The sequence below is a fragment of the Neoalteromonas arenosi genome (assembly GCF_030362855.1).
Taxonomy (GTDB): domain Bacteria; phylum Pseudomonadota; class Gammaproteobacteria; order Enterobacterales; family Alteromonadaceae; genus Alteromonas_E; species Alteromonas_E arenosi.
The window spans coordinates 230,151-345,493 of sequence record NZ_JAUCBP010000002.1; the positions used below are offsets into that span (position 1 = coordinate 230,151).

Consider the following 115,343-nt stretch of genomic DNA (forward strand, 5'->3'; position numbering starts at 1 on the left):
CCCAGAATTATTTGACCGCAACATCCAGACGCCAACTCTGATCAAGCGCTTGTCCTTTGAGTTTGCGGCATTGGATTACCTCACACCTCAGCAAGTGTTTTATCGGTACCGATTGCTCGGATTGGATGACACTTGGACCGAGACTGATGCTGGCCACCGCGTTGCAACCTTTACGCAACCTCAACCAGGTAGCTACGTGTTTCAAGTTGAATACTCGTTAGACGGCCAACAATGGTTTGATAATAGCATTGAACGGCAGATAATTATTCCCGCGGCGTGGTATCAAACCGGTATCGCACGGTTTTTATTTGGGTTGCTCGTATGTGTGCTGGTGTTCATGTTACATAGATTACGCGTGCAAAAACTCAACCGTCGCCAATTGGTGCTGGAGCAGCGGGTGGCTGAGCGCACGGCTGAGTTGCTCGAGGCTAATAAAACGCTGAATAAACAAGCGCAAGCATTGCGTGAAGCCAGTATGACCGACGCGCTAACGGGCTTGCATAACAGGCGGTTTCTGACCCAGAACATTGAGCGGGATGTGACGAAGTTACAACGCTACTACGCTGATTGTGCCAAGAGTGCGTTGACGGCTGATGAGAACACAGACGTACTGTTTTTTCTCATAGATATTGATCACTTTAAATCAATCAATGATACCTACGGACATCATATGGGGGATTTGGTGCTCATCGAGACGAGCCTGCGTTTAAAACAAGTCTTCCGCGAAATCGATTATTTGATCCGTTGGGGGGGGGAAGAATTTCTAGTGGTAGTGCATGATACACCGCGGAAAGACGCTACGGAGCTAGCCGAACGGGTGATTAATGTCATCGGTAGCAAGCCCTTTAAGCTCAAAAACAACCTCGAAGTTAATATTACCTGTTCCATTGGCTATGCTGCTTATCCACTAGCAAGTAAACACTTCGCCGCGTTAAGTTGGGAGGCTACCATTGGGATTGCCGATGCAGGCCTTTACGCCGCGAAAAATAATAATCGCAACACCTGGTTTGGATTTACCTCTGTGCGGCCGGAAACCAACGAACAGGACATGGCCAAAGTTCAACAGGATCCAGCATTTGTGTTTGAATACGGAGTGCTCGAACGGCGCGCAACGACGAAGTCCAATACGCCTTAATTAAAGCTCCCAACGCTGCATAATCGCGCTGTAAGTGCCATTATCTTTAAGTTGTTGCAGAGCCGTTCTGATCTGCATCACTGTTGCTTGTGACGTTGCGTTACCTGTAGCCATTTCGAGATTAATGGTCAATTCATCGATGTGCAGTATCGGTTTAATTGCGCTGGGGTCGAGGTTTGCCTGTGCAATTTCAAAGGGGCTGGTTACCATGTTCATCAGAACTGCATCTATGCGTTGGCGATAGAGCATTGACCATAACTGGTCGATGCGCACAAAAAGATCGAGATTTTCACCTTCCACAAAGCCCTTATCGAGTAAGTATGCGGCAGCGCCGTAGCCGCGGATAGTGGCTACTTTTAGCGATTTAGCCTGTTCGATATGGTTTAACTCAGGTAATTGGCTGGAATTAAGTCCTATTAGGTACGCCTTAGTTTGACCTACTTTGCCCAACCACTGTAACTTGTCTTCCCGACTCGTCGTGCGCAAGGCTGTTAACAACACGATATTCGGTCGCTTTTGTGTTTCTATTATAGCTCTTGCCCAGGGCAGATGGGCGATAGATGCCTCTCGGTCGATGATGTCGATAATCGCCATCGCCAAATCGACCATGGCACCTTGCGCCTGTTTGCTATCGTCGAGCCAGTAATAAGGAGCCACAATTTCTGAATAAAATCGGATAGGCGGTTCGTTGCTCTCTGCAAACGCTTGATTGACGGCAGCAACGAGCAATGTGAGTGCGATCAAACACTGATAAATTTTCTTACGCACCATTACCTCAAGGCAAAACTTTCTACTACATGAAGCGCCATAATCTGCTTGATTCAAGCAAATTGCAATCATCAAGAGTCGTAACAGGTTTATCAATTGATACTTTATGCCGCTAATTGCGTAGTGGTTGTTAAATAGTGTTATTTCGGAGCCCGTGTGAAAAACTTTATTCTTCTTTTGTCACTGTTTATTAGTGGCTGTTCAGTATTTGGCGATAATGGCGTTGATTCAGCGCCGTATACACTGATCGCCTCCGATCAAGAATCTAACATAGAAATCCGCAATTACGAGTCGATGATCTTGGTGTCAGCGAGTATGGGAGAGGGCGGAGAGAACAGCGCTTTTCGCAAACTATTTAAATACATCAGCGGTGATAATCAAGGGTCGAGAGAGATAGCTATGACAGCCCCAGTGTTTATGGATGAAGAGCAAGCTGACGGTACTGAAATAGCTATGACGGCACCCGTATTTATGACTGAAAATAGTACTGAGCCATCGATGTCATTTGTGATGCCCGCTGATTTTACGCTAGCGACCACTCCCATTCCCAACGATCCTGATGTCGTGGTTAGCGAAGTCACTGATTATAAAGTCGCGGCAATCAAATTTAGTGGCACTCTGAGCGACGGCAATGTCAGCGAACACACCGCAATATTGCGAAAGTGGCTGCAAGCGAATAATTATCAAGCCGTCGGTGAGCCGATTAAAGCTGGTTACAATGGGCCACTGACCATACCTTTCTTACGTCACAACGAAGTCTTGATCCCCATTCAATAATCTCAAAAAGCCCGCGCGGGATTCTTCGCGTGGGCTCATTCCATTTACTGTTGTATTGAATCGCTTTGCGTTTGACATAATTCAATAGGTAACCTATAAGTTACCTATTGAATTTGGAGAGCATATGAACCCCGAGTCTATGGATGCCGTGTTTCATGCACTGGCCAATGATAAACGCAGAAAGCTACTTGATTACGTGCGTGCGAATCCCGGCTGTCTAGTCAAAGATGTGTGTAAGAACTTTGATGTCACCCGAGTCGCTATCATGAAACACTTAACCGTACTTGAAAAAGCAGACTTGCTGATGAGTGATAAGCAGGGCCGCGATCGTCATTTGTATATCAACACCGTACCTATTCAATTAATTCATGCCCGGTGGACCAGTGAATACAGCGCCATGTGGGCTGGGAAAATGCTCGATATCAAATTTGCCGCAGAGCAAAAACAACAAGTACAAGAACGCAACAAGAGGCAACAAAATGACAACCAATGAAATGCGAAAATCTATTTATAAAGTCTTTATCAATGCTTCGATTGACAAAGTTTGGTCAGAAATTGTCAACACCGACAGCCCCAGACAATTTTTCTTTAACGGTCAGTGCGACACGCCAGGTCTAGCAGTGGGCGCGCCGATGGCTATGCGTACGCCAGACGGAAAATATACCAGTGTGGTTGGCGAAGTTACTGAATTTGACCCTCCCAATCGTTATGCACATACCTTTAAATTTACGCATTTGGAAGATGCATTAGGCAAAGTGACCTACAATTTAGAGGCTAAGCATGGCGGGACTGAATTTACCTTGATTTCAGAAAATCCAGCCACGGCAGAGGTTTCCAAAACCGAGAAATCCATGCAAAGCGGTAGTAAATTTATATGTGAAAACCTTAAGGCTCTGGTTGAAACAGGTAAACCAACCTTTAGCGGGCGGTTGATTTTGGGCATCATTAAATTAACTCAAGGGCTTTCACCTAAGTCAGCAGCCAGTGAAAACTGGACTTTTCAGCGTATCACAGAACTACACCGGAAGGAGGCATAAGTATGGCTAGCCCAGAACAACAGCTACAAACGATGTTGAAAAATCTGCCCGAGAAAACCGGCAAAACACTGGCCCAGTGGTTGACGTTACTGGCTGACTCAGGGCTTGATAAGCACGGTAAAGTAGTTAGCTTACTCAAACAGCAACATCAAGTAAGCCACGGGTTTGCCAATTTAATTGCGCACCAGTTTCTGAATCGAGAAGAAACTGACAAACCAGATCTGGTCAGTGCACAATATGCCAATGGCAAGGAAGCATTGAAGCCAATTTATACCGCACTGACAAAGCTGCTTACGACCCTAGGTGATGACGTAGAATTCGCGCCTAAAAAAGCCTACGTGAGCGTACGACGGAAAAAACAGTTTGCCATCATTCAGGCATCGACCAAAACTCGCGTGGATCTCGGCCTAAACCTTAAAGACCTGACTACAGTTACGCAAACTGACAGGCTTGAGCTGTCAGGCAGCTTTAATACGATGGTCAGTCACCGCGTGCGTCTGAGTTCACCAGAACAGGTTGATGATGAAGTTGTTGGCTGGTTAAAACATGCCTATCAACAGGCGGGTTAAAATCGCTCCATCTCTGTTCTGCTAGGTTTTGGGGGGCTGTCGCAGAATAATGGTAAGCATGGTTTAAATGGGCTAAAGTTTGTACAACTGTTAAAGGGATCAGCGGTCTATTTGGTAGCGCTAAACAATAATCTACGCCAATGAAATCAGTCATCGAAGTAAAAAACCCGAGTCGATCTATGACAATGAACTATATGGTGTCACTGTCGGTAATTGCACTGCTGTCGATTGCAGTGCACGCCATGTTGGACAATGTAATTGCCCACCAAACCGACTCTGGCCAATATATTAATGTCAGTGGCCAACAGCGTATGCTATCGCAGCGCGCGAGTCTGTTTACACTTGAATATCTATACACGGGCAATGCTAACGCCAAAGCAACCGCAGAGCGTGCATTGCAGAAAATGCAAATGAACCATCATTGGTTACTTGCCGAGCATCGAGCCAGCGCAATTACCGGCGAAGAATCACCGTTAAGTAATGAAATACAAGCGCTGTATTTTTCTCCACCGCACTTTGTCGATAATCAGATCCAAGTTTTTTCTTCGTCGATTGAACAGGCGATTAGTCAAAATAGCGTGTTTGCACCTGAGCAAATTTATGAGCGCTCGAGAGGGTTCATGCAGCTAGCGCGCGAGCCGCTGCTCGAATCTTTTGACACAGTGGTACAGCAGTATGAACTTGAAGCACGACAGGAAATCGCTGGCATTCGTCAGATCCAGAACATTGTCTTAGGTATCATTATTCTGACTATTTTGATTGAAGCACTGTTTATTTTTAGGCCTATAGTTAGCAAAGTGGGAGAATACGCTAAGCGTCTACAGAATGAAGCCTTTCACGATGAATTGAGTGGTTTACTTAACCGTCGAGCCTACAACGCGCTCTCTGAGCAATATTTTGCCAACCATCAGCGTTATCAAACCCCCCTTTCTGTTTTGATCATTGATATCGACAATACGCGCTTAGTCAATGATAAGTTTGGTTACGGCGGAGGTGACGCCGCGTTCAACCTAGTTGCCCAAGAAGCCCAAAAGTGCTCTCGAGCCAGTGATTTTGTAGCCCGTATCGGTGGCGATGAATTGGCCATATTACTGCCGAATACTGATCTTGGGGGCGCTTCGCAATTAGCCGAAAAAATCAGACAACGGGTAGAGAGCAGTGTTTTTCATATTGCAGATACTACCGACAGCGTGACTGTGAGTATTGGGATCAGTGCCGGCACTCGACTCGATGCGAGTTTTAAACAACTGTTTAGGCGCACAGAGCAAGCGCTTCAAGATGCGAAGGCTTCAGGTGGCAATACCATTAGAGTATTAGAGCAAAAATTTGTCTCTAGTGAGCAACACCACGTTCATGAACAGTTGTAAGCGTAACCTAAGCGGTTTATCAAAATGAGCAATCAGTTTCCGGGCTACTCTGATAAAGACGGTGGCTTTACCTTTGAGCCTTGTGGTTTAGTGGCGGTAGTCCGATTACGAGGTGCTTGTGGGGCCAATGCATGTAAAGCATTAAGGCAACACTTAATTGACTTTGCTGCTCTATGTAAACCCAAGCTATGGGGATATCTCAGCATCTCTCCCAATGCACAAGCAACCACGCTAGAGGCTGAGGATATACTGGTCGACGTGGGGCGTTTGGCAGTTGAGTTGGGTTGTTGCGTAGATGCGCACTGTCTCAACCATCCTTTAATTCTAGAACAAACTCGCCGAGTGCGGAAAAATGCTGACTTTCGCGCAGATATGCGTGATTCGTTGTTTTCTTCAGAACAACAAGCGCTAGAGTATATCCACAAGGTACTAGCTAAAAAAAATCGCAATCGTTGAGCTTCATGTGTGTCTGTTTGATAGGGTATCGCTGATTTCAAGTCCATATCTTTTATGGTAGCGTAACCGAAGTGCTTACCCGAATATAAACCAACCATGACTAGCACACTTGCACAATCGTTGCCCTTGCCGTGTGGAGCGGTATTACACAACCGCCTAGGTAAGAGTGCGATGACCGAAGGTTTAGCCGATCCTCAAGACCGACCTACCAAACAGCATGAGCAGCTCTATCGCACGTGGTCACGCGGGGGAACAGGATTACACATCACTGGTAATGTGATGATTGACCGACGTTACCTCGAGCGTGCCGGAAATGTGGTGCTAGAAGATGAACGCGATTTGGCGACCTTTACCTCATGGGCTGAGGCTGGAATGGTAGGTGGCAATCATTTGTGGGTACAGTTAAACCATCCCGGTCGACAATGCCCACGTATGGTTAATACAAAGCCGCTTGCCCCCTCTGATATACAGCTTAGTATGCTTGGTAACTTTGGAAAACCTAGACCGATGACCAAGGATGATATCCACGAGGTTGTCACGCGTTTTGCCCGCTCCGCTGGGCTTGTTAAGCAAGCCGGCTTCAGTGGCGTACAAATACATTGTGCGCATGGTTATTTACTCAGTCAGTTTTTATCACCCAAAATCAATCAACGCAATGACGAGTACGGCGGTAGTTTAGCGAATAGAGCACGTATTATTCGCGAGATAATCGCTGCCGTGCGCAAGGCCGTCGGCAATGATTTCCCGATTGCTGTAAAGCTCAATTCTTCTGATTTTCAAAAAGGTGGCTTTAGTCTTGAAGACTGTGAGCAGGTGGCTCGGTGGTTGGCAGAAGATGGCATAGACTTGCTAGAAATATCCGGTGGAACATACGAGCAGCTCAGTCTCATTGGTGTTGAGCCCACGGATGTGCGCGAGAGTACGCGTAAACGCGAGGCCTACTTTATTGAATACGCAGATAGGATTAAAGCTGCCGCTAACGTACCCTTAATGGTTACCGGCGGTTTTCGTAGCCGCGATGTGATGGAGCGCGTGATCAATGAAGGGGAGGTCGACCTTATTGGCTTAGCACGGCCGCTGTGTACGCAACCCGACTGTTCGCAAAAACTCATCGCCGGTGAAATCGAAGCAATAGACGACTATGAGCATAATCTTGTATTGGGAACAGGTTTTTGGGGCAACAATAGTTCACTCAATTTAATCAAGGCAATCAATAGTTTTGGGCAAGTGGGGTTTTATTATTACCAAATGATCCGCTTGGCTGCTGGGCAGCAGCCAGACACTAACCTCGGAGTATTCCGCTCCTTTGTTAAGCATATGCTCAATGACACTCGTTTGAATATCAAACGCAAACGGGCGCGCCAAAGCGCTGCATAAATTGTAACGCGCCACTGCTCAGACGTCTTTATTCATTCACGCCAACAATTGCATAGGGCAAATTCAAGTAGCCACAGGGTTTATGTTCACTGGACCTGAGTGTTGACGTCAGTTCATTGGGCTGCAGCAATACATCATAATTATCAATCCGGAAACGAATAGGCTCGGCGTTTTCACACAAGGCCAACGCCTGTGTGCGCCAAATGCCTTCGCTAGAGTATTGCGTTTTCGTATCGGTAGCCTGCTTAGCGACGTTTGCAGACCATCGATTCTCAGCGAAGTTAAGCGTTCCCCGGGAGTCACTGGGTAAGAAATTCACCAAACCCGCATAGCTTGATTGTCTGCCTGTTGATGAGTGTTCGATAATAAAGCGGCTGAAGTGATTATCTACCGCGAATACGCCCCCAGCACCAACCACATAATAATCCAGTTCGGTAGCATTAAAACGCGTAAATAATGCAGTAGTTTCATCGACACCAAAACCATAGCGTGCGCCAGTTTGAGCGGTTAAAACAATTAACCGAGCTTCGCGATTGCGCTCAGAAAAGTGAGTGTCCAATACACCAATAGGGAAGCTAGCGAGACCGCCAGTGGCCAAATAGGTGAGATCGCTGCCTTCAATGCCTGACGCGCAATTGGCTCCACTGCAGCGTTGTGAAGGTGCACTATAGCTAAAAGCACCACGGGCAATCGCATTGACACTGGTGCCATTGGTAATCATTACAGTGGGTCGACCACGAAAGCTGCCACCCGATTGCACAGCCGTGCCGGCAGTGTCTCTTTGTCAGGCCGCTAATGCGCACTTCAAGCAGACACAGCAGGATGTAAAGGCTCGTTTTGAAAAGGTAGATGCAGCCATTCTTGGCGTGTTTTTGGTCGGTATTCTATGGGTGTTATATGGCGTTGTGGTGCATGCTTATTATATCCCTGAAATTGCCACGCAGTTTTTCGCTATTGGGTTGCTTTGCGGACTATTAGCAAAGCTCAGTGGCCGTCTGACGATTAATGGCATATCGAGTGCTTTTCAACGCGGCGCAGCGGAATTGTTACCAGCGGCATTAATCGTGGGGATGGCCAAAGGGATCATTATTATTCTGGGTGGCGATGCGGTGGATCAGCCATCCCATCTCAACACCCTGTTGTTTTATGCCAGTGGCTTGATCAGCGACACGAGTAATACCCTTAATGCTGTAGTCATGCTTACATTCCAATCGATATTTAATTTCTTTGTAGCCAGTGGTTCAGGGCAAGCTGCGATTACTATGCCATTGATGGCACCGCTTGCTGACCTTATTGGTGTTACTCGACAAACGGCAGTATTGGCTTTTCAGTTAGGCGACGGTTTGTCCAACATCATTATCCCTACCAGTGCGTCCTTAATTGGTTGTTTAGGTGTTGCGCGTATTGACTGGTCTGTATGGTTTAAATTCGCTTGGAAATTCTTCATAGGTCTGTTCTTATTAGCAGCTGCCAGTATGATGGTGGCTGTAAATATCGGATATCAATAACCCATGAGTTTATTCTTAATTAAGGGGGCACAGGTTTATGTTCCCGAATCACTTGGCCGCATGGATGTGTTGGTCGGTGGTGGCAAAGTCCTAGCAATAGATGCGCAACTCGCAGTGGACATGCCCAATCTACACACTATCGACGCTACAGGACAGGTACTAATCCCCGGTTTTGTTGATCCGCTAGCCCACATTAGTGGTGGCGGTGGTGAGGGCGGTTTTACGTCGCGTACTCCAGCACTTAATTTTGATGATGCGGTAAAAGCCGGCGTCACAACCATGGTTGCTGCGCTTGGTACAGATGCAATCACCCGCAGTTTAGAAGATATGCTTGCCACAGCGAAAGCAATTAATGAGTACGGTTTAAACGCTTATATTTATACCGGTAATTATCACCTGCCAGCGGTCACTTTAACCGGTAGTGTTAGTAAAGATATTATGCTGATTAGCGAATGTATTGGTGTGGGGGAAGTGGCGATTAGCGATCACCGCAGTTCGCAACCTACGATGCAGCAATTAGCAGAGCTCGCGGCACAAGCTCGAGTGGGTGGAATGCTGTCGGGGAAAGCCGGCGTAGTGTTTATACATGTAGGTCCAAGCGATACGCACTTATCACTATTGCAGAGTGTAGTTAGTGAAAGTGATATACCGATTGCTCAGTTTCATCCGACGCATATGAATCGAGACCAGGCTTTGCTTGATGCTGGGATCGCATGGACGCAAACGGGTGGATCGATTGATTTTACCGCTAGTACCAATGAGCATTTTATTGCTGAAGGTGAAATACCCGCTGCACAAGCTGTCGCAATTGCACTTGAGCAGGGTGTTGCGGCCGAGCAGATGACAATTAGTACCGATGCTAATGCCAGTTTACCGGTGTTTGACGACAAGGGTGATCTGATTGGTCTTGAGTTAGGTGATATTGCTTCACTGCACGAGGCATTCCAACAGTTGGTGCTAGAGCACAACGTCGACATTAGTCATGCGGTACAAGTCTGTAGTACCAGTGCTGCCAAGATTCTGGGCTTACCGGCCGGTTCGATTACTCTTGGTGACAACGCCGATTTGGTATTACTCGACCAGCGAGATTTGTCAATCACATCGGTATTCGCAAAAGGGCGATGCTTGATGCTTAATCAACAATTACAAGTAAAAGCGCCATTTTAAAAAATATTTTAAATTTTTTTGTATTTAGTATGCGCTTTCTAATTTACATCCGTAACATGCGCCGCATAACAGAGAAACACACTGTTTTTTTAAAACTTACGGAGTAATGAAATGAACAACATCGAAACTTTGAAGCAAACTGCTGCAAACGCTGAAGAAATGGCTCGCAACATCTGGTTAGCAGGTCTTGGTGCATACGGTAAAGGCTACGAAGAAGTTAAAGGTCGTCTTGAGACTTTGTCTGCTGACTCAAACAAATTGTTTGGTGAGTTAGTAGCTAAAGGCGAAAAGATCGAAGCTGAAGGTAAAGCGAAAGTAGCTGAAGTGAAAACTCAAGTTACTGCTAAAGCTGACGTTGAAGCGCGCGTTGAAGCTGTTCGCACTAAACTTGGTTTGAACGCTGACGACACTGACCAGAAAATCGAAGAGCTAAATGCAAAAATCGACGCATTGACTGCTGCTGTTGCTGCATTAGCTGCTAAGCCTGCAACTAAAACTGCAGCGAAAAAAGCATAATTAACTCAGGTTAATTGCATTTACAAAAAAGGGTGCCAATCGGCACCCTTTTTTTGCTGGTATAAGCGCTACTTCTTCTGTTTAAGCCGCGATATTTTTAGGGTCGCCGTCGCAACACTAACTTCGATTAAGAACGTAACCAACCCTCCCGTTAGCAACATTAAACTGAATATAAATGTTCCTAAGATAACGGCATCGAGTTTTACTGACACTAAACCATTAACAACAAGCAGTATAACGGCGATACAGATGGTCACCGCAGCTCCAGTTAGAAAGGTGATTGACCAATTGGCAAAACGCATACGTTTTCGCAGCGATTCGATTTCACGCTCTGCGCGATGGGTTATCCGCTCCGGATTTTGCTCCTCAAGCTCCTCAAACCAGCGCGCGCGATCGATAACTCGCGCTAGTCGACCGGTCATTACATTCAGCATTTGACCAATGCCAACAAGCAAAAATACTGGCGCAAGGGCAAGTTGAATCAGCTCGACGGCGTTACCAGTGAAGTTAATATCCATGATCGAAAAAGTCTGCAGAACAATGTGTTAGCAACATTTTGCCTAATGTCGGCAGTACTGTAAAATCTAGTTGTGATTTCGCTTCAATTGATATTGACGTATAATCACGCATTCGTCAGCGCCTTGTTCAGGTGCGCCTCTCGTCTAGTACACTAAGGTTGTGTTGTTCATGCAACGAATGTCGTTGTCAACAATTGCGCTAATCGCTGTTTGTTGTGGCTATTTAATCGGTCCTATGGGCATGGCTGCGGTGAACGTTGCAATACCTGCACTCGCGGCAGATCTCAATGCCAGCGCTGAAAAAGTCGGCTGGCTACCCACGCTTTATTTGCTCAGTAACGTGGCATTTATGTTGCCTTTTGGAAAATTGGCTGACAATTACGGACGCAAACGCGTTTATGCGTGGGGCATGGGATTGAACGCCTTCGCAGCTTTGATGTGTGGACTCGTTAGCAACATTGACACACTGCTATTTTGGCGCTTTATACAAGGGATGGCGGGCGCAATGATCTTTGGTACAGGCGTCGCTATTATTACGTCTGTTGTTCCGCAGCACAAACGCGGCTCAGCGCTGGGAATTGTTGCCGCGTGCGTATACGTCGGTCTAACTATGGCACCTGCAATAGGCGGGTATTTAACCGAATGGCTCGGTTGGCGTTGGGTGTTTTTCTTTCAGGTGCCGCTGGTCGTGGCCTTGTTGATTTTTATGGCGCTTAAACTTCCGGGCGACTGGATGAATACCGACAAGGAGCGTTTCGACTGGCCAGGAACTGCCATCTTCGTTGCTTTTGCGATTTGTCTTGTTTACGGCTTAAGTCGAATACACGATACAACAGGTATCGGGATTTTTGGTTTAGCAATTGTTGCTCTGATGATATTTGTTCGCCATCAAAGCCGCCGTCAGCATCCTTTGATCCGTGTACAAATGTTTCGTGAGAGTCGAGTGTTTAGCCTGTCGTTGACGACTTCATTTTTTATGTACGGGAGTAATTTTGCCATTGTGTTTCTGATGAGCCTCTACTTGCAATATGTCAAAGGTTTTGGACCTGCTGAAGCCGGTAAGATTTTAATGCTGCAAGCCTTAATGATGGCTTTGGTCGCGCCTATCGCTGGGCGTCTTGCTGACCGTTTTCAAGCTCGTATATTGGCAACTACGGGGTGTGCCATCGTAGCCATTGGCTTTGCTTGTTTGACCCAAATCGACATGCAGACAAGTGCCGGTTACATCAGCCTCGCACTGATACTGGTTGGGTTGGGTTTCGGGCTATTTTCTACGCCGAATAACAATGCCATTATGGGCGCGGTAGACCAGCGTGAAGTCGGTGTTGCATCGGCTTCCATGAATTTATCACGGACTATTGGCAACTTGTTTGGGATGAGTTTGATTAACCTAATGATTCAGTACTATTTAGGCGCAATCGCGCTCTCTGTCGAGCAGTCTGCGGCGATTATGGATACCATATCAGTGGCCCTGATCATGTCGTTGTGTTTTGTATTGCTTGCCTGTATGACCTCTGCCGTTAGGGGGCAGCAGGCATTAGGCGGCAGCGAAAGTCTAAAAACCTAACAATTCACAGTAAAAAAGCACCGATTTGGTGCTTTTCGAACCTTGCTACACTGACGTTAGAAATAACCCTCGCGTTTTTTCTTCTCCATTGAACCGGTTTGGTCCTTGTCCAATAAGCGTCCCTCACGCTCACTGGTTTTACTGCTAATCATCTCGGTCACTATGCCTTCGAGGGTATCCGCCTTACTCAAGACCGCACCTGTTTGCGGGTAACATCCAAGCGTTCTAAAGCGTATCCAGCGCTCTTGTAAACTTTCTTTTTCTTTATCGCTTAAATAGTCCAACATGCGCTCATCATCCAGTGCGAGAATTTGCCCAGACTCATCGTCTATCCAACTCATTCGTGGCTTCGCGAAATACAAGGGGACAATATCAATGCGCTCTTGGAGAATGTATAACCAAATATCCAATTCGGTCCAATTGGACAATGGGAACACTCGGACCGACTCACCTTTGTCAATTTGGGTGTTGTAGATTGACCATAACTCCGGACGTTGTCGTTTTGGGTCCCATTGATGATTGGCTGTTCTGACTGAGAAAACGCGTTCTTTAGCGCGAGACTTTTCTTCGTCGCGACGTGCGCCACCGAGTGCGGCATCAAATTGATGGGTATCCAAAGCCTGTTTAAGGGCTATTGTTTTCATAAAGTCATTATACTTCACCGACCCAGATGCGATCGGGTGGATGCCCATATCCAAGGCTTCTTGATTGATGTGAACAATCAAATCAAAGCCTAGCTTTTCTTGCAACCGATCCCGGAACTCGCCCATTTCATGGAATTCCCATGTAGTGTCGACGTGTAACAGCGTGAAAGGAATTTTACCTGGGTGGAAGGCTTTGCGAGCAAGGTGCAGCATCACTGTTGAGTCCTTGCCAATCGAGTAGAACATGCATGGCTTATCAAAACTCGCTGCAACCTCTCGTAAAATATGTATCGCTTCAGCTTCTAATAGTTGCAAATTATTTAATTCAGGCATGGGCATTGATCACAACGAATACTAGTGGTTGTATAATAACCGCCAGAATCATCAGTCAATAGTCGCTAAATTGGATTCTAATAGCAGGTTTTGCCGAATTGAATGATTGCCTTAGTCAGTTGTATACAACGAGCTTTTATCGCCCAATATACGCACTTCACGCTGAGGGAACGGAATGGTAATACCGTGCTCTCTAAGCGTTTCAAAGATCATTAATAGTAAGTCACCGCCGACGCGATTTTTGCCATCGTCAATTCCATACATCCAAAACTCGACGAACATGTTTACGCCTGAATCACCGAAGCTGTCGATTTCACAATCAGGCCGTTCTTCAAATGGAATGTCTTGACCGCTGATCACTTGATCATGCGAAGCGACGACCTCTTTGACAATTTCTACCATTGCTCGAATATCAGTGTCGTAAGCTACAGAAAAATCAACGCGATAACGCTGTTTCGGATCTTTATGGGTCCAATTGACAAGCAGAGAATTGATGAACTTTTCATTAGGTACCAGAATATCTTTGCCATCGTAGGTTTCAAGCACTGCATAGCGCATCTTAAACTCACGCACAAAACCCTTGCTGCCATCATCAAGCTCAACGAAATCACCAACGGTCAGTGACCGATCGAGTAGTATGATAATGCCTGATATAAAGTTTGACGCGATAGTTTGTAAACCGAGCCCAAGACCAACACCCAATGCGCCACCAAACACTGCAAGGGCAGTCAAATTGATCCCCATGATATTAAGCAGCAGCACGAAGATTACACAGAACATGGCCACTTCAAAAATCTTGGCAAAGACCTCTTTGGTACTCACATCTAAGGACTTATGGTTGCGAATGATGTCTTTACCCACGGCATTTGAAGCGCGCCCTAACCAAAACAGTAGTGAACCGAAAATCAACACGCGAGCAATGCCATAGGCGGATATTTCGACATTGCCTATATTGATAGCAATACCTTCAAGAGCAACGATAATGTCGGGTAAAACACCGATTAAATGTAAGAATAAAATCGGTAGCATAATCCATCGCATAAAGTTGGCGACTACGGCACTGGCGACGAAGGCGCGAACTACCGAGTTAAAGAGCAACAATATGGCGATCACCAATGCGGACTTAAGCATCCACCCAGATAGCTGGTAGGTTTCGCTGAGGATTGTCGATAACTTAAGTAGTAATATTGCGACAAAAGGGAACAGCAGTTCACCCATTTTGTAGGCGATGACTTTAAGCGTATGAGCGCCTTCTGTAGGGGGGAGTTTGAATACTTGAGTTTGTTGCCTGAAGCGTCGGGCGAATATAAACGCCACAGTGTACACGCCAATAATGGCACAAAGTTGAACAATAAATAACGGACTTGTGAGTTCCGATTCGACAATTGCACTGTATTCTGAGAATTTTTCTAAGACGAATTCCATACCGATGCTCTACATGTGATTAGCTTGGCAATCACAAAAATATTTGTCATCTATTATTCGTGTATTAGCAGAGAAAGTACAAGTATTAGTTTGATTAAAGGCGAGGCCAAACCCCGCCTTTGCAAGTTTTGTGGTTTATTTGCGCTACGTCCATAACGTATTAGCGCTGAGCTACCAAGAAAGCGTGAACGTCAGTTGCATTTTTCTCAAGCGAGAACTCAACCAAGTTTTTGCCGTTACAAGTAACACCATTTTCACTCGATACCAAACGAATTACGCCGCGACGGCTACCAGCTACTTCACCAACACTGCGATTAGCAAATTGACGAATGGCGCTCACGTTATTTTCAAGAATCGCTTTACAGTAACCCGCATAACGAACGTCACCAGTGAATTTAACGTTTTCTAGCTGTGCAGTTTCAAGCTCGGCTTGGGCTAGACCTGTTACACCTAAGCCAACTGATAGCGCTGCAACTTTTGCAATAGTTGTTAATGTTTTCATGAGTTTATCCTCAGTAATAATCAGTTTTACTGACAGCCTGATTGCTGCCAGCCATTACTTTATGCCTGAGCTAAAAACACAATGTTGTTGTTTGTTTGTAGAAAGTCAGTAAACCTAGCGTAAATTCATTTGTTATTTTTTGGTTAAAGACTTAACCTGTTGAAAAATATCAATAATATATTTTCTTGTATTTCTTTTGGGAATATAAATATTTTTTTATGACTAAAAGCTACTAAAAAACACTGGTTAAGGAGATAAAAATCAGTTGCTTTTTGTCTTGCTTACAAAAACTAACAAACGACAATAGGATACCTATCCTAATTGGTTGCTTTGATAAAGCGCATATCCTGCCATTCATGGTTCTCAGGAAGCTCAGAACGTAGAGGTAAGATTGTAAACTGTTCAATTTCACCCGTGCTATCCGCGCTAAATTGAATAAATACATCACTTGCCGCGTTTTGATTATCCCAGCGGATCACCCAGCGGTGTTGTTCAAAGGGTTCTAGATAACCTGTTAACATAGGCATTCGCGCAGAAGCGATGCGCAAAAGATTATCTTCCTGAGTAATGGTCATACTACCAAACCATTGGTCAGCATATTCTCCGACATAATCCTCTGTAGGTCTGAGCATCAGGCCATTACCCTGCGGTATGGTTAAATTTGCTAAGTAATCGATGAGCTGTTGTTGTTGATATTCTCGGTAGACGGTTACCCAATCTTGCTGGCTATCGGGCGCAAGTAAATGATGTAGAATGGTATACAGCAGCGATCCACGTACGCCGTAGTTAGAGCCATTATTGAGAATTACAATACCCAAGTCGACGTCGGGCAAGAGCGCCACTTGTGCTTGGTAACCCGATAATGTTCCCGTATGTGAAAGCATTTTGTGCGGGCCAAACTGGCTAACGCGCCACCCCAATGCATAGGACTTTAAGGCTGTCCTGTGCCACTGTTGCTCAAATTCAGACACTGGCATCACTGTTCTTGGGCGCCATAATTCTTCTAATTGCTCAGCGGACAACACAGTGCTCAATGTACCGAGCGAATCTGTACTCAATTCCGGTTGCACATAAATTTGCAGTAGATGCTGCAGCCACTTGACCATACCGTCGCTATTACATACAACGCCACCTGCTGCCACGGAGTGAACCGCTGTTTGCTGTATGGCATTGCGTGGGATCAAGTATATGCCTTGTTCTGCGTTGTGCCCATAGGGTAGAGCCGCTGCTTCAACCGCCGAAGGTGGGATATTGCTGGCGAAACATCGCATCTTCAGCGGTTGAAAAATACGTTTTTCAACAAAATCGGCCCACGACATTTTGCTAACTTCACTAACGACTTCGGCTGCGGCAACATACAGTACATTACTGTAACTAAATTGACTGCGGAAATCGTTTTGTGGCGTGATAAAACGAAGATTGTGCACAATTTCTTCGGGTGTAAAGCTTGCCGGTTCGGGCCACAGCATGCTGTCGCCACCCCCGCTGCGCAAACCACTATTGTGGCTGAGCAGATCAACAACTCGCATTTGTTGAGTAAGCAATTGAGTGGACATTTGAAATTGCGGTAAATACTGGGTCACCTTGTCATCCCAGCTCAACTGCTCGTCCTCGACTAATATGGCAAGTGATGCTGCCGTAATGGCTTTTGTCGTAGACGCTATGCGGAAGTAGGTTTCGGTAGTGACCGGCAATTGCTGTTGCACATCTCGAGTACCGTAGGCTTTGTGAAACAATACGCGCTGGCGGTTAAATACAGCAATAGTAACGCCTGGCGTATTAAATTGCGTTATTACATCCGGTGTAACCCGGTTGAGTAGTTCAGTTAATTCGCCCTCTACTTGTGCGTTACCTTGAGCCACACTAGCCCAAAGTAATAAAGACAAGTACCAACAGCCCCTGATCATTGTGCGGCGGTTATTTGTGCGTATAGCCACGCCCGTGCTTGTTCTTCATTGTCAAAGAACTGATAAGGTAATGTGGTCTCGTCGTAGATTGATGTCCAAAAATGACGGATAGTTTTAACATGGGGCAAATCCTGCAGAACGACACCCGTTGCGACTAAGTTTTGGGTCGATGCGTAACGGATGATCTCGATTAACATACGTTTAGCTTCCGGAGGCAAAAGAGGCTCACCGCGTAATAAAACCAAGCTGGCCCATGGAGCTTCTTTGAGCATATCGCGAAAACGTTGTGCACGTTCTTGGTAAATTTGTACGGCTTCGATATTCGCAGGGCCTGTTCCTTCGATGATCAACGCTGACCCTGACATCGCCATGAATTGGAAAGTTGCGATTATTCATATTCCTTTGAATCCATATGTCTTAATAGTTTTCGTGCCGTGCTGCTGAAATTACCAAACTTTGTATACTGTCTAGACTAGCACTAGGTGTGCTGCTTCTCAATCATGGACAAAACCGATGGCTTTATTACCTTCTGTACTTGTATTTCTTGCCGCTACTGTTATTGCGGTCCCCTTGTTTAAACGTCTAAAACTGGGCGCTATTCTAGGGTACCTGATCGCGGGAATAATTATTGGTCCGAACGTGCTTAATGCAGTAAACGATCCCGAGACTATATTGCATTTCGCTGAAATGGGTGTGGTGTTTTTATTATTTGTTATTGGCCTAGAGTTGGAGCCAAAAACGCTTTGGCGCATGCGCAACCAAATAGTCTTTACCGGCGGTGCTCAGTTGTTTGGAACAGCATTAATTTTAGGCGGTTTTTTGCTGGCACTAGGCTTCAGCGTGATCATTGCCATTGTTATTGGCCTGGCTGTGGCATTGTCGTCTACAGCATTTGCCATTCAGTTGATGACCGAACAGCGCATTTTGCACACACCGCCTGGGCAGCAGGGGTTCAGTATTTTGTTGATGCAAGATGTTGCTGTCATTCCGATTTTATTACTCGTTGCAAGTTTTTCACCCCAAGTAACGGACGCTGAGGTGCCGTGGTGGATGGCTGCTGGCACGATAGTTTTGGTGCTGGTGGCTGGACGTTTTTTGATTAACCCGTTCTTGCGGGTGGTTTCACGTTATGGTTCTACTGAGGTGATGACCGCGGCGGCTCTATTAATCGTATTAATTACCGCATTAGCGATGGAACAGGTGGGAATGTCGATGGGTATGGGGGCATTCATTGCCGGTATTTTACTCGCCGATTCGACATTTAAGCATCAGTTAGAAACCGAAATTGAGCCCTTTAAGGGTCTCCTGCTAGGGTTGTTTTTCATTGCAATCGGGATGAACCTCGACCTACAGTTATTGGTTGATAAACCGGCGCAAGTAGCCATTGCGACTGCTTTGTTAGTTGCGCTTAAGGCCGGCGTCATTTTTGTTCTACTGCGACTGAATAAACAGTCCAATACCGATTCAACACGTGTTGCGTTGATGTTATCGCAAGGTGGTGAGTTTGCCTTTGTTGTGATGACGCTAGCAGTCAGTTCGCAAGTGCTCGCTGCAGATTTGGCAGCAATGGTCAATTTGGTCGTCGGAATTTCAATGGCGCTGACCTCGCCTTTAGTGATTATTTATAGTTTGCTGTACAACAGTAAAAACTGCCCGGCTGTTTATGATACTCAGCGCGAGTCACCAGAGCCGCAGGTGATCATTGCAGGGTTTGGACGTTTTGGTCAAATTACAGCTCGTATTCTCGCTGCCAACGGTATCGCTTTTACCGCCATGGATAAGGACGCAGAACATATAGAGTTTGTGCGAAAATTTGGTAATAAAGTATTTTTTGGCGATGCTACGCGGCTTGATTTACTCCGCACAGCAGGTATCGAACATGCGCGAATATTGTTGATTGCGATTGATGACCCACAGCAAGTGAGCGCGCTCGCAACCATGGTGAAACACGATTTTCCCGATATTCAAGTAATTGCTCGCGCGCGTGACCGGATGCACGCGGCACGGTTGGCGCGGTTGGGCGTTGAGCACATCACGCGTGAAATGTTTAGCGGTGCATTAGATGCATCCAAACAAGTATTGTCGGCCTATGGTTACACACCGGGGCAAGTCGATTACATGACTCAGGTGTTTACTGAGCACGATATCAATATGTTACGTAGAACTATCGAGCAGGACATGTCGTTACCAGATCTCATTGCCAATAGCGAGCAGGGGCGCGAGGAGCTCAAGCAGTTGTTTGATGAGGATAAGCGCGAGATATCGGCAAACACGCCCTAATCTTGGCTTTGTTGCGCACCACTCTTACTCCAGAATACTAAAGCGGTGGCACCAAGGTACATGGTTACGCCATATACGCCACAGGCGATAGAGTAGGTTGGATCAGCTAGGAAGGTGAGGCTAATTATAATTGCCATGGTGGCATTCTGCGTGCCGATTTCAATACCCAGCGTGATGGCATCGCGCTTTGAAAGCATCACTAGCTTGGCAATTGCCACGCCCATTAACGTCGCCAAGACATTTAGAGCAATGGTAAGTATAAATACGTTGGGAAAGCTCTGCGCTAGCATATCGCGCTCTTGCCAGCTTATCCCAGCAATCATCAACAACATAAAGCTCACGGACAACTTGCGGAATAAGTGCTCTTGACGCAAAGCAAACATCGGGGCTTTATGACGTACAAACAAGCCTACCAAAACGGGCACTAGTAACAGTACTATCATTTTTAGTGTCATGTCTAAAACCGAGAAGCTTTGATTCTTAACTTCAAAATAACGCAAGCTGAACTCAACGATAAACGGCGTGGTAAATACACAAATTACCGTTGCAATTGCTGTCAAGGTGATTGATAACGCCAAGTTTGCTCGCGCTACGTGGCTAAATAGATTGGAAGTAGTGCCGCCGGGACACGCTGCCAGTACCATAATGCCAATCGCCAGATAAACGGGTAAGTCGAGCACCAGGACTAAGCCAAACGCAAGTAATGGCAGAAGTATAATTTGACCGACGAGGCCAGCGACTACTGCAAGAGGCATGCGCAACAAACGCGAAAAATCGTCGCGTGTAAGGCTCATACCCATACCAAACATGATAAACGACAATACTAGCGGCAACACCACTTGAGAGAGTACTGAACCCTCCATCGTTAACTCATTTTAGCCAACATTGACAAAGGTGCGATACGCATTAAACGGTATAATATCGACCATGGCCAACTGGGTACGTAGCTGTTGGCGCCCTCTTTCTCAATGGCCTTTACTATAGCTTTACAGCCAGTTTCAGTATCGACCATGAAAGGTGCGGTTTTAACTTTTTCATTAATTTCGCTGCGAATGAAGCCGGGGTGAACGGTGGATACTTTGATGGGCGTTTTCATTAAATCAATGCGAATTCCTTCGGTCATTGATGTTATCGCTGCTTTTGTTGCTGCATATACGGTTAATGCACGGCGGAAACCACGCGCAGCACTGATTGATGAGATAGTTACCAGGTGACCGGCGTTTTGCTCGCGGAAGATACCAACCGCAGCTTCACATTGGGCTAGCGCAGAAACAAAGTTAGTCACAGCGGTTTGTTTATTGGCATAGAAGTAACCGGTCCCAACTGACGCACCTTTACCCATACCCGCATTAACAATAACCCGGTCTAAGCTACCTAATTCTTGGCGAAATTCTTCAAAACACGTAAATACTGCGTCGTGATCATCAACGTCTAAGGACTTGATCACAACGTTAATGTTGGGGTTGATGGAAAGCAGCTCTTGTTTCAGCTCTTCTAAACGTTCAACGCGCCGTGCGCAAAGTCCAAGATTTCGGCCCATTTTGGCAAACTCAATGGCCATGCCTTTGCCCAAACCAGAGCTGGCTCCGGTGATTACAATATTACTTCTCAACATATAGTTTAGCCTGCGGTTTTAATTATTTTTTTACAACGCCTAATGAGGTAGTTCACAAAGAACCAATAGTATTTATAGGCTGGGTTTCGGGTTTGTTTGTGATGATAGCGGTAATAAATTTGCTGCGCGATAGCAGCTAATCGAAATAACCCATAAACCTCATAAAAAGCAAAGTCATTTGCGTCAAGGCCGGTTTTTTCACAGTAGTATTTAACCACCTCGCAGCGCGTCATCATGCCATTCAAATGCGTCGGTTGCTTGCGTGTGCTTTGCATTAATTTGTCATCATCGGCTTGAATCCAGTAAGCGAGTGTATTACCTAAGTCCATCAGAGGATCGCCAATCGTGGCCAGCTCCCAATCGAGTACGCCGATAATATTTGTGGGGTGTTGAACATCTAACACTAAGTTATCAAAGCGAAAATCGTTGTGGGTGATACATAGATTTTCGCTTGCTGGAATACTTGCTTGCAACCATTGGGTGACTTTTTTAGCCCGCGGTACATTCCAAGTTTTCGCGCGCATGTAACGATTTATCCAGCCTTCGATTTGGCGCCCTGTGTAGCCTGCACCTTTACCAATATGCTCAAGCCCTGCACTTTTATAGTCAACCTGATGTAAATCGATCAGAGTGTCGATAGCATTAGTGCACAGTGTGCGTACGTCATCCTGAGCAAGATGTAGCGATTTCGGCAAGTTTTTGCGAGGAATGATGCCTTCGAGTTTTTCCATGACATAAAAATCACTGCCAATCACGGTTTCGTCGGCGCAATAGCCGTATACGTGTGGAACTGCGGCGAAAACCCGTTTTAGATCCCGCTGTAGATCGTGTTCACGCTGCATATCGTGAGCGCCTTTAGCTTTTGTGCCATCGGGCCCACGGCGCAAAATCAGCGAGCGATTGTCGAACGCCAAGCAATAGGTCCAATTGGATACACCACCACTGTACTGCGTGACTTCGGGCGTTCCTTTTAGATCACCAATATACTCGTTCAGCCAAGGCTGTAATTGCTCGATATTTAACTCTTCACCGGGCCTAACTGCTTGTGCTTGGTCGAGAAGCAGCTCAGACATAACGCTTAAGCTCCAGCCGTGTCACCATACCTTTATGCACTTCGTCAGGACCATCGGCTAAACGCAGTGCTCGCGCACCTGCGGCAAACCGAGCCAGCGGAAAGTCATTACACATACCTGCGCCGCCGTGCATTTGCACGGCCATGTCTACGACTTGTTGCAGCATATTCGGCACCACGACTTTGATTGCCGAGATGTCGACCATTGCGTGCTTAACACCTAAATTATCAATCTTCCACGCGGCATTGAGGGTTAATAGACGTGCTTGCTCAATCAACATACGAGCTTCCGCAATACGCTCGCCATTGCCGCCCAACTTTACTAAGGGTTTACCAAAGGCTACACGCGATAAGCCGCGCTTTATTGCTAGTTCCAAGGCTTTCTCCGCCATACCAATAGCGCGCATACAATGGTGGATACGACCAGGACCTAAGCGACCTTGGGCAATAGCGAAGCCTTTGCCCGGACCTACCAATAAATTTTCACGCGGTACACGGACGTTGTCGAATGTCATTTCACCGTGACCATATGGCGCATCAAAATCACCGTATGCGGTAAGCATACGGTTGATCGTAATGCCCGGCGTGTCTAGCGGCACAATCACCATGCTGTGCTGGCTATGTCGGTCATTTTCTGGATTCGATAGCCCCATGAATATTGTTACTCTAGCGTTCGGATGACCAAGACCTGTAGACCACCATTTGCGACCGTTAATGACAATCTCATCATCTTGAATATCGATGTGCGCTTGCATATTGGTGGCGTCTGATGAGGCTACTTCAGGCTCCGTCATACCAAATACTGAGCGGATCTTTCCAGCCAGCAATGGCGTTAACCACTGCGCTTTTTGTGCGTCGGTACCGAAGTGGTAAAGTACTTCCATATTACCGGTATCTGGCGCGTTACAGTTGAAGATCTCAGGCGCGAATAAACACCGTCCCATTTCTTCGGCCAAGGGAGCGTATTCCAAGCAGCTAAGGCCTTTACCTAAGGTGCTATCAGGCAAGAATAAGTTTTCCAGCCCTTGCTCGCGCGCCAACGCTTTGAGTTCTTCTACGCGCGGATGCAACTGCCATTTGCGCCAATCGCCATGATTGTTTTCGGCGTGCATAAACTCATACACTTCTTGCTCAATGGGCTCTACGTGCTGTTGCATAAACTGTTTGATCTTGGCCAAGTAATCTTGGCAACGTTGGCTGTAACTGAAATCCATAGCTATTCTCGGCGATTGGGCAATTCAGTATTAGTCTAATCAATAGTTGTTGGTAGGTTAAATTAACTTTAGTGATAAATGGTTATGTTTTTCGTATAGGGAGACTACACATTGTTAGCGCGAATACCGCCATGTTTTGACTTCCTTCGCCCCAAATAAATGGCGAAATAGGATCTTATAATGTGTAATTATCAAGATTAAGTAATTGAAAAATAGATGTTAATAGAGCGATTTCAGGCGCTAAACCGGTTGTTGATTAGTGTGACAATAGCTAGGATTATTAGAACGAGGAGAAAATGCTGACAATACCCAACTGTCGCAAAAGCGACAGTTGGTGAAGGGGGCTACAACGCGCCGTCTTGATCCCAGATCAACTCTTTAAAGTGCTTGCGGCACATAGACTCGTAGCGGTCATTCCCGCCAATTTGAACCTGTTCGCCGGCCTTAGTCGCTTTGCCATTTTCATCCCAACGCACGACAAAGTTAGCTTTGCGTCCACAGAAACAAACGGTTTTTAATTCAAAGAACTTATCGGCCCAAGCCAATAAATAATGACTACCCTCGAAGGTTTCACCGGTAAAATCTGTACGCAAGCCGTAAGCTAATACTGGAATATCGAGATCGTCGACGACATAGGTTAGTGCTTTAACTTGCTTGCGGGATAAAAATTGCGCTTCATCAATAAAGATGCAGTCGATATCCTGTTTTTGTTGGTGTGCTTTTATCTCGTCATAAAGCGCAGTATCTGGGTTAAACAAATGCGCTTTTGACTCCAAACCGATTCGACTGGTGACTTTACCAACCCCATAGCGGTCATCTAATGCCGCCGTGAATATCAGCGTCTGCATGCCGCGCTCTTCATAGTTGTATGCCGATTGGAGAAGGGAGGTCGATTTACCTGCATTCATCGCAGAGTAATAGAAGTAGAGTTGCGCCATGCTAAATTTTTTATGTTGTTATTGTGAACGGTGATTATACGGAATTTGAGCGAAAAAAAACGGCCCATTTGTGGGCCGTTTCTCAATTCGCTGTATTAAAGCTTATGCAGCTGACGCTGTAGACGTTTCTGACGTTACTGACTCATCAATTAGATTGAGGTCGAAATCAAATTCATCAACGCGAACTGCAAGCTTGCGTTTCGCATCATAGCTTAGCAAGTCTGCGTGCTCAGCCGCAGTAAGCTCGCCTTTTTCAAGTAGCTTGTTACACGCATTTTCGAATGATACGAACGGTACAACAGGCTCTTTACGCAAGGCTTTTTGAACCTTACCAAGTAGTGGCATTACCGCGTGTTTCGCTTTAAACGCCTGCTCGTTGATGTCATTACCATCACCTGGCTCAACAGTAACAAGATGCGTCAATTGATCTTTTATGCTGTTGTCCTGAAGCGCTGCTGTAGCTAACTCACGAACCAAATCATCAGAGATTTGCGAAACTGATGCGGTGTATGTGTTTGTCAATACACGCATTAGGTAACGCGTAGCTGTGTTCGGGAAGTTCGCTATGAAATCTACCAAGGCTTTTTCAGCCTGCTGTAGTGACCATTGAATAGCATACTCGAAGTATGGCTGTGCCAACTTACGGTCAGTTACGCGCTGCTCGTAGAAACGAATAGTCGCCATCGCACCGTATAGGTAACTCATCATGTCACCTAGACGCGCAGACAACAATTCAGCTTTCTTCAAGTCACCGCCTAGTACCAATAGCGATAAATCAGCTAGCGGCGCAAGTTTGGCTGATAATGCATTTAAACGCTTCTCATATGGGCGCACTTCTGGCAATGCTGATTCAGTGCCGCGTAAGAATGGCAAGTAAGCATTAACTTTACTGCGGAATGCATTTTTAACGCTGAACTTAACCGTTTTACCCAACACTTTGTTGAATTCCGCATCCGCAGACTTATCGTCGCTGTGAATAAGGTCAACCATTTCTTTCAAGTATGGGTGACAACGCATTGCACCTTGACCGAAGATCATCAAACTACGAGTAAGAATGTTTGCACCTTCTACGGTGATAGCGATTGGCAACGCAGAGTAACCGTTAGCAAGAGTATTCTGTGGGCCGCGCTGAATCGCTTTACCCGCTTGAACATCCATCGCTGAGTTGAGTACATCACGACCTAGCTCGGTCATGTGGTACTTCGCCATAGCGGTGATTACTGACGGCTTAAGGCCTAGGCCTAGTGCTTCAGTTGTCAAAACACGCATTGCTTCAAGCAAGAATGTTTTACCGGCAATGTCAGCCAACTTGTCTTGAATACCTTCAAAGCGACCGATTGGAACACCAAACTGCTCACGTACAAACGAGTACTCAGCCGTTGATTTAAACGCTGATTGCGCTGAAGCAACGCCCATCGCAGGTAATGAGATACCGCGACCGGCACCTAAGCAGCTGACTAGCATTTGCCAGCCACGACCGATGTTCTTTTGGCCACCAATGATAAAGTCCATTGGGATAAATACGTTGGTACCGCGAGTTGTACCGTTATAGAAACGCACGCCCATAGGGTCGTGGCGATTACCAAGCTCTACACCCGGGTGATCTTTCGGCAACAATGCACAAGTGATACCTAACTCAACTTCACCACCTAACAAACCCTCTGGGTCAAACACTTTAAACGCCAAACCAAGCACGGTAGCGATGGGTGCTAGGGTGATATAACGTTTATCCCAGGTAACAGATAAACCAATAACTTCCTCGCCGTTGTACTCACCTTTAGTCACGATTGCTGCGTCAGGAATTGAACCCGCATCAGAACCTGCTTCAGGACTAGTTAGTGCGAAACAAGGAATATCTTGACCCACAGCTAGACGTGGCAACCAATAGTTTTGCTGCTCTTCTGTACCGTAGTGCATTAATAGCTCACCGGGGCCTAATGAATTAGGTACCATAACGGTTACAGCTACTGCGCCGCTTTTTGCAGCAATAGTGGCAACAATTGTTGAGTTTGCATACGGGCTGAACTCAAGGCCACCAAATTTCTTTGGTATGATCATCGAGAAGAATTTGTTCTCGCCCAAGAAGGTAAGTACTTCCTGTGGGATATGGTTGCCGTTTTGCAACTCAAAATCATCGACCATTTTTAATAGCGTTTTAACCGGGCCGTCAAGGAATGCTTGCTCGTCGGCGCTCAACGCTGCTTTCGGAATATTGCGCAATACCTGCATATCAGGCTTGCCACGATAGATTGACGATTCGATCCATACGTCGCCCGCATCAAGAGCCTCTTGCTCTGTGATTGAAATTGGGGGCAATACTTTTTTCAGACTTGTTCTAATACTCATGATACTCATCCGCTCATCTGACCAGTTGTGAATGTATACTACTCTAAATCACTAGAAGATCAAATTTTGCTAACAAAATGTTCATAGAGTGTTACGTTTTTTTCGGTGAACATTTAACTAACTTGCTGTTTTTATTGAATTCACCGGGTATAAAAAGCTATACGTTTAGATGAAAGTGAATACGTTTGTTTGCACAAAAAAACAGCGGATAACGGGATCTTTAGCGTTTACGTCTTAAGGCCGACACTTCAACGGCGATATATATACCTTAATTTTCGATTATTGCTCAGCAACTGCCGAGTTTAGCCGTTATTATTAAAGACTAACGTTGTTTACTTGATGAACAGAAACAAGGAGCTGATCATGTCAGCGTCAAATCGATTTTACCGCAGCTTACAACACGTCTTGCTGATCGTAGTGTTAGCGATTGGCACCTCTACAGGAGTTATCGCTGATGAGCAACGTGGCTTGGAAATATCCAAACTGCGTAAAGCCGCCGATACAGGCTGGGGTGACACCGAGGCAGAAATGCGAATGATCCTGCGCAATGCGCAAGGGCAGGAGTCTGTGCGAGAAATTCGCGTGCGTTCACTTGAGGTCATCGATGATGGTGATAAGGCCTTAACGATATTTGATCGCCCTCGGGATGTCAGTGGTACAGCATTTTTGAGTTTTTCCAAAGCACTTGAACCTGATCTGCAATGGATATACCTGCCGGCCTTACGTCGCGTGAAACGCATCAATTCGAAGAATAAATCAGGTCCATTTATGGGCAGTGAATTCGCTTTCGAAGATATGACCTCTTTTGAATTGGAAAAGTATAGTTTCAATTATACTGGTGAAGATACGATTGACGGTCGCTCTGCTTTTAAGGTTGAACAAGTTCCTCTAGACAGAAATTCAGGCTACACGCGACAGATCGTGTGGATTGACCAAGAACACTACTACGTACTCAAGATCGAGTTTTACGACCGTAAGAACGCGCTATTGAAGACACTGACGTTGGACGACTACCGACTATATAAAGACAAATTCTGGCGAGCACATGTGTCAGAAATGGTCAATGAACAGACCGGCAAATCTACCGAACTGATTATTGACAAGCTTGAGTTTGATGTGGGCTTAGAAGAGGCGGATTTTGACAGTAATAAGTTGCGGAACGTGCGCTAGATGAAGGCTTTTAGTCTGTACACAACACTTTGCTGGTTACTGACGTTGCCGCTGTCTGTAGTATGTTTTGCCCAAGACTACGAGCTGAGCGGCGAGGCCGGCATTGAGCAGCGTTACTTTTTTGAAGATCCGTTACTGCCCGAACAAGAGCGTGCCCAAGGTTCAGTCTACTTACAACCAGAATTCTTTTTCAATTGGAACGACGGTGATGACCGGTTGGTAATTAAACCCTTCACGCGCTTGGACCAGCACGACAGTGAGCGTAGTCATTTTGATCTGCGCGAATTGCATTGGTTACATCAAGATCGAGATTGGGAGTTTTTGGCGGGCATTAGCAAAGTTTTTTGGGGGCAAACAGAGTCCCTACATCTCGTCGATATCATCAATCAGACTGACTATGTCGAAGCGGTAGATGGTGAAGACAAATTAGGTCAGCCGATGCTGAGTTATTCATATTTCAGTAATTACGGACGCTTATCTGCATTTATTCTGCCCTATTTCCGCGAGCGGACGTTTGCCAGCACAGAAGGGCGAGTAACGCCCCCGTTTAGGATTGATACTGATAACCCCCTGTTTGCGTCGAGTAATGAAGAGACCAACATCGATTATGCATTGCGCTGGCAACACAGCATGGGGAATTGGGATTTAGGATTTTCATACTTTGATGGCACCAATCGCGAGCCTTATTTGGCACAGGGGTTTGACCCGGTAACTAATCGATTGGTGTTGCAGCCCTATTATTCGCAGATCCAGCAAGTCGGTGTCGATGCCTTGGCCGTAGTAGATGCATGGCTTTTCAAATTTGAAGGTATTTATCGCAAAGACGATGAGGAGAACGTACCGGTAACGCTGCAAGATGTGATTGTTGATAACTTCTTTGCTGCGGTGGTCGGTTTGGAATATACCAGTGTCGGCGTATTTGATTCACAATACGATATCGGTTGGTTAGTTGAATATCAGTTTGACGAGCGAGAGCAAACGGCATTCGTGTTCGGGCAGAATGATCTGATGGTTGGCCTGCGCTTTATTGTTAACGATATTGACGGTACTGAAGTATTGGTTGGTGTTGTGCAGGACTTAGATGATTCAGGCAGTTACACAGGCTTTCTCGAGGCGTCTAGTCGTATTACAGACCAGTGGCGGTGGAAACTGGATGGTTATTTTTTTGCCAGTGAACAATTAACCGACCCGCTATACTTCTTGCGACGTGAGGATTTTGTTCAGTTTTCGCTGGAATATTATTTTTAAAGGAGCCCTTATATGTTGAAGGCAAAAATACAATGGTTGGCACTGGGTCTGTTGGTCTGTTGGAGTGTTTCCAATGCGCAGGCGACTGAAAATATGTACGCTGTCATCAGTGCGGGGTATGCGGACTCAGAGTTTGCTCAGTATTCTGGCGGCAGCGTCGCATACAAGCTGGCCATCGGATATGAGATTCATCGACAGTGGTATATTGAGGGCGGATACCAGCGCCTAGCCAGTGACGAAGCCGATGCAGGTGACTTACTCATAGGGCTCGAAGGTGATGCGCTATTTATCTCTGCGTTAGGTAAAGCCAGTGCACGAGAGGGGGAACTGTTTTATCGACTGGGTGCTATGCGCGCTGATCTCAGCGGTTATCGCTTAGAGAGTTCTACCTGTGACAATGCGCCTTGCACGGTTGAGACAGCATACGATGATGGCATATTTGCAGGTGTCATAGGGATCGGCTTTGACTGGTACGTTGGTCTCAATACCATGGTGCGATTTGAAGTTGAGCACATCAGTGGTGAAGACAGCTTCCAATCCAATGCCGCATACCTAGGCTTTCGGTATAACTTCAACTAAAGCGAACGAGGGGCACGCTCTTGATCTTCTCTGTTCTCCACACATATAAGTATTAAGGGTGCAATAATTTTGGCGCGGGAGAACTATGAAGAATGAAGTAGATAGTCACTTTATCCTAAAAGTGTTCGAAAAAATTCGTCAACACGGTGAACAACGCGAAGACGGTTATCATTTGGGTGGGGTCAAGGCCTTCACAGATTTCGATGGTTACACAGTCTACATGGAAGATGCACTGGTAAAACTGCGTTTTGGCTTCCACAACCAATATCATTTTGACTACGAGCAAACCGAACACGCAGAGGCTTTTGAGCGTAAGCTTAAAGCAATTGACGCTGACTACTGATGAGCTAACAGTTATTCAGCCCACTGTGAGAGGGCTTTTTTTAATGTTTCTATCGATACAGGTTTGGCAACGTGATCATTCATTCCTGCTGCGCGACATAGCTCATCGTCGCCGTCTAAAGCATTTGCGGTAACTGCAACTATGGCGATGCTTTTCGCGCGAGGTATAGGCAGAGCACGAATCGCTCGAGTCGCGTCAAAACCATCCATTACAGGCATTTGACAATCCATAAAAATGATATCGATATCGTCATGGTTGAGGCCGAAGATTTCTACCGCTTCGCGACCATTTTCTGCAGTTAACACCTCGCAACCAATGTTTTGCAGCATATCTTGCGCCACTAACTGGTTTATTTGATTATCTTCGACTAACAATACTTTTTTATTTGTTATAGCGTCAGCCGATTCGTTCTCGCTGTTCAGGTTAGTCGATTGGGTTTCAATTATCTGCGGCTCTGCATCGCCTTGGATTACAGCGATGAGGTCTTGTAAACCTGTTGTGTCAGTGTAGATACCTTGAACACCTAATTCAGTAGCGAAGTCACTTGCACTAGTTTGCTGCGCGGAGGTAATTAATAAGACAGGCATGCGCGCTGTAATACCTTTTTGGTGAAGTACTTTACAGAATTCGAAGCCATCCATTCCTGGCAAGTCAGCATACACAATCAAATGGGTGTATTGACTATTAGTATTTTTCAATTGCTGCAGTGCTTGCGGTGCCGAATGAACAACATGACATTCAAAATTGTGCGCGGGTGCGACCTCCTGCCATTGCTCGCTGACCTGCTGATTGTCAACTACCAATAGCACGTTCACGGGATTTTCAATTGACTCCGTTTGATTTTCGGTAGTTTGAATCGGGATGTAAAAACTAAAAGACGAGCCAACACCAGGCTCACTATGCACCTGGATTTCACCGCCTAACAAATGCGTCAACTCACGGCAAATAGATAACCCTAAACCCGTTCCTGCCTTACCACGTGTTGAACTTGAATCGGCTTGGGTAAACTTATCAAACAATGTCTCCACACTTTCATGCGGAATGCCAACCCCGGAATCCGCGACAATAAACTCAAGTTGCTGATGCGCCCCATTGGTCAATTGCTTCACCGTAATCCTAATATGCCCTTGGTCAGTAAACTTAAACGCATTCGACAATAGATTAGCGAGTATTTGGCGCAGCTTATTTGGGTCGGTATAAATATTTGTCGGAATGTGAGCATCCATTTGCAACTCAACTAACACATCCTTTTTCTGCTCTTTTATTTGGGCGTTCACGGTGCCGATCAAATCGTTAATCAACTCAGGTAATGAGAAATAACTCGGTGTTAGCTCAACGTGACCGGCCTCTATTTTCGAGACATCTAAGATATCGTTGATGATCGTCATCAGGTTTTGACTACTCTTATGTATTAAGTCGACGTAGTCTCGTTGCTTATCGTTGAGTTGTGTGCCTTTGAGTAATTCATTTATGCCAATAACACCGTTAAGAGGCGTTCTTATTTCATGACTCATATTAGCCAAAAACTGACTTTTGGCTGCGCTTGCAGCTAATGCGTCTTGTTCAGCTTGCTTCAACTCCGAAATATCCTGAAAGGCACCGCGCAGCTTAACTGGATGTCCATCTCGATACACCGCGTATCCAACAGCTCGAACCCAAATTCTTCGGCCTTTAGCAGTAATAAAGGGCAATTGCTCATCCCACGTGGTGCCATTTTTGATACCTTTTTCTACCGCCGCGGTAATAATTGGCTGTGCTTCTGGGGCATAGAATTCAATCGCTTTTGCAACCTCCACTTTAGAGCCAACGGGTAGTTCGTGGATATGGTACACTTGATCAGACCACCATAATTGGTTGCTTAATAAATCCAGCTCCCAGCCACCTAACTTGGCGATTTCGCCGGTGGATTCAATCAGTGTTAGATGACGCTCGTTTTCGCGCTCTGCTGTACGCTGAGCAGTAATATCTCGCCCCATCCACAACAAGCCGTAATCATTCGTAGAGCGTGTTTGCAGAGCCGTTATGGTTAATTCAACATCGACCGATCGCTCGGCAAAGGTCTGTAAGGTGATTTCCGTTGTAAAAGCACCCGCGAGCAACTGTTTGGCGAGCGCTATTTGAATACGCGACTCGTTGTTGTAATCCGTTACGTCCAGTTGCTGGAGTAATTGAAGTCGCGAATCTCGTTTTAAGAGTTGTAGCGGAGATACCTGGCCGATGACGTCTACCGAACGGCATTGCAACATCTTGGCGGCATAAGTATTTATCGATGTGATGAGTCCTTCGTTGTCCGTTGAGATCAGAAAAAGGGGTGCACTATTGAGTAGGGCAGTTTGAAAGTTGTTACTGTCAATTAACTGTGTTTCAAGTTGCTTTTGTTCCGTGATATCAGTGATCAGTAAGATAAAGCTTTCAATCTCTTTGCCAACACTGAAGGGTTGCATATTAATAGAAGCCCAAAAACTGTTACCGTTTTGGTGGTAGAGTTTAAGTTCACCTTGATAACTCTTGGCGCTTTCGAGTGCGGCTTCTAACTTGCGAAGCTCAAATAAGCTCGTTCCTCCGCCGGCAAAGTCGTGGATGTGTTTGCCTTGTAATTCCCGCTCCGAGTAACCAACCAAGTTTGACATTGCAAGATTTGACCAGGTGATGGCAAACGCGCTATCGGTTATCACTAGGCCGTTGAAGGTTTGCTGGGTAAATCGCAATAATTGCTGGTTGGCCAGAGAAAGCTCTTGCTTTTCCTCATTCAGGCTAACTTCCCGCGATTGATGCCGAGTGGTCTCAGTAACCGTTACTATCATGTGTTCGCCATCACTACAGGGCTCTAGGTTAACAGCGATATAGAATACGTGTTGGTCAGCGTGCAATGCTGGAAAATTATTTCCTTCGCCCATGTTCCGCGGTTGTCTATAGGTAAAAATTCGACTGACATGCGCTGCATGCTTGGTCTTGTATTCCGCAGGGATTAAGCAGCTGATATTTGTATCAATGAGAGAGCCGGCCGGATAACCAAATAATGTGTGCGCTTTATCATTGGCGAAGCTAATGTCGCCACTCTTGTTGACCACGAGGATACCACTGGCAACCTTATTGATCAGTTCTTGTAACAGCGCTGTCTCCATCAAGCGATATCTTCACTAACAGGTAAAACTCTATTTAAGCAGCAAAATTAGCTATTTGCGAGTTTTAAGCAGAGCTTGTCAGCAGTTTGATGGACCGCTTCTCCGTGCTATTCTAGGGCGATATAAAACAACAACTGTAATATTGTGTCAAAAATTCAAGCTCCCGCATTTTCCTGGCGATTTTTCCTACCGCAATTTTGGCCAATTTGGATTGGCATCATTATTTTATACACGCTGAGTTGGTTGCCTTTAGTAGTACTACGCCAATTAGCTAAGGGATTAGCATGGTTGTTGACAAAATTGGCCAAAAAGCGAGTGAGTGTGGCGCGGCAAAACTTGCGTTTAACTTACCCTGATATGTCAGATAAAGATGTAGAACATCTACTGAAACAAAATTTGAATTGTGCGGGAATGGCAATTTTTGAGACGGCTCTGGGCTGGTGGGCACCCGCGTGGCGGATAAAAAAACTCGGCGTCGTTGAAGGATATGAGCATGTCGAAGCAGTCCTTCAGCAGGGCAAAGGCGTGTTTGGATTGGCGCTGCACAATATGAATTTAGAAATTGCCTGTCGGATTATTGGTTATACCCATCCGAGTATTGCTTTCTATCGCAAACACGATAATCCACTGATGGATTATATGCAGTATCGCGGACGCAATCGCTCAAATAAATACATGATCCACAAACGCAACTCAAAAGCGCTTATTCAAGCTTTAGATGAAGGCGAACTATGTTTGTATCTCCCCGACCAAGACTACGGCAGGGCGCAAAGTATATTTGTACCATTTGGCGGGGTTGCAAAAACTGCAACGACGACAGCCACATTGATGTTTGCACGACGCGCAAACTGTGTACCATTATTAATAACATCCCAATACACTAAATCGGGTTATGTGGTAAAAATTTATCCACCAATGCCGGAATTTGCCGATAAAGGGGATGTCGAAGCATTAACGGAGTTGAATCAACACATTCTAGACTTGGTGGCAGAGCAACCTGAAAGCTACTTGTGGATGCATAAACGTTTTAAGTCTAGACCTGATGATTCAGATCCGAGTCTGTACCAATAGTTATTTGAGTGAGTTAGTGGTAACTTACCGCAAGTGTTAACAAAGTCGATTCTTTATGAAAACAAATAATGTGTCCAACACTTTATTTTGGGTAAAACATTTAGGGCTTGCTGTCGCATTGATTGTGATTGCTGTAGTCGTTGTAATGTTGCAAGAAGAAGTTGCCTCGACTCCCAGTCCTGAAGGCGCGCCAGCTAAACGGTCTGTTGCTACTGGCTTGAGCTCTTTTTATGAAGAGTTTCGCTCTAGCTCCAAAGACCCTATCAAAGAAGAGATGGGGGACTTTGTAATGGAATTAGGCGGCGAAGACCGCAGTGTTGACGAGCGTTTGCAAGATATGACCAGCGATGCTCGCCCCGTCAGCGGTCGCTGGGTTGGTGAAAAGCGTTTTCGCGCATTCAAAGCCGGAAGTACGTTGCGCGAAGCTATCTCAAATCACGCCCAACAGGAAGGCATGCAGGTGATTTGGGACCTGGACCAAGATTTTGTGATTAAGCATCAATTCCAATTGGATACGACAATTGCAGCAGCAGTCAAACAAATTGCTAGTGCAGTGGACAGTAATTTTGATGGCGAAGTACGTGGATATGTATGTCCTAAACAGCGCACCTTAGTTGTGACGGCAAACCATACCGAGTATTTAAATACGCACTGTGTAGTTGCTCAATAGGACGTAGATTCTAAAGTTCTAAATGTTGGCTAAACACCTGTTTAACGTACTGGCGCAGTTGGTGTAACTGTTCAGTGTCGGCAACTAACGCAAGGTTTTGTAGATTGCCTTCATGGATTGCTTGGCGCATGCTCAAGTAAGCATTTTGCAGTTTCATCACATCGGTTTCAGTCACTAACGCTGTCGTAGCCAGAGCGTCTAAAATTCTTAAGTTGTCAGGCCATTGCGTCAGGCCAGCATGGGTATTTGCATACCCCAATACCCAATACTGCACCAAAAACTCAATATCGGTAATTCCGCCTTCTGCTTGCTTTAAATCAACGGCATCGGGGGCCTGTTTTAACAAATGTTGGCGCATCTTAACGCGCATGTCGACAACATCTCGGCGTAGCGAAGCCAAGTCGCGTGGAATGGCTAACACTTCATGACGGATACTATTAAAGCGTTTCTGCAACTCCATTTGTCCCCATACAGGACGGGCTCGCACTAAGGCTTGGTGCTCCCATGTCCAGGCATTGTTGGCTTGATAGTCTGCAAAGCTGACTATGTTACTGCACAGCAACCCGGAATTACCGTCGGGTCTCAAGCGCAAATCGATATCATACGCTTTTCCCAGTTGCATTGGTGTCGACAACATATGCATTACGCGTTGTACCACCTTGGCATAAAACTGACTCGCACTGACGGACTTTTCACCGTTTGTCATCGTATTGCGATCGGCGTCGTGTAAAAAGACCAAGTCAAGATCGGAGCCATAGCCAAGCTCAAGACCACCGAATTTGCCATAAGCGACCACCAATAAACCACTGTCGGCAATTGTTTTACCTTGAGGCTCGCCAAAGCGCACACTGATGTCTCGCCATGCCGCACATATAGCACTGTCGAGTATAACTTCCGCAAGAGCCGTAAGATGATCACTGACAAAGTTAGTAGCGAGCGTATCACACAAGTCTGCTGCGCCAATGATCAACTGCTGGCAGAGCTTAAATTGGCGCCATGCATTCATGAGAGCTTCTAAATCGGTTGGTTCTATGCGCAGCAACGATTGTTGCAGCTGACCTTTTAAGTCGACCCGAATCGCCTCAATATCGGTAAGCTGGGTGGTAAGATACACCGGGTCTAACAGTTCATCTAGTAACAGCGGGAAGCGCGCGATTTGTTCTGCTATCCAATCGCTTTTAGCAGTTAATTCCAGCAATTGAGTACGCGCCTGATGGTTTTCAAGCAAAAGGTCCAAGTATGCTGTTCGGCCAGTGATACTAATAAGGGTGGGGGCAATATGTGCTAGGCGTAATTGCGGATTGTTAAAGTTGAGTAAATCAAACAATATCGCAGGAAGCAGGCGGCTAAGTGTTCTATGCCCGCGTTGACCAATAGGCTGTTTGGCAATGCGTTGTTTTAATTGACTTATGTCGATATAAAGCAGGTCAAAGTCTACACAGCTGATGTGGTTTGCGACCATGGATTGCCATTCATCGCTGTCCAACGAGAGCGTCCACATGTCTTCAGCAAGGGTATAGAGCGGATCCGCTTGATCAATCTCCTGTTCCGGGGCAGCAATTAAATCAGCGAAATATGCATGAACGCGTTCTAAGCTACGATGAACGATATCTAAAAGGCTGTTCCAGTCTGGGCAGGCCATTAAGTGACAAAGCCTATCTTGATTAATTGCATCATCGGGCAGTTGCTGAGTTTGCTGGTCATCAATCTGCTGGATACAGTGTTCGACTTTGCGCAATCTGTAGTAGTCACTCATTAAACTGTTGGCTGTTTCAGAGTCTAATAACTCAGTGTTTACAAGCCCATTAAACGCTTGGATTAAAGAGGCCGTTTGCAATAATGGGTGTTTGCCCGCGTGAATAACTTGCATGCTTTGGACAAAAAACTCAACTTCTCGGATGCCCCCAGCACCTAGCTTGATATTGTTCTTTAAGCGTTTACGGCGGACCTCAGTTTCAATGAGCTGTTTCATCGTACGCAGGGATTCAAGTGCCGTGAAATCAACATAGCGACGATAAACGAAAGGCTTGAGCATTTTTTGCAGTTGTTCTGTGTAGGTGCTAGCGGAGTTAAGCACGCGTGCTTTGAGCATTGCGTAACGCTCCCAATCCCGCCCTTGCTCTTGATAGTAATCTTCCAACGCGGAAAAGTTTGCGACCAGAGGACCGCTTTCGCCAAACGGACGTAACCGCATATCTACCCGATACACAAACCCATCAGCAGTTACTGTATCCAGTAGGTGGATCAGTTTTTGGGCCAAGCGTGTGAAAAATTGCTGATTCTCGACTACCTTGCGTCCACCCGATGTTTCTCCCTTTGCTGGATAGGCAAAAATCAAATCGATATCAGACGAAAAGTTAAGCTCGCGACCACCAAGTTTACCCATCGCTAAAATACACATCGGCTGCGGGCCATGAGCACCTTGTGGAGTTCCGTAACGCTCGGTTAGTTGTTGGTATTGCCAGTCGTAAGCTGCAGTTATCAAGCTGTCTGCCAGCTCGGATACTTGTTCTAAAGAATCCTGTATTGGCTGCTTGAGTATAAAGTCGCGATAGATAATTACGGCAGCAAAACTATGTCTGATAATACGTAAATGACGCATGGTCTCAACTTCATTCGTTAGGCCCGCTACACGCGGGGCAATAGTCGTTCGAATGTCGTCCAAGAAACCTTCTGGATTATCATTGCTGGTCATGCTGAGATGGTGCTCTACCAAAAAGTCGAGCACTTCAGCGTATTGCTGGCAAACTCTTCGCGCGTATGGACTAAGTGCAAATAAATCAATGATTGGTGCAAGATCACATTGCGATTTTTCAGAACAAGCGATGGTTTGCACCAACCATTGGCGATCGGCTTCCGATTGAGCGGCTAAATGAGTGTCTTTTATGAAGCTGACTGGCATGATAATTTAAATGCTATGGCGTTGCGCACGTGACGATAAACAAAATCAATGATGAACGATAGCATTTAGCGACTATCAGATGCTAGCTGCCGCAAGGAAAATACATGGAAACACTGGTTAAACTAAATCCTTTACCGCACGACCTTTGGGTCTATTTATCAATTGATATCGCGATTACCCTGCTCCTATTACTGGTCGTACGTTGGGTCTCCGGACGTGTCAGTGATATCAACGTTACCGAAGAGTTAGGTTCGCGTGACAATTTTGCGTTTGGTATTAGTGTTGCAGGTCGCATGTTGTCACTATTAATCGTCCTTGGGGCGGTTGTTGGTCGCCACGCAGGGGAAGGGTATGAGGAAGCCGCACTCGGCATGGTTGTGTTTGGCTTAATTAGCATAGTCTTAGTTAAATTTGGCCGTTTCGCACACGATAAATTGGTGTTACATCGGGTCGACACGGATGCAATGATCCAAGATAAAAATGTCAGTATCGCATTGGTCGATGCCGCTAGCGCCATTGCCAGTGCGATAATTTTACGCAGTATGTTAGTTTGGGTAGAAGGGACTGACCTCAATGCGATAGTTGCTGTCTTTAGTGGTTTCAGCGTGGTTTTGGTGGTTCAACTCATGATTACGCGGTTATACGAAATGCGCTTTGCGAGTGATAACCAGAATGATTCGTTGCAAAAAATTCTTGGCAAAGGCCAGATCGCGCTGGCCATTGAGCATGCCGGCAGTTTATTGGGAACCGCGTTGGTAGTATCCAGTGGTGCCAGTATATTGTCCTATGATCCGCACACTTACGTGAGTAATTTGACGGGCTGGTTGTTTACCAGTTTCTCGCTTGCACTGGGACTTTTTATTACTGTGAATGTCGCCAAGCGCATCGTGTTGGCCGGCATAGATTGGCGGCAGGAAGTCGATCAGCAACACAATATCGGCGTTGCGGCTATTCAGTTTATCCTGAGTGTAGGTGTAGCGTTAATCGTGCTCGGCGTCTTGAGTCACATCTAAGAGAGATCACTAGGAAGTGGAAGTGAACCGTCAATGATTGCTAGCTTAGTGCGGCGACTTTGTTGTTTGACCCAATATTCAAGTGAAGCCGCGGCTGATTTTGATCCTACCGCAAATACAAAACGCAATATCAAGGGACCTTTGCCACGCAATGCTTTAGCACCCTTGGCTGCGCTGTTACTGTGTTCTGCCAAGCGTCGTTCAACATCTGTTGTAATGCCCGTATAAAATTGGCCCAGCCGGTTCTCGATGATGTACAGGTGCCAATGTTTTGGTTGCGTATTGCTAGCTGATTTTTCTTGGTTCACTGGTATACTTGCACCACGCAGTTTTTATGCAAGTAACCTATGAATTTACCCGATTTTAGTCAAGCCCAAATTTTAATCGTCGGCGATCTTATGCTTGATCGCTACTGGAAAGGCTCCACGGCGCGCATCTCACCCGAAGCTCCCGTACCTGTTGTTAAAGTAGGCGGCACAGAGGATCGTCCAGGCGGTGCCGCAAACGTAGCCATCAATGCTGCCACCTTGGGCGCTAAAGTGACCTTAATTGGATTAACAGGCAAAGACGATGCTGCGCAAGCCTTGCAAGATCGTTTAGAGGCAAGTGATGTAGATTGTCAATTTGTCTCTGTAGATGGGTATGACACTATAACTAAGTTGCGGGTTATCAGTCGTAATCAACAGTTATTGCGATTGGATTTCGAACGTGACTTTGGTCCAGTTGACAAAACCGAGTTGCTGCACAGGTATACTGATGCACTTGCACAGGTTGATGTCGTCGTACTCTCAGACTACGCAAAAGGCTGTTTGAGTGACCCACAATTACTTATTCAAGCCGCCAAATCTCAAAACATACCAGTGATTGTTGACCCCAAGGGGACAGAGTTCGATAAGTATGCCGGTGCAACATTAATTACGCCCAATATGGCAGAGTTTGAAGCCGTAGCAGCAGCGTTTAGTACAGAAAATGAGCTCGAACAGAGTGCGGTAGCTTTACGCGACGCCTTGCAATTAGATGCGCTGTTGTTAACGCGTTCAGAGCAGGGGATGTCATTATTTAGTCAGGCTGGCACTCCCACCCATTTACCAGCAAAAGCACGCGAAGTTTATGATGTCACCGGTGCTGGTGATACTGTGGTATCGACTATCGCCAGCTGTCTTGCTGCTGGGGTAGAACTTTCTCAGTCGTGTGTTTTGGCAAATATTGCTGCAAGTATTGTGGTTGGTAAATTAGGTACCTCAACAGTAACAAGCACCGAGTTAGCGCTAGCGTTACGACACGAACACCATCCTGACGGTGGTGTTATGAGTGAAGAGCAGCTGGTACAGATGGTTAAAGAGGCGCAACGTCGCGGTGAGCGGGTGGTGATGACGAATGGTTGTTTTGACATACTGCACGCTGGACATGTGGCTTATTTAGAGCAGGCGGCTCAGCTGGGGGACAGACTCGTCGTCGCGGTGAATACTGATGCCTCTGTGCGCAAGCTAAAAGGCAAAGGTAGGCCGATAAACTCTGTTGAAAGACGCATGGCGGTACTCGCCGGCCTAGCGTCTGTTGATTGGGTCGTGCCCTTTAGCGAGGACACCCCGCAACGCTTGATTAGCGAGGTTTTACCTAACACCTTAGTGAAAGGTGGCGACTACAGCATTGAACAAATTGCTGGCGGTAAAGAAGTCATTGCCAATGGTGGTGACGTGCAAGTATTGGTGTTTAAAGACGGTGTATCGACCACCGCGATAATTAAACAAATTGTCGAGCAGAGTTAGGTCGACATTACCGTGTAACGTTTGCTAATAGTGCGCTAGGCTTGTAAGCTAGCGCTTCATTTTTATTGAATTCTAGCCTGTGGATCGCGATGTACGAATCTCATTACGGATTAACTTCAAAACCTTTTCAGTTAACGCCTGATCCGACGTTTTTCTTCGCCAGTAAGTGGCATAAGCGCGCGATGTCCTACTTGCAGTATGGATTGTCTCAAGCGGAAGGGTTTATTGTTATCACCGGCGGTATTGGAACGGGTAAGACGACCATAGCAAACAGTTTATTGGCTGATATAGAGGATGACATTGTTGCAGCACAAATCGTCACACCTAAGTTAAATCCCGATGAATTAGTAAAAATGGTCGCTTCCAAGTTTGAAATTGATGTTGCGAATAAGACCAAAACAGATTTGTTAGAGGCGTTGGAAGCATACTTATTCGGTTTGAGTAAGCAGGGTAAACGCGCTCTTCTGCTGGTTGATGAAGCGCAAAACCTACCGCTAGAAACCATTGAAGAATTACGCATGTTGTCGAATTTCCAGCAAGACGGCAAACCCTTGTTACAAAGCTTTTTACTCGGGCAGGAGGAGTTACAACCTATACTACGTGCGCCCAATATGGAGCAGTTTCGACAACGTATAGTGGCTTCATGTCACTTAGCTCCGCTTTCTGTAGAAGAAGTACGCGAATATATTGAGTACCGGATGCACAATGCCGGATGGAATGGCTCCTCATTATTTTCCGATGAGGCCTATCAACGCATTCACGAATTTACTACAGGGGTTCCGCGGAAAATAAATACGCTTATGGATCGAGTATTATTATATGGATTCTTGGAAGAGCTTGAACACCTAGATGAAGCAGCAGTTGAAGCTGTAGTTAGCGAAGTCAAAGAAGAAATGTTTACTCCCGAGCCACAGTTACCGAAATCTGTGAAAGAAGAGGTCGCCAGTCATGGTATGACTGATACAGGCACGGAGATACGGGATGTGGAGTACTACAAGACAATGCTCAATGAGCTAGTTGATGCGCTTGACAGTGCAATTAGTCATAAGGTGAAGCTTACCCAATACATCGATAAGCTTCTCAAGAAGAAGTATAAGACTTATATCCGTATGAAGGATGACGACTAGAAGTCGTAGCGCAATGTAAAACTCACACGTCGATCTCTGATAACGCGTCCTGTGATATTTGAATCGCGATCCAATACTCTCAGCTCAAGTTCCGTTGACAGGTCTTGATTGACTCGGTATCGAACCGCTGAGGATACGCGGATAATAGTATCTTCGAAGTCTTGCCTCTCAACTGCACTTTGCTGGTAATTTTCAGAATAGCTCAGTTGAGTTCGCAAGTCAGTGCGCGGCCCCAGATCCCAATTAATGACCCAGTTAGTCAGATAGTTAATTTGTTCGCGCTGACGCGCTAGGTACTCGGGATTGGTATAGCGAAATTCAACCGTGGTTGATAAACGCCCATTTGAATAACCCAATGACGCTGTAGTCGATTTATTTAAGATTGGCTCTTCGGTGATATCAACAACTTGTTCGCTAAACTCGACAAAGGTTTGCCCAGGTTCCAATTGAGGATTTAAGCTACTTGGCTGGAAACACTCACCTATTTCAATATTATCTGAGTCACAAACAAATAAGCCTTGAGATTCAATATCGCTGACCAGCCGGGAAAAGGTAGTCAAACGTTCGCTATATTGCAATCGTGTCCGCAATGACTTGGTATTGTACGAAAACTGCAGATTACCACTTTCACCAAAAAAACGACGGCCATAGTTCGCACTAATTCGAGAGCGAGCTGAAAATGCCCATGCTAAATCGACACCAATAAAGCTTTCACTTTCAGCATCGTCCTCATCCGAAACGTTAGCCGTAATTGAAATAGAGCGGTTTGGCGATAAGAAATATGCAACCCCGAGACCATAGCTATCATAACTAAACGACGAATTAGACCCTGTAATGCCATCGTATTTGTTAGCTTCTAACCGCGCTCTAGCTGACAAACCAAAATCGCCGATAAGTCGATATACGACATTGGCATCAACCGTGCGGGAGTCAAAGTTAGTCGCTCGACCTCGCGTTTGTTGGGTATCTGAAGTGCTATCGGTAGTTTCAAACGACGAATCAACATTGAATACAAAGTTTTTAAAGCCCGAGCCTTGTGATATGCGCGAATTGAAACTAAAAGTTTCGGCGTCTAGGTTGTTCTGAGAAAAATTCTGTTGCTCTGAATCGAGATCTGTAAAACCAACAGAACCGTTAAACTCAACAAAAGGTAGTCGGTTTAATGTCACTGTTGCTCGTATATTGTTATTACGGTTTTTGGAGAGTAAATCAGGGTCGAGGAACCTATCACTAACCAAATAGCTCGAAGGTTCAATATTGCGGTAGTTTAGCGCACCATTAGCATTAATGGTTAATACGTTATCGATGACATCAAGCTCGCCCACGTAGCTGTATTCTGGAAAACTGTCTTCAAATGAATCGCCGTTCCCAGAACGAATTAAGTATTGATTGCGTCCAATCCATTGGGCGTCGAAATGTCTAGAGTTGTAATTAACCACAAGACTTGGGTCGATTGATATTGACTCCAAATTTATTCTATCTGTCGTTTGACTTTTTGCGTTCTGATTAACGTATCCCACTTCTAGTGCGGGTGAAAATGTAAAATCAGCATTCGCAGTATGTGCGAGAACAGACAGTGCAACCAACGTCAGTGCTTGCTTCACAGAATACTTCCTTGCTTAGTCCTTAGATGCGTAATAATAACCGTAGTAACCTGCTTCATCGTCAACTGACAATTGTGCTTTATTGACGATGAAACCAATCGCCATATCCGGATTAAGCTGGCCTACAGCATTGCGAATATCGACCATCTTAGACCGACCTTCTACGGTAACAACGACTGCTTGTCCCGCGAAGTTAGTCAGGATCGCCGTTTCGTTAATACCGATCAACGGTGGCGTGTCGATGATTACTATCCGATCTGGATAGCGGTTTGCAATCTCATCGATAGTATCCTGCATTTTTCCGCTGGCTAATAATTCGGTCGACAAGTGATGGCTCTTTCCAGCCGGTATTATTCTTAGTTTGTCGATATTCGTGTTGTACATCACCTCAGAGATATCTTCTTTTTCATCCAAGAGATACTCCATCAAGCCATCATCAGTCTTGATTTTTAGTGTTTTAGAGACATTCGGGCGCAATACATCAGCGTCGACTAACAACACAGTTTTATCTTTTTCAGCGGCAATACTTAGCGCTAGATTAATCGCGGTGAAGGTTTTACCCTCACCGGGTTTGGCACTACTAACCATTATGATATTAGGGTTAGTGAGGGTTTCGGCCAATGGACCGAATGCATTCTTCAATAGTTTGCGCTTGATCGCTCGATATTCTTCATTAATTCTGCGCCGGCTGGCATCGATTGAAACGAAACCTCGCTCTTCCAAGTCTTCAACGTCAATGTAAAGCTCTTTTTTATGCGAATTATCGCTTTGCTCAACCGCAGGTGTGGATGTCTCTTTTACCACAGGTGCTGAGGTGGTAGCCGTCTCATCGGCCTGCTCTACGCTATCAACTGGCTCAGTTGACGAGGACTCAGGGGCGACTTTTTGGTTTTTCTTTTGCTTACTGAGTGCGCGCTCTATAGTACTCATTAGATGAACCTCCCGAGCAAGTCAATGTCCATGATCTCTGCGGCCATGAGGACACCATAAAAACATAACAGTACACCGGAAGAGCATAAAAACACCAGCAAGCGAACACGCGCCGTGCGTTTTAATGACCTTACATCAATGTGACTCACTGCACCTAAAACAGGGTAACCCGTTTCATTTGCGAGCTGTGTTCCGCGTATAAGTAATGGTGTTAATTGGCTAATAAAGAAGGCAATACCAGCGCCCGCCAGGAAGCCCACTAAAACCACTAAGGTGTAAAATATCAAGCGGTTCGGCCCCGCGGGTTTATTAGGAGCCATCGGTGGTTCGATAATGCGAAACTGAAAGTCTTCACTGGAAACATCTGCGCGCTGTGATAGTTCAGCGGCTTCTTTACGAGATAATAGTTCTAGATATTTTTGTTTTAAAATACCGTAATCACGATTTAAAGCGGTTTGCTCAGCTTCAATTTGCGGCACTAAATCAATCTTAGCTCTAAGCTCTTCTATCTTATCATCGAAATCCTGTTCTCTTACGCGCAAGGACGCAATTTCACCCTCGATTCGGCTGATTTCGCTGCGAATGGTCATGCCTAACTGACTCAGCTCTCCGGTACCAGAGCCAGAGGTTTGCTGTGATGCCAAGTACTGTTGGATTTCCTCTTCCCGCACTTGCAAGAGGTTGTCAAGAATCTTAGTTGTCTCAATCACATCAGGATGTTGATCAGTGAAGCGCAAACGCAAATCGTCTAATTTGGATTCTAGCGCTCTAATGCGATCGTCGTAACGGGTCGTAATCGCAAGATCGCTGCCGCTCTGAACGTCACCATTTTGTGCAGCGGCTTGGCGCGCTTCAAGTTGTTCTAGGAATGTAGCACGCTGCTGCTCTAACTCACGGATTTGCAACTGTGTTTGGTCTTTCTGGTTTCTAAGACCTTGCAAGTTCTGATAAAAGGAGCCTGCGACAGGTAGCAATTCTGCATACTTACGCTGAAAGTCTGCCAGTTGTTGTTCGGCTTGTGTCAGGCGGTTTTCATAATCGACGATCTGTTCATCTAAGAATCGCGTTGCGGTATTAGAGTCGGCACGCGATTCACCTAATGCACCTTCAACAAACAAGTCTAGCGTTTCCTGCACAACTGTTCGTGCAACTACGGCATTTTCATGTGTATAGGAGATGGTGTACAGATTTTCTCGCCCGGTAGAAATCAGTTTGATATTGTTCGTTAGACGGTCAATTAAGGCACTATACTCAGCATCCGTTGTTGCCGTGATATCCAAATCAGCTCCGCGGGCAATTTTCTCAACGTTGTCACGACTGAGCAGGGTTTGCACCATCATTGCAATTTCTTGCTGAGGGTTGGTTTCAAATGCCAAGCCACGCAATACGGGTTGCAATAATGATCGCGTATCGACGAATACTCGTGCTTGTGACTGATATACATCAGGCATCGCAGCCACATAGAGCAAACCAATTGGAATAATCAGCCAACTGGTGATCATTACATAGCGTTTCTTAATCCAAATTCCGCGCACATAATCGAACAATTCGTCGAAAGTGCCTTTTAAATCCTGCATGCTATACCCTAACTACTAGTACCAAGCTTCAGGGATAATCACGATATCGCCTGGTAAAATATCGGTGTTTTTGGAAATATCACCTTTGCGAATTAGGTCATCAATGTCAATTTCGTACACCTCTTGTTGACCATTGACGACTCTGACTAATTTTGCACCATTGCCATCTGCGAACTCGGTTAACCCGCCTACTTGAATCATCAGGTCTAGCAATGTCATGTGTTGGGTGTAGTTTACCGAGCGAGGATTTGTCGCTTCGCCGATGACTCGAACTTGCTCGCTAAAAGGACCCGAGAAATTATTTACACTAACTGTAACTCTTGGCGAGTTGATGTAGGTAGATAGTGCTTCTTCCAACTCTCGCGCTAACATAGTGGGGGTTTTACCGGCTACTACAATATCTTCGACTAATGACGTAGTTACTTTTCCATCGGGTCGAACGATGAAACTGCCGGATATTTCTGGGTTACGCCAAACGAAGATAGTGAGGTTGTCACCGGGACCGATTAGATACTGATAATTGTTCACATCAGTAGTTAGTGAAGCCCTTGGCGTTGCCTGAGGCAGGGTGGAACTACTGCATCCAGCGAACAATAAAACCATGGTGCAAATAATTAAGTATCTAAAATGAGTGATCTTCTTCATAATTTCTTCCAGAAATGTTTATCACATAGCTTAATGAGAGCACGAGTATTAACAACGAAATCTCAATTTTATTTGACTGTTTCGTAGTCTATATCAATTAGTTTGTTTATCATATGGCAATTGTGTTGATTTTTATCTGGAATTTTTAAATGCCGGCACCCAAGAATAGGCAAAATAAACGTTCTAACGCCTTGGTGATCACTGAAGCACTGCTGATCGCGTATACAACGTACATTGCCAGTTTTTTTCTTACTTATTTAGATATCATGGCTGCGCCCAAAGTCGAGACCTTGATCGTCAACGTTATGTTAATAACCGGCAGTGCATTGATATGCTCGCTATCAGTTGGGTTATATGAAGCTAAACTGCGCGAGACATTCCGCGGCATTATTAGGCGTATTTTTGTCAGCTTTGCGTTGACTTATTTTATTGTCGAAGTTACGACCGGGGCGTTCTTTAGTACGTTGAATATGCACCCGTACTACTTGCCCAGTGCTATATCAATTAGCATTGTTACACTTGTCTTCTTCCGTTATTTCACCAATCGCTTGGGCTTATTGGGTCTTGGTCGGACGCGTATCATTGTGCTTGGAGCGGGTGAGCGTGCGTCTATTATTGAAAAGCGCATGCGTCGTGATGTTGATCGCTTAGGATTTGAATTAGTCGGTTTTGTGCCAATTCCTGGTGACAACCGTGAGGCGGGGATTGTCAACGAAAAGATTATTCACGTTAAAGTCGACGAACGCTTTCGTACTTTTATGATTGAAAACGATATTGAAGAGATCGTCATTGCATGTGATCAGCGCCGTGGCACGTTACCTGTTGAGGTTTTATTCGACTGCCGATTACGCGGTATCGAGGTGACGGACCTTCTGGATTTTATGGAGCGTGAGACAGGGCAAATTGTTGTTAATTTGATGTACCCGAGCTGGGTAATCTATTCCAACGGTTTTCATTCGCAAAACTATTTACGCGACGCACTCGATTATTCTCTCAATGCATTGATGGCGTTCTGTGTACTATTTTTCGTCTGGCCATTCATGCTTATCACTGCGTTAATTATCTATTTTGACGATGGTCGTCGCACAGGCACTTCTGTGTTGTATCGGCAAGAGCGGGTTGGTTTAAACGGCAAGTTATTTTCAATAATGAAGTTCCGCAGTATGCGGCCTGATGCCGAGAAAGACGGCGCTAAATGGGCGACCAAAAATGATTCCCGAGTCACTCGAATTGGCGCTTTTATTCGCAAATATCGGATCGATGAATTGCCGCAGCTATTTAATGTCTTTAAAGGCGAGATGTCGTTTATTGGTCCTCGTCCTGAGCGCCCCGAATTTGTTGAGCAGTTAGTCAAAGAAGTGCCCTATTACAATCAGCGTCACAACGTAAAGCCTGGCTTAGCCGGATGGGCGCAGTTGAATTACCCCTATGGAGCGAGTGTTGAGGACTCACTGGAAAAGCTTAAGTTTGATTTGTATTACGTTAAGCATCAAAGTCTTCTACTTGATATGCTCATTCTAGTCCGCACCGTGGAAGTGGTGCTATTTGGTAAAGGGCGCTAACAGCCCTTTATTAATCGATCTTATTTGATGGGCGCAACTTTTCCAGCCATGAAACGTATCGACAAGCATTTTGCATATCAGTCGGAAAACTAAAGCGTGGAATAGTAAACGGATTCTCGTTCAGTGTCTTTACTGTCGTATAACCTGAAATTGCAGTGACACCGCCATGGTAGCCTAAATTCTGCGCAATCGTCTGACAACGCTGGTCAAAGTCTTCCGCCATACCCACCGGATAACAGATTGTTTTTGAGGGGCTCGCAAAATACTTTTCTATCAAGCCCTTTGCGACGGTCATTTCACTTTCTATTTGACTCTCACCCAAGGTGGATAAAGGTTGATGGGAGTGTGTGTGCGAACCAATATTGAGTCCGCTTTTCTCCAATGCTTGTAACGCTTGCCACGAAGTGGGTTTATAGCCTTTATTGACCTGCTCTTGGCAATCTGCATCAGAGCTAAGACGGGTAACACATCGTTGTACGAAGTCTTCGCGCTGTTGTGGCTGAAGCTTCTTAGCGTACTCAGAAATTTGTCTACGAAATAGTCGCTTGTCGGTATACGGCTTTTGATTCCCACCGGGCACACCTAAATCACTCAGTGCAAACGTTTCAAGTGTCGACGCTTTAACTGCCGCGGCAATGCGGGCATCCCAAGGCAAAATACCTGTATCTACTAAGCTGGTAATAATAAATAACGTGGGCTGGACATGGTATTCCAGAAGAATAGGTACAAGCTCTGTGACTTGGTCGGCATAACCGTCATCAATTGTGAAACAGACGAAAACTTGATCTGTAGGTAAGGTAGAGCGTCTTTTGATCAGATCGTCAATGCTGATAAAAGCCACACCCGCTTTTATTAAGCTTTCCAGAAAAGTCCGTAACAAATCCGGGGCAGTGCCTGTCAATCCGTGCTCACCAACAGCTCGGTGTAAAGTGAAAATGGTCACATGCTGCCCCAGCACTTTATTGACCAGTCGATTGAGAAACTGATTGAGCAGTATTGATGAGTACAAACCGCAGTCCTCGACTTTACCTTAAAGCGACGATTTTAACTGATTAATCTGCTCGCGAAGTTCCTCATCAGTGACATTTCCTACACCATTGAGTAGACGCAATGCCTCTTCGTTGTCACCCAACATTCCCAGCGCTTTCGCATAGTGGAAGGTAATTGATGGTGTTGGTGTGAGCAAATAGGCTTCCGCAAATAAATCCGCAGCGGCGCGATAGTCACCAACTGCGAGCTCAATCTGGCCAGCGGTGTCGAGTAGCGACGGAACATCTCTTTTAATCGCTAAAGCGCTTTGCGCGATGTTGCGTGCTTTAGTGAGTTGATTGTCTTCGTATAGCAACCATGCCAAGTTGTTAGCAGCAATAATATTCGTCGGCTGTACGCGCAAAATTACTTCGTATTGCTCGATTGCAAGTTGTGGTTGTGAGAAAAACACCATATTTGCGAGCATGTTTCGGGTGTACACGTCCCGCGGGAATTCACTTACACGGCGCTCCATAAAAGCTTGTAGTTCTTCACTTTTATTTAGCCCTCGCATCGCGAGAATAATCGCCCGTGCATGAAACTGTAACGGAGACTCAGCGTATACCGCTTCGATTTTTGGGAGGCCTTGCTCGAAGTTGCGATTCAGTATGTCGATGTGCCCTTGCATGCCCTGACCAACTAATGATGTTTGAAAGTCCTCTGGCATACGGTTGAGTAATTGTGCGGCGCGTGAAGCGTTCCCAGCACTAATAACTTCACGAATTTGCAATGCGCGCAAATTGATTGAATTAGGTTGTAAAGACAAACCACGCTGGATTGCATCTGCCGCCTCTTCTGAGCGCTCAAAATTCTGTAAGAACGCGATTTGTGTCAACACAGCCGTTTCATTTAACGGTTGTGCAGTGACCCAGTCATTCAGTAACGCTTCTGCGTCTTCGATCTTCCTTTGCTGTAAATAGGTTTCAACGAGTACCAAATACTGCTCATTCGAAATGGGTGTTGGTGCGTTGCGTAAATCAAGTAGTTGAGGAATTTCTTCATACTCTCGGTTGGCAAGCAACGCGCGCGCTAAACTGACTTTTAGCATTGTGTTATCGGGGGCTGATTGCAGCGCGCGACGCAACATAGCGATACCTTGCTCTACTTGGTCATTAGCCGCGTAGATGGAGTACAGTAGTCTCACACCTTGCTGGTATTCAGGTTGAGCTTCGACCAAAGGAGTTAGATAATCAATCGCAGTTTGTGTTTGCTGTTCCGCTAATGCTTGTTTAGCCAAGTAAATACGAGACGCTGGATTCGTTGGTTCAATTTCAAGCGCGGCTAAATAGGCCTGTTTGGCTTGCTCCACATTGTTCTTAAAGCGCTGTGCGAGACCAATAGTGTTATACCCCAGTACAACATCGTTGGGGGACTCGAGCAGTGCTTGGCCTAGTTTAAGCAGCGCATCAAAATCGCCTTGACGTACATATGCGTCAATTAGCCCCAGTTTTGCCCCCTGCAAAGCTGGGTCACTGGCTAACGCAGTTTTTAAATCTTCAATACCCGCCATGTCATCCAGTTGGATTTTCAATAAACCGATACGAGCAACATCAGCGGGATCACTAACGTCGACATTTTTAAGCTCAGTTAGGATTTCATTGGCAGAGTCTTCGTTACCCGCGCGTGCTAGGCTAGTACCTAGCATCGCAGCTACGCTTACATCATCTACATCTAAGGTAGCTTGGTTACCAGTGAAAGTTTCAAGGGCTTCGGAGTCAAACCCCAATCGCAGTTGAGTAAGAATGAGAACGCGATTAGCTGGGTGGCTTGCAGGCAAGCGAGGGGCTACACCTTGCAATGCACGATAAGATTGCTCGTAAAGGCCGAGTTGATAGGCACTTAAACCTTGAATAACAATGGCCGCGTCAGACGCGAAGCCCGATTGAATGGCTTTTTCAACGTACAGCTTAGCCTCTTCGTACTTGCGTTCGTTAAACGCAATCATGCCGCGCAATTGGTTAATATACGGTTGTTTGGGGAACTCTCGCAGCAAACCATTGACCACAGGTTTGGCTGTTGCGAACTCACCATTTTGCACCAACGCACTGGCGTAAAACAGTTTTGCTTCACGCGATTCTGGCTGTAATTCAGTGTAACGTTCCAGGGCAACAATGGCACTTTCAAACTGTTGGGTCCGCAAGCCTAATTGGCCTTTGAGTAGCAGTGCTTCAGTAAAATCAGGCAATTCCGCAATAATATCATCGAGCATAGCGGTGGCTAGCTCAACATCGCCACCCTGACTTGTGAGATAAACATTGGCAAGTCTGCCGTAAGACGTGTCATACACGGCTGAGCGTTCAAAGGTCGTCATTGCAGCTTCATAATCTTCGATACCAGCTTGAGCTATACCGACGTAGGTCAGATAGCGAGAGGCTGTTGGTGCTGCGAGCTCCTGAGTTGCTAAGTCAAGTTCTATAACTTCTTCGAAGTTGCCTAGCCTGATGTTAGCGCGAGCCTCATTTAATAGCATCTCGGGGCTGTTAATGCCCAAACGTCTGGCGCGTTCATACTCTTTTTGTGCTGATGCATAGTTTCCTAGCTGCAACATCACATCACCTAACATTTGACGCATTTCGCTATTATCTGGATAGTCAACGAGCAGGTTTTGTAATTGAATGCGAGCTTGATTGTACTCACCTGCCGTAATATCCGTTCGGACTTGTTGCATTGCTTGGTTGGCGTCGATGGCGGGTTCACACGCTTGTAAAAACGCGACGCTTAAAGAAACAACAATGAAACGCTTGAACATATAACCTTTCCTTTCTTTTGCCATTCACCGTAAAATACGGCAATTAGGTTGGCGGAAGCTTCCCTTAACGACTGTTCTGTTTAAGACAAAATCGTTTATGATGCTATGATAGCTCTCTGGGGGCATTCATACATGTCCGCTACTGTAACCCAAGATGTAACAAAAAAGTAGAATATATGGCAAAACTTAATGCGATGACAGTCGACGTAGAAGAGTACTTTCAAGTCGAAGCGTTTGCGAATGATGTATCAGTGGATTCTTGGGCGACTTATGAGTCGAGGCTTCAGGTCCAAATGGAGTCACTGTTGACAGTATTCGATGAAACAAATGTTAAGGCGACCTTTTTTACACTGGGTTGGATTGCTGAAAAACACCCCGATATCATCGCTAATATCGTCGCTCAAGGACACGAGTTGGCTAGCCATGGTTTTATGCATCAGCATCTTACCAAACAAGACAAAGTAACTTTTGCAGATGATATTCAACGCGCAAAAAAAACGTTGGAGGATATCTCTGGGGTAGCCGTGAAAGGTTACCGCGCGCCATGCTTTTCGATTTCCGCTAACAATGAATGGGCTCACGACGTCATCGCTGAGGCAGGTTATGAATATAGCTCGAGTAGTTATCCTATTAATCACGATTTGTACGGTGTGCCCAATGCGCCGAAATCACCTTATTGGTTGTCGAATGGTTTGCTGGAAATCCCTGTAACTACATGTACTTGGAAAAATAAAGTATTTCCAGCGGGCGGCGGCGGTTATTTCCGACTACTGCCATTTGCCTTGTTCGACTTGCTCTACCGCAACTCCGATCATCAAGCGGTAGCCAATTTTTATACCCACCCATGGGAGTTTGATCCAGAGCAGCCGCGTATTGCAAGTAATCTTAAGTCCAGTTTCCGGCATCATGTCAATCAGTCTACGGCGTTGCAAAAATTGAAAAAGTTATGTGCACGCTACGAGTGGACCACTATGCAACAGGCGTATCTCAGTGATGAACACCCTCGTTATGGTCAATGGTCTAGCGTAGCGAACGGCGACTATTGATTGCGAATTGTATAAATTTGGGCAATCCATTTAACTAGAGAGTGGGTGTTTTGCGGGAGGCAGACAATACCATTGTCAGTCGTGTAAACATTAGCCCAATCTTTTTTGTATTCTTCATCACCGCGCAGAAAGTCAATCTCAGTCACTTGCGGGTGGGCGGTGATGATTTCATGTAACAATACGATGCCCACTGAAAATTCGCGATATTTATCATCGGCAGCGAGTAAGTAATATTGTAGCGTGGAGTCGCACATAAAGCCTAAATGTGCCGCAGCAGGGTGCCCATCGATTAACACTGCAGAGAGGTGTAGCGAAGATTGGTAGTCGAACAGTAACTGTAGTGCCGACTGCCGATGTGCAATATCAGTCAATCGGTTAGATCCAAAGCGCAAAGCATTTTGATCCAATACCCAAGTAACTAAAGATTCGTCGAGAGGAATGTCTAATCGTATCTCAACATCCGCGCTTGCAAATAATTTTTTACGGCGCCTACGAGCTTCTCGAATAACTTTACTTTTTAGATTAGGAAACGACCTCTTGTAGTATGAATGACGCCAATGATTAAAAGGCAACTGTTGTGGAAGAAGGTGCTTTACCAATGAGCACAACTCGCGTAATTGCGCACTGGGGTAGGCGAACAGTAAAGGCATTTTGGCATATTCAGAGTTGACCAAGGCGTTTAGACACATCTCGAACAGCATAGCTGCACTATCGCTACGCTCGACTACAAATTCTTGATAGTCAGTAAATGCACTACACATATGCTTTAGGCATTTAAACGGGAGCTTACGACTGATTCGGTCTTGTACCAAGGGTAATATTGCTACGCAACGTTGGTCGTTATATACACAAATAGCCAAAGGGGTCTGGCCTTTCGCTGAATGCAGTCGGGCTTGATTCATACACCAATGGAAACACCCAAACGGGTGACATTCAGCGCGTTTTTCTAGTTCCAGCCAATCGTCCTGCAGAGTGCCAATTGCGTGCAGTCCAACATGGATTTTGGTCGATAAACCGCCACTCATGGTAATTGTTTAGCGACTAGAGGTCCGATAATGCGCGTTACCCAGACGGGCAGTCGCTGCCAAATTGCAATTGCTAACTTAAACTTGGGATTATCTGGGTTCAGGCCATCATCAACACCAGTATTGTCACGCCCTAAGGTATACCAGTAATGCTGCACAGGTTTAGCGCCCCACTGCTTTTTGAATCGGTAAGTGCCTGCGCCAGATGTCGAGCGACCGAAATCAAACCATCCACAACGCTGTTCAATAGCGAATGCTAAGATTTGGTCGTACATCCACATATTGATATTCATATGGTTAACTTTGCGTAGTGTCGAAGCCCAGGGGATTTCCATCACACCGCTATTTTTAATTAAGAAAGAGGCAGCAACTGGTTTGCCAGTAACGTAGACGACGCATAAATGAGCTCGCTTTGGCAATACATCAATTAATGATTTGAACCAAGCTTTTTCATATAGGGGCGTGCCTAGATCACGCATGTTGGTCGATAATACATGATAGAAATCATTTAAAAGTTCGTCGCCGCCAAATGTGACCGATGGCGAAAATTCGTTGGCTTTGTTTACTTGAGCTCTTACTTTCGCACCAAAGGATTGACGTAGCTCGTCCGTCGAGTTTGCCAAGGGCAAAACCATAGAGACTTTTTTATTGCTGCTCGATCGTTTGTCACTGGGGGTTAACGTGCGGATCTCAACGTAATCGAGGTGCATCTCGAACGCCCATTGCTCGGCAAAGTCAAGTAATTGCTCGAACACATCCACGTAGTCAGTCAGCGGACCACCATAATTGAAAAAAGGTTGAGAAATGGCGAAGTGGCCGAACAAGCGCGTGCGCATAATGGTGATGGGTAAACCGCCAAGAATGTTCTCTTTTTCATCAAGCGCCAGGAGCATGACGCATTGATTGTTCTGGGCACTATCTAACCATTCAAAAATGGCCTGTGTGTGATAAACACTTGACCGCGCTTGAGTCTTTTGCCAAGCCCAAAACGCTTTCACTTGTTCTTGATTAGCTATACACAGAGTGATAGTACCGCCATACGTAGCTGTAGGTTGCGAAAATTGTTCCGCGTGCTGCACTCCTGCTTGAGATTCTAGTGATGGTTTGGTGAATGCCTTTATCTGTTCCTCAGTTGCTTTAATTGAACTGCTCACTGCTCGCATTTGCTCAAGCAGAGCGGTATGCTCGGCACTGCCTTTGGCCACAGATTTGAACTGTTTGGATACAGCTCCTTTTTGCTTCTTTAGCTGTTTTAAATCGCTTTTCAGTTCGTTCAATGTCATAGCGCAACCTTATCTGTTAAGCGCAGTTTGAATTCTTTCACAATATTGTGCATCAGTGCCTTGTGTTTTTCGGTAACTCCTGCGTGTGTCGGAAGCGTTACTAATGTAGCAGCCAAGCGTTGACTTACAGGCGTCGCAGCAGGGAGCTTAACTAGAGTGGCAACACCCGGTACATCGTGTAGTGCCTTCTGGTACATAGCCGTTGCGGAAATCCCTTGCTGGATGCATTTTGTCACTAATTTATTTCGAGTTTTTATATTGTCTACTAACAAGGGTAAGCGTAGCAAGCGACGTGATTGATCTGCCCAGGCACAATCACCAACGTCACTGTAAGTATTGGCAGTTGCCATCGGCATATTTAAATAACGCCTTATCGCGGCGGGTATCAAAGGGCGCTTAAACTTTTCTATTGGCGCTATTTTATCGAGTGCATGATAGTTTGTGCTGCCTAAATCTAGTCCAGGCAAACGGACCAACGCACCATACAACAATGGATTCATTAAAGCATTAAATACCTTGCTCTTAAGGCGATAACTCATGGGGGTTGACACAGGCTCTGCAATTGTTTGTTGCGCTTGGGGTATTCGCGATAACAACATTCCTCCGCCTAACAAATTGACAGGCTTTCCCCGTCCAAAAGAGGTCAATATAAAGTCACTGTCAGTGCAATCGCGCGGCAATTGATAATCGCACAGATTGTCGAGGTTGTGCCGCCGCCCCTCGGTTGTGTCCGCCTCAGGAAACCATTGGGCATCATCTTCAATGATTTTTGTATTGTCCGGCAGCGCATCTTTTATTTGTGCGATTGGCATACAAATACCGAGTAAAGATGGACACACTATCGCGGCTGCGTCACTGGCATACTTTTCTACTTGAGCTAAATCGAACGTGTATTTGTCAGCAGCTATGTCAATGATAACAGGGTTGGCACCTGCGTAGACGCATGCGGCAACAAGATCGGGGCAGCCATAACCAGGGAGTATCACATCTCGTTGGGATGGGGCTGTCTGTGCAGCCAGTGATAACTTGATTGCTTGAGCTAACGCCGCAGTGCCAGACTGATAGTAACCGCAATGGTAACCGGCAACACCAAATTCCGCATGGACTGATTGCTCCCCACCTTTTGCCAACCATACTGGCGTCCCTACAGGGGGTACCTGGCGCCAACTCATCGCGCCGAAGGTTGCCATACAGTCATTCGTTTACCCGACAAGAACTTAATACTAGCATCAAACAGTGCAATATTAACTTGAGTAAAGAAGTAGATGATTTTTACAATCCCGATATTTTGCAGTTTTGGCAGCCAATGGGCTAATAGGGCCAATCCGTAAAACATAACTTGTGCAATAAAGGCTAGCGTATAGATACCATCACCTAATTGCATACAAAACGGCGTGATAATAAAGAGTCCAAGTAATGTCCAAGGTACAGTCCAGCGCAATAATTTATGACTAATGACCTGAAATGCAAACCAACCATGACGGAATGGGTTGAGTACCTCTGGGTGGCGTTCTAAGGCTGTCATCCCCCTTATTACGGTGCGAATTTTACGATTGTATTCTTTGCTAGGGTCGGCCAAGTCTGTGTAGTAGCCGAGCACATCAGGTGCAGTTACCGCTTTAAGGCCTAACGATGCACTATTTAAAGCAGTATTGAAATCGCTAGGAGAGTGAATGTCCCACTTTTCACAGACTTCTCGACGAGCAGCAAAAAAAGAACCGCTAAGACCCACCAATCCAGCCAATTGTGACTCTTGTTTGCGCAGCCACATTTCATACTTAACGTATGCACCTTCACCCGCAACTTTCCCTTCCTTGCTAATAAACCGATCTTCACTGGAAATCGCACCAACGTTTGGATCATCAAAGTACTTTGCAAGCTTAGTTAAACCGTCTGGCTCGATTTTGGTGGCAACATCAGAAAAGACAATTATTCCCTTTTCAACCGTTTTTATTGCTTGCAACTGAGCGTTCTCCTTACCGAGGCGCTCAGTTGCGCGGACAAGGCGAACACCTTTCTGTGCAAAAGATTCGACTATGGCGTCTGTTTCGTCTGTACTGTTGTCAGAGGCTACAACAATGTCCAGTTTATCCTTGGGGTATTCCAGAGTCATGGTGTTGTCGAGTTTTTCACCAATTCTATGCGCTTCATTGTGTGCGGTGATAATCAGCGTTAAAAAAGGTAGCTCACCGCCACTCTGGGACAATTTTTCCTCGGATTGAAGGCGCACAAAGAACTTCAATAGCAGCGGATAGACAAAATAGCTAAACACCGATAGAAATACCAACAGCCAAAATACGAATTCCATGTAATGCAATCACCTTAGTTTTAGTTCTCCGCATGCACTTTACAATAGCATGAATCAGCCATGCAACGAATTATCCTTTAAAGGACGTAGATCGAAAAGACTAAGTTTGTTTTAATGCATTGGTAACTGGAATTTATTCCCAAACGAATGAAAAGGAATACAGATATATGCCCTTAAACCGCTGGGCCTTCGGATTGGTCGTTTTTGTCTGCTTAGGCGCTATCGTGTGGGCCTATCAAGAGACATATCTGTCGTTACATAAAATCTGGACAGAGAACAATCACACTTATTCACACGGGTATGCTTTACTCGCTTTTGTTTGTTATGCGTTATATACCGAACGCAACTGGCTGGTGCACAAACCTGTATTCTATTTATTTCCTTTAGGGATTGCGATCGGTGCCTTGTGGTTGGCGGCGAACGCAGTGCAGGTATTGCTTATTCAGCAGATGCTAGTGCCGTTGATGGTGCTTTTAATCATCACCGCATTTGTTGGCGTACGAGCGTCCTTTCATGCATTATTACCCGTAAGCGCGTTATATTTATCAATACCGGTCGCAGACTTTATTCTGGACCCATTACAAGATCTTACCACTTTTGTCATATCCTTTTTCGTTCGCCTGTCGGGGATCACCGCATTTATCGAGGGATATGATATCCACTTGCCGTATGGGGTTTTGCGCATTGCTGATGGGTGTGCAGGATTAAATTATTTACTTGCCGGTTTGAGTATTGGACTGTTTTATAGCTATCTGAATCTCACGCAAAAAAGGCACATGTTATTCGCCGTAGCGCTTATCGTATTTTTGTCATTGCTGGGTAATTGGATTCGCGTGTACTTGTTAATCATGATTGGTTACTACAGCGAAATGCAGAGTAGCTTAGTACATGAGCACGGTTTCTTTGGTTGGGTAACATTCGCCATCTTTATCGTTGGGTACTTCTTTTACATGGAGTACTTTGTCAAGCGAATTGGTCGCGCGCAGCGCCCGAGCATTGAACCCTTCCGCCCCCAAATCCAAGGTGCTTTGGCCGTTATTCTAGTTACAATAAGTTTGATAGCGGTACCTGGTTATAGCCACTGGAGTGCCGCAGATCGTCAAGGTAACGCGGTGGTCAAGGTACAACTACCAAACCCGTTTAGTGGCTTTCAACGTGTAGATTGGTCTGTGGCGCAACGTCAAGGAGTTCGCTATTCAGGGGCAGATGATCTACAAGCATTCGATTATCGCGATGAAAATAACGTGTATACGTTAGCCGTTTCAACATATATCCATCAAGCACAAGGTAAAGAACTGATTTATTTTGCCAACCGGCCGGGCCGGCAATTGCGAGCATCGACTGAGTTAACATTGCAAGACAGTATCATTAATATTGCTATAAAGCAGGATCAGTCTGGCGCGGTTGTTTGGTTTTATCAAATTGGAGAAAAGCAAGTCACTAGTGGCACACAAGCAAAGTTGGCGCAACTGACGCAGGTGTTTAGTGACCCTCTTGGCGCAAGTGTTGTATTGCATATTGATTGCTTGCGCCGCTGTGATATTCAGCCACAAGATTTATTAAGCTCGTCAATTGTGCAAGGACTCGCAAATGTGGAAGTGACACGTTAGATGCGAATCGTTCACATAGCATCTGGTGACATATGGGCTGGAGCAGAAGTTCAGATTTACACGTTGCTGACTGCGCTTCAGCAGCAAGAACAGCATGAAATTACCGCAATTTTACTCAATGATGGTGAGTTAGCCAAAAACCTACGTGCTAAAGGGATTGTGGTTGAAATTGTCGATGAAACATCGCATGGCTTTTTGGGATTACTCTGGCAAGTTAGACGTTTGCTCAAGTTGCACAAGCCCGAAGTCGTCCATACCCATAGGCAAAAAGAACATATCTTGGGTAGCCTAGCTAATTTGTTGAGCCAGCGCGCTAAGAGTGTTAGGACAGTGCATGGCGCTTTGGAGTTTAAGCGTAACTGGAAGCAAAAAGTTCAATACACGCTCGACGTTTTTTGTGGCCGATACTTGCAAGATGCAGTTATAGCCGTGTCAGATGTATTAGCGGAAAAATTGGCACAAGACTTTAAACCCGCGCATATCCAAATGATAACCAATGGAATATCGCCGACCGAGGTCCTTCAGGATGCTGCCTCGTTTACACCTACTTTAAATAATGACACCAGTAAAAAAATTGCTTTTGTGGGACGCATTGAGCCGGTGAAGCGGCTCGACCTATTTCTAGGGGCTGCTGAACGGTTGCTCGCGCATGGCTCGACTAGTTACCAATTCCATATTTTTGGTGATGGTAGCTTGCGGTCTGCATTTATGGCGCAAATAGCAAAGTCAGAAAATGCTGACAAATTTATTTTTCATGGTCACACAACGCAAATCCGCGCTTGGATAAACGTTATGGATTGTATCGTTATGCCGTCAGATCATGAGGGGTTGCCAATGACGGCACTGGAGTGTCTTGCGTTACAAACTAAAATTGTTGCTCACTCAGTCGGTGGGCTGGTGCCGCTATTGTCTGCCGGTTTCCCAACGGGGTTAAATCAAGATCACTCAGCCATGGGGTATCAATTGGCAGTAGAAAAGGTTTTAAAGGACACCTGTTCAGTCACTTTTCCCGATGAATATCACGCAGCGCGCAATGCCGCAAAAACCCTAGCGCTTTATCAAAACCTTTGACGGTTTTGCGAGCCTTTCAGGCAAGCACTTCTAAAGACGAGGGTAACCTAATCTGTCAAGCATAAAGCCGGCAGTGTCATTGATAGTTTTGATATCTTCGGCACTCAAGCGGTCAATGCTACCTTGATTCATGTCCTTCACACTATCTTTGCGTTCGTGAATTGCAAAGCTTTGGGTACTAAGATCAGGAAACCCTGCTAGGCCGAGAAATGCAGCTATCTTATCGAGTTCGGTTTGCGGATCTGTGGCTAAGTCTTCATAACGGACGAGGTGAAACTTATCCAGCTGCTCAGCATCGTCAAGCATTACTTGATTACTTCGCGCCCATTGCCAAGCTGATTTTCCGATTGGCCAGCCTTCTTTAATCGACTTGGGGTCGCCTTTTCGAGATATACCTTCGGCAACTGCATAACCGTTGCGGACAATGCCAATAAAGTGAGCATTTTCGAAGTGCTTTTGGAACCATCGTGTGCGTGCAGCATTCGGCGGAGACTTTTCTACCAGCACAGGCTTCGATAAGTCCAAACGCATGGCCCACTCTTTTTTGATGCGCTCTACATCGGGGCCAGGATCGTTTTCATTGAGACAGAAGATGTCTTCACGGTCAACCCACATACGAGGGATACCTAAGTCATAGTCCTTTAAGAATTGATCAGTAATAAAATGCCCTTCGGTCGGCAGAGCAGAAATACTTGGGTGCTTCCCCATCAACTCTGAGAGTAATGTCGTACCAGAATTGTAACAGCCGACGATAAACGTCCATTTCTCAGGTTTTGGCATTGGTGTAAGAGCAATTTTTACTTCGCGAAAAATATTACCAAGAGCCTCGCGTGTTACTGATCGAAATCGTGTCCCTGCCATGCCTACCTCAAAATTGAATTTATGTCGTAATCAAATTGTTGAACGATAAACTTTTCTCGTTCAAGGATGATGTTCGCGGTTTCTTCATCATAATAATGGTTTGCACTCTTACGTGATGAAGTATTCGTTTTGTTGCTGCGTGCAGCTCTAATTTCAGATTTCTGCGCATCGCTGAGCTCAATGTTAGCTTGCTCAAGCGCGTTGAGGAAGTCTTCCTCTAGATTTTCTTGGCGGACAAATGCATCTATAAAACCACGTTCCTGCCAAACCTTTACCAAAGAAGACAAGTCAGTCTGCAATGTTGGCTTATAGATCTCTTGGTCAAGCGAGGTAAATAATTTAAAAAAACGATAGCTCAGTAGTCCGGCTTGTTGAGAAAATGAACTAAAACCATAACCCTCACCGATGTCTAGTGCTCGGTCTGGATTAAACATTAACTTGACCCACTTACGAAACCCACTGACGTCGTTAACATCTTGGTAAACTGCTTGCCACTCAGACACCGGCTTGTTGAAATCATGCATGAGTTGGCGTGATGCGCGGCCCAGTGATATTCGGTGGAGGCCCATTTCTCGCGGCAATTGTCGCAATGTGTAACGCCAACTCGTACCTCGAGTACTCTGTAGGTAAACGCTACCGCGGTTGTCGCAGCCGTAGCCCCACAGTGAGACATACCAATCCCAGGGGTTGCGAATTGAACCTAGAACGAAGTTATCGCGCAGTTCGCCGGGGATGCGGTTGTGTTTACCCACCTGCTCACCGCCAACGTATTTTGCCAGCAATTTGCCGATATGGCTGCCAGCCGTTTTATGCAGTTCGGTATAAATTAATGGTTTTGAGACAAACATAAGAATTTATTGCTGTATTTTCTGCATAGCATATACAAAATCTCTGATGTACCATAATCCAAATTTGATTTTTTTATTTACTGACCGTTGTTTAAAGAACTTTACCACCGAATCATTCCGGAAGAATGGCGCTATTGGTTGTACAAGTGGCGTAACCCTGAAGAGATTGCAGATTTGCGCACACGCGTAAACCCGTCGCCGAAAGGCAACTTCGCACTGCGTCCGTTTGACGAAAAACAAGCAATCTTCGTTCATATAACAAAAACTGCTGGGACTTCAGTCGCTCTAGCCTTATTTAACGCGCTACCTTATCATTACCGAGCATGGCAGTATCGAGTAATCTTTGGACGGAAAACGTTCGCACAATATTACAAGTTTGCATTTGTTCGCAATCCATGGGATCGGCTTTATTCTGCCTTTTCATATCTCAAAGGTGGTGGTTGGGACGACAACGATAAAAAATGGGCGGCTGAAAATCTTGCCGATATTAATGACTTTAACGACTTTGTAATGAACTGGCTGACGCCAGAGAGATTACATGCCCATCTGCACTTTTGGCCGCAAAGCGAATTTATTTGCAATGCCAAAGACAAGCCGTTAATTGATTATTTGGCATATTTTGAAACCATCAATGACGACTTTAATCACATTGCCAAGCGGATCAAGACTGACGTGCAGTTAACTCATACCAATGCGTCTAAACGCGCTGGGTATCAGAGTGTATACTCCGACGAGGCGATCGCGAAGGTCGCTGAGTTGTACGCTCGAGATATTCACAATTTTGGATATTCGTTTGATGGCGTTGAACGCAAAAAAGTAGAGCAGGGAGCTTTCGTTCGTGACTCGGGACAGTAACTTACCGGCAATTTTGTGCGTTGCAAATTGGCCTTCCGATGTGGGTTATGCATGGTGGTTAATGGAAAGTTATTGGGCCAAGATTAGTCAGATGTACGCTGGTGAATTTCGGACGATCTTGGCGTTCCCCGAGGTGAATCAGATTCCTGAGGTGATCGAAAACAGCCCAATTGAAGTGACAGAGTATACTTTCGCAGTAAATAATTGGGCAGGTATACGGCGTAATATGCAGTTTATCCGCACTCACAATATTCAGGTTGTGTACTTTTCCGATTATGGTGTCGCAAAATGGGCCTATTTAGCCTACCGTTTAGCCGGTGTAAAAACAATTATAACGCATGATCATACGCCTGGCTTGCGCACTCCTGTCAGCGGCTGGCGTCGATTCCTGAAGTCGATGTTTGTGCGCAATCGATGGACAGGCGTTGATGCGGCTTTTGGAGCAACAGAGTTCGTGACTCGGCGATTAATCGATACCGCTTGCATGAAGCCTAAGGATTGCTACACAGTGCAAAACGGTATTCGGCTAACAACTGAAGCCAATAAAGAAGAGGCTCAAACGTCACATCCGTTGGTGCAGATTTTGCCGAAAAGTCGCACAATAATCGTCACTGCGGCACGGGCAAATCACTATAAAGGTGCCGCATTTGCAATTGATGTTATTGCAGAACTCAAAACGCGCTCGTTGTCACAGCCCTTTGTTTATGTATTTTGCGGTGACGGGCCTGACCTAGATGACTTCCGCCAGCGGGTTGAAGAACGCAAGTTACAAGATGTTTGCTATTTCCCCGGTCGAGTAAACGACATAATGCGGTTCTTTGACTTCTGTGCTATTGGCTTCCAGCCGTCTCAAGGCGAAGTTGGTTATTCCCTGTCAATTATTGAGTATATGGCTGCTGGCCTACCGGTTGTGGTGCCGGATAACCCGTCAGTGTGCGGCGCAACTAAGCACGATGAGGATGGGCGAATTTATACTGCAACTAGCGTCCAGCAAGCCGCTGATGCATTACAATTTTATTTAGAAGCACCTGACAAACGTGAATCACACGGTCGGCAAGCACGTCAAAGAGTACTCAATCAGTTTACCCTCACAGCTACGCATGCTGCGCTCGAAAAAGCTATGCGAGCGGTTGTTAAAACACCTTAGTGGACCATGATATGAATTCACAGTATTTCACTGATTTTCCTGAAAAAAGCGATGTTTCCGCGGTTAATGTTTTAACAATAGCTGCGGCGTTTCCAAGTCTTGTTCAGCCTTGGTTGGTTAATCATTTGGTACAAATTGCCAAGCACGGCGGAGATAACAGGATCATTTCTCGTCGTGAAGAGCATAGCGTGTTCACTGATGCCATTCGCGACAACCATTTATTGGATAAATATTGTTGCTTACCTGATGACAAGGTATCGCTGTTTAAATTTTACGTTCAATCTCACTTCAATAGCGATATACGTCGGGCAACGCAGCATTTGTGGAAGTCGTATAACAGCACTGGAACATCGCTAAAAACGCGAGTATTTGACCGCTTCTCTGCACCGGCTTTTTCGATTAAGCCAGATATCATTCACTCACATAGTGAACTAGTAGGGAGTAAGTTCGTACGCTTAATTCAAGCGACTCGCTTACCCTTTGTGGCTACTTTTCACGGCTTACCCCCCGTAGGCGTGCCGTTAATCAGTGACTCGCAGCGTAAGGCATATGTAAATGCCACCGATGTGATATTCGTAAATACGGAGTTTGCCAAATCGCAATATGAGAGTCTCGGAGCGCCATCAGATAGGTTTGCCATCATTCCTCAAGGGATAGACCTTTCACGTTGGCCATTTATGCCGCGCAGTTTTCCTGAAGATGGCAAGGTACAATTGCTCACCGTCGGACGATTGCATCCGGATAAGGGGCATCGCTATGCATTACGAGCGTTAAAAACCCTGTTGGCACGGGGGACTAACATACACTACACGATAGTTGGTAGTGGACCTGAGCGTGAGAATATTCAACATTTAGCGCAGAGTATGGGGATTGCAAATAACGTAGAAATACATACGGGTATTCCAGATGAGCAATTAGCCCAGATATATGCGCGTTCGCATATCTTTTTGTTACCCAGTTTACGCTCTAAAGATGGTTATCACGAAGAGACGCAAGGCGTTGTTTTGCAAGAAGCACAAGCGACGGGGTTGATTACTGTGGCCACACGCAGCGGTGGTATACCTGAGTGTATAGACGATGGAGTATCAGGTTATCTAGTACCCGATCGCGACAGTGACGCTATTGCAGATATGCTGACGGGCGTAATAGATAATCAAGCCAATTGGCAAACGATACAGCGCAAGGCTCGGCAATGGGTGGAAACTCACTTTAGTGCTGAAATAATTGGCGCCAAAATGAATGCGGTATATCGCGACGTAATTGGCAGAACGTAAATGGCAATAAATTTTAATCGCAATCCAATCTATTGGTTTACTGCGGGCTCTATTATTGGCCAGTTGGTCAGCTTCATCATGCTGCCCATTTATACAAGCTACTTAACACCTGCTGATTACGGCATTCTGACATTGCTGATCGTTGTGATGTCGGTTTATGAGCTTTTCCTCGGTGCGCAATTCGGTCGTTCACTGCCCAAGTTTTATTTTGAACAAGACAGCCAAGATAAAAAGGATGCAGTCGTGTATACCTGTTTAGGTATCACAGTATGCGTAAGCACATTAGGTGCAATTGCCTTCTATCTCAGCGCGCCATTTATCTCAACTCACGCCTTTGAAGATCCCAGTCTAACTGGCATCGTGAGTATTTACGCGTTGATGATGTTAACCACGACAATTGAATCGTATGTCATGGTGTTGTGCCGCTTAAAAGACAATCCGGCGTTTTTCTTTTGCATGTCAGTCGGTAAGTTATTAGTCCAGTTGTCACTGAATATATACACTGTGACGATCTTAGAGATGGGATTGGTAGGCGTGCTATACAGCTCGATCTTGAGTTCAGCTCTTTTTGCTGGAATCTCACTGTTGTACACGGTGCGCTCATGTCGCTTTAATTTCGACTCAGACCTTATTCGGCCGCTCTTTATTTTTACTTGGCCGTTATGGTTGGCGGGAGCCGGCAACATTTACGTGAGTATGGCATCAAACTTTCTCATAAAAGAGTTTGGTGGGTTAGCAGAGGTTGGTTTATTTTTCTTGGCACTGAAATTCGCCATGATAATGAGCCTTATGATTTGGCGTCCATTTAGTCAGTGGTGGCAAACTGAGCGATTTAAAATCATTAATGATAGCGAACAGCATTACAAGTTGCCGTTAATCTTTAGCTTGATCACCTATATCCTGCTAACGTCGGCAGTTGGATTGTCTTTGCTCAGCGGTATCGTTATGAAAGTTATGGTTAATAGCGCGTTTTACGCCAGTTTTCCTCTGGTGTTTCTAGTCGCATTCAGAAACCTGTTCTTTCATCAGTCGCAGATTTTTAATTTACCATTATTGCATGTAGGCAAAACCAAGACCGTCGCTTGGTTGTCATGGGCGAGGGCTTTGCTGATGACGATTTTAATTATTCCGCTGACTTATTTTTTCGGAATGACCGGGGCCGCGTATGCATTTTTAGTAACTGCGTTGGTTATTTTGCTACTGACGGCTAGAATTGCGAAACCTTGTTTTGACATGCAAATTAAATTTACCAAAACGGCAGTTTTGGTCACGGCCAGTTTTATTTATGTTTATTTGGCCCTAAAATTTATCGATATCTCAGATTCTTTAGCACAAGTCAGCATAGCGTGTGGGCTATCTTTGTCATTGTTTCTTGGCGCCATAGGTGTGATATTTTACTTGGATAAACCAACGCGCCAGTTCTTGGTGGAATTAGTGTTTAAGAAAAAGGCAGACGCATGAGTTTGATATCTGTAATTGTGCCGACGCACAATCGACAAGAGTGGTTGGTTGAAGCGCTTCACAGTATTTATAAGCAAACCTATCGCCCTATCGAAGTTATTGTCGTGGACGATGGCTCCGCTGAGGATATCAAGGGACGAGTGATGCGAGAGTTTGGTGACCAAGCGCCAACAGTTTTGCGCAATGATGAACCAACAGGACCGGGAGCCGCGCGAAATCTAGGCGTTGCGAACGCGTCGGGTGAGTACATAGCTTTTCTCGATTCAGATGATATTTGGTATCCACATAAACTTGCAGAGCAATACGCCGTCATCCGGCAAGATCCCGACATAGGTTTTGTCGGTGGTGGTTGTGATTATATGACCGCGCAAGGCGAACCTACTTTAAAGCCGACAATGCCGCCCGCTCAGGCTACCTATGAAGACTTTCTATTTAAGATCAAAATGCCGGGGAGTGGTTCCAATAATTTAATCCGAAAGTCCGCTTTTGATGAAGTGCAAGGCTTCCGCGAAGACTTGATGCGTGCTGAAGACAAACACTTGTGGTTAAAACTGTTGAAACGCTATCGCGTTGGTTATGTTCAGGATGTGCTTGCCACGGTCAGAGTGCATGGCACAGTGCGCATAAACGTCAACGAAGATATCACGCTAGCTAATCGGCTAGCGGTAGACAATGAAATAGAAGACAGTGGATTGCGGCGCAAAGCAAAAGCCTTTACCTATTACGTGGTATTTAGTCGTTTATGGCAGGCCAACAAATGGCAGGCGCTATTAATGCTATTGCGGTCATTTTTCACCTATCCATTTGCAATTGCACCAGACATTAAACGCTTGCGCGGCGCTATTGATAAGTTTCGCGGTTAACTGCCAGTCACCCTATCGAGTAGCTGACGCGCTATCGATTTATTCGATTGTTTTTGTAGCTGCATCATTTGATCCGCAAGGTTGAGCGCAACAGGTAGAAAAGAATCGTCACGAACCATGTATACGTATTGTGCGATTGGTAACATTTGCGCTACTTCCGACGTATTTGGTTGTAATTCTTCCATCAGTTGGCGCATATGAGACAGTGCAGTAAGTTTCTCTTCGCCCGTGAGTTTATTGTTTAAAATGCGAATGAAAATGCTTGCTCGAAATAACAGATAATCGCGCTTAGAGATCAATAGGTTGCGACTTTGAGCAAATGTTTTCATCGAAGCAAAAATATCTGGTAACTGCTTTCTTGAGCTATTGTTCGACGTAATCGACGCTCCGCGTTGACGATAGTAATAAAGTGGCTCGTTTGTAACGGCTGGCACTAAATCGACCGCGGCACAATACTTAAACCAAAAGTCCTCATCTTCGTGATACAGGCCCTCCGCAAAGCGGATATTGTGGTCACTAATATGTTTGGCTAAGAATATCTTGTTCCATGACGTTACGTTGCAATCCCAAAACCAGTTGGGAGAGTCGAGGTTAACGTGAAAGTACGGCGCTGGAGATGTTTGTTTGGTCTCATCATTGAGGTAGACCACTGAGAAAATACCCACATTACACTTATCTGTAGCGCTCATGACCGACAGCGTTTGTCGATAGCAATCGGTATGTAGGTAATCGTCACTGTCAACAAAGGTTATCCATTCTCCGGTCGCGTGTTCGATTCCAGAGTTTCGAGCTGCACTTAGCCCACCATTTTGCGCGCGCTTAACGGCCTTAACGCGTTTGTCTTTTGCCACATAACGCTCAATAATTGCAGCGGAGTTATCAGGCGAACAATCATCAACAACAATAATCTCAAGATTCTTATACGTTTGTGCTAGTAGTGAATCCAAACACTCGACAAGATACTTTTCTACGTTGTAAACCGGAACAATAATGCTAATGAGCGGGTCGTTCGTCGGTGTTTTCTGATCTGCCATGTTATTCCCTAATTAAATCAAGCCGCTTAAGCGCGCTTTAAAGGCTAAAGGTTGAGACGCGATATCGTTGTGTACACCAATGCGGACCAGCTGGTGAACAGGCGTCATTGCATTGTTGTGACCTCGCAGTGTTGTTACCGCATTTTTATAATTCTCTTCGACTAACGCCAAAGCAGCCTCAGAGTAATCGCCATTGGGGAAGCAAAAACTATCAATTTCGATGGCGAATTGCTGCTCTAATTGATGTTTACTATCGATTATTTCTGCATGTAGCCGCTCGGATGGAGTCCCTTCGAGTAACCTGCGGTGAGATTTAGTATGACATCCGATAGTTATATTCATTCGTTGTTGAGCATCTTTGAGTTGCTCAAAGTTCATCATTTCAACGCCAAGTTCGTCACTGGGGGCACTTACTAGCGCATTGAATATAACATCGTCATCAAATTTTTTTAAACGCTGGATAATGGCAGCTGCTTGGTCTTTGCTCAATGGCGTTGCTGGCACAGGACCGGTAAGTTCAATAAGGTTGGCATAAGCTTGCAAGCTAAAGTCTGTTTTGTTGAGTAGCAGCCGCAGTATGCGATTGGGCCAAAATGGCGCAGCTTGACCGATAAAGTCGCTGACCACATACAATGTCGCAGGAAAGTGATACTCAGCCAAAATTGGAAATGCAAACTCGTAGTTGTCGAGCCAACCATCGTCAAAAGTTATTGCGATCGCCGCATCTGGCTTGTCTTTATCAGGTAATCTGGCCCATTTGGAAAGGTCAACGATTGGCAAACCCGACTGATGCAGTTCTTCCATATGCATGCGAAAGCTTTCGGGGGTTACGATCATACCCGGTTCTTCGTAATGATATCGTTCATCTGATTTAGGCAGAATACGGTGATACATCAGAACGATGAGCTTGTGTGGTCCTCGCTGTTTAATTGACCAGCCAACACTCCCATAAATAGAGTACAAGCATTGCTTCACGCACGACTTTAGTAGTTGTTTTAACATCCGAATCAGCCCCCTAAGTAACGCTTGAGCTCAAACCAGAACGGACCCATATCATCGAGGCGATTCACTTCGTGGCGGCGATCACCAAATTTCGGCAGGCAAAACTGGAAGATGTGGCGAACCTTGGCACCGATACTCGTTTTTGAATCCTTGAGTGTAAGATATAAATTATCCAAATCGCCCAATAGCCAGCGCAATTGCACGCCCTCTTTGTACGGAGGTTGTGAATCAGGTATGGGCTCAAATTCGCCCCGGTAAAGTAAACTAGGGAAGTCGACACCGGCATCAATGGCTAGCTGCAAAGAGCCCCACAAACGAGTGTTAATCTCCATCAGATAAGGAGTACCATCTAATCCAACTTTAAACTCAACCATAGCAACGCCGTGCCAATTAGCTGCATCCAATAGGCGTGTTGCGTAGTCTTTGGGTTTAGGGGCCAACGCCGCACTGGCTGACAGTACACTCACGCCACCACTCGGTGGTTTTTCACGTAATCTCTGATGTGCGAAAAAGGCCTTAGCGTGCCCATTCTGATAGTAACAAAATGCACCGGCTCCATAGCCCTCAATATATTGTTGCAACATAAATGGGTGGTCATGCAGGTAGGGTGTATCAGTCAACAACGTCTGCAGCTCATCTCGACTCTGCACAATGTGAACTTGAGTTGTAAACCATTGATTGTCAACATTTACCTTGGATAACGCTGGTTTAATCACGCAGGGGAAAACTACCTGGTCGAGGTTAACCTCACTACTCGCGTTAAAGTACAGCGTTTGCGGCACAGGGACACCTAATGATTCGGCTAATTTGTTCAATTGGCTTTTGTCACTGAGCCTCATCACTTGCTCAAGCGGAGCGAATGGTAGCTTACAATGGGAAAATTGTTGACGATTCTCTAGCAGTGTTCGACTACTGATTTCAGTAACCGGCATTAAAAAAGTGATATGATAACGTTGAATAGCTTCTAACAGCCAAGCGACAAAGGCCTGTGTATCGCTTATTGGATCTGGGTATTGAAGGTATTTTTGGCTGTATTTAGAACAGCCTGCTAGTGCCTTTGGCGTCGAATCTGCAGTATACACAACAGTGTTCGTCTGCCCGCCCAAAGACCGTGTCGTAGCTAGCGCACTCCTTTGGTTGGCATCAAAAACTAAAACAACGTTTTTTTCCATCATAAATTAACAAAGTCTTGTTTGCAGCAAGGGTATTGCTTGTTATCCTTTGACACAAGTTGAAATCACGTTTTTTCGAAGTTTGGGCATTATGCCTCAAAAAGACACTGCACCACAGACTATCTTGCACTTAATCGATACAACCGGCCCAGGTGGTGCTGAAGATGTATTCATTCATCTCGCTACAGAATTGAATAGTACCCCTTGGCGCTCGTTGGCTGTGATTCGCGGTGAAGGGTATGTGGCCGATACCTTGCGTAAAAATGGTATTGAGCCAATTATACTTGACTCCAAAGGAAGCTTTAACGTTAAGTTTATCTGGCAACTACTTAAGCTTATTCGAGTATACAATGTGCAGGTTATCCAGTCTCATCTACTTGGGTCTAATGTCTATGCAGCTATTGTAGGTGTATTAACACGTACACCCGTAGTGGCAACCTATCACGGGATGGTTGATGTCTCACCAAACGAACGCTTTAAACGACTCAAGTTATGGTTTATGCGCAATGGTATATCGAATTTTGTAGCAGTAAGCCGCTCTTTGGCTAACAAAATACAAGAGCATGAATTATTGGTACCTGAGCGCACAACTGTCATTTATAACGGCATTCAAACTGCGCTATATAATGGCGAAAAGCAGACCTTACTGCGTGAAAAGCTTGGTATTGATGAAGACATTGTTTTGTTCGGTACACTGGGTAATATACGTAAATCGAAACGCTATGACCTCTTGCTTGAGGCGATTGATGAATTGGCGGATATCAAGCGTCGATTTCACGTTGTGATAGCCGGTGATCCAAAAGCAAAAATTAAGCAACAACTCGATGCTGTGATCAGAGATAAAAATATCACTAACGTAAGTTTTATTGGGTTTGTTGAAAATACGCCTGAATACTTACAAGGACTCGATGCGTTCTTGTTAACGTCTGATGCGGAGGGGTTTTCGATTAGTACAATTGAAGCGATGGCGTCAGGATTGCCCGTAATTGCAACACGATGTGGCGGGCCTGAAGAGATTATCGAAAATGATAGTCAGGGCCAACTGGTAGCAATTGACCCGAAGGCTATTGGCGCAGCCATGCGTAGCCTAATTGCGGATGCACCAGCTTCGATCCTACGCAATCAAGTGGCGGTTGAGCGAGTGACTAACACGTTTTCCGCAGAAGCGATGGTTGCTGCGTACAATGACTTGTACAAAAAAGCACAATTAAGAGGATTTTAAGTGTCAATTTTTGGTTGGGTTGCAAATGAGTTTGGTTCGAAGCAAGGGTTGTTGCGGCGCGTAAAGTTTGATCTCGCGTACCTGCTAGGAGCCTATCGCAACGCGTCACCAAGTAAGTTAACAGCATTTAATCGCTTAGTGTTCATTTGTAGTGGCAATATTTGTCGTAGTCCTTACGGTGAGGCTATTAGCAGGGCACTTGGCTTCCCGACAGTTTCCTACGGCCTACACTGTCGGGGGGGAGACCCAGCGTTTGCCAAAACACTTGATTTTGCGCAGCGTATGGAGGTAGAGGTTAGCAATCATAGATCACAAAATATTGAGGATTATCGGCCTGAAGGTAAGGATTTACTTGTGGTAATGGAGCCACGCCATTTATCCGAATTAGAGGAAATGTTCCCACAGACGCAAAAGATCCTGATAGGTTTGGTGAGTCCTATGCGCACCGCGTATCTGCATGATCCATACAATACTAACCAGTATTTTTTTGATAAATGTCTCGAGAACATTGCAATTGCCACCCAGCGTTTAATCGAGTCAGACAATGCAACCCGTTAAGCAGCCGGAATCTTTAACTCTGCAAAATTTGTGGTTTTTGCAAATCGGCAATCTTTGGAAGTTTTTCAAAGGTGAAAGTCTCGCATTTAAGAGTATATGCATTTACTTATTCATAGAGTATTTCCGACCCCAATCCATTTTTCCCGTAATTAATTTTTTGCCTTGGGCACAAATATTCTTAACCCTTGCTCTGGTTGCTTTTGTGATGGACAAGAAAGCAAAGCTTACCTTCACAACGTTTCACGTTTTGATATTGTTTTTCGCGATCGCGATACACATGTCATTTTTAGTCGCTTACAACATCAATTGGTCTACCAATAACTATATTTTCTTTATTCAGTGGATCGTTGTGTTCTACCTTGCTACGGGGATTGTAAACACTAAAGAGCGGCTTTATGTATTTTTCCTTGTGATGTTTATGTGTTCTTTGAAGGTAGCATTCGGGACTGCCAGAGTCTGGGCGTTTCGCGGCTTCTCTTTTACCACCTGGGGGTTGATGGGACCACCGGGGTACTTTCAAAACTCAGGTGAACTGGCAATACTGATGCTAATACTTTTCCCCTTAGGATACATGTTGTACCGCGATAATAAGGACAACGTGCGAGTCTGGGAAAAGTACGTTTTAATGGCTGCTTGGGTATGCCCCTTGCTCACTATTCTCGGTTCGAGTAGTCGTGGGGCACAATTAGCCCTAGCGGTACAACTGGTCGTATTATTTTACAAACAAATATTCAAACCTAAAGTGCTCATCGGTGCAACCTTGCTGGTTTCTATCGGCTGGCATGTATTACCTGATGAGCAAAAGGCGCGCTTTACCGATATTGGTGAAGACAAGTCGTCGTTACAGCGAAAATTGTATTGGAAACACGGGTGGAATATTATGAAGGAATACCCTGTGTTAGGGATAGGATACTTCAATTTTATTCCCTACTATCGCGATCACTATCCCCAAGACATGCTGTATGGCAAGGCCGAATTACCGCACAATATATTCTTACAAATTGGCACAGATGCTGGGTTTATTGGGCTATTCTTCTATTTGATTTTAATAATTTTTGCGCTCACCAAACGCTTGCCCAACTTCCCCTTACACCCTGATCCTGGAGATAAGATACTTCTCGCTATGTGGCGGGGGCTAAGGTTGGGTATCATCGGCTTTGTTATGGCTGGACAGTTTGTAACCGTTGGCTACTATCCATTTTTGTGGATATCGTTAGCGTTGCAGGCATCGCTCCTGTTAGTTTATCAGAACAAGCAACAAGGAATCGCACATGGCGAACAACAAGGGCTTCCTGCTCGTAGTTCAGGAAACAGCTGAGCAACCATTATCAATCGATGGCTTTCAACACGTAAAGCAATATGAATCAGCTACATTGTTCGCTGACGACGGCTGTAGAAATACGCTAATTACAACAGATGCAAATGGTATCTCGGTTTATCTTGGTGATCGTCACTTACACGCTGACGAACAGGACCATACGCTTGACCCGCACGAGTGGCAAAGCACTATCCACACAGGTACGCTGGTTAGCTTCGATACTCAGCACAAGCAGCTCAAAATTCAATGTGATTTTATGGGCAGTGAAACGGTTTGGTACGCGCAAAAAGGGCAGCAATTTTGGGTATCTAATCGACTTGAAAACTTTTCTCGTTTCGGCGCTTTTGAGAAAGATTGGGCAGGTGTATACACGTTTCTAGCAAGTGCTATCAGTGTCGCTGAGAGAACACCGCTGTTAGGGGTGCAACAAACCTGCCCATTACAGACAATAGAGTTTCGTAATGGGAAGTTGAATATTACTACGTCATCGGCTTGGCAATCTAATCCTGAGTGTAATGTTAGTTCTGCCTTACACCAAATTGATCAACGTCTACACGATGTTTTAATGCGTTCGCCCAATGCGTTTTTAATGCTGTCAGCCGGCTGGGATTCAAGAGTACTGCTTTCATCAAATCGCGAGCGGATTGTCGGCACCTATACACATGGCGAATTGAAAAGTCGCGAAGTAGAGATAGCCTATAAATTAGGAGCACCCTTGCAGAAAGGGATGACCTTTAATCCCCTTGAAGATACTCACTTCGGCGCAGAAACAGCCTTGCAAATGCTAAGTAGTCTTGGTTTTGCGCTGTTCCCACACTGGTATCATGCAAGTCATTATCTTGCGCAATTCAATGATGCACCTTTAAGTGCCGGACTGTTTGTTGAGCACCTTTCTGGCCATTACGGAATTAATAGTCTTTCCAGTGGAACCAATAAATTAAAGCTCCTGTTTAACTCTATGGTTCGACCGGGTGTATACGATAAAATTTCCAATGAACAAGCGATATCAATGCTCACACCGTTGCTCAGTGATGCGTTTAAAACACATCCGTGGTGTTGGCGCCAAGATGTTGATTACCAGGCCCTGCAAAAGCAGTTTAGTGATGATACTGCTGCATGCTTGAAGGGCTATGTTGATTCGGGGACAAATGGCTTACAAGAGTTAAGTGAACGATTCAAGTTGGCTCATGCTCATCGTCAATTCTTTGTATTACAGACTAAATCTGCAGCGACTACTTTGGGCTATCATCATCCGTATGTGGACTCTGTACTGGCGCAACAAGTTTTGCAGTTAAAGTACCGCCATCGGGTTAATTATAAAGTTAGCCAGTACATCGTTAAGCAACAACACAGCGACCTCTGCTCATTGCCAATGGCCGCTACACTAATCAATGCTGGGCGACCGATCTTAATGCAGGAAGCCAGCCGGCTGGTGCGCATTGCCGGTGAAAAACTTATCAGTAAATTGAAAGGCCAGACTGTCAAAGGGTTAGGTTGGAACAACTTCCAATTTCTGCACCAACAGCAGAGTTTCCATGAATATGTTGACCTGTTGGTGGATGATATGTGGGATAAACCGGCAATGCATAGGTTTATCGAACAGTACGGGCAAGCCAATGGCGATGCTTACTCGATGTTAGATATGCTCACCAAAATGGTTACGCTTGACTTCAAGCTTCACCCCAATGCTTATGAGGCGGCTCGATGATATCTCCATTCGCTAAACTGGTATTTTGGGCAGGGGCGCGCTTGCGTAACCCTTCATTAAAATCTATATATCGAGAGCTCAAGCAACAAGAGAGTTTTACTCGCGCTGAATTAGAAGCGTTGCAGTTGGAAAAGCTGCAGAAACTTTTGAACCTCGCCTATGAACACAGTGCTTATTACCGTCAGGTGTTCGACGATTTAAATTTACACCCTGACGACATCCAATCCATTGCTGACTTGCAGCAATTACCAACGATGTCAAAGCAGACGTTGATTGCTGAAAATAGTCGAATACATACGAGTTTTCCGTTTGCAAAACGCATGTTGGCTGAAACATCCGGTACTAGCGGTGAAGCATTAGAATTTTATCGCAACGAAGAGTGGGATTCGCAAAACCGCGCAAACGTCATGCGCAATTACGATTGGTATGGCGTTAACGTTTGGGATAAAAATGGCTATTTCTGGGGATACAATCTAGACCAAAAGCGCTCATGGAAGATTCGTTTACTTGATTGGTTGCAAAATCGCTCACGTATTTTTCGTTACGATGATGCATCAATCGCCAATTTCGCCAAAAATTTAAGCGGTGCAAAGTACCTATCTGGCTATTCGTCAATGATTTATCAAATCGCCAAAAAAGTGAATCAGTTGGGGATAAAGCTCGATGACATTAAAATGGTCAAGGGTACGTCTGAAATGATTTTAGATGCTTATCAGCCAGAGGTGAAACAAGCCTTTGGCCGCAAAATGATCAGTGAATATGGTGCGGCCGAGTCGGGACTCATTGCTTTTGAGTGTCCGCAAGGCAATATGCACATCAATATGGAAAGTGTCATTGTTGAGACTGACGAAAATAATGAAGTGATCATTACTAACTTAGCGTCCCTGTCGTTCCCAATCATTCGCTATCGCTTAGGTGACTGCGTCACCTTGTCTGAGCAACAATGTGCGTGTGGACGAGCGCACCCAATCATTGCCGATATCATGGGGCGTAAAGGTGCCAGCATTAAAGGCAATGAGCAACAATATCCCGCACTTACTTTTTACTATGTGTTCAAAAATATCGCGATGGAACACGGAGTATTGATCAACTATAAAGCGCGTCAAGAAACGTTAGGGCATGTTGATATTACCCTAGAGGGAAAGCCTAACGAGCAGTGGCAAACACTAATCGCCGCAGAAATGGATAAGTATTTTGGTCAAGACTTAGCGTACAAATTAACTTATACCGAGCGATTTGAAGAGCAAGTTAAAAAACAACAATATTTTGAGAGTACTCTTGGTGACTGAACATTCGGACCTGAAACAACAACATGTGCTATGGCTTAACCATTTTGTGCCATACCCAGCAAAGGGTGGGTTGCTTATCCGTACCCATGGTCTGTTGGAATGTGTGACTAAAGCACATAAAGTCACTTTGGTATGCCTAATTCAACCACGATTGTTAACACCTTATTTTAACTCGGTAGAGCAAGGGCTGGCCGAGGCCAAGACGTTTTATGAAAACCGTGGGGTTGAAGTACACTTTTTTGAAATGCCTGCTGAAAAGAGTACAAAAGCGCGTCTGTGGACCGCATTTTACTCGTTGTTTTCAGCGCGTCCATATTCTGTCAATTGGCTACGAGCTCCAAAGTGTAAGGTGTTTCTCAAGCGCTTGCTGAAAGAAAGGACGTTTGATTTTATTCATGTCGATACTATGGGGCTTATTGACCATTTACCTAGGGAGCAAAGGTTTGAATGTCCAGTTGTGATTAATCATCACAATGCCGAACATGCCATGATGGAGCGCAGAGCCCAAAAAGAGTCGAATATACTCAAGCGTTGGTACTATCAATTGGAGGCGCGCAAGATAGCATGCTTTGACGCAGATAGAATGCAAAAATACCAACGGCATATTGTGTGCTCTGCTCCCGATGGGCAAGCCTTAAAAGCTTTGAATAGCAAAATTGAAACCTCTGTAGTGCCCAATGGAGTGCCCTTTTTACCAGAGGTTAAGCGCACGCCAATCAAAGGTCAGTTACTGTTTATCGGAGGGTTGGATTGGTACCCCAATACAGATGCAATAACGTTTTTACTCCGAGACGTGTGCCCAATGATTATTGACCGAGGATTAGACGTTAAAATCGATATTATTGGTAAGAATCCATCTGAAGAAATTACTGCGCTTGCTCAGCGTTACGACTTTATTGAAATTCATGGCTATGTAGACGATATTTCAATTTTTTATGCGCAGGCCCAAGCCTTTCTTTGCCCATTGCGAGACGGTGGCGGTACAAAGTTGAAAGTCCTCGACGCGATGAATCATGGCCTACCCGTTATCGGCACTGACATCGCTTTTGAAGGTATTGCGATTCAAGACGGTGCGAGCGGATTTAAGGCTGAATCAGCAAATGAAATATGCGACACTATCGAAAAATTATTGAATAGCGCAGCGGAATTAGATCTCGTTGGAGTGCGCGCCCGAAAACTTATTAAAGACGAGTACGACTCTCATGCGATCTCACAGAATTACACGGAATTTATTCAGTCTTCAGCAGCTAAACGTCAATAAATGTAAGCGAAAAGTTTCATACATTGCTCTATGTTGTGCGCTCTCCTCAGTTGCTGCAACGCCATTAAATTGTACATCGACACCACATACTGGCTCAGCTGAAGAGCCCCTCGTGAGTTGGGATTTTAACGCTGGTGAGCACGCGATAGACAATACAGCGATTGTCGATTGGAACGGCCAAAAAGGGGATCTCTCGCCAATTCCAGGCGAAACCTTACAGGGCGTAGAGTTTCGTTTCCGCGGTAAACATCCAAATGGCGATAGCACCAGCGAGTGGCGCTATGTGCTACATCAACCCATGCAAGCTTCATGGGAGTATTTAAAAATCTACCAACCGGTAAATTTTTTTCATCGTGCTATCACTGAAATAGAAGCCGGGGCAGATTTAAGTATCGATCTATGGCAGAAGGGCGACCCGGTAGAAAATGAGCGCGGGATGAGAGCTGAAGTAACCTATGTTGACGGGACTAAGCTGTACATCGACAAATACCCACAACGTTTCGATCGCAACTGGGGCGAAGGCCGAGTGATTACTAATCTTCGCAGTGGCGCAATGTTCAACAGTGTTGAGAGTACCTACTTAGCGAACAACAATAAGTTGTCGACTCAATGGCAAGGCCAATATTCTAATGCTGGTGTGACAGTGGAAACAGAAGCTATTTTACCGGCTAAAGGTGGAGAAAATGGCGTCAGCTATTGTCGGCCTACGATTAATCGATCAAGCTCCCACGGGTCTAGCGGAACGGTAATTAATCGAATAGAAGGAAAGTTAGCCGAGTGTTTTCATCCCCGTGATAATGGCACAGTTGTAGAGTTACTCATTGAGCGTCAACGTTCGAGTTCTTTAACCGCTAAGGACGGCAGTTATCGGATTTGGAAACGCACCGAGAGGACTGACTGGGAGCTCATATTCTCAAATACCAGTGTGAAGATATATCAAGAAGAAAATAATCATTTTGACAATGGTTACGTTTTTGGTTGGGCGAACAGTGGATATAATGAAGACACGTATTTCTATTTGTTAGGCTGGCAATTATGGGACACAAAGCCAGCGTTTTTACCTTAGCCACAAAACCTTCCTTGTTAGCTTGACTCACAGGATACTCCTAGGCTAGAACGGCAATCCTTGCAATAATTTTGCGATATTCATATGGCAAGGCGCCTTCATATAGCCTGAGAATGTAGGTTAGGGCACATGTGCAATTGGCCATTAGCTATTTTATAGATATAAAAAAGCCGCCCAAATGGGCGGCTTTTCAAGGAATTTATCCCTTACGCTTTTTTGCGGCGAGACATACCAGCAAGACCTAACAAACCAAGCGCAAAGATTGCGATTGTTGAAGGCTCTGGAGCATCGATAGCGCGTACTGCAAACTGTGCGTTAAGAACGTTAACACCGTTTTCGCGAGTAGCGAAACCTAGGTTACCGCCGATTACTTCAAGACCACTCAAACGAGTAACCAATTGGTAAGTAGTGTGCCATACGTTAGGATCAACACCACCTACTGTGAAGTTAACTGCGAAGTCAATGAAGTCAGCGCCCGCAGCAATGATATTACCACCTGCAAAACCAGCTACCTCAAAGATGTCCGCACAACCAGCACCGTTAACAGAGCCTGGAGTACCGCTAGGAGGACCGAATGGGCAGTTGCCGTCAGCATCTATACCATTGTTTGGCGTTTCCCAGAAGTCAACTAAGAACTCAAGCTCAGGAGCAAGAACAGTAACACCAGCTGGCGCAACCGCTTGCAGCTGTAAACCATCTACGATTGTAACTTTATCAAGGAAAATACCTGTGATTGGGAAGTTATCGTGACGTAGCGCCGTACCTTGGTTGAAGAACAATGTGTAATCGTCGTCCAAATCAGCAGTAAATGCGTTACCTTGAGCAGCGCCACCGTTGATGTCAACTAATAAACCATCTTCGTCCCAGCTCTGAGTTGTTGCAGCAGAAACCGGAGAGTTAATTTTCAAACAGCTTTGGCCACCAAGAGTTACTGCGTCGCCCCAGCAAAGTGAATCTGGAAGCTCGCCAGTACTCAAAATTGAAGTACCGCCATTTGCGCTTTGACCAGAGAGAGTAGGAACGTTTACCGCACCTGGAGGAGTTGCAGTTTGTTCAAATGACTTGAAACCTGCTTCGTTAATGAATGACCACTCTTGAATGATCATTGGGTCAGCAAAAGACGCTGAGCTTACGCTCAAAGCTGCTGCTGCTGCTAATAATTTAAATTTGTTCATGATAATTCCTTGTTCAAACACGTCAATAATGTACGGTTGCTGTAAATAATGCATGGCCTGTGCCAATTTTGTAAAGTGTTGAAATGGTTAGGTAAAATGAAAATGTTTTTGCGGGCCGAGTGTTTGATGTAAAAATTCCTGACACTCAAAGTGCTAACTTTCTGAAACGACCTTTTTCGCGATTTTGAACATCAGGCGAGGTAACATCCCAGCATTACCAAACGGCCGCCACGTTTTTTTGAGTTTATTGCGGTAGGCATCAAAATGGAGCCCATAGGGCGCAGCGAGCACTTCTCCGCGGCCTAGTAGTATTTTCAATGCATAAGTACCAGCGATACCTGCGCATAAATTGACAGCCATCACAGTCGATGGGCCTTTTTTCTGTCTAAAGCTAACGCGTGTTTGGTCGACCAGGTAGGGGCGCTGTAACATTGCTGGAGAGAGCCCAATCAGGAATTGTATCAGTTGGTCTTCTTCACTTTCTTTGGCATCAAAGCGAAAATAATCCTCGAATGACATTTGTCCAGGGAGAAAGCAAAGTAAGGCTGAGCCCATTCCTAAAGGCGCTGCAGTCACTACAGGGATACCTCGTTCGTAGCATTTTTGAAAAACCAATTTGCGCGCATTTAGGGCAAAAAAATCTAAACTGTCTACATATAGATCAACATTTTTTAGGAATTCGTCGACGTTACTCGCATCAATACCACCGTCAAAAGTTTTTACATCAGCTTCTGGGTTAATATCAATCACCATCTTAGCCATGGTCTCCATCTTGCCTTGACCAACAGTTGAAAGCGTAGCGCCGAATTGACGGTTGAAATTGTGAACCTCATATTCGTCAAAGTCGGAAATATTAAACTGACCAATGCCCAGCCGTGCGAGTGTCAACATGTGTAAGCTGCCCACCCCTCCTGCACCGGCAATTGCAACTCGCTTTCTACGCAATTGCGCTTGTTCGGCTTCTGTAACCCAACCGATATTGCGTGAAAAAGCGTCGTTGTAATTGAACATGTATGAGGTATACCTATTGAGAAAACAGGTGCTTTTGTTCAGCGATGGAGTGTTGGATGTCTTTTAGCATTGTTTTAAATGCTGGTGTGAGATTCTTCATCAACAACGATGGGTTGATGTAATACGGTGCCCGTTGGCCGTGGTACTCAACAGTCGGTCCAAGTTTGTGGAACTTGATCCCGAGAAAGCTCATACTTCGCGCCAATCGTGGCTCCATCATTACGTAAGTATGAGGTATACCTTTAGCAATCACTATCGACGCCGCAGACATATAAAGACCAATCGCAATGAAAGGAAAACAGCGAAGTTCTTCTTCTGAATAAGTCTGGGGGTTAATAACACCGGTTGCAGCACCTTCAAACTGATCAATCTTGCGGCGTCTAAAACGCGCAGGCACTGCTAAACGGGATATTTCACATATTTCGTGCCGAGCAAAATTAGCCGGTGATAATTCTTCATCCGTGATTGAATGTAAGCAATACTTTTCGATGGGCAACTGCTTTGAATCGTCGTCAGGATGCACAATTCTCACTGTTCCCGCGAAGTTGCCGGTTTGCAAATGCTGAATCATTGCATGGATCGAAAAATCATCGAAGTCATCAGACTCTTGCTCATCATCGCGGATTGGCTCAAAGTTTAACTCCTCGCAATAGACTTGGTGGCGAATATTAAATACTTTGGTTTTAGAATCCGGAGAGTCTGCTACCACAGGGCGCAAATAATCGGAAAAGTGTTTAGAGATTTGTTTGGCTTCTTTGAGTTTTGAGTAACCCGTCATGAGCTTTTTAACTCGACCAACTACAGCGTCAATGGGATTAGCCATTGCTACGGGGTAATTGGGGAGAGCTGTTGGATCGACTGGATTCACTATTTAACCTCAAGCTTAAAGCGACAATTCCGTTTGAATAAGTTTAATATAGCACAGTGCTCAACGACCGTTGCAATGAACGTGATGTAATCTGTTAACTGCTGCGCTTACAGAAACTTAACTAGAATTTAAGTCATTCACGTTGCAACTATAGATGAAAAATTCCAAGAGGAAACTGTTTTGTGTAAATTTACGCGCATTTCAAGTTACATATGTGCTTGTGTCTTAACACTATTTATTACTTTTAATTGTTGGGCTAGCGAACTTGTTGATGTTATTGCCAAGGCAAAACCATCGATTGTCGGCGTTGGGGTATATGCACCTTTGGCAACGGTCAGTCATCAGCTTGAAGGTACCGGTTTTGTAGTAGGAGACGGGCATTACGTCGTTACCAATGAGCATGTGATAAATTCTGAATTGGAAGAAGGAATTAAATCGCAACGCGTGATATTTGTACCGAATGGCCGTTTAATGCGCACCATTTCTATTGAAGCAATTTATACCGATGCAGACGCTGATATCGCTATTGTTAAAATTGCCGAACAGTTGCCCGCGTTGACCCTACAAGCAAAAGACAAAATTTCGCCTGATGGCAGTAACATATTGATTACGGGCTTCCCGATAGGTGCAGTTCTCGGCCTGTTTCCTGCCACTCATCAAGGTATCGTTGCTGCGTTAACGCCAAATGTCAGACCGGCACAGCACAGCAGTCAAATTACCCAACAGTATCTGGACCGATTACAACAGCCTATGTTGATTTACCAACTCGACATTACGGCGTATCCGGGGAATAGTGGCAGTCCGGTTTATCTCAGCACAACGGGAGAGGTAATAGCAGTGATCAATAAAGTATTTGTTAAGCAAACGAAGGAATCTGCCATATCTGATCCAAGCGGAATAACCTATGCTATCCCGATTAGTTTTGTCCACGCACTGGCAGAAAAGCACAATATTCAACTTTAACCGTTATTTACCGCAATATTCCCGCTTTTAACCGTTTGTTAATTGGCTAAAGTATGCCAACATAACGCCCAGGTAAATTAAGTGGTGAAGGTATTACGCGTAGTTTATGAACAATAATAAGATAGGAATTATTGGCCTTGGTTATGTGGGGTTGCCGTTAGCGGTTTCGTTTGGGCGACACTTCGATACCATTGGTCTTGATATTAATCAGCATCGCGTAGCCCAATTGCGCGAGGGTCACGACAGCACATTAGAAGTTGATTCAGACGAACTAAAAGCGTCAAGTCATTTGACCTTTACCAGTTCTGCCGAAGATTTAAAGACCTGTAATTACATCATTGTGACTGTGCCAACACCGATTGATCAGAACAAACAGCCAGACATGACGCCACTGCGCAAAGCCAGTGAAATGATTGGTAAGGTCATCCAAGCCGGTACTACTGTCATTTATGAGTCGACAGTGTATCCGGGGGCCACCGAAGAAGTGTGTATCCCGATAATCGAAGCTGAATCAGGTTTGGTATTCAATCGGGATTTTTACGCCGGGTATAGCCCGGAGCGCATCAATCCAGGTGATAAAAAGCATCGTTTAGAAACGATTGTAAAAGTGACTTCGGGTAGCACGCCAGATGTTGCCGAGCAAGTTGACGCGTTATATCGCGCTATCATTACCGCGGGTACGCACAAAGCGTCCTCAATCAAAGTCGCTGAAGCCGCAAAGGTTATCGAAAACACGCAACGCGATTTGAATATTGCCTTGATCAATGAGTTGGCAATGATTTTCGATCGCGTGGGCATCGATACTGAAGAAGTGTTAGAGGCCGCCGGTAGCAAGTGGAACTTTTTGCCATTTCGCCCAGGCTTAGTGGGCGGTCACTGTATTGGTGTTGACCCCTATTATTTAACCCATAAAGCCGAAGAGTTGGGGCATCATCCCGATGTGATTCTTGCGGGGCGTAGGATCAATGACCGTATGGGCGAATATGTCGTATCGCGTTTGGTCAAGACCATGTTGAATAAGCAAATAATGGTAAACGGGGCGAATATTTTATTGTTGGGGATTACCTTTAAAGAAAATTGTCCGGATATTCGCAACACCAAAGTCGTTGATATAGCGCACGAGTTAGAAAGTTATCACGTAAACCTCGATATTTATGACCCATGGGCTGAATCTTCAGAGGTAGAAGAAGAGTACGGTTTACGCTTGGTCGATAAGCCCCAAGCTGGTAAGTATGACGCGATTATCGCAGCTGTGGCGCACAATGAATTTAAACAATGGACGAAAGAAGAGTTGCGTGGTCTGGGTAAGGCGCAAGCAGTCATCTTTGATTTAAAATATATGTTTGATAAACAAGCGGTCGATATTCGCTTGTAGAGGTTTGATATGAAAGTTTTAGTAACCGGGGCAGCTGGTTTTATTGGTTCGCATGTTTCACTGTACTTACTGGAGCGTGGTGACGAGGTCGTTGGGCTAGATAATATTAATGACTATTATGATGTGTCATTGAAAGAAGCGCGTTTAGAACGGATTAAGGCGCACCCCAATAGTGACAAATTCACCTTTGTTAAAATGGCTGTAGAAGATCGTGACAACATGCCTGCGCTATTTGCCGAGCAAAAATTCGATAAGGTCGTGCATTTAGCCGCACAAGCTGGCGTTCGCTACTCATTGGAAAATCCACATGCGTACATCGATGCCAACATTGTTGGCTTCATGAATATTCTAGAAGGGTGTCGACATAATCAGATTCAACATTTGGTATACGCATCATCGAGTTCGGTGTACGGTGCCAATGAAAGTATGCCGTTTTCAGTGCACGACAATGTTGACCACCCAGTGTCTTTGTACGCTGCGAGTAAGAAAGCGAATGAATTAATGGCGCATACTTACAGTCACTTGTATGGTTTGCCTACAACCGGACTGCGCTTCTTTACGGTTTATGGCCCATGGGGACGTCCGGATATGGCGCTTTTCTTATTTACTAAGGCCATTCTAGAAGGCAAGCCTATTGATGTGTTTAATTATGGTAACCACCGCCGTGACTTTACCTATATTGACGATATTGTTGAAGGCATCATCCGTACCCTCGATCACAACGCTCCGGCCAATGAAAGCTGGGATGGTAAGCAACCCGATCCGGGTACCAGTAAAGCACCGTGGCGCGTATATAACATTGGTGCGCAGACGCCAGTGCATTTGATGGAGTATATCGAAACCCTTGAATCCGCATTGGGCAAAAAGGCAGAGAAAAACTTGTTACCGCTGCAATTAGGCGATGTACCTGATACATACGCTGATGTTGAAGCATTGGTAAGCGATGTTGATTATCGACCAAAGACCACTATCAAAGAAGGGATCGGTAACTTCGTTGCGTGGTATCGTGAGTTCTATAACGTCTAAATTGCGTATCCTAGTTACGGGCGGAGCTGGCTTCATTGGCTCGGCTCTGATCCGTAACCTCGTCCAGAATCCAGAATATCATATACTTAACATAGACAACCTAACTTACGCTGCAAACCCTGAGGCATTAGCGGCTGTAAGACACTCTGATAATTACCAGTTTCGACAGCTCGACATTTGTCACAAATCAGCCCTCAAGCTTGTGATTAATGAATATAATCCCGATGTAGTATTTCATTTAGCCGCTGAATCTCATGTAGATAACAGTATCGCTGACGCGGATATTTTTGTGCAGTCAAATATTGTGGGCACCGCGGCTTTGTTAGATGTATGCCGTCAAACATGGCGGGACAGAAAGCATTCAGGTACCTTTATTTTTGTAGGAACTGACGAGGTTTATGGGGCAAATACGGGAGATTCCCCATACAATGAGACCCAAGCGCTAGCACCAAGCTCGCCTTATTCTGCGTCTAAAGCAGCGGCGACATTGCTAGTGCAGAGTTGGCAAAAAACTTATCATTTTCCCGCCATTATTAGTCATTGCACAAACAATTACGGTCCGTATCAACATCCCGAGAAGCTATTGCCAAAGGCATTGTATATGGCTTCTAGGGGCCAGAGCGTTCCGCTGTATGGCGAGGGTGATCAGCAGCGCGATTGGCTATATGTCGATGACCATGTTGAGGCACTAATTCTGCTAATGCAGAAAGGGGTAATTGGTGAAACTTATCATATCGGTACGGAGGTGTTGACTACCAACTCTGCATTACTCCGGACACTCGATAAGGTGTTACGGCGAGACACTTCTGACCGACAAAGAATAGAAGTCCAACATGTCCAAGATCGTCCTGGCCATGATCAATGTTATTGGATAAACACCGATAAAATAAGGCAATTAGGCTGGTGCCCCAAAATAAACTTAGAAGAGGGTTTAGAGCGACTCGTTAAGCATTACATCACGGTATAAATTATTGTTGTTGGCTAACTTTACCTAGCTTCATTGGTAGGAAGTCTTTTACTGTTCGATATCCTGCTTCGTATAACTGCTGCTTTTTGTCGACAGATATGTCGAAGTCTACCGCTGATGCGTCGCCGGTATTAATGACCAAAGTATTCTGCCAATAATTGGCATGTACATACTCGCGCGACAGCGCCGTCATAAAGGTCTTTATCAGCAGGCTCACGTATTGGGGTAAATATAACGTGCGCTTCTCATCGAGGGGCTTTTCGCGCAGCTCACTTTTTAAGCGGAAGCAGACACTTGGCGTACCATCACCACGCCAGTCCTCAAACAGCGCATCCTCAGAAAGAATGGCTCCATCAACCATTACGTGCTGCTTGTATATCTGAAAACTAAATATCAACGGGATCGACATTGAATAGCGAATAGCTTTGGAGACTTTAAAATCAGGTGTGTGTTTGCGGTTAAAAACGACCGGCCCGCCGCCATTAATGTCAGTAGCTAGTATACTTAAATCGAGTGGCATATCTTTAAAGCAACGACCGTCTAATTGCTCGTCCATCCACCGTTCAAATCGCTCTCCTGAGGCCAGCCCACCTTTGCAAAATAAACGGATTAGACTGAATTCCCTGAACTGTTTGAAATTGGTATTAAGCGCCAGCGAAAATATGTCATCTAATGATCGTTGCGCCGCATACAGAGCCGCCACAATTGAGCCGCCAGAGACACCCACAATGGTATCGAACTGAATATTCAGATCTTGCAGCGCCCTGAGTATACCTATATGGGCAGGCAGTCGCGTTCCACCGCCAGAGAAAATGGGGACTATTTGCTCTTTTGCCATTGCTTACTCTACTGATTGCAATAAGCAAAGCGTAGTTTGCATCCACGTATTACGCCAGCCATGACTAGCGTAATGCGCGGTAAAAGCACTAGTTGCGCAATTGCGCCTTCATCTCAATGCGCTTAGCGTGCAACAGAGGCTCGGTGTAGCCGTTAGGTTGTTCACAGCCAGCAAATATCAGCTCGCTTGCAGCTTGGAATCCAATTGCATCTTCAGGGTTTGGAGTCATAGGGATGTAGTCAGGATCATTGGCATTTTGCTCATCTACCAAAACGGCCATTTTTAGTAATGAAGCCTGAACTTGGTCTTTAGTGATAACGCCGTGTAGTAACCAGTTAGCCAAATGCTGACTTGAGATACGCAGCGTTGCGCGGTCTTCCATTAAGCCAACGTTATTGATATCTGGAACTTTAGAGCAACCGATCCCTTGATGCACCCAGCGCACTACATAGCCTAAGATACCTTGGACATTATTGTCGATTTCGCGTTCGATATCGTCAGCTGATAAAGCATTGTTATCGTCTGCCAAAGGTATGGTCAGAATATCATCCAGACCATCGAACTGCTCGCCGCTAAACTGCTGCTGGACGGCAAAAACATCGACCATGTGATAGTGCAAAGCGTGTAGAGTCGCAGCGGTAGGTGAGGGCACCCACGCAGTATTTGCTCCCGCTTTAGGGTGGCCAATCTTAGCGGACATCATATTCGCCATTTCATCTGGGATAGGCCACATACCTTTACCAATTTGTGCTTTACCACTTAAACCGCAGTCAAGACCAGCCATAACGTTGGCATGTTCGTATGCTTTAATCCAAGGCAAGTTTTTAAGCTCTGCTTTGGCCGCGAAAGCGCCAGCGTGCATTGACGTGTGGATTTCGTCGCCAGTACGGTCAAGAAAGCCGGTATTGATGAAAACTACACGTTCGTGTGCAGCTTTGATACAAGCTTTAAGGTTAACTGAGGTACGGCGCTCTTCATCCATTATGCCCATTTTAAGGGTGTTCGGCGCTAAGCCAAGAATACCCTCTACGGCTGCAAATAGGTCGTTGGTGAAGCTGACCTCTTCAGGGCCATGCATCTTCGGTTTAACTATATAGATATTGCCTTGTTGCGAATTTTTTAACGTGTTGTTACCCAGCACATCGTGTTTTCCGATAAGGCTAGTGATCACACCATCCATGATCCCTTCAAAAACGGGCTCATTGCGAAACAGGATGGCATCGTTTTGCATTAAATGCCCTACGTTGCGCACGAACATCAAACTGCGTCCTGAGAGCGTGCAATCGCTACCATCAATACCAGTATAATTGCGATCTTGTGCCATGGTTCGCGTAAATGTTTTGTCGCCTTTAGCCACAGCAACACTTAAATTACCTTGCATTAGACCTAACCAATTAGCGTAAACGAGCGTTTTGTCTTCGGCATCGACAGCGGCAACAGAATCTTCACAATCCATGATCGTGGTTAATGCCGACTCTAACAGAATGTCTTTAAGGTTAGCGGGATCATCAGCGGCGACAGGGTGTGATGCATCAATTTGAATTTCTGCATGCAACCCATTGTGGCGCAGTAGTATTTCGTTCGGCTCATTAGGTGCGCCATTAAAGGCGACTAATTGTGCTGGATCAGCTAATGCCACTGCAGAACCTTCACCTAACTCAACAGCAAGCTGGCTGTTGATTATTGAATATCGCGTAGCATCCACATGAGAGCCTGATGTTAGCGGTGCAATAGTATCCAACCACAAGCGCGCCTGACGAATTACTTCTTGGCCACGTGCGCGATTATAACCGCCAGTTTTTTCCCGTCCGTCGGTTTCGGAGATGATATCTGTGCCGTAGAGCGCGTCATAAAAACTGCCCCACCGTGCGTTTACAGCGTTTAGTGCGTAACGTGCGTTGTTGATTGGTACTACGAGTTGCGGCCCAGCGACTTGGGCAATTTCGGCATCTACATTGGTTGTGTTAATAGTGAAATCATTAGGCTGTTCAACTAAATATCCAATATCCTGTAAAAATGCCTTATAGGACGTAGCATCAAGGTCAGGATTTTCTTTATGGAAGTTATCGAGCTTTACTTGGAGCTTGTCTCGATGAGCCAATAACGCGTGGTTGCGCGGCGTAAACTCGGCCAGTATTTGCTCAAAGCCTTGCCAAAAATCATCACTTGTAACACCTGAGTTCGGCAGTGCTTGTTGTTCGATAAACTCATAGAGGCAAGTGGCAATCTGCAAGTCGCCGCGTGCGATACGATTGGAATTTGTAGTAGACATATATACGCCTCAATAAAAGCATAATTTATTTAGTCGTAGTAAACCATGCCTTGCGACTAAAGTTTAATTTATGCTTTCCATTGTAGTTATAACTACTGTGAATGTTTGTGACTACTGTGCGATTTCGGCGCCAACATCGGCAATGAGTCGACGTAGCCAAATATGACCTGCGTCGTGATGCAACAAAGCACTCCAAGCCATTTTTAACGCGATGGGGGGAATGTCAAACGGCGGCTCGACAATGGTAATGGCGGGGTCGTCAGCAAAAATTTTCGCAGCCCGGCTCGGTAGCGTTGCAATTAGGTTTTGCGTTTTGGCCATTTGCAGGGCGGCGTGATAATGCCGCGTGAAAACTCTTATGTCTCGCTGTTTACCCAGTTTTGTGAGCTCTGCATCAACCCAGCCGAGTTTCTGTACCTCATTGGGATCGATACCAACCCCCACACCAAAACCGGTTTTACTTACCCAAATATGTTGACCACTCAAGTAAGCGTTTAAGTCGAATTGATTTTTTTGTGGGTTTTTACTGCTAATCACGCACGCGAATGAGTCATACCAAATAACCTTTTGATGGAATGACAGAGGTAGTTCCTCGAATCGATTGATTGCCATATCGACTTTGCCTTGTTCAACGTCATAAAAGGTGACGTCACTGGGCGTAATCAAATCTAGCGTGATATTTGGAGCTAGTTCTGATAAGCGCCCAACCAATTCGAGTAGCAGTGTCGATTCTGCATAATCAGATGTCATGATGCGAAAGGTGCGATCACTGGTAAGTGGGTCGAACTCGGTCTCGGGTTGAATGGATGTTTCCAAGCGCGTTAGTACGTCGCGAATAATTGGCTGTAACTCGGTTGCTCGTTGAGTTGGTGTCATGCCATCGCTGGTGCGCACCAGTAGTGGATCTTTGAATAAATCTCTTAATCTCTTGAGACCATTGCTCATAGCTGGCTGAGTTATACTTAATTGGTTTGCCGCCTTAGTAACGCTCCCTTCACGCAGTAACACGTCGAGATAGACCAATAAATTCAAGTCAACTTTAGCAATATTCATTTTCTTAATAACACTGTTTATTTGTATTCGTGGGATCAATTATATCCAGAAATCAATTGAATGATAGATAGGCGTTTAGTCGTAACCCAAAAAAGCTCATGATCTAAATCAATTCAGACTTAACTTGCGCAAACTCTCTGTCGGAATTAACATTATTTTCACAATTAGAGGTTAATTATGGAAGCATTAAGCGGTCTCGATGCAACATTTCTGTATCTTGAGTCAGATACGGTACCTATGCATATTGGTGGTGTTGCAATCTTATCGGGGACTTTGAGTTTCGAAGACTTTAAACAGTTTTTGCTTGAGCGCGTGCACACTGTACCCCGATTACGGCAAAAATTAGTCAGCGTGATTGAAAATGTCGATCGACCTTATTGGGTAGATGATCCTGATTTTGATATCAACAATCATATAAGCACTCAACATTTGCCCTCACCTGGCGGCTGGGCAGAACTCCGTCTGTTGGCGGGTGACGTTTTTTCCGGCCAAATAGAGCGCTCTAAACCTCTGTGGGAGTTTGTGTTTGTTTCAGGGGTGGACAATATTGCTCAGGTACCAAAGGGGTCTGTAGCACTTATTTCCAAAATCCACCACGCAGGGTTTGATGGCAAGTCAGGGGCCGACTTAATGAGTATGTTGTTTGACCTCTCTCCAAAACCAAGTCCCGTTCCCGCGGCATCAGATACTGGACGGTATGATGTGCCAGGGGCTTTGGGATTAATTGGTCGCTCGGCAGTAGAATTGGTGAAACGGCCGGCTAAATTACCGGGGCTGATTTGGGATGCTGGTAAAGCGGCGCTAAAAGCGAGCTATTTGACGCGGATTGAAGGTTTACGTGCGCCTACGCTGCCTTTTAGCGCACCCAAATCTATACTCAATCAACCTGTCGACCGTCAGCGGCAGTGGGATTCTGCGGTGCTTGAGCTGCACCGGGTTAAAGCGTTACGCAAAGGTGTCAAAGGATCGTCGTTAAATGACGCCGTATTGGCAATTTGTGCAGGGGCACTGCGTCGTTATTTGCAAGAAAAAGGTGAGTTGCCTGATGAGCCTCTGGTGGCGATGGTGCCAGTTAGTACTCGCACGGATGATGAAAAAAATGCAATGGGTAATCAGGTGTCTGCGATGTACGTACAACTGGCGACAGACATCGATGATCCAATCGCTAGGTTTAAGCAGATTGTCGCTAACACGCAAGCGGAGAAGCAGTACCAAAATGCCTTGGACGCGCGCAGTTTGATGGGGTTTGCTGAACTCATACCGTTTGGATTAGCTGGCGTTGCATCGCGTTTTTACGCTAAATATGCATTGGCGAAACGGCATAAACCATTTTTTAACCTGGTGATCACTAATGTGCCAGGTCCTCCGGTGCCCGTATACTTATCCGGTCATCAGTTGTTGGTCAATATGGGCACTGCTCCCGTGTACGACGGTATGGGTCTGATAGTGCCAGTATTTAGCTATGCCAATACTATTTCAATCAGCCCAACCAGTACCGCGAACATCATGCCGGACATCAACCTGTTTGCACGTTATCTGCGTGAATCGGCGCTGGAGTTAGAGCAAGCGGTTGAACAAAAAGTCAGTGCCTATGCAGCACTCAATGCCCTAATCAGTGACAAGGAGCAGCATTTTGAGTAAAGCGTTAGACGTGAATCGCCCATCGCGACTGAATATGTTGCGTGAGGGGCGAGCCCTGATGGAATTCGGCGCTGCTGGGTTGATGATGCCACTTTTAATGCGGGCACCAAAAGGCGATGGTCATCCTGTCATGGTATTACCAGGTTTTCTTGCCAGTGATCGCAGTACCGGTTTACTGCGAACGTTTCTCAAAATGAAGGGGTATCAAGCCGTTGGTTGGGGACTTGGGCGCAATATGGGGACGCATATCGTCGGTGGGAAAAACTTACTCAGCGATCAGCTGCTCAATCAAGTCATCGAACTGCATGTTCGTCACGATTGCAAAGTGAGTTTAGTGGGCTGGAGTTTAGGCGGAATCTTGGCTCGCGAAATTGCACGCGTCATTCCCGACTGCGTGCGTCAAGTGGTTTCGTTGGGTAGTCCATTTAATGGACCGAAAGGTGCCGCTCCCGTCGCGGCACGTATTTTTCAGCTCATTAATGGCGATATGACTGAGCGCGAAGCCGGAGCTATGGAACGAATGCTGAAACCGCCGCCAGTGCCAAGCTCGGCGATTTATTCACGAACTGATGGTATTGCGCACTGGCAAGCGTGTCGGGACGACTGGGTGCACGAGTCAGCATTTGCTGAAAATATAGAGGTAAGAGGCAGTCATATGGGCCTTGGACACAACCCTCAAGTGATGTGGATTATAGCTAATCGCTTGGCCCAGCCAGCTAACCAATGGCAACCCTTTCGGCAGAAGTTGCTGCATAAAATGCTCTATCCGAACCCTGAGCGCGCATAAAAAAGCCCGCATAAAGCGGGCTTGGAAATGTGTCGAACTAACGGTTTAAGCGAGTCGACATCGAAGAGGACTAGACATCGAATTGGTTCATGGTGTTGTCTTCACCAGCCGCTTTAAGGGCTTGGTCACCAGAGAAGTACTCTTTGTGCGTATCACCTAGGTCTGAACCCGCCATTGCTTGGTGTTTAACACACGCTAAACCTTGACGCAGCTCTTGACGCTGAACACCTTTCACGTAGGCCAACATACCTTGCTCACCGAAGTAACCTTTGGCTAAGTTATCTGTTGACAACGCTGCAGTGTGATAAGTTGGAAGCGTTATTAAGTGATGGAAAATACCCGCTTCACGTGCAGCATCTGCTTGGAACGACTGGATGCGAGCATCAGCTTCTGCGGCTAGTTCAGAATCATCGTACTCGACGCTCATCAATGCTGCACGGTCGTAACCGGAAACATCTTTACCTGCCTCAGACCAAGCATCAAAGACTTGTTGACGGAAGTTTAGCGTCCAGTTAAATGATGGTGAGTTGTTGTAGACCAGCTTGGCATTTGGCACAACTTCGCGGATAGCATTAACCATCTCGGCAATCTGACCAACGTGTGGCTTTTCTGTTTCAATCCACAATAAATCAGCACCGTGTTGTAGCGAGGTTACGCAGTCAAGCACTACGCGGTCAAAACCGGTGTTGTCTTTAAATTTAAACAAACCATTGGGTAGACGAGTTGGCTTAACTAGCTCACCGTTTTGCTTAATGACTAATTCGCCATCGTTGAGGTCAGCAACGCTGTTAACTGGCGTAGTATCTAAAAACGCATTGTACTGCGCAGCAAGATCATCAGGGCTGTTAGATACAGGGATTTTTTGAGTTAGACCGGCACCTAAGCTATCTGTACGTGCGACTATAACGCCGTCATCTACACCCAGCTCTAAGAATGCGTAACGCACTGCATTGATTTTCGCAAGGAAGTCTTCATGTGGAACCGTCACTTTACCGTCTTGGTGACCACATTGCTTCGCATCAGATACTTGGTTTTCGATTTGGATACAGCAAGCACCTGCTTCAATCATTTTCTTAGCAAGTAAGTAAGTAGCTTCTTCGTTACCAAATCCTGCATCGATATCAGCAACAATTGGCACAACGTGAGTTTCGTAGTTATCGATTTGTGCTTGAATAGCTGCAGTATCCTCGCCTTTAGCTTTAGCTGCATCCAATTGTTTGAACAAGTCACCCAACTCACGTGCGTCAGCTTGGCGAAGGAAAGTATAAAGCTCTTCAATCAACGCCGGAACACTGGTCTTTTCGTGCATAGATTGGTCAGGTAGTGGACCGAATTCAGAACGCAATGCCGCAACCATCCAACCAGAAAGGTATAAATAGCGTTTATTAGTTGTGCCTTGGTGCTTTTTAATCGCCAGCATTTTTTGCTGCCCGATAAAGCCGTGCCAGCAACCCAATGATTGGGTGTATTGGCTGCTATCAGCATCGTAATCAGCCATGTCTTTGCGCATGATTGCAGCAGTGTACTTGGCGATATCTAGACCTGTTTTAAAACGGTTTTGCAGCTTCATACGTGCTGCATATTCTGGATTTATGCCATTCCAAGTGCCTTTTTGAGCATTTTTCAACTCGGCGATTGAATCTAGGTCTTGTTGATACTGAGACATAATAATTCCTCTTAAAAAATATATAGGGAAGTTGTGAGGTGTGATGACATCCTAAAGCGAAACTCATAATAACTGAATAATATATTTTTCATATTCGCTATAATTATGGTGAATGTTGATTTTGCTCGCGTGTTGAATTGTCAGATGCAAATAGTCGGTCTATGCTTTTAGAGCTTGTGCTGAATTAGAGGGATCAATGTCTGGAATTCTGGCCTCAGTTGACCAACGTACTCAGTTAGTTGGTGAAAATCGTCTTGAACTATTGATGTTCAAGCTAGGGACTCGGCACGTGTTCGCGATCAATGTCTTCAAAGTCAAAGAGGTGATTACAGTACCCAAGCTCAATCAAATGCCCGGCTCACATCAGCACTTAAAAGGTGTGACTAATTATCGGGGAGCGTCAATTCCCATTATTGATTTGCGTCAGTCAATAAAAATGCCCGCGCTACACGGTGACGCGCAAACAAAACAATATCTCAATGTAATTATCACAGAATACAATCGCAGTGTTCAGGGCTTTTTGATTGGCGAAGTTCTTAATATTGTTAATACCTCTTGGAGTGATATCCAACCACCGCCGAATACTATTGGAAAAGCAAATTACTTAACGGCTATTACTCAAATTGATATTGATGGTAAGCGTGAGTTAGTTGAAATCATCGATGTAGAGAAGGTACTCGCAGAAATTATTGAATACGACATTCAAATTACCGAAGAAATTCTCGACCACGATGTAATTAATCATTTGCAAGGGCAAAAAGTGCTTATTGTTGACGACTCCGGTACCGCACGTAAGCAAATCCGCGACACCCTAGAGCAACTGGGCATTGAAATCATTGAAGCGAATGATGGCTTGAAGGCATTGCGATTACTCCAAAGTTGGGCGGACGAGGGCAAACGGGTCACTGACGAAATCTTAATGATGTTTACGGATGCCGAAATGCCTGAAATGGACGGCTATCGATTAACTGCTGAAGTTAGAGCCGACCAGCGTATGAGTGATTTATTTATTGCTTTAAACACTTCATTGAGTGGCAGTTTTAATGAAGCCATGGTCGAGAAAGTCGGCTGTAACCGGTTTATCTCAAAGTTTCAACCGGATTTATTAGTAGACGTAGTACAACAGCGCATGCGCGAAGTTCTCGACATTTAACACTTCACTTACTCGACGGCTGCATTACAATAGTCCTGTTAAGTATATATGGACCTTTTAATGCGTATTTTTAAAGCTGTCGCCGTCGTAGGAATTACTGCAACTTTATTCGCCTGTCAGGCAACCCAGTCGCAACAGAATATATCAAATCAGCAAACGGATAAGCCCAAGAATGTCATTATGGTAGTCGCGGATGGCATGGGGCCAGCGTATATCACAGCGTATCGAAATTATCGCGACAATCCCAATACTGAAACGGTCGAGCCCGTTGTATTTGATGACATTTTAGTTGGAACGGCGACTACCTATCCAGCCAGTGTATCGGGCTATGTTACTGATTCGGCCGCTAGCGCAACTGCATTAGCGGCGGGTATTAAGACTTATAATGGTGCCATTGGTGTTGATGTAAACAAGCAGCCGGTAAGAACAGTATTGCATCAAGCACGGCTGAATGGCATGAAAACGGGGATTGCAGTTACTTCACAAATCGTCCATGCAACCCCAGCTGCCTATGTTGCGGCCAATGAAAGCCGTGAAAATTATAATCAACTCGCCGACAGCTATTATGATGACCGAATAAACGAAGACTTTATTTTGGACGTAATGCTAGGTGGTGGACAGCGCTTTTTTGAACGCAGCGATCGCAATATCACAGGTGAGTTTATCGATGCGGGTTATCAATATGTCGACACCTATAACCAATTAGCTACGCTTACTGAGCCAACTCGAGTATTGGGCTTGTTTGCGCCAGTAGCGGTGCCTTGGGCATTAGATGATAGTCGAGCAAATCGTCTTGAGTACATGACTCGGCATGCGATAAAACACTTGGAAAACGCCAACGGATTCTTCTTACTGGTTGAAGCGAGCTTGGTCGATTGGGCTGGGCATGCAAACGACATTTCTTCTGCGATGGCAGAAATGCATGATCTTGCCCTGACAATTCAGTTGTTGCGAGACTATGTGCGCGATAATCCAGACACCTTGGTCGTGTTGACGGCCGACCACAGTACCGGCGGATTGTCTATTGCGGCCGATGGAGAATACCGTTGGAGCCCAGAGTTTTTGCACTCGATGCAACTTTCTGTACCAACGATGGTTGAAGCGCTCCCGGCGACCGATGACTGGGTGGGGTTGGTAGAACAAGGATTTGGTTTTAAATTATCCGAAGCAGAGCAAGATTTAGTACTTAGCATTGACACTTCGTCGTCCAGCTGGGAACAACAAGGCATTCTCAACGATATTATTGATGCGCGCACCAATACCGGATGGACTACGTCTGGTCATACGGGTGAAGATGTGGGCGTATTTTCATTTGGGCAAGGTGCAGAGCGCTTCAGCGGTGCCCAGGACAATACCGCAATCGCCACAAAGTTATTTGACCTATTAGGCACGCAAGTGCGCGGTGAGCAAAACCAAAAACACGGGGCTTCTTCCGTGAAGCAAGAAGAAGTATCGGATGAAGGCGCCAATACTTGTTCATTTAAAGACAGCTGGCGCTGCTAGTAACCAGTAAGCTCCATAAACCCAACGCCGCTGTGGCTGCCTGTGATGGTCACAGCGCCCTCGTAGTAGGGGAAGCGCCCTTGATTCCACTGGTCAGGTTTGCGTGGCGTTAACTCAATGTCTACGCCGTGATGAGGTATCCTTAGGCGCCAACGTGATGGATACTTGCGCTGCTCCATTCTGGCGTATTCTTGTGGCGTAAGGTTTAGCGCAGTAGGCGGCAAAGTGCGCGCCGTACCATCAGGGCTAATGAGGGTTCCGGTAATATGATCGGCTTGATCATTTAAACGCATCCGAAAGGCCATCAGTTTTTCACCGTTATCCAAGTGCAGTGAAAACCAATCCCAGCCTTGGGTTTGCTCATTGAGCACTTGAGAGGTCCACTCATGGTCAAACCAACCCTGTCCAACTAATACCTCATTGCCTTGAGTAGTCTGTAACTCACCAGCAACATGAATAAATGGTTGGCTGTAGTACATTGATGCGTGGCTACCATTGGCTGATTTACGGCTATACCCCTGTTCGCCGTGCAAAACTATCGGGCCTGTAGCAGTCAATTCCAGCGTCAATTCAATATCATCAAGGGGAATATTCAGACGCGCGGGTAATAACTCTGCAGTAGTTGAGCGCCAGCTCCAATTATCCAGCTGAATGACAAGTGGCTCACTTAAAACACCCGCATGCCTATTGCCACCAGTCGCAAACCGCTCATCAAAGTAATGGGTTTGTGGTGTGTGAATTGACGCGTGTGCCATAAATAACTGACCATCTGACCACGCACTTTGGGTTAGTCCGCCGCGGTTAAATCGGAAAAGAGTAAATTGCACTGAGTAATGCTGTTCTGGATTGCTTTGTGACTTGAGGTTACTGGTGAAATACCACCATTCGACAGCAAAATCAGGGTGGGGTTGGTGGTCGCGGGGAAAACCAATGGCGTATTCAGGTGATACCTGCGCAAGCGAATTTGACGATTGCACTAAGCCACCGTAGAGTACAGAGGGAGCTTTATTTTGTGGTTGAGAAAAGTATTGTCCACCGAGGACTATCGCAAATAGTCCTATAGTTATGATGACGAACCCGGTTACTCGCGGCATTGGATTTGCTCCTTCAACGAACCGGATTGGCTCAGCAAAATCGACGCACTGGTGAATAAGCTTATGATCACAAGGCTAGTCACCATGGCAAAAAGGATAGCTAGCCAGTCAACTGTCAATGGAAACATCCACTGGAACGCGACTACGTTGACTTTTTTTACCAGCACGTAAGCGAGCGCAAGTCCAAATGGCAACGCACACAACGCGGTTATTAACGCGATTATCAAATATTGTCCGATTAAACTGGCAATAAGTTGCATGCGAGTCACGCCAATACTGCGCAAAACGCCACTGATGTTTTGCGTCTGGTTTGTGATCAATAAAATTGACGTGATCAGAGAGAATACCGCTACCAGCAAGGTTACTAGGTTCAATGCATCTGTGATCACAAACGTTTGATCAAATGCAGCAAGGCTGACTTCTAATAGCCTCGCTCGCGAGTAAAGGCGCTCATGGGATAATCCCAACTCATCCAAATACTGTTTAAGCGCGATATTATCTTGTGTATGAATCGCCATCACTCTTACCGCCTGTGACATTGCTTGCTCATATGTCCAAGTGGTTTGTAGCAGTAAATTGAGCGGTAACAATACTTGGGTATCTGGATTGCCGAAATCATAGTGAATACCCACTACCGTCAAATCCATCGTCTTGTCTGCAACAGCAATAGATAAAGTGTCGCCTACATCAAGTCCGTGGCGATAGGCCAATTGTTGATTGATAAATAGGCCTCGATGGGCGCGAAACTGATTTAAGCCATCGGGCAGAAGCTTCTCAACTTTAAGCCCGTTTAAGTATTCGGTAGTCGCCGGATAACTGTAGGTTTGTGCGGCAAAACCTCCATTCTCATGCTGCCAATACAGATTCATTTGATAGCGCTCTTGAGTTCTGATCCCCTCATTGTCGAGTCGCTCCTTTACCGTTAGGAGGGCACCAGTATCACCGTAGTAATAGTGTTCGGCGATCAATCGATGTTGAAGCCAGTCCTCAGTTGCGCTGCGAAAACTGTCGACCATTGTTGTCATGCCGATATGGGTGGCCAATGCAATAAAAAACGCAGCGCAAGCCAGCCTACTATGGACTGCAATGACATTGGCATGGGAAAAGGTCCAATGGATCAACGGACCAGTGCGGTGACTTACATTCACCAATAGACGAATAATGGTGGGGTACAGCCAATATAGACAGGCTACACCGCTTAATAACAACATGGCTACAGTGGCAAATACCATGCTAAGTTGCCCAGCGAATAAAATACCAATGAGTGCTATGCCCGCTAGTAACAGGCTAAAAAATAGCGCTTTGGAAACAGCAAGGCTTGATTCCGTTGAAGGGGTAATATGGCTCAATTGACTCGCTAGACGCTTGATAGGCACCGACGCGCTGATGAGCGTGGCAAGTATGCATATCGCAATGATGGGAACATAAATAGGAAAGTGGAGCAGTTCACCTAATGATACCGGAACACCAAATAAGTTGTTTAACGTAGTGGCAATGGATGGGGCTAGAAGGAACGCCGTGAGTTGACCGAGAAAAATTCCAATCACGGCCCCAATCAATGCATATAACGCTAGTTCAACTTGTAACAAACGGACGATAACCGTCCGCGGAATACCCATCTGTCGAAATATTTTTAGCATGCGTGATCTACCCGCCATAAATAAGTTGAGCGCGTTTATCACAATAAAAAAGCAAACTAAAAACATCACCAAAGACATTGCTAATAGGCTCATATGAAAACTGCGGGTAATGGCGATAGGGCTATCCTCTGCAGTATATGGCGTATATTGAAGTTGTCGGTCAGCCAGAAAAGCTACGATGTCTCGCTTGTATTCGGTTGCAAAAACGACATAGTTGGGTTGCAGCGCAATGTTCAATTGTGCGAACGCGTGCAAATCTAACAGTACTGTTGCATGTGAGTCTTGTGTTGAAGCCAATGAAACCCAAGGCAAACTGACAGTCTGATCATTGATTGTAAGCGCTATCGCAGTATCAGCAGAAAGACGCGCCGCAATATCTTGGGAAACGGCGATGACACTGACTAGGCCTAACGGGTCAGGCACCGCATCGCTAACGAGTGACGCTAGCGCTGCAGCATCAACCGCATAAACGGTGACTTCAAGTGCGTCACCGTTGACAGTGAGTTGCGTATTTTCACGTTGAAACGCTACGACTTCGCGAAAGCCTGCAGCTCTAATTTGGCTATAAAAGGCACGATGTTGCGCAACAGTCATCGGTTCAACGCTATTAATCGTACCTGCGACTTTAAGGTCTGCGTGCAGGGGGATTAAAGATGATTGCCGCTGGTAATCTTGAAGTGCAGCATTATTGAGAATCAAAACTGCTGATAAGCCGGCTGCCGCTGCCGTTACCGCTAAAATTAGCCATAACACTGGCCATGGATGTTGTTTTGCGTGCCCAGCGCTGGCTTTCAGAATGACGCTGTACATTTCAGCTCTTCTGTAATGATGGCGTGATCTTTGTCAGCTGCCCTGATGTCATGTGGTAGGCGTCATCGGCTAAGGCCGCAACGTCATTACTGTGAGTGACAAGCAAAAGAGTGGTATTAAGAGCGCGGCAAGTAGAAAATAATAGCTCACTGACTGCACTGCTGGTATGTTCATCCAGGTTACCTGTGGGTTCATCAGCAAATACAACACGGGGTTTGTGCGCCAGCGCTCGAGCGATAGCTACGCGCTGCTGCTCGCCGCCGGATAACTTTGTAACGCGTTGGTTGCGCATATCTGCAATGCCTAATTGTTGCATTAGGTTGTTGATATGATGCGGGTCTAAATTACCCGCTAAACGTGCTGTAAAAGCAATATTGTCTTCTACATTAAGGCTTTCAAGTAAGTGAAACTGTTGAAATACAATACCAATAGTATGACGCCGAAAATAGTCCAGTCGCGTTTCGTCATAGTTATGGATGGCATGCTTAGCAACTATCAGGGTACCGGCGCAGGGGTGATCTAACCCTGAAAGGAGGTGCAGAAGGGTGGTTTTACCGCAACCACTAGCTCCTTGAACTGAGGCACTTTGGCCTTGCTCAATCAATAACTCCAAGTTGTCGATTATCGCTATACCGTTTTTTTGAGCATTCTGGCGATGTGAACTAGCAATATTCTTGACCAGGTTTCTGACCTCAATCAATGCGCATATCCTCGCGTTTTTCAGTTGGATACGTGCACCACCGCAAAAAGATTATTGGTTGAGAAACTCCTCAATGTCTTCACCGGTAATCTTTTTGATTTGAGCAAACAAATACCATAAAGCTGTAATAAGTAAGATCATACTGGGGATAACAATTACAGGGTAACTCAATGCCGTCATGCGCCCCAGTTCTTCAGTGTATTCGGTGGTGCCTGGAGGGCTAACCAAAATCACTCTAGCTAGCACATAATTAAGTACTGCAGACAGAAAGAATGAACTTGCGACGATATACGAGCTATTCGCTACTTTGCGATTGAACTCTTCGGTTCGGCCCTTTTCGTCTAAAACCTGAGTAAGGTGTGGCCAATTGATGATTTGCTCGTTTAAGACCAAAATTTTCACCAGTGGCTTATTGGTGTACTGAGTAACTATGACCGCGATGCCGATAAATGCCGGAATGGCAGCCTCTTTAATTGCGATATATTCAGCCGGAAGTTCTAGCAAGCTAATACCGCCCGTTAGCAGTACGCTAATGATACCCAGAACCGAAAACGGATTGACCTTGCCAGACGATTTCAGGTCCCACAAGCCATAGCCGATGGGAAAGCTCAGTGCCGCGACGATACTCCATGCTGGCCCGAGGTACTGATCGGAACTGGCATAAGTCATGATGACAACGGGAATGATAATGTTGAAAATCAGATTGCCAAAAAAACCACTGTTCTGTGGCGGCTTCTCGCTAGTCGGCTTAACTGTTTCTTGACTCATACTACAATTGGGTATCGGTGGCTCGGTCTGCCAGTATAGCGCTTGATATTACTTTGCCCAATACCACGCGGCAATTATTCCGCTTATAAAACCAAATAGATGTGACTCCCAACTAACAAAACCACCGGTTGGCAAAATCCCCAGTAATAATGAGCCATACAGAATGGCAACCACGATGGAAATAAACATCATGCGCTTGCGTTTGCTCCGCCAGCCAGCTAACAACAGGAAGCCAAAGTATCCATAGACAACGCCACTAGCACCAAGGTGCATTGCGGTGCGGCCAAATAACCACACACACAAACCCGTGAAAGTAATAATCCACAGTGAAATTCCGAGCATGCGTCGCTGGTTTTGGGTTGTCATAAGCAACAGCATAACCACTAATGTGGTTAAGTTGGCGAGTAAATGCGCCCAATTACCATGAATGAAGGGGCTGGTGAAAATCATTGGTAAAGAGTTAACGCTGCGCGGTAGCAGGCCAAAGCCGGACAGCATGCGTCCAGTGAACATATTGATAATCTCGATGATGATCAAAACAAAACAGATAACCAAGATAAAGCGCAAATGAGTTTTTACCGCCATGTTGTTCTCGTACTCAAACATCAAATGCTATCTTAGCCTAATTCAATCGGCGTCGGTTGATTAGTGATAAATCCTTACAAAAATTATCAGTATAGGTTTGTGACTTGCACCACTGACTTGTGTACTCTTAGCCATTGAATTGTATCGGGCATGAGTAGGAAGTAGTGATGAAAAAGCGCCATTTGGGTTTTGCGATCAACCTATTGGCTTTGGCCTTATTTTTTCCAGGGATTTTATTACCCATGATCGCTTTAGATATGGAAATGGCGGCAAATTTGAGTGGCTCAGCATTCGTAACCGAACTGTTAAATAAAGAACTGTCGATTATTGCCACAGTAAAAGACTTGTGGGTAGATGAGCGCTTTCTAGTAGCAATTTTAATATTTGCCTTTTCTGTATGTATACCAATGGCTAAAACGTCGCTTGTAAGTATTGCTTACCTGCAAAAAAATAAACGTAGAGAGCAACGATTGTTGCGTTTTGTGACAGGGATTGGCAAGTGGTCAATGGCGGACGTTTTCGTCGTGGCAGTTTTCTTAGCTATTTTATCTACCAACCATGCCAACACTTCACAAGTACAAGAGTTTAATGTTTTTGGCTTGTCATTTGCGGTTGAGGTGAGTACTCAGACTCTATCTGCGGTTGGCCATGGTTTTTATTACTTCACAGCTTATTGTTTATTATCGCTGGCCGGCACTCAGCTGTATCTGCACGGTGTTGAAAGCACTAAACAATAATATGCGGAATATAGCGCGATAAGTCTTGAGTGATAGGAGAGCGATCTTCACGCACCGAAATACCGGCAGGCACATCATCAACCAGCCAAGAACCAATTAAGGTGTGATTATCTGCATAACGGGGCAGGGCGTGGAAGGCTTGAACGATCATCCCTTCTTCGCCGTAGGGACCATCTGTTTCCAACACCGTATTATCACCTTCAGTGATTTTAATATTCGCGCCTTCGCGACTGTAAATCGGTTTGTGCACCCAGCGCTGCGTTTTGGCAAGGTTCACGTTGCCTGCATTCACATCGCTTGCGAAGTATGCAGGTAATAAATTAGGGTGATTGGGAAACATATCCCACAATAGCGGCATTAGCGCTTTATTCGACAATACCGTTTTCCACAGGGGCTCCAACCATTGGGTAGGGCATTGTAAAATGGCGTCAGCAAATGCTTCGCGCTGCATAAACTCCCACGGGTAAAGTTTAAAACAGGCGTCGATTCGTCGATCATCGAGATCAGTAAAAACCTGCATATCGTCAGCATCTATTCCAAGGCCAATATCTTCAATAAACACGAAGCGGTTGGCAATGCCGGCTTCTGCGGCGCAATCTTGCAAATACTGTACGGTACCGCGGTCTTCAACCGTATCTTTACAGCAACTGAAGTGCAGTTGCTCCATGTTTTTTTGACGGGCGATGAAGGCAAGGCGATTAACTAACTTTTCTTGCAGCGAATTAAATTGATCGGACTGCCGGGGCAATTTGCCAGTATTAACGTTATCTTCCAGCCACAACCATTGCCAAAATCCCGATTCATACAGCGAGGTTGGTGTATCGGCGTTGTTCTCCAGTAGCTTGGCTGGCCCTTTACCGTCGTAGACCAAGTCTAAACGCGAGTACAGCGACGGATCGCGGCGCTGCCAGGAATCAGCAATAACAGACCAAAAGGCCTCGGGGATTTGAAATTTTTGTAATAGCGCTTCACTGTTTACTACCCGCTCGACCACCGCAAGACACATCTGATGCAACTCTGCAGTGGGATCTTCTAAGTCGTTTTCAATTTGCGCTAGTGTAAACTGATAGTAGGCACTCTCATCCCAATAGGGCTCGCCATACATAGTATGAAAATGAAAGCCAAATTCGGTTGCTCGTTGTCGCCAATTTTGTCGTTCTGCGATGGGGATCCGCAGCAAGTTAGCCTCCCCATCCTGATTTACGTGACGAGCTTCCCCAGCTAGATTTCGCCCTGACGCTACTGCCGAATCCACCGCGCTTAATAGTGCGGGTTACTGCGGGCTTCTTGTCATAGGTGGAAGAGCGTACGCGGTAATTGCGCTTTCTAATATCACCGTCAAATACAGTGCCATCAGCCATTGCCCAGCGCATTCTAAAGGGTGAATACGGCGAGTAAGAGGTGTACAGCGGTTGGTAGTAATAACGATTCGGTGATAGCAGGTTACTGACCATATAACCGGCCATAAAGGGCATAAAAAACGAACCTCTATCGGTATCAACTTCGCGGCACTGATGGGTGCCAAACTCGTATTCGCAGTCCGATTCGGTGGCAAACTTAGGCCCAGTGCGTGTCGCTTCAGCCAAGGCTTCTTCGTAGGCTGTTCTGCACGTCGCTGCAGCCTCGGCTGGATTGTCTTCAATGCACTCGTCTAAGGTAGTGTAAATAACACTCTCTTGGCGGTCGCCACCACAAGCCGATAAAAATACGCTAGCGACACCGAGTGCAAGCGGTTTAATCGCGAAGCTCTTGCGCATGCGCGCCAGACGGATTGACGCAGAGCGTTTACGAATAGTCATAACTGTCCCTCCGTTAATAGGTCATACAAGCGGCGTTGATTGTGCCTACTGCGATAGAGACTGCGGCTAACATAATGCCGGCAGAAACCTCATTGTTGTTAATACGCTCGGCAATCTTAGGCATAAAAGTGAAACGCAAAATCGCAAATGCCAGCGCCTGTGCAATGATTGCAACTACACCCCAAACAACAAAATCGACCAGCGAGAGAGAGTTGGCAGCCGCTCCTCCCAATGCAATGGCAAAACCGATAATTGCTCCGCCAAAACCAACTGCGGCGGCAATACTCTGTTGCTCTTTAACCAGCTTCCATTCGTCGTGCGGTGTTACCAGCGCGTAGACCAGTTTAAAAACAAAGATAAAGGCGATACTGATGGCGAAATACAAGGCAAAATTGCCCAGTCCGGCGATTGAATCTAGTAATGCATCCATGAGGTGTCCTCTACGTTATAAATTGTGTTAGTTTTGCTAGCCGTTAATTCGGATATCAGTGGGCTGAATATCAAACCCAGTGCTAATCACGACACAGCGATCTTTGTTGTATCCAACTATTTTTTCTTCCGCTGCAACCAGCAAGTACTCGGCGCTATCGGCGTCTATTTCGCGTTCATACAACATCATAAACTGGTCGGTACGACTGGTGTCACCGTCTTCCTCAAAGGTTTGCTCGGTGACTGCAATGGGCGGAGATTCCTCTCCCACAGCATTCCAAACGCGGCTGAAAGTCTCACCACCTAGCGCATAGGTAGGCACAGAAACGCCTTCGCTTAATACGGTTTGCCACTGACTATCATTGCCTACGGTTTGCGTATCGTAAAAATACCAAAGCTTAACATCAGTTATGTGATTTTCAGTGTCACCACCGTCTAAAATTACTTGTAAAAAAGCATCATCGTCGGTGTAAAAGCGCAACATCTTGCCGCCGCTATCCAGTGGCGCCTCGCCAACGGCTTGGATTAAGTGTTTGGTCGCCGGTTGCTCAATCATTAATTGCGGCACCAGTAAACGCATTTTTAATTCGTCCAATTCAAATGAGCCGCCAAGATACAAGCCCATTATTTCCGGTGCTTTGGGCCCTTGCGGTTGTTCTTTCGCAAACCATTTTTTAAACACAATCAAACTCCCTCAGCGCTAACAAGTCGTGACCAATCGATATCGTTGATCCGTTGTTTAGCGATGTAAAACAGCTTGTCACCTGCTTTTATGTGTTCATCCAGTGATGGATTAACCCGCATTTTGCGATAATCTCCTTGCGGGGCGTAGCCAATAAAAATGGCGTCATATTGTTGTTTAATCGCAACAAAAATTGCGCTTAGTGGCGTTTCATCAGCTTGTTCAGGCACCCGCAACGAATACTGTGCTTGGCCTTCTTGCACATCGAGTAGATCGTGATGTAACACACTTGAACCTGGGTCGAATGCTGATTTTGCCAGCATTTCTACAGCCACACTGGGTGTGCACTCTACGTTAGGACAATGCTGCTCTAATAATTTGGATAGGTTTTCGTCTTGAAAATAGGCCACCAAATGCGCATCGGCGTTGCGCTGTGCGCAATACAATGCGGTGGTCATGGTGACGTCATCCATGGGGTTATCGATAATAATCGTGCTGGCCTGAGCAACGCCTGCACGATCCATTTCATCATTGTTGAAGGAGTTGACTTTTACGAACTCAATCTCGCCAGGCAGCGGGTTTGTAACATCGGCCTTTACGCACAGCACAATATCTGGCGTGTGGGCAATATCTGCACGCTCTCGTAAAAGTAGTTTCAACAGTTGCAACGTGCGTGCTTCGTTCCAACCAATAACTAATACGTGATTGTCTACTGTTAGCTTTTTCAAACCTAAGACTCCTTTTTGCCACTGCGCAGAAACCCAGCTAGCTATCCGACCGACAACAAGGGCGAAGATACTCAGCCCGAGAGGAATGATGTAAAACGCAACTATCATCCGGCCAGCTGGGGTAGTGGGAGATATGTCACCGTAGCCTACCGTTGAACCAGTCACCGCAAGCCAATAGATGAAATCGTAAACACCGAGTAATGCGTGCTCACCGGCAAAATACAGCAGTACCCAACTACTAAGCCCATAAAACAAAAGCGCAACGAGTATGGTGTACCAGCGCGCTTCTGCAAAGTACTGCAGCATGACTTTACGGACTTTTAACCATATGCTCATGCTTGATGAACTCATTGAGCTTATTTACCTAAAATACGGCTTAGCTCATCATCAGCAGACGTCTTACCGCCTTGAATACCGGCTTCAGCTAGACGTTTTTCTAAATCATCTGAAGATTCACTAGTGGCAAGTTCCTCAGCTGCTTCTAATTCTGCATTGCGCATGTTTTGGCGTTCTTGAATGCGCTGAAGCGATTCCGTTGCCGTCTTCATTTTGCTGTTCGCGCCCATGTGGCGAGACGATACTGCAACTTGCGCTTTTTGCACTGACTCAGTTGCCTTAACCATATCAACCTGTTGTTCAAGGCGACGCAGATTAGCTTTGGCTTGAGAAATATTACCTGCCAACTGTACTTCAGACTTTTTAAACTGGTCTAAATAGGATTGCTCTGATTCCAGCTCAGCTTTCAGGTCAGAGACCTTTTGTGCACAATCTAACGCTAGCTGGCGATCGGTTTCAATGGCTTTGCGTGCATGCTCTTCGTATTGCGCAATACTGGCATTAATGCTGTCGACCTTTTGTTGGGCTAATTTACATTTAGCGAGGATTTGAGTGCGAGCGTGATCAGATTTACGCAACTCTTCTTTAGCCTCGCGAATTTCTTGCTCGAGGATTCGAATAGCTTGGCTGTCAACCACTGACTGTGCAGCTTCCGTTGCACCACCTTTAACCGCAGTTACTAATTTACGCCATACTGACATAGTAATTCTCCTTACAGACTATGAAGATTATTTCAAATGAGATTGGTAAGCATCGATAAACGATTCCACATTTCGGAATAACGTATCTAGCTCTATCAGAACGCTCTCACTTTTCGATTGTGCACTCAGCGCACCGAATGCAGTGTAGTAGTCTTCACCTCCGACACTGGAAATGCCGACAGTCGTTAATGGGAATACCATGTGGGTCCGTAAAATTTCGTCGTTTAAAGCAACGCTGTCTTTTACTTCAGATACTGCAAACAAAAGGCTTTCGACTAATATTTGTTCACCGCTGATCGCGAGCCATGCATCGATGCCATCTTCGTTAGCGATTAATAAACAATCGGCTTCTTCCGTGATGACGTATTGCTCCTGTTCACTAAGCAGTTTCGACAGTTCTTGCAAGTTCCAGCTCATTGACATTCTCCTGTTGCGTTATTTAACTGTGTTTCACTGTAACGCTGTTTTGATTAGAAAACTACGCAACCAATAAATATTTTTGATTGCCAGAAAAGACTAGCAATCAAACTCAGAATTTGTCAAACTAAATTTTATCTAAAAGTGTAAAATAATGTTTTTTTGTAAAATATAATTCACATACGTGAGGTTTTTATGGGTGGTAATTCGACGTTGCAATGGCGTACAGTAGTCCAGCGACTGATCAAAACCGAGATGTCACGCCGCGATGTGCGCTATCAGGAGTTGAGTGAGCGACTAGCAGCCGTTGGTACACAACAAAGTGCCGACAATCTGCGCAATAAAGTTAATAAGGGCATATTAGGTGCTGACTTACTGTTGCAGATTTTGTCGGTACTGCAAGTGAAAAACGTAAACATGCAAGAACTTGAGGATATTTTTACCGATATTCAAGGACGATGAGTTTTCTATGGGATAAAAAAATGCCCAGCAATATGCCAGGCAAGGATGGATCTTAGAAAGGAGAACAACACTGTTTGCAATGTTGATTATAATTTAACCGATTGCTTCGGGTTTATCGAGCATATCTCAGTATCAAAAACGCATTGCCAGTATTGCGCTTCATACGTAAAATCCCGCTCCATTTAAGCAACCCTTTTATGCACGATAACGTGTAGCGAGCATACTGTTATGAAATTGGCCGATTTTCACTTTGAACTCCCTGAGCGCTTGATCGCTAAGTATCCTACCGAGCAGCGTACTGCTAGCCGCTTGTTGTGCCTCAATGGCAACAGTGGTGAAGTCGCCCACCGCCAATTTACCGACATCTTAAACTTGCTTAAGCCCGATGACCTTTTGGTATTCAACAACACCAAGGTTATTCCCGCGCGCTTGTTGGGTAAAAAATCAACCGGTGGCCAAGTGGAAGTCTTGATTGAACGGATCACCGAATCGCAGCGCGCATTAGCCCACGTAAAAGCCAGCAAAGCGCCCAAGCCCGGCACTATGATCCGCTTGGAAGACGCAATCGACGTCGAAGTCATCGGTCGTCAAGGGGCGTTGTTTGAATTACAATTTCACGGCGGTGAATCAGTATTGGAATCGTTGGAAAATTATGGCCACATGCCATTACCACCCTACATTGACCGCCCTGATGAAGACTCAGACAAATCCCGCTATCAAACAGTTTACGGCGAAAAGCCAGGGGCAGTTGCTGCACCTACTGCAGGATTACACTTTGACGAACCTTTGCTAGACGCGATTAGAGCAAAAGGGGTTAACATTGCATTTGTAACCTTGCACGTTGGTGCAGGAACCTTTCAGCCGGTCCGCGTTGACAATATTGAAGAGCATCAAATGCACGCAGAGTATGCCGAGATACCACAAAATGTGGTTGATGCTGTGGAACGCGCAAAACAAGCGGGAGGGCGTGTGATTGCGGTTGGAACGACTTCAGTTCGTTCCCTTGAAACTGCCGCTGCGAGCGGTGAAATTCAGCCGTTTTTCGACGATACATCAATCTTTATATATCCCGGTTACCGTTTTAACGTAGTTGATGCCATGGTCACCAACTTCCATTTACCCGAATCAACCCTAATGATGTTGATTTCAGCCTTTGCCGGAAGGGACCACGTTATGGCTGCATACGAACAAGCAATTGCCGAAGAATATCGCTTTTTCAGTTACGGCGACGCAATGTTTATTGAAAAAGCCGATAACACATGAAGTTCTTAACATAACTGGTATAATCGCGCCCCAAAATTGGTTATCGATATAACAGCGGAACAAGTATGCAGTTTGAACTGTTAAACACTGATGGTGGCGCGCGGCGCGGCCAACTAGTGTTCGAACGCGGCGTAGTAGAGACGCCCGCTTTTATGCCCGTAGGCACATACGGCACAGTAAAAGGCATGACGCCGGAAGAGCTCGATGCTTCGGGTGCACATATCTGTCTTGGCAATACCTTTCATTTAATGTTGCGTCCAGGCACCGGAATTATCAAAGAACACGGTGACTTGCATGATTTCATGCATTGGCAAAAGCCAATATTAACGGACAGTGGCGGTTTCCAAGTGTTCTCGCTGGGTGATTTACGCAAAATTACTGAAGAAGGTGTTACTTTTCGCTCGCCAATTAATGGTGAAAAAATCCTTCTGACACCGGAAAAATCTATGCAAGTGCAGCGCGATCTTGGTTCAGACATCGTGATGATCTTTGACGAGTGCACGCCTTATCCCGCGACCGAACAGGAAGCGCGCTTATCGATGGAATTGTCATTGCGCTGGGCCAAGCGTAGTAAAGACGAGCACGGGGACAGCCCATCGGCATTATTCGGTATCGTACAAGGCGGTATGTATGAGAATCTGCGTGATATTTCGCTAGCAGGGCTACTGGAAATCGATTTTGACGGGTATGCCATCGGCGGTTTGTCAGTCGGCGAGCCGAAAGAAGACATGATCCGCATCATTGAGCATACGGCGCCGAAAATTCCGGCAGAAAAACCGCGTTATCTAATGGGCGTTGGTAAGCCCGAAGATATCGTCGAGGCCGTACGCCGTGGCATTGATATGTTTGATTGTGTAATGCCAACGCGTAATGCCAGAAACGGCCATCTGTTTGTTACAGAAGGGGTTATTAAGATCCGCAATGCCGCACACAAGACCGATACACGTCCACTTGATGAAAATTGCGACTGTTACACTTGTAAAAATTATTCTCGGGCATACTTACATCACTTAGACAAGTGCAATGAGATACTCGGTGCACGGTTGAACACCATTCACAACTTGCGTTATTACCAACGCGTTATGGAAGGTCTGCGTGAAGCCATCGCGAGCAATACGCTTGATGAATTTGTCGAAGATTTTTACGCAAAGAAAAATATGCCGGTTCCGGCACTAGAACAATAAATAACTGGGGAAGTTTATGAGCTTTTTTATATCTAACGCACACGCACAGGCAGCCGGCGCTCAGCAAGGCGGTGGTTTTGAGATGATCATCATGCTGGTGGTTTTCGGTTTAATCTTTTATTTCTTGCTTTATCGTCCACAGGCAAAGCGCGTTAAAGAGCATAAGAATCTAGTTGCGTCACTGAGTAAAGGTGATGAAGTACTCACTCAAGGTGGCTTAGTAGGAAAAATTACTAAGGTGAGTGAAGACAAAGACTTTATCGAAGTTTCACTGAATGAAACTAACAATATTGTTGTGCAAAAAGCGGCGGTTACCGCGGTTTTACCGAAAGGTACAATGAAAGCTATCTAATCGATTGATGGGCGGTTATGCCGCTCATCACCAAGGAATGACGTTGTGTTAAATCAAAATCCTGTTTGGAAGACCTTACTGGTATTAATCGTAGTATTCGGTTGTGCTTTGTATGCGTTGCCCAATATTTACGGTGAGGATTTCGCCGTACAAATATCCGCTGACCGCGATGCGCAAGTGAATCAACAAACTGTTGAGCAAGTCAGTCAAAGCTTGGCGCAAGCCGATATTGATGTGAAACGCATAGAATCGGCAAATGATCGCATTTTGGTTCGTGTGTTTGACAATGACGCGCAATTAGCAGCGCGAGATGCGTTGCAAACGGCGCTCGGTGATAATTACATCGTAGCGATGAACTTAGCCCCTGATACACCAGAATGGTTAGCGTCTATAGGTGGCGCACCAATGAAGTTGGGGCTTGATTTGCGTGGTGGTGTGCACTTTTTGATGGAAGTGGACATGAATTCTGTGCTTGAAAAAGCCATTGAGGACGCACAAGGCGATTTTCGTACTGCATTGCGCGAGGAAGGTTTGCGTTACCGCACTGTCCGGGCAAGTGAAAACACCATTGAAATTGTTTTCCGTGACCAAGAGACGCTGGATTCTGCAGAGTTCTTCTTGAAAAACCGCAACCGGGATTTCACCTTTGAAGAGCGCAGTGATTTGCGCCTTGTAGCCATTTTTAGTGAGCTGCGTTTAGCTGAAATCAAAGACTATGCGGTCAACCAAAACATCACGATTATTCGTAACCGGGTTAACCAGTTAGGGGTTGCTGAGCCTTTGGTTCAGAAGCAAGGCGCAGATAGGATTGTTGTGCAATTGCCCGGTATTCAAGACACTGCTAAGGCCAAAGAAATTCTTAACGCTACTGCGACATTGGAATTCCGCATGGTTGACCAGCGCAACGATATTCGCGACGCAATAAACGGGCGAGTTCCGCCGAGTTCTGAATTAATTGAAGATCGACAGGGAATCCCGCAATTACTCGAAAAGCGTATCATGTTGTCGGGCAGTCATATCATTGATGCTAATAGCGGTGTAGATGAATATGGTGTACCTCAAGTGAACATCTCACTCGACAGTGAGGGTGGGAGCATGATGTCGCGCGGCACCAAAGGCAATATCGGCAAGCCAATGGCGACAGTTTTTATCGAGTTTAAGCCCACGGATAAAGTTAATTCTGAAGGTAAAACCATTTTTGTTGAAGAGCGCGAAGTCATCAACGTGGCGACGATACAAGCGCAACTGGGCAGTTCGTTCCGTATCACAGGCTTAGATTCCCCTGCTGAAGCACGTGACTTAGCGCTTTTATTGCGCGCCGGTGCTCTAATTGCGCCAATACAAATTGTTGAAGAGCGTACCGTGGGACCAAGTCTCGGTAAAGAAAACATCGAATTGGGTATGACGGCAATCAAATGGGGCATGGCCCTCGTTCTGTTGTTCATGCTGATTTACTACAAGGCGTTTGGTGTGGTTGCGAACATCGCTTTGGTCGCCAACATCATAATGATCGTTGGGGTTATGTCGATGATTCCAGGCGCTACGCTTACGCTGCCGGGAATGGCAGGTATCGTTTTGACGGTCGGTATGGCAGTTGATGCGAACGTGCTTATTTTTGAACGGATCCGTGAAGAAATTCGCGATGGTCGCAGCCCACAACAAGCGATTCACCACGGATTTGACAGCGCATTCTCAACCATCTTGGATGCCAATATCACGACCTTTATAGCGGGATTGATTTTGTTTGCCGTAGGTACTGGACCGATCAAAGGTTTCTCAGTGACGTTGATGATTGGTATTGCAACATCGATGTTCACTGCGATTGTGGTAACTCGTACGTTAGTCAACCTCATTTGGGGTGGGCGTCGCGTTGAAAAGCTGGCAATTTAAGGAGATAAATTATGCAGTTACTTAAATTATCCAGCACTGTGCAGTTCATGAAACTGCGCGTTCCTGCGATGGTACTTTCAACAATCTTGGTCATTGGTTCAATTGTAGCCTTGAGTGTTAACAAGCTCAATTGGGGGTTGGATTTTACCGGCGGTACTTTGATTGAAGTGGGTTATGCTGAAGCGGCTGACTTGAGTCAAATTCGCACATTGCTCAATGCCGCTGATTTCGGCGACGCCATTGTGCAAAACTTTGGCAGTAGCCAAGATGTGTTGATTCGCGTTGCACCTCGTGAAGGTATCAATGCCGAGACTATCGGCGATCAAATCTTAGTGGCGTTGCGCGCCAGCGGCACTGACGTTGATATGCGTCGCATCGAGTTTGTTGGGCCAAACGTTGGTGAAGAGTTGACCGAACAGGGCGGTTTGGCAATGTTAGTCGCTCTGATCTGTATCTTGATTTATGTCGCAATGCGTTTTGAATGGCGTTTCGCACTGGGTTCAGTAGGCGCTTTGGCCCACGACGTTATCATCACTCTAGGTTTGTTTGCTGTGCTACAGCTAGAGTTTGATTTGACTATACTCGCAGCGGTCCTCGCGGTAATAGGTTATTCACTCAACGATACCATCGTTGTCTCGGACCGCATTCGCGAAAATTTCCGTAAAGTGCGCAAAGGCACGCCAGAGGAAATTATCAATATTTCACTTACGCAAACACTCAACCGTACCATTATCACCTCATTAACAACGGTATTGGTATTGTTAGCGCTGTTTTTCAAAGGCGGTGCGTTAATTCACGGATTTGCTACAGCATTGCTGTTTGGTGTGATTATCGGTACTTACTCGTCAATTTATGTCGCCAGTTCTGTCGCTTTGGCATTGGGTATCAGCAAAGAAGACTTGATGCCGCCGCAGGTCGAAAAAGAAGGTGAAGAGTTTGATGCGATGCCCTAATCGCATCGTTGGAGCATAAAAGAATCCCCGCTTGTGCGGGGATTTTTGTTTGCGAAAGACAGTTTTATTTTAAGTGCTTTAC

105 protein-coding genes (2 of these 105 cut by a window edge) are annotated in these 115,343 nt (G+C 45.6%); 53 read left to right on the top strand and 52 right to left on the bottom strand.

Annotated elements, in window-relative coordinates; genetic code table 11:
* Positions 1–1,135, top strand: the 3' portion of a protein-coding gene (locus QTP81_RS03030; RefSeq protein ID WP_289363633.1) for a ligand-binding sensor domain-containing diguanylate cyclase. Its footprint begins 1,946 nt before the window's first position; only the last 1,135 of its 3,081 coding nucleotides appear in the window; the start codon falls outside the window, past its left edge; it ends in the stop codon at positions 1,133–1,135.
* On the opposite strand, the gene QTP81_RS03035 is transcribed toward QTP81_RS03030, so the two are convergent.
* Positions 1,136–1,903 carry a substrate-binding periplasmic protein gene (locus QTP81_RS03035; protein WP_289363634.1) on the bottom strand — a complete coding sequence of 256 codons (768 nt, stop codon included), beginning with the start codon at positions 1,901–1,903 and terminating at the stop codon, positions 1,136–1,138.
* A gap of 156 nt (positions 1,904–2,059) precedes the next feature.
* Here QTP81_RS03035 and QTP81_RS03040 point away from each other — a divergent pair, with 156 nt between their 5' ends.
* From QTP81_RS03040 to QTP81_RS03070, 7 genes are all read left to right on the top strand, one after another.
* Positions 2,060–2,680, top strand: coding sequence for an SOUL family heme-binding protein (locus QTP81_RS03040; protein ID WP_289363636.1), 621 nt, complete (start codon positions 2,060–2,062; stop codon positions 2,678–2,680).
* Positions 2,681–2,804: 124 nt separating this feature from the next.
* Positions 2,805–3,173, top strand: coding sequence for an ArsR/SmtB family transcription factor (locus QTP81_RS03045; protein WP_289363637.1), 369 nt, complete (start codon positions 2,805–2,807; stop codon positions 3,171–3,173).
* The gene (locus tag QTP81_RS03050; protein ID WP_289363639.1) at positions 3,160–3,717 is read left to right on the top strand and encodes an SRPBCC domain-containing protein; all 558 of its coding nucleotides are present in this window, start codon (positions 3,160–3,162) and stop codon (positions 3,715–3,717) included. The genes QTP81_RS03045 and QTP81_RS03050 overlap by 14 nt, the downstream gene beginning before the upstream one ends.
* Before the next feature lie 2 nt (positions 3,718–3,719).
* On the top strand, positions 3,720–4,286 hold the full coding sequence (locus QTP81_RS03055) for a DUF4287 domain-containing protein (protein ID WP_289363640.1): 567 nt from the start codon (positions 3,720–3,722) through the stop codon (positions 4,284–4,286).
* 179 nt (positions 4,287–4,465) lie between these two features.
* Entirely contained in the window at positions 4,466–5,653 is a 1,188-nt protein-coding gene (locus QTP81_RS03060; protein ID WP_289363643.1) for a diguanylate cyclase, read from the top strand.
* A gap of 24 nt (positions 5,654–5,677) precedes the next feature.
* Positions 5,678–6,109, top strand: coding sequence for a hypothetical protein (locus QTP81_RS03065; RefSeq protein WP_289363645.1), 432 nt, complete (start codon positions 5,678–5,680; stop codon positions 6,107–6,109).
* Positions 6,110–6,205: 96 nt separating this feature from the next.
* A complete protein-coding gene (locus QTP81_RS03070) occupies positions 6,206–7,486 on the top strand; it encodes an NADH:flavin oxidoreductase/NADH oxidase family protein (protein ID WP_289363647.1) in 1,281 nt (426 codons plus the stop codon).
* A gap of 28 nt (positions 7,487–7,514) precedes the next feature.
* On the opposite strand, the gene QTP81_RS03075 is transcribed toward QTP81_RS03070, so the two are convergent.
* Entirely contained in the window at positions 7,515–8,207 is a 693-nt protein-coding gene (locus QTP81_RS03075) for a type 1 glutamine amidotransferase family protein (RefSeq protein ID WP_289363649.1), read from the bottom strand.
* Between the two features lie 4 nt (positions 8,208–8,211).
* On the opposite strand from QTP81_RS03075, the gene QTP81_RS03080 reads away from it, so the two are divergent.
* From QTP81_RS03080 to QTP81_RS03090, 3 genes are all read left to right on the top strand, one after another.
* Positions 8,212–8,994, top strand: a complete 783-nt coding sequence (locus QTP81_RS03080; protein ID WP_289363650.1) for a transporter permease — start codon at positions 8,212–8,214, stop codon at positions 8,992–8,994.
* Positions 8,995–8,997: 3 nt separating this feature from the next.
* Positions 8,998–10,161 carry a beta-aspartyl-peptidase gene (gene iadA / locus QTP81_RS03085; protein ID WP_289363652.1) on the top strand — a complete coding sequence of 388 codons (1,164 nt, stop codon included), beginning with the start codon at positions 8,998–9,000 and terminating at the stop codon, positions 10,159–10,161.
* Positions 10,162–10,272: 111 nt separating this feature from the next.
* Positions 10,273–10,677, top strand: a complete 405-nt coding sequence (locus QTP81_RS03090) for a phasin-related domain-containing protein (protein ID WP_289363654.1) — start codon at positions 10,273–10,275, stop codon at positions 10,675–10,677.
* A gap of 68 nt (positions 10,678–10,745) precedes the next feature.
* Here the strand turns inward: QTP81_RS03090 and QTP81_RS03095 are convergent, their stop codons facing one another.
* Positions 10,746–11,195: a DUF2721 domain-containing protein gene (locus QTP81_RS03095; protein WP_289363656.1), complete on the bottom strand. Its 450-nt coding sequence runs from the start codon at positions 11,193–11,195 to the stop codon at positions 10,746–10,748.
* Between the two features lie 169 nt (positions 11,196–11,364).
* On the opposite strand from QTP81_RS03095, the gene QTP81_RS03100 reads away from it, so the two are divergent.
* Positions 11,365–12,762 (top strand): MFS transporter, encoded by a 1,398-nt coding sequence (locus QTP81_RS03100; protein ID WP_289363658.1) that lies wholly within the window; start codon positions 11,365–11,367, stop codon positions 12,760–12,762.
* Between the two features lie 56 nt (positions 12,763–12,818).
* Here the strand turns inward: QTP81_RS03100 and cysD are convergent, their stop codons facing one another.
* The 5 genes from cysD to QTP81_RS03125 form a co-directional block, all read right to left on the bottom strand.
* Complete coding sequence (cysD, locus tag QTP81_RS03105; protein ID WP_289363659.1) at positions 12,819–13,745, bottom strand: sulfate adenylyltransferase subunit CysD; 927 nt, start codon at positions 13,743–13,745, stop codon at positions 12,819–12,821.
* A 105-nt stretch (positions 13,746–13,850) separates the two neighbouring features.
* Positions 13,851–15,170 (bottom strand): mechanosensitive ion channel family protein, encoded by a 1,320-nt coding sequence (locus tag QTP81_RS03110; RefSeq protein WP_289363921.1) that lies wholly within the window; start codon positions 15,168–15,170, stop codon positions 13,851–13,853.
* A gap of 154 nt (positions 15,171–15,324) precedes the next feature.
* Positions 15,325–15,666 (bottom strand): DUF3718 domain-containing protein, encoded by a 342-nt coding sequence (locus QTP81_RS03115; protein ID WP_289363660.1) that lies wholly within the window; start codon positions 15,664–15,666, stop codon positions 15,325–15,327.
* A gap of 317 nt (positions 15,667–15,983) precedes the next feature.
* The gene (locus tag QTP81_RS03120) at positions 15,984–17,552 is read right to left on the bottom strand and encodes a serine hydrolase (protein WP_289363662.1); all 1,569 of its coding nucleotides are present in this window, start codon (positions 17,550–17,552) and stop codon (positions 15,984–15,986) included.
* Positions 17,553–17,569: 17 nt separating this feature from the next.
* Complete coding sequence (locus tag QTP81_RS03125; RefSeq protein WP_289363663.1) at positions 17,570–17,938, bottom strand: hypothetical protein; 369 nt, start codon at positions 17,936–17,938, stop codon at positions 17,570–17,572.
* A 148-nt stretch (positions 17,939–18,086) separates the two neighbouring features.
* Between QTP81_RS03125 and QTP81_RS03130 the strand changes: the two genes are divergently transcribed.
* Positions 18,087–19,853: a monovalent cation:proton antiporter-2 (CPA2) family protein gene (locus QTP81_RS03130; protein ID WP_289363664.1), complete on the top strand. Its 1,767-nt coding sequence runs from the start codon at positions 18,087–18,089 to the stop codon at positions 19,851–19,853.
* Here QTP81_RS03130 and QTP81_RS03135 read toward each other — a convergent pair.
* The 6 genes from QTP81_RS03135 to QTP81_RS03160 form a co-directional block, all read right to left on the bottom strand.
* Positions 19,850–20,716, bottom strand: coding sequence for a bile acid:sodium symporter family protein (locus QTP81_RS03135; RefSeq protein ID WP_289363665.1), 867 nt, complete (start codon positions 20,714–20,716; stop codon positions 19,850–19,852). The two genes, QTP81_RS03130 and QTP81_RS03135, sit on opposite strands and share 4 nt — an antisense overlap.
* A gap of 2 nt (positions 20,717–20,718) precedes the next feature.
* Positions 20,719–21,468 carry an SDR family oxidoreductase gene (locus QTP81_RS03140; protein WP_289363666.1) on the bottom strand — a complete coding sequence of 250 codons (750 nt, stop codon included), beginning with the start codon at positions 21,466–21,468 and terminating at the stop codon, positions 20,719–20,721.
* Positions 21,469–21,473: 5 nt separating this feature from the next.
* Complete coding sequence (locus QTP81_RS03145; protein ID WP_289363669.1) at positions 21,474–22,541, bottom strand: phosphotransferase family protein; 1,068 nt, start codon at positions 22,539–22,541, stop codon at positions 21,474–21,476.
* Complete coding sequence (locus tag QTP81_RS03150) at positions 22,534–23,754, bottom strand: acyl-CoA dehydrogenase family protein (protein ID WP_289363671.1); 1,221 nt, start codon at positions 23,752–23,754, stop codon at positions 22,534–22,536. The genes QTP81_RS03145 and QTP81_RS03150 overlap by 8 nt, the downstream gene beginning before the upstream one ends.
* A gap of 344 nt (positions 23,755–24,098) precedes the next feature.
* Entirely contained in the window at positions 24,099–24,692 is a 594-nt protein-coding gene (locus QTP81_RS03155; RefSeq protein WP_289363672.1) for a thymidine kinase, read from the bottom strand.
* Positions 24,693–24,794: 102 nt separating this feature from the next.
* Positions 24,795–27,047, bottom strand: coding sequence for an acyl-CoA dehydrogenase (locus QTP81_RS03160; RefSeq protein ID WP_289363674.1), 2,253 nt, complete (start codon positions 27,045–27,047; stop codon positions 24,795–24,797).
* Positions 27,048–27,401: 354 nt separating this feature from the next.
* On the opposite strand from QTP81_RS03160, the gene QTP81_RS03165 reads away from it, so the two are divergent.
* The 4 genes from QTP81_RS03165 (at position 27,402) to QTP81_RS03180 (ending at position 30,378) form a co-directional block, all read left to right on the top strand.
* Positions 27,402–28,208, top strand: coding sequence for an outer membrane lipoprotein-sorting protein (locus QTP81_RS03165; protein WP_289363675.1), 807 nt, complete (start codon positions 27,402–27,404; stop codon positions 28,206–28,208).
* The gene (locus QTP81_RS03170) at positions 28,209–29,456 is read left to right on the top strand and encodes a hypothetical protein (protein ID WP_289363677.1); all 1,248 of its coding nucleotides are present in this window, start codon (positions 28,209–28,211) and stop codon (positions 29,454–29,456) included. It begins immediately after the preceding gene.
* 12 nt (positions 29,457–29,468) lie between these two features.
* Positions 29,469–30,035 carry an outer membrane beta-barrel protein gene (locus QTP81_RS03175; RefSeq protein ID WP_289363679.1) on the top strand — a complete coding sequence of 189 codons (567 nt, stop codon included), beginning with the start codon at positions 29,469–29,471 and terminating at the stop codon, positions 30,033–30,035.
* 85 nt (positions 30,036–30,120) lie between these two features.
* Entirely contained in the window at positions 30,121–30,378 is a 258-nt protein-coding gene (locus QTP81_RS03180; protein ID WP_289363680.1) for a DUF3081 domain-containing protein, read from the top strand.
* Positions 30,379–30,389: 11 nt separating this feature from the next.
* Here the strand turns inward: QTP81_RS03180 and QTP81_RS03185 are convergent, their stop codons facing one another.
* The gene (locus QTP81_RS03185) at positions 30,390–33,503 is read right to left on the bottom strand and encodes a PAS domain-containing hybrid sensor histidine kinase/response regulator (protein ID WP_289363681.1); all 3,114 of its coding nucleotides are present in this window, start codon (positions 33,501–33,503) and stop codon (positions 30,390–30,392) included.
* A gap of 141 nt (positions 33,504–33,644) precedes the next feature.
* Between QTP81_RS03185 and lpxL the strand changes: the two genes are divergently transcribed.
* Together lpxL and QTP81_RS03195 are read left to right on the top strand one after the other, a co-directional pair.
* Positions 33,645–34,574, top strand: a complete 930-nt coding sequence (gene lpxL / locus QTP81_RS03190) for an LpxL/LpxP family Kdo(2)-lipid IV(A) lauroyl/palmitoleoyl acyltransferase (protein ID WP_289363922.1) — start codon at positions 33,645–33,647, stop codon at positions 34,572–34,574.
* 55 nt (positions 34,575–34,629) lie between these two features.
* Complete coding sequence (locus tag QTP81_RS03195) at positions 34,630–35,244, top strand: toxin co-regulated pilus biosynthesis Q family protein (RefSeq protein ID WP_289363682.1); 615 nt, start codon at positions 34,630–34,632, stop codon at positions 35,242–35,244.
* 10 nt (positions 35,245–35,254) lie between these two features.
* Here QTP81_RS03195 and glnE read toward each other — a convergent pair whose 3' ends face one another.
* Positions 35,255–38,146: a bifunctional [glutamate--ammonia ligase]-adenylyl-L-tyrosine phosphorylase/[glutamate--ammonia-ligase] adenylyltransferase gene (gene glnE, locus QTP81_RS03200; RefSeq protein WP_289363683.1), complete on the bottom strand. Its 2,892-nt coding sequence runs from the start codon at positions 38,144–38,146 to the stop codon at positions 35,255–35,257.
* Between the two features lie 104 nt (positions 38,147–38,250).
* Between glnE and QTP81_RS03205 the strand changes: the two genes are divergently transcribed.
* On the top strand, positions 38,251–39,159 hold the full coding sequence (locus QTP81_RS03205; RefSeq protein WP_289363684.1) for a DUF350 domain-containing protein: 909 nt from the start codon (positions 38,251–38,253) through the stop codon (positions 39,157–39,159).
* On the opposite strand, the gene QTP81_RS03210 is transcribed toward QTP81_RS03205, so the two are convergent.
* Positions 39,156–39,467 (bottom strand): GIY-YIG nuclease family protein, encoded by a 312-nt coding sequence (locus QTP81_RS03210; protein ID WP_289363685.1) that lies wholly within the window; start codon positions 39,465–39,467, stop codon positions 39,156–39,158. The two genes, QTP81_RS03205 and QTP81_RS03210, sit on opposite strands and share 4 nt — an antisense overlap.
* 39 nt (positions 39,468–39,506) lie before the next feature.
* Between QTP81_RS03210 and hldE the strand changes: the two genes are divergently transcribed.
* Together hldE and QTP81_RS03220 are read left to right on the top strand one after the other, a co-directional pair.
* Entirely contained in the window at positions 39,507–40,928 is a 1,422-nt protein-coding gene (gene hldE / locus QTP81_RS03215) for a bifunctional D-glycero-beta-D-manno-heptose-7-phosphate kinase/D-glycero-beta-D-manno-heptose 1-phosphate adenylyltransferase HldE (RefSeq protein ID WP_289363686.1), read from the top strand.
* An 89-nt stretch (positions 40,929–41,017) separates the two neighbouring features.
* Positions 41,018–42,055: an XrtA/PEP-CTERM system-associated ATPase gene (locus tag QTP81_RS03220; protein ID WP_289363687.1), complete on the top strand. Its 1,038-nt coding sequence runs from the start codon at positions 41,018–41,020 to the stop codon at positions 42,053–42,055.
* On the opposite strand, the gene QTP81_RS03225 is transcribed toward QTP81_RS03220, so the two are convergent.
* From QTP81_RS03225 to QTP81_RS03240, 4 genes are read right to left on the bottom strand one after another with little or no spacing between them, the layout of a single operon-like run.
* Positions 42,052–43,659: a TIGR03016 family PEP-CTERM system-associated outer membrane protein gene (locus QTP81_RS03225; RefSeq protein ID WP_289363688.1), complete on the bottom strand. Its 1,608-nt coding sequence runs from the start codon at positions 43,657–43,659 to the stop codon at positions 42,052–42,054. The two genes, QTP81_RS03220 and QTP81_RS03225, sit on opposite strands and share 4 nt — an antisense overlap.
* A gap of 15 nt (positions 43,660–43,674) precedes the next feature.
* Positions 43,675–44,589 (bottom strand): XrtA-associated tyrosine autokinase, encoded by a 915-nt coding sequence (locus QTP81_RS03230; RefSeq protein WP_289363689.1) that lies wholly within the window; start codon positions 44,587–44,589, stop codon positions 43,675–43,677.
* Positions 44,589–46,166, bottom strand: a complete 1,578-nt coding sequence (locus QTP81_RS03235) for an XrtA system polysaccharide chain length determinant (RefSeq protein WP_289363690.1) — start codon at positions 46,164–46,166, stop codon at positions 44,589–44,591. The genes QTP81_RS03230 and QTP81_RS03235 overlap by 1 nt, the downstream gene beginning before the upstream one ends.
* 15 nt (positions 46,167–46,181) lie before the next feature.
* Positions 46,182–46,811, bottom strand: coding sequence for an XrtA/PEP-CTERM system exopolysaccharide export protein (locus QTP81_RS03240; protein WP_289363692.1), 630 nt, complete (start codon positions 46,809–46,811; stop codon positions 46,182–46,184).
* A 149-nt stretch (positions 46,812–46,960) separates the two neighbouring features.
* Between QTP81_RS03240 and QTP81_RS03245 the strand changes: the two genes are divergently transcribed.
* Positions 46,961–48,373: a TIGR03013 family XrtA/PEP-CTERM system glycosyltransferase gene (locus tag QTP81_RS03245; RefSeq protein WP_289363694.1), complete on the top strand. Its 1,413-nt coding sequence runs from the start codon at positions 46,961–46,963 to the stop codon at positions 48,371–48,373.
* Positions 48,374–48,383: 10 nt separating this feature from the next.
* Here QTP81_RS03245 and QTP81_RS03250 read toward each other — a convergent pair whose 3' ends face one another.
* Together QTP81_RS03250 and prsT are read right to left on the bottom strand one after the other, a co-directional pair.
* Positions 48,384–49,382, bottom strand: coding sequence for a polysaccharide deacetylase family protein (locus tag QTP81_RS03250; protein ID WP_289363696.1), 999 nt, complete (start codon positions 49,380–49,382; stop codon positions 48,384–48,386).
* A 21-nt stretch (positions 49,383–49,403) separates the two neighbouring features.
* A complete protein-coding gene (gene prsT, locus QTP81_RS03255; RefSeq protein WP_289363697.1) occupies positions 49,404–52,151 on the bottom strand; it encodes an XrtA/PEP-CTERM system TPR-repeat protein PrsT in 2,748 nt (915 codons plus the stop codon).
* A gap of 176 nt (positions 52,152–52,327) precedes the next feature.
* Between prsT and QTP81_RS03260 the strand changes: the two genes are divergently transcribed.
* Positions 52,328–53,197: an XrtA system polysaccharide deacetylase gene (locus tag QTP81_RS03260; protein WP_289363698.1), complete on the top strand. Its 870-nt coding sequence runs from the start codon at positions 52,328–52,330 to the stop codon at positions 53,195–53,197.
* Here QTP81_RS03260 and QTP81_RS03265 read toward each other — a convergent pair.
* Genes QTP81_RS03265 through QTP81_RS03280 form a run of 4 tightly spaced genes read right to left on the bottom strand, consistent with a single transcriptional unit; the run spans position 53,191 to position 57,813 of the window.
* Positions 53,191–54,222, bottom strand: a complete 1,032-nt coding sequence (locus QTP81_RS03265; protein ID WP_289363699.1) for a GNAT family N-acetyltransferase — start codon at positions 54,220–54,222, stop codon at positions 53,191–53,193. The genes QTP81_RS03260 and QTP81_RS03265 overlap by 7 nt on opposite strands.
* A complete protein-coding gene (locus tag QTP81_RS03270; protein ID WP_289363700.1) occupies positions 54,219–55,505 on the bottom strand; it encodes a FemAB family XrtA/PEP-CTERM system-associated protein in 1,287 nt (428 codons plus the stop codon). Before QTP81_RS03270 ends, QTP81_RS03265 begins: the two co-directional genes overlap by 4 nt.
* Positions 55,502–56,695 (bottom strand): DegT/DnrJ/EryC1/StrS family aminotransferase, encoded by a 1,194-nt coding sequence (locus QTP81_RS03275; RefSeq protein WP_289363701.1) that lies wholly within the window; start codon positions 56,693–56,695, stop codon positions 55,502–55,504. The genes QTP81_RS03270 and QTP81_RS03275 overlap by 4 nt, the downstream gene beginning before the upstream one ends.
* Positions 56,674–57,813, bottom strand: coding sequence for a glycosyltransferase family 2 protein (locus QTP81_RS03280; RefSeq protein WP_289363702.1), 1,140 nt, complete (start codon positions 57,811–57,813; stop codon positions 56,674–56,676). The genes QTP81_RS03275 and QTP81_RS03280 overlap by 22 nt, the downstream gene beginning before the upstream one ends.
* Positions 57,814–57,980: 167 nt before the next feature.
* On the opposite strand from QTP81_RS03280, the gene xrt reads away from it, so the two are divergent.
* Together xrt and QTP81_RS03290 are read left to right on the top strand one after the other, a co-directional pair.
* The gene (gene xrt / locus QTP81_RS03285; protein ID WP_289363703.1) at positions 57,981–59,423 is read left to right on the top strand and encodes an exosortase; all 1,443 of its coding nucleotides are present in this window, start codon (positions 57,981–57,983) and stop codon (positions 59,421–59,423) included.
* On the top strand, positions 59,424–60,494 hold the full coding sequence (locus tag QTP81_RS03290; RefSeq protein ID WP_289363704.1) for a glycosyltransferase: 1,071 nt from the start codon (positions 59,424–59,426) through the stop codon (positions 60,492–60,494).
* A 30-nt stretch (positions 60,495–60,524) separates the two neighbouring features.
* On the opposite strand, the gene QTP81_RS03295 is transcribed toward QTP81_RS03290, so the two are convergent.
* Both QTP81_RS03295 and QTP81_RS03300 read right to left on the bottom strand, forming a co-directional pair.
* A complete protein-coding gene (locus QTP81_RS03295; protein ID WP_289363706.1) occupies positions 60,525–61,355 on the bottom strand; it encodes a sulfotransferase family protein in 831 nt (276 codons plus the stop codon).
* 2 nt (positions 61,356–61,357) lie between these two features.
* Positions 61,358–62,203: a hypothetical protein gene (locus tag QTP81_RS03300; RefSeq protein ID WP_289363707.1), complete on the bottom strand. Its 846-nt coding sequence runs from the start codon at positions 62,201–62,203 to the stop codon at positions 61,358–61,360.
* 87 nt (positions 62,204–62,290) lie between these two features.
* On the opposite strand from QTP81_RS03300, the gene QTP81_RS03305 reads away from it, so the two are divergent.
* Genes QTP81_RS03305 through QTP81_RS03325 form a run of 5 tightly spaced genes read left to right on the top strand, consistent with a single transcriptional unit; the run spans position 62,291 to position 67,803 of the window.
* Complete coding sequence (locus QTP81_RS03305) at positions 62,291–63,058, top strand: sulfotransferase family 2 domain-containing protein (RefSeq protein WP_289363709.1); 768 nt, start codon at positions 62,291–62,293, stop codon at positions 63,056–63,058.
* Positions 63,042–64,205, top strand: a complete 1,164-nt coding sequence (locus QTP81_RS03310; RefSeq protein WP_289363710.1) for a glycosyltransferase family 4 protein — start codon at positions 63,042–63,044, stop codon at positions 64,203–64,205. Before QTP81_RS03305 ends, QTP81_RS03310 begins: the two co-directional genes overlap by 17 nt.
* Positions 64,206–64,216: 11 nt before the next feature.
* Entirely contained in the window at positions 64,217–65,479 is a 1,263-nt protein-coding gene (locus tag QTP81_RS03315; RefSeq protein WP_289363712.1) for a glycosyltransferase family 4 protein, read from the top strand.
* The gene (locus QTP81_RS03320) at positions 65,480–66,940 is read left to right on the top strand and encodes a lipopolysaccharide biosynthesis protein (protein WP_289363713.1); all 1,461 of its coding nucleotides are present in this window, start codon (positions 65,480–65,482) and stop codon (positions 66,938–66,940) included.
* Positions 66,937–67,803, top strand: a complete 867-nt coding sequence (locus QTP81_RS03325; RefSeq protein WP_289363714.1) for a glycosyltransferase family 2 protein — start codon at positions 66,937–66,939, stop codon at positions 67,801–67,803. The genes QTP81_RS03320 and QTP81_RS03325 overlap by 4 nt, the downstream gene beginning before the upstream one ends.
* Here the strand turns inward: QTP81_RS03325 and QTP81_RS03330 are convergent.
* The 3 genes from QTP81_RS03330 to QTP81_RS03340 are packed head-to-tail and all read right to left on the bottom strand — an operon-like array spanning position 67,800 to position 70,921.
* Positions 67,800–68,837 (bottom strand): glycosyltransferase family 2 protein, encoded by a 1,038-nt coding sequence (locus QTP81_RS03330; protein WP_289363716.1) that lies wholly within the window; start codon positions 68,835–68,837, stop codon positions 67,800–67,802. The two genes, QTP81_RS03325 and QTP81_RS03330, sit on opposite strands and share 4 nt — an antisense overlap.
* A 12-nt stretch (positions 68,838–68,849) precedes the next feature.
* On the bottom strand, positions 68,850–69,839 hold the full coding sequence (locus tag QTP81_RS03335) for a polysaccharide deacetylase family protein (protein WP_289363718.1): 990 nt from the start codon (positions 69,837–69,839) through the stop codon (positions 68,850–68,852).
* Between the two features lie 5 nt (positions 69,840–69,844).
* Positions 69,845–70,921, bottom strand: a complete 1,077-nt coding sequence (locus QTP81_RS03340; RefSeq protein WP_289363720.1) for a carboxylate--amine ligase — start codon at positions 70,919–70,921, stop codon at positions 69,845–69,847.
* A gap of 181 nt (positions 70,922–71,102) precedes the next feature.
* Here QTP81_RS03340 and QTP81_RS03345 point away from each other — a divergent pair, with 181 nt between their 5' ends.
* From QTP81_RS03345 to QTP81_RS03375, 7 genes are all read left to right on the top strand, one after another.
* Positions 71,103–72,233, top strand: a complete 1,131-nt coding sequence (locus tag QTP81_RS03345; RefSeq protein WP_289363722.1) for a glycosyltransferase family 4 protein — start codon at positions 71,103–71,105, stop codon at positions 72,231–72,233.
* Positions 72,234–72,791: an arsenate-mycothiol transferase ArsC gene (locus QTP81_RS03350; RefSeq protein WP_289363723.1), complete on the top strand. Its 558-nt coding sequence runs from the start codon at positions 72,234–72,236 to the stop codon at positions 72,789–72,791.
* A 277-nt stretch (positions 72,792–73,068) separates the two neighbouring features.
* A complete protein-coding gene (locus QTP81_RS03355; RefSeq protein WP_434532963.1) occupies positions 73,069–74,109 on the top strand; it encodes an O-antigen ligase family protein in 1,041 nt (346 codons plus the stop codon).
* Complete coding sequence (locus tag QTP81_RS03360) at positions 74,063–75,817, top strand: hypothetical protein (protein ID WP_289363726.1); 1,755 nt, start codon at positions 74,063–74,065, stop codon at positions 75,815–75,817. Before QTP81_RS03355 ends, QTP81_RS03360 begins: the two co-directional genes overlap by 47 nt.
* A complete protein-coding gene (locus tag QTP81_RS03365) occupies positions 75,814–77,106 on the top strand; it encodes a phenylacetate--CoA ligase family protein (RefSeq protein WP_289363727.1) in 1,293 nt (430 codons plus the stop codon). The genes QTP81_RS03360 and QTP81_RS03365 overlap by 4 nt, the downstream gene beginning before the upstream one ends.
* Positions 77,099–78,367 carry a glycosyltransferase family 4 protein gene (locus QTP81_RS03370; protein ID WP_289363728.1) on the top strand — a complete coding sequence of 423 codons (1,269 nt, stop codon included), beginning with the start codon at positions 77,099–77,101 and terminating at the stop codon, positions 78,365–78,367. Before QTP81_RS03365 ends, QTP81_RS03370 begins: the two co-directional genes overlap by 8 nt.
* Positions 78,368–78,479: 112 nt before the next feature.
* Entirely contained in the window at positions 78,480–79,433 is a 954-nt protein-coding gene (locus QTP81_RS03375) for a hypothetical protein (protein WP_289363729.1), read from the top strand.
* Between the two features lie 206 nt (positions 79,434–79,639).
* Here the strand turns inward: QTP81_RS03375 and QTP81_RS03380 are convergent, their stop codons facing one another.
* The 3 genes from QTP81_RS03380 to QTP81_RS03390 all read right to left on the bottom strand — a co-directional run bounded on the left by QTP81_RS03380 (position 79,640) and on the right by QTP81_RS03390 (position 82,442).
* Positions 79,640–80,608: a THxN family PEP-CTERM protein gene (locus tag QTP81_RS03380; protein ID WP_289363730.1), complete on the bottom strand. Its 969-nt coding sequence runs from the start codon at positions 80,606–80,608 to the stop codon at positions 79,640–79,642.
* Positions 80,609–80,761: 153 nt separating this feature from the next.
* Complete coding sequence (locus QTP81_RS03385; protein WP_289363731.1) at positions 80,762–81,619, bottom strand: ThiF family adenylyltransferase; 858 nt, start codon at positions 81,617–81,619, stop codon at positions 80,762–80,764.
* Positions 81,620–81,632: 13 nt separating this feature from the next.
* Positions 81,633–82,442 (bottom strand): PEP-CTERM/exosortase system-associated acyltransferase, encoded by an 810-nt coding sequence (locus QTP81_RS03390; RefSeq protein ID WP_289363924.1) that lies wholly within the window; start codon positions 82,440–82,442, stop codon positions 81,633–81,635.
* Between the two features lie 225 nt (positions 82,443–82,667).
* Here QTP81_RS03390 and QTP81_RS03395 point away from each other — a divergent pair, with 225 nt between their 5' ends.
* From QTP81_RS03395 to rfbB, 4 genes are all read left to right on the top strand, one after another.
* Positions 82,668–83,450 (top strand): S1 family peptidase, encoded by a 783-nt coding sequence (locus QTP81_RS03395; protein ID WP_289363733.1) that lies wholly within the window; start codon positions 82,668–82,670, stop codon positions 83,448–83,450.
* Between the two features lie 106 nt (positions 83,451–83,556).
* Complete coding sequence (gene tviB / locus QTP81_RS03400) at positions 83,557–84,825, top strand: Vi polysaccharide biosynthesis UDP-N-acetylglucosamine C-6 dehydrogenase TviB (protein WP_289363735.1); 1,269 nt, start codon at positions 83,557–83,559, stop codon at positions 84,823–84,825.
* A 9-nt stretch (positions 84,826–84,834) separates the two neighbouring features.
* Complete coding sequence (locus tag QTP81_RS03405; RefSeq protein ID WP_289363736.1) at positions 84,835–85,851, top strand: NAD-dependent epimerase; 1,017 nt, start codon at positions 84,835–84,837, stop codon at positions 85,849–85,851.
* Positions 85,832–86,818 carry a dTDP-glucose 4,6-dehydratase gene (gene rfbB, locus QTP81_RS03410; RefSeq protein WP_289363737.1) on the top strand — a complete coding sequence of 329 codons (987 nt, stop codon included), beginning with the start codon at positions 85,832–85,834 and terminating at the stop codon, positions 86,816–86,818. The genes QTP81_RS03405 and rfbB overlap by 20 nt, the downstream gene beginning before the upstream one ends.
* 1 nt (position 86,819) lies before the next feature.
* Here the strand turns inward: rfbB and QTP81_RS03415 are convergent, their stop codons facing one another.
* The 3 genes from QTP81_RS03415 to QTP81_RS03425 all read right to left on the bottom strand — a co-directional run bounded on the left by QTP81_RS03415 (position 86,820) and on the right by QTP81_RS03425 (position 90,981).
* Positions 86,820–87,656, bottom strand: a complete 837-nt coding sequence (locus QTP81_RS03415) for a patatin-like phospholipase family protein (protein WP_289363738.1) — start codon at positions 87,654–87,656, stop codon at positions 86,820–86,822.
* Positions 87,657–87,744: 88 nt separating this feature from the next.
* Entirely contained in the window at positions 87,745–89,928 is a 2,184-nt protein-coding gene (locus tag QTP81_RS03420; protein WP_289363739.1) for a malate synthase G, read from the bottom strand.
* Positions 89,929–90,039: 111 nt separating this feature from the next.
* A complete protein-coding gene (locus tag QTP81_RS03425) occupies positions 90,040–90,981 on the bottom strand; it encodes a LysR family transcriptional regulator (RefSeq protein WP_289363740.1) in 942 nt (313 codons plus the stop codon).
* Between the two features lie 177 nt (positions 90,982–91,158).
* Between QTP81_RS03425 and QTP81_RS03430 the strand changes: the two genes are divergently transcribed.
* Positions 91,159–92,622: a WS/DGAT/MGAT family O-acyltransferase gene (locus QTP81_RS03430; RefSeq protein ID WP_289363741.1), complete on the top strand. Its 1,464-nt coding sequence runs from the start codon at positions 91,159–91,161 to the stop codon at positions 92,620–92,622.
* Positions 92,615–93,409 carry an esterase/lipase family protein gene (locus QTP81_RS03435; RefSeq protein WP_289363743.1) on the top strand — a complete coding sequence of 265 codons (795 nt, stop codon included), beginning with the start codon at positions 92,615–92,617 and terminating at the stop codon, positions 93,407–93,409. Before QTP81_RS03430 ends, QTP81_RS03435 begins: the two co-directional genes overlap by 8 nt.
* A 70-nt stretch (positions 93,410–93,479) precedes the next feature.
* Here QTP81_RS03435 and QTP81_RS03440 read toward each other — a convergent pair whose 3' ends face one another.
* Positions 93,480–95,075: an isocitrate lyase gene (locus QTP81_RS03440; RefSeq protein ID WP_289363744.1), complete on the bottom strand. Its 1,596-nt coding sequence runs from the start codon at positions 95,073–95,075 to the stop codon at positions 93,480–93,482.
* A 196-nt stretch (positions 95,076–95,271) separates the two neighbouring features.
* Here QTP81_RS03440 and QTP81_RS03445 point away from each other — a divergent pair, with 196 nt between their 5' ends.
* Together QTP81_RS03445 and QTP81_RS03450 are read left to right on the top strand one after the other, a co-directional pair.
* Positions 95,272–96,228 (top strand): chemotaxis protein CheV, encoded by a 957-nt coding sequence (locus QTP81_RS03445; RefSeq protein WP_289363745.1) that lies wholly within the window; start codon positions 95,272–95,274, stop codon positions 96,226–96,228.
* 60 nt (positions 96,229–96,288) lie between these two features.
* A complete protein-coding gene (locus QTP81_RS03450) occupies positions 96,289–97,731 on the top strand; it encodes an alkaline phosphatase (RefSeq protein ID WP_289363746.1) in 1,443 nt (480 codons plus the stop codon).
* On the opposite strand, the gene QTP81_RS03455 is transcribed toward QTP81_RS03450, so the two are convergent.
* From QTP81_RS03455 to QTP81_RS03475, 5 genes are read right to left on the bottom strand one after another with little or no spacing between them, the layout of a single operon-like run.
* Positions 97,728–98,825, bottom strand: coding sequence for a lipocalin-like domain-containing protein (locus QTP81_RS03455; protein ID WP_289363747.1), 1,098 nt, complete (start codon positions 98,823–98,825; stop codon positions 97,728–97,730). The two genes, QTP81_RS03450 and QTP81_RS03455, sit on opposite strands and share 4 nt — an antisense overlap.
* Entirely contained in the window at positions 98,813–101,275 is a 2,463-nt protein-coding gene (locus QTP81_RS03460) for an ABC transporter permease (protein WP_289363748.1), read from the bottom strand. The genes QTP81_RS03455 and QTP81_RS03460 overlap by 13 nt, the downstream gene beginning before the upstream one ends.
* Before the next feature lies 1 nt (position 101,276).
* Positions 101,277–101,975, bottom strand: coding sequence for an ABC transporter ATP-binding protein (locus tag QTP81_RS03465; protein WP_289363749.1), 699 nt, complete (start codon positions 101,973–101,975; stop codon positions 101,277–101,279).
* Between the two features lie 51 nt (positions 101,976–102,026).
* The gene (locus QTP81_RS03470) at positions 102,027–102,743 is read right to left on the bottom strand and encodes a VC0807 family protein (RefSeq protein ID WP_289363750.1); all 717 of its coding nucleotides are present in this window, start codon (positions 102,741–102,743) and stop codon (positions 102,027–102,029) included.
* Between the two features lie 48 nt (positions 102,744–102,791).
* A complete protein-coding gene (locus QTP81_RS03475) occupies positions 102,792–103,328 on the bottom strand; it encodes a rhomboid family intramembrane serine protease (RefSeq protein WP_289363751.1) in 537 nt (178 codons plus the stop codon).
* Between the two features lie 167 nt (positions 103,329–103,495).
* Between QTP81_RS03475 and QTP81_RS03480 the strand changes: the two genes are divergently transcribed.
* Complete coding sequence (locus tag QTP81_RS03480) at positions 103,496–104,065, top strand: paraquat-inducible protein A (protein WP_289363752.1); 570 nt, start codon at positions 103,496–103,498, stop codon at positions 104,063–104,065.
* On the opposite strand, the gene QTP81_RS03485 is transcribed toward QTP81_RS03480, so the two are convergent.
* The 7 genes from QTP81_RS03485 to QTP81_RS03515 are packed head-to-tail and all read right to left on the bottom strand — an operon-like array spanning position 104,055 to position 109,157.
* Entirely contained in the window at positions 104,055–105,245 is a 1,191-nt protein-coding gene (locus QTP81_RS03485) for a glutathionylspermidine synthase family protein (RefSeq protein ID WP_289363753.1), read from the bottom strand. The genes QTP81_RS03480 and QTP81_RS03485 overlap by 11 nt on opposite strands.
* 1 nt (position 105,246) lies before the next feature.
* Positions 105,247–105,864, bottom strand: coding sequence for a DUF1190 domain-containing protein (locus tag QTP81_RS03490; protein WP_289363754.1), 618 nt, complete (start codon positions 105,862–105,864; stop codon positions 105,247–105,249).
* Positions 105,865–105,877: 13 nt separating this feature from the next.
* Positions 105,878–106,294 (bottom strand): DUF350 domain-containing protein, encoded by a 417-nt coding sequence (locus QTP81_RS03495; protein ID WP_289363755.1) that lies wholly within the window; start codon positions 106,292–106,294, stop codon positions 105,878–105,880.
* A gap of 36 nt (positions 106,295–106,330) precedes the next feature.
* On the bottom strand, positions 106,331–106,975 hold the full coding sequence (locus tag QTP81_RS03500) for a YjfK family protein (protein WP_289363757.1): 645 nt from the start codon (positions 106,973–106,975) through the stop codon (positions 106,331–106,333).
* A gap of 2 nt (positions 106,976–106,977) precedes the next feature.
* The gene (locus tag QTP81_RS03505; RefSeq protein WP_289363925.1) at positions 106,978–108,039 is read right to left on the bottom strand and encodes a potassium channel family protein; all 1,062 of its coding nucleotides are present in this window, start codon (positions 108,037–108,039) and stop codon (positions 106,978–106,980) included.
* 20 nt (positions 108,040–108,059) lie between these two features.
* Positions 108,060–108,740, bottom strand: a complete 681-nt coding sequence (locus QTP81_RS03510) for a PspA/IM30 family protein (protein WP_289363758.1) — start codon at positions 108,738–108,740, stop codon at positions 108,060–108,062.
* Positions 108,741–108,767: 27 nt separating this feature from the next.
* Entirely contained in the window at positions 108,768–109,157 is a 390-nt protein-coding gene (locus tag QTP81_RS03515; RefSeq protein WP_289363759.1) for a YjfI family protein, read from the bottom strand.
* 195 nt (positions 109,158–109,352) lie between these two features.
* On the opposite strand from QTP81_RS03515, the gene QTP81_RS03520 reads away from it, so the two are divergent.
* The 6 genes from QTP81_RS03520 (at position 109,353) to secF (ending at position 115,261) form a co-directional block, all read left to right on the top strand.
* Positions 109,353–109,619 (top strand): DUF6471 domain-containing protein, encoded by a 267-nt coding sequence (locus QTP81_RS03520; protein ID WP_289363761.1) that lies wholly within the window; start codon positions 109,353–109,355, stop codon positions 109,617–109,619.
* A gap of 228 nt (positions 109,620–109,847) precedes the next feature.
* Positions 109,848–110,882, top strand: coding sequence for a tRNA preQ1(34) S-adenosylmethionine ribosyltransferase-isomerase QueA (gene queA, locus QTP81_RS03525; RefSeq protein WP_289363762.1), 1,035 nt, complete (start codon positions 109,848–109,850; stop codon positions 110,880–110,882).
* 65 nt (positions 110,883–110,947) lie between these two features.
* Positions 110,948–112,066, top strand: coding sequence for a tRNA guanosine(34) transglycosylase Tgt (gene tgt / locus QTP81_RS03530; protein ID WP_289363763.1), 1,119 nt, complete (start codon positions 110,948–110,950; stop codon positions 112,064–112,066).
* A gap of 16 nt (positions 112,067–112,082) precedes the next feature.
* Complete coding sequence (yajC, locus tag QTP81_RS03535; protein WP_289363764.1) at positions 112,083–112,418, top strand: preprotein translocase subunit YajC; 336 nt, start codon at positions 112,083–112,085, stop codon at positions 112,416–112,418.
* A gap of 45 nt (positions 112,419–112,463) precedes the next feature.
* A complete protein-coding gene (gene secD / locus QTP81_RS03540) occupies positions 112,464–114,308 on the top strand; it encodes a protein translocase subunit SecD (RefSeq protein ID WP_289363765.1) in 1,845 nt (614 codons plus the stop codon).
* Positions 114,309–114,319: 11 nt separating this feature from the next.
* Positions 114,320–115,261: a protein translocase subunit SecF gene (gene secF, locus QTP81_RS03545; protein ID WP_289363766.1), complete on the top strand. Its 942-nt coding sequence runs from the start codon at positions 114,320–114,322 to the stop codon at positions 115,259–115,261.
* 64 nt (positions 115,262–115,325) lie between these two features.
* On the opposite strand, the gene suhB is transcribed toward secF, so the two are convergent.
* Positions 115,326–115,343: the final stretch of an inositol-1-monophosphatase gene (gene suhB / locus QTP81_RS03550; RefSeq protein WP_289363767.1), read on the bottom strand. Its footprint extends 756 nt past the window's final position; 18 of the gene's 774 nt are visible here — the last part of the coding sequence; the start codon falls outside the window, past its right edge; its stop codon occupies positions 115,326–115,328.

Coding starts and splice junctions, on each gene's coding strand:
- QTP81_RS03265 (WP_289363699.1), bottom strand. CDS start 54,222: ATGAGTGGCGGTTTATCGACCAAAATCCATGTTGGACTGCACGCAATT.
- QTP81_RS03165 (WP_289363675.1), top strand. CDS start 27,402: ATGTCAGCGTCAAATCGATTTTACCGCAGCTTACAACACGTCTTGCTG.
- QTP81_RS03100 (WP_289363658.1), top strand. CDS start 11,365: ATGCAACGAATGTCGTTGTCAACAATTGCGCTAATCGCTGTTTGTTGT.
- QTP81_RS03065 (WP_289363645.1), top strand. CDS start 5,678: ATGAGCAATCAGTTTCCGGGCTACTCTGATAAAGACGGTGGCTTTACC.
- QTP81_RS03150 (WP_289363671.1), bottom strand. CDS start 23,754: ATGGATTTCAGTTACAGCCAACGTTGCCAAGATTACTTGGCCAAGATC.
- QTP81_RS03045 (WP_289363637.1), top strand. CDS start 2,805: ATGAACCCCGAGTCTATGGATGCCGTGTTTCATGCACTGGCCAATGAT.
- secF (WP_289363766.1), top strand. CDS start 114,320: ATGCAGTTACTTAAATTATCCAGCACTGTGCAGTTCATGAAACTGCGC.
- QTP81_RS03275 (WP_289363701.1), bottom strand. CDS start 56,695: ATGGCAACCTTCGGCGCGATGAGTTGGCGCCAGGTACCCCCTGTAGGG.
- QTP81_RS03495 (WP_289363755.1), bottom strand. CDS start 106,294: ATGGATGCATTACTAGATTCAATCGCCGGACTGGGCAATTTTGCCTTG.
- prsT (WP_289363697.1), bottom strand. CDS start 52,151: ATGTTCAAGCGTTTCATTGTTGTTTCTTTAAGCGTCGCGTTTTTACAA.
- QTP81_RS03160 (WP_289363674.1), bottom strand. CDS start 27,047: ATGAGTATCATGAGTATTAGAACAAGTCTGAAAAAAGTATTGCCCCCA.
- QTP81_RS03445 (WP_289363745.1), top strand. CDS start 95,272: ATGTCTGGAATTCTGGCCTCAGTTGACCAACGTACTCAGTTAGTTGGT.
- QTP81_RS03115 (WP_289363660.1), bottom strand. CDS start 15,666: ATGAAAACATTAACAACTATTGCAAAAGTTGCAGCGCTATCAGTTGGC.
- QTP81_RS03125 (WP_289363663.1), bottom strand. CDS start 17,938: ATGTCAGGGTCAGCGTTGATCATCGAAGGAACAGGCCCTGCGAATATC.
- QTP81_RS03135 (WP_289363665.1), bottom strand. CDS start 20,716: ATGGAGGGTTCAGTACTCTCTCAAGTGGTGTTGCCGCTAGTATTGTCG.
- QTP81_RS03295 (WP_289363706.1), bottom strand. CDS start 61,355: ATGGCAGGGACACGATTTCGATCAGTAACACGCGAGGCTCTTGGTAAT.
- iadA (WP_289363652.1), top strand. CDS start 8,998: ATGAGTTTATTCTTAATTAAGGGGGCACAGGTTTATGTTCCCGAATCA.
- QTP81_RS03425 (WP_289363740.1), bottom strand. CDS start 90,981: ATGAATATTGCTAAAGTTGACTTGAATTTATTGGTCTATCTCGACGTG.
- QTP81_RS03505 (WP_289363925.1), bottom strand. CDS start 108,039: ATGAGCATATGGTTAAAAGTCCGTAAAGTCATGCTGCAGTACTTTGCA.
- QTP81_RS03070 (WP_289363647.1), top strand. CDS start 6,206: ATGACTAGCACACTTGCACAATCGTTGCCCTTGCCGTGTGGAGCGGTA.
- hldE (WP_289363686.1), top strand. CDS start 39,507: ATGAATTTACCCGATTTTAGTCAAGCCCAAATTTTAATCGTCGGCGAT.
- QTP81_RS03365 (WP_289363727.1), top strand. CDS start 75,814: ATGATATCTCCATTCGCTAAACTGGTATTTTGGGCAGGGGCGCGCTTG.
- QTP81_RS03385 (WP_289363731.1), bottom strand. CDS start 81,619: ATGTTCAATTACAACGACGCTTTTTCACGCAATATCGGTTGGGTTACA.
- QTP81_RS03320 (WP_289363713.1), top strand. CDS start 65,480: ATGGCAATAAATTTTAATCGCAATCCAATCTATTGGTTTACTGCGGGC.
- glnE (WP_289363683.1), bottom strand. CDS start 38,146: ATGCCAGTCAGCTTCATAAAAGACACTCATTTAGCCGCTCAATCGGAA.
- QTP81_RS03405 (WP_289363736.1), top strand. CDS start 84,835: ATGAAAGTTTTAGTAACCGGGGCAGCTGGTTTTATTGGTTCGCATGTT.
- QTP81_RS03175 (WP_289363679.1), top strand. CDS start 29,469: ATGTTGAAGGCAAAAATACAATGGTTGGCACTGGGTCTGTTGGTCTGT.
- QTP81_RS03240 (WP_289363692.1), bottom strand. CDS start 46,811: ATGAAGAAGATCACTCATTTTAGATACTTAATTATTTGCACCATGGTT.
- QTP81_RS03220 (WP_289363687.1), top strand. CDS start 41,018: ATGTACGAATCTCATTACGGATTAACTTCAAAACCTTTTCAGTTAACG.
- QTP81_RS03170 (WP_289363677.1), top strand. CDS start 28,209: ATGAAGGCTTTTAGTCTGTACACAACACTTTGCTGGTTACTGACGTTG.
- QTP81_RS03510 (WP_289363758.1), bottom strand. CDS start 108,740: ATGTCAGTATGGCGTAAATTAGTAACTGCGGTTAAAGGTGGTGCAACG.
- QTP81_RS03455 (WP_289363747.1), bottom strand. CDS start 98,825: ATGCCGCGAGTAACCGGGTTCGTCATCATAACTATAGGACTATTTGCG.
- QTP81_RS03230 (WP_289363689.1), bottom strand. CDS start 44,589: ATGAGTACTATAGAGCGCGCACTCAGTAAGCAAAAGAAAAACCAAAAA.
- QTP81_RS03330 (WP_289363716.1), bottom strand. CDS start 68,837: ATGGCAGATCAGAAAACACCGACGAACGACCCGCTCATTAGCATTATT.
- QTP81_RS03355 (WP_434532963.1), top strand. CDS start 73,069: ATGTCATTTTTAGTCGCTTACAACATCAATTGGTCTACCAATAACTAT.
- QTP81_RS03360 (WP_289363726.1), top strand. CDS start 74,063: ATGGCGAACAACAAGGGCTTCCTGCTCGTAGTTCAGGAAACAGCTGAG.
- QTP81_RS03195 (WP_289363682.1), top strand. CDS start 34,630: ATGAAAACAAATAATGTGTCCAACACTTTATTTTGGGTAAAACATTTA.
- tviB (WP_289363735.1), top strand. CDS start 83,557: ATGAACAATAATAAGATAGGAATTATTGGCCTTGGTTATGTGGGGTTG.
- QTP81_RS03450 (WP_289363746.1), top strand. CDS start 96,289: ATGCGTATTTTTAAAGCTGTCGCCGTCGTAGGAATTACTGCAACTTTA.
- QTP81_RS03060 (WP_289363643.1), top strand. CDS start 4,466: ATGACAATGAACTATATGGTGTCACTGTCGGTAATTGCACTGCTGTCG.
- QTP81_RS03470 (WP_289363750.1), bottom strand. CDS start 102,743: ATGAGTCAAGAAACAGTTAAGCCGACTAGCGAGAAGCCGCCACAGAAC.
- QTP81_RS03420 (WP_289363739.1), bottom strand. CDS start 89,928: ATGTCTACTACAAATTCCAATCGTATCGCACGCGGCGACTTGCAGATT.
- QTP81_RS03415 (WP_289363738.1), bottom strand. CDS start 87,656: ATGGCAAAAGAGCAAATAGTCCCCATTTTCTCTGGCGGTGGAACGCGA.
- QTP81_RS03260 (WP_289363698.1), top strand. CDS start 52,328: ATGGCAAAACTTAATGCGATGACAGTCGACGTAGAAGAGTACTTTCAA.
- QTP81_RS03050 (WP_289363639.1), top strand. CDS start 3,160: ATGACAACCAATGAAATGCGAAAATCTATTTATAAAGTCTTTATCAAT.
- QTP81_RS03180 (WP_289363680.1), top strand. CDS start 30,121: ATGAAGAATGAAGTAGATAGTCACTTTATCCTAAAAGTGTTCGAAAAA.
- QTP81_RS03475 (WP_289363751.1), bottom strand. CDS start 103,328: ATGGCGGTAAAAACTCATTTGCGCTTTATCTTGGTTATCTGTTTTGTT.
- QTP81_RS03490 (WP_289363754.1), bottom strand. CDS start 105,864: ATGACTATTCGTAAACGCTCTGCGTCAATCCGTCTGGCGCGCATGCGC.
- QTP81_RS03345 (WP_289363722.1), top strand. CDS start 71,103: ATGCCTCAAAAAGACACTGCACCACAGACTATCTTGCACTTAATCGAT.
- QTP81_RS03315 (WP_289363712.1), top strand. CDS start 64,217: ATGAATTCACAGTATTTCACTGATTTTCCTGAAAAAAGCGATGTTTCC.
- tgt (WP_289363763.1), top strand. CDS start 110,948: ATGCAGTTTGAACTGTTAAACACTGATGGTGGCGCGCGGCGCGGCCAA.
- QTP81_RS03300 (WP_289363707.1), bottom strand. CDS start 62,203: ATGTTTGTCTCAAAACCATTAATTTATACCGAACTGCATAAAACGGCT.
- QTP81_RS03090 (WP_289363654.1), top strand. CDS start 10,273: ATGAACAACATCGAAACTTTGAAGCAAACTGCTGCAAACGCTGAAGAA.
- QTP81_RS03075 (WP_289363649.1), bottom strand. CDS start 8,207: ATGATTACCAATGGCACCAGTGTCAATGCGATTGCCCGTGGTGCTTTT.
- QTP81_RS03290 (WP_289363704.1), top strand. CDS start 59,424: ATGCGAATCGTTCACATAGCATCTGGTGACATATGGGCTGGAGCAGAA.
- queA (WP_289363762.1), top strand. CDS start 109,848: ATGAAATTGGCCGATTTTCACTTTGAACTCCCTGAGCGCTTGATCGCT.
- QTP81_RS03390 (WP_289363924.1), bottom strand. CDS start 82,442: ATGGCTAATCCCATTGACGCTGTAGTTGGTCGAGTTAAAAAGCTCATG.
- QTP81_RS03205 (WP_289363684.1), top strand. CDS start 38,251: ATGGAAACACTGGTTAAACTAAATCCTTTACCGCACGACCTTTGGGTC.
- QTP81_RS03380 (WP_289363730.1), bottom strand. CDS start 80,608: ATGAACAAATTTAAATTATTAGCAGCAGCAGCAGCTTTGAGCGTAAGC.
- QTP81_RS03520 (WP_289363761.1), top strand. CDS start 109,353: ATGGGTGGTAATTCGACGTTGCAATGGCGTACAGTAGTCCAGCGACTG.
- QTP81_RS03145 (WP_289363669.1), bottom strand. CDS start 22,541: ATGTCTGAGCTGCTTCTCGACCAAGCACAAGCAGTTAGGCCCGGTGAA.
- QTP81_RS03460 (WP_289363748.1), bottom strand. CDS start 101,275: ATGTACAGCGTCATTCTGAAAGCCAGCGCTGGGCACGCAAAACAACAT.
- QTP81_RS03440 (WP_289363744.1), bottom strand. CDS start 95,075: ATGTCTCAGTATCAACAAGACCTAGATTCAATCGCCGAGTTGAAAAAT.
- QTP81_RS03430 (WP_289363741.1), top strand. CDS start 91,159: ATGGAAGCATTAAGCGGTCTCGATGCAACATTTCTGTATCTTGAGTCA.
- cysD (WP_289363659.1), bottom strand. CDS start 13,745: ATGCCCATGCCTGAATTAAATAATTTGCAACTATTAGAAGCTGAAGCG.
- yajC (WP_289363764.1), top strand. CDS start 112,083: ATGAGCTTTTTTATATCTAACGCACACGCACAGGCAGCCGGCGCTCAG.
- QTP81_RS03280 (WP_289363702.1), bottom strand. CDS start 57,813: ATGGAATTCGTATTTTGGCTGTTGGTATTTCTATCGGTGTTTAGCTAT.
- QTP81_RS03095 (WP_289363656.1), bottom strand. CDS start 11,195: ATGGATATTAACTTCACTGGTAACGCCGTCGAGCTGATTCAACTTGCC.
- QTP81_RS03055 (WP_289363640.1), top strand. CDS start 3,720: ATGGCTAGCCCAGAACAACAGCTACAAACGATGTTGAAAAATCTGCCC.
- QTP81_RS03270 (WP_289363700.1), bottom strand. CDS start 55,505: ATGACATTGAACGAACTGAAAAGCGATTTAAAACAGCTAAAGAAGCAA.
- xrt (WP_289363703.1), top strand. CDS start 57,981: ATGCCCTTAAACCGCTGGGCCTTCGGATTGGTCGTTTTTGTCTGCTTA.
- QTP81_RS03335 (WP_289363718.1), bottom strand. CDS start 69,839: ATGTTAAAACAACTACTAAAGTCGTGCGTGAAGCAATGCTTGTACTCT.
- QTP81_RS03325 (WP_289363714.1), top strand. CDS start 66,937: ATGAGTTTGATATCTGTAATTGTGCCGACGCACAATCGACAAGAGTGG.
- QTP81_RS03155 (WP_289363672.1), bottom strand. CDS start 24,692: ATGGCGCAACTCTACTTCTATTACTCTGCGATGAATGCAGGTAAATCG.
- QTP81_RS03480 (WP_289363752.1), top strand. CDS start 103,496: ATGAAAAAGCGCCATTTGGGTTTTGCGATCAACCTATTGGCTTTGGCC.
- QTP81_RS03245 (WP_289363694.1), top strand. CDS start 46,961: ATGCCGGCACCCAAGAATAGGCAAAATAAACGTTCTAACGCCTTGGTG.
- QTP81_RS03185 (WP_289363681.1), bottom strand. CDS start 33,503: ATGGAGACAGCGCTGTTACAAGAACTGATCAATAAGGTTGCCAGTGGT.
- QTP81_RS03515 (WP_289363759.1), bottom strand. CDS start 109,157: ATGAGCTGGAACTTGCAAGAACTGTCGAAACTGCTTAGTGAACAGGAG.
- QTP81_RS03235 (WP_289363690.1), bottom strand. CDS start 46,166: ATGCAGGATTTAAAAGGCACTTTCGACGAATTGTTCGATTATGTGCGC.
- QTP81_RS03140 (WP_289363666.1), bottom strand. CDS start 21,468: ATGTTGAGAAGTAATATTGTAATCACCGGAGCCAGCTCTGGTTTGGGC.
- QTP81_RS03130 (WP_289363664.1), top strand. CDS start 18,087: ATGGCTTTATTACCTTCTGTACTTGTATTTCTTGCCGCTACTGTTATT.